Source organism: Fodinibius roseus (assembly GCF_900129315.1).
GTDB lineage: Bacteria > Bacteroidota > Rhodothermia > Balneolales > Balneolaceae > Fodinibius > Fodinibius roseus.
In genome coordinates this window covers 57,672-150,175 of record NZ_FQUS01000012.1, presented here as the reverse complement: position 1 = coordinate 150,175, position 92,504 = coordinate 57,672, and the positions used below count along the sequence as shown (strand labels likewise).

General features: G+C 53.3%; 76 protein-coding genes. 40 read left to right on the top strand and 36 right to left on the bottom strand.

The features are described 5' to 3' along the window. Positions 1–152: 152 nt before the first annotated feature. The 4 genes from porW (at position 153) to BUB16_RS21935 (ending at position 5,040) form a co-directional block, all read left to right on the top strand. The gene (porW, locus tag BUB16_RS12375; RefSeq protein WP_084088244.1) at positions 153–2,618 is read left to right on the top strand and encodes a type IX secretion system periplasmic lipoprotein PorW/SprE; all 2,466 of its coding nucleotides are present in this window, start codon (positions 153–155) and stop codon (positions 2,616–2,618) included. A 99-nt stretch (positions 2,619–2,717) separates the two neighbouring features. Next, complete coding sequence (locus BUB16_RS12370; protein WP_073064643.1) at positions 2,718–3,533, top strand: UDP-2,3-diacylglucosamine diphosphatase; 816 nt, start codon at positions 2,718–2,720, stop codon at positions 3,531–3,533. 49 nt (positions 3,534–3,582) lie between these two features. Continuing rightward, positions 3,583–4,575 (top strand): glycosyltransferase family protein, encoded by a 993-nt coding sequence (locus tag BUB16_RS12365; protein ID WP_073064641.1) that lies wholly within the window; start codon positions 3,583–3,585, stop codon positions 4,573–4,575. A 357-nt stretch (positions 4,576–4,932) separates the two neighbouring features. Next, positions 4,933–5,040, top strand: coding sequence for a DUF2281 domain-containing protein (locus BUB16_RS21935; RefSeq protein ID WP_244545692.1), 108 nt, complete (start codon positions 4,933–4,935; stop codon positions 5,038–5,040). 69 nt (positions 5,041–5,109) lie between these two features. On the opposite strand, the gene BUB16_RS12360 is transcribed toward BUB16_RS21935, so the two are convergent. Beyond that, positions 5,110–5,307 carry a hypothetical protein gene (locus tag BUB16_RS12360; protein WP_073064638.1) on the bottom strand — a complete coding sequence of 66 codons (198 nt, stop codon included), beginning with the start codon at positions 5,305–5,307 and terminating at the stop codon, positions 5,110–5,112. 117 nt (positions 5,308–5,424) lie between these two features. On the opposite strand from BUB16_RS12360, the gene BUB16_RS12355 reads away from it, so the two are divergent. The 5 genes from BUB16_RS12355 to BUB16_RS12335 all read left to right on the top strand — a co-directional run bounded on the left by BUB16_RS12355 (position 5,425) and on the right by BUB16_RS12335 (position 6,815). Further along, positions 5,425–5,649: a DUF433 domain-containing protein gene (locus tag BUB16_RS12355; protein ID WP_073064635.1), complete on the top strand. Its 225-nt coding sequence runs from the start codon at positions 5,425–5,427 to the stop codon at positions 5,647–5,649. 57 nt (positions 5,650–5,706) lie between these two features. Then, positions 5,707–5,895, top strand: coding sequence for a hypothetical protein (locus tag BUB16_RS12350; RefSeq protein ID WP_073064632.1), 189 nt, complete (start codon positions 5,707–5,709; stop codon positions 5,893–5,895). Then, on the top strand, positions 5,892–6,182 hold the full coding sequence (locus tag BUB16_RS12345; RefSeq protein WP_073064629.1) for a type II toxin-antitoxin system RelE/ParE family toxin: 291 nt from the start codon (positions 5,892–5,894) through the stop codon (positions 6,180–6,182). The genes BUB16_RS12350 and BUB16_RS12345 overlap by 4 nt, the downstream gene beginning before the upstream one ends. Before the next feature lie 170 nt (positions 6,183–6,352). After that, positions 6,353–6,532 (top strand): hypothetical protein, encoded by a 180-nt coding sequence (locus BUB16_RS12340; protein WP_073064625.1) that lies wholly within the window; start codon positions 6,353–6,355, stop codon positions 6,530–6,532. Positions 6,533–6,578: 46 nt separating this feature from the next. Then, positions 6,579–6,815, top strand: a complete 237-nt coding sequence (locus BUB16_RS12335; protein WP_073064622.1) for a YlcI/YnfO family protein — start codon at positions 6,579–6,581, stop codon at positions 6,813–6,815. Positions 6,816–6,904: 89 nt separating this feature from the next. Here the strand turns inward: BUB16_RS12335 and BUB16_RS12330 are convergent, their stop codons facing one another. The 4 genes from BUB16_RS12330 to BUB16_RS22045 form a co-directional block, all read right to left on the bottom strand. Beyond that, positions 6,905–7,453 carry a DinB family protein gene (locus BUB16_RS12330; RefSeq protein WP_073064619.1) on the bottom strand — a complete coding sequence of 183 codons (549 nt, stop codon included), beginning with the start codon at positions 7,451–7,453 and terminating at the stop codon, positions 6,905–6,907. A 758-nt stretch (positions 7,454–8,211) separates the two neighbouring features. Next, positions 8,212–10,305, bottom strand: coding sequence for a M16 family metallopeptidase (locus tag BUB16_RS12325; RefSeq protein ID WP_170864379.1), 2,094 nt, complete (start codon positions 10,303–10,305; stop codon positions 8,212–8,214). 43 nt (positions 10,306–10,348) lie between these two features. Beyond that, the gene (locus BUB16_RS12320) at positions 10,349–11,899 is read right to left on the bottom strand and encodes a M16 family metallopeptidase (protein ID WP_084088242.1); all 1,551 of its coding nucleotides are present in this window, start codon (positions 11,897–11,899) and stop codon (positions 10,349–10,351) included. 424 nt (positions 11,900–12,323) lie between these two features. After that, positions 12,324–12,455 carry a hypothetical protein gene (locus tag BUB16_RS22045; protein ID WP_280173656.1) on the bottom strand — a complete coding sequence of 44 codons (132 nt, stop codon included), beginning with the start codon at positions 12,453–12,455 and terminating at the stop codon, positions 12,324–12,326. Positions 12,456–12,524: 69 nt separating this feature from the next. Here BUB16_RS22045 and BUB16_RS12310 point away from each other — a divergent pair, with 69 nt between their 5' ends. Then, positions 12,525–13,058: an META domain-containing protein gene (locus BUB16_RS12310; RefSeq protein ID WP_073064616.1), complete on the top strand. Its 534-nt coding sequence runs from the start codon at positions 12,525–12,527 to the stop codon at positions 13,056–13,058. A gap of 27 nt (positions 13,059–13,085) precedes the next feature. Here BUB16_RS12310 and BUB16_RS12305 read toward each other — a convergent pair whose 3' ends face one another. Together BUB16_RS12305 and BUB16_RS12300 are read right to left on the bottom strand one after the other, a co-directional pair. Beyond that, positions 13,086–13,793: a hypothetical protein gene (locus tag BUB16_RS12305; RefSeq protein ID WP_139240296.1), complete on the bottom strand. Its 708-nt coding sequence runs from the start codon at positions 13,791–13,793 to the stop codon at positions 13,086–13,088. Positions 13,794–13,797: 4 nt separating this feature from the next. Continuing rightward, entirely contained in the window at positions 13,798–14,385 is a 588-nt protein-coding gene (locus tag BUB16_RS12300; protein WP_073064611.1) for a hypothetical protein, read from the bottom strand. Positions 14,386–15,179: 794 nt separating this feature from the next. On the opposite strand from BUB16_RS12300, the gene BUB16_RS12295 reads away from it, so the two are divergent. The 5 genes from BUB16_RS12295 to BUB16_RS12275 all read left to right on the top strand — a co-directional run bounded on the left by BUB16_RS12295 (position 15,180) and on the right by BUB16_RS12275 (position 21,936). Continuing rightward, the gene (locus BUB16_RS12295; RefSeq protein ID WP_073064607.1) at positions 15,180–16,142 is read left to right on the top strand and encodes an N-acetylmuramoyl-L-alanine amidase; all 963 of its coding nucleotides are present in this window, start codon (positions 15,180–15,182) and stop codon (positions 16,140–16,142) included. Continuing rightward, the gene (locus BUB16_RS12290) at positions 16,135–16,881 is read left to right on the top strand and encodes a hypothetical protein (protein WP_073064604.1); all 747 of its coding nucleotides are present in this window, start codon (positions 16,135–16,137) and stop codon (positions 16,879–16,881) included. Before BUB16_RS12295 ends, BUB16_RS12290 begins: the two co-directional genes overlap by 8 nt. 412 nt (positions 16,882–17,293) lie before the next feature. Further along, entirely contained in the window at positions 17,294–17,920 is a 627-nt protein-coding gene (locus tag BUB16_RS12285; RefSeq protein ID WP_073064601.1) for a type IV toxin-antitoxin system AbiEi family antitoxin domain-containing protein, read from the top strand. After that, the gene (locus tag BUB16_RS12280; protein WP_073064598.1) at positions 17,907–18,686 is read left to right on the top strand and encodes a nucleotidyl transferase AbiEii/AbiGii toxin family protein; all 780 of its coding nucleotides are present in this window, start codon (positions 17,907–17,909) and stop codon (positions 18,684–18,686) included. The genes BUB16_RS12285 and BUB16_RS12280 overlap by 14 nt, the downstream gene beginning before the upstream one ends. A gap of 658 nt (positions 18,687–19,344) precedes the next feature. Next, entirely contained in the window at positions 19,345–21,936 is a 2,592-nt protein-coding gene (locus BUB16_RS12275) for a bifunctional aspartate kinase/diaminopimelate decarboxylase (protein WP_073064595.1), read from the top strand. A gap of 197 nt (positions 21,937–22,133) precedes the next feature. Here BUB16_RS12275 and hisH read toward each other — a convergent pair whose 3' ends face one another. From hisH to BUB16_RS12240, 8 genes are all read right to left on the bottom strand, one after another. Continuing rightward, entirely contained in the window at positions 22,134–22,745 is a 612-nt protein-coding gene (gene hisH, locus BUB16_RS12270; RefSeq protein ID WP_073064591.1) for an imidazole glycerol phosphate synthase subunit HisH, read from the bottom strand. A 20-nt stretch (positions 22,746–22,765) separates the two neighbouring features. Next, positions 22,766–23,428, bottom strand: a complete 663-nt coding sequence (hisB, locus tag BUB16_RS12265; RefSeq protein WP_244545691.1) for an imidazoleglycerol-phosphate dehydratase HisB — start codon at positions 23,426–23,428, stop codon at positions 22,766–22,768. Between the two features lie 221 nt (positions 23,429–23,649). Continuing rightward, complete coding sequence (gene hisC / locus BUB16_RS12260) at positions 23,650–24,720, bottom strand: histidinol-phosphate transaminase (RefSeq protein WP_073064585.1); 1,071 nt, start codon at positions 24,718–24,720, stop codon at positions 23,650–23,652. A 226-nt stretch (positions 24,721–24,946) separates the two neighbouring features. After that, a complete protein-coding gene (gene hisD, locus BUB16_RS12255) occupies positions 24,947–26,224 on the bottom strand; it encodes a histidinol dehydrogenase (protein ID WP_073064581.1) in 1,278 nt (425 codons plus the stop codon). Between the two features lie 25 nt (positions 26,225–26,249). Beyond that, on the bottom strand, positions 26,250–26,387 hold the full coding sequence (locus tag BUB16_RS21515) for a hypothetical protein (protein WP_170864377.1): 138 nt from the start codon (positions 26,385–26,387) through the stop codon (positions 26,250–26,252). After that, on the bottom strand, positions 26,384–27,265 hold the full coding sequence (hisG, locus tag BUB16_RS12250) for an ATP phosphoribosyltransferase (protein WP_073064577.1): 882 nt from the start codon (positions 27,263–27,265) through the stop codon (positions 26,384–26,386). The genes BUB16_RS21515 and hisG overlap by 4 nt, the downstream gene beginning before the upstream one ends. A 526-nt stretch (positions 27,266–27,791) precedes the next feature. After that, on the bottom strand, positions 27,792–28,715 hold the full coding sequence (locus tag BUB16_RS12245; RefSeq protein WP_073064573.1) for an SMP-30/gluconolactonase/LRE family protein: 924 nt from the start codon (positions 28,713–28,715) through the stop codon (positions 27,792–27,794). 135 nt (positions 28,716–28,850) lie between these two features. After that, entirely contained in the window at positions 28,851–29,060 is a 210-nt protein-coding gene (locus BUB16_RS12240) for a hypothetical protein (RefSeq protein WP_073064569.1), read from the bottom strand. A 534-nt stretch (positions 29,061–29,594) separates the two neighbouring features. On the opposite strand from BUB16_RS12240, the gene BUB16_RS12235 reads away from it, so the two are divergent. The 4 genes from BUB16_RS12235 to lepB all read left to right on the top strand — a co-directional run bounded on the left by BUB16_RS12235 (position 29,595) and on the right by lepB (position 33,796). Beyond that, positions 29,595–29,870, top strand: a complete 276-nt coding sequence (locus BUB16_RS12235; protein WP_073064566.1) for a hypothetical protein — start codon at positions 29,595–29,597, stop codon at positions 29,868–29,870. Between the two features lie 319 nt (positions 29,871–30,189). Continuing rightward, positions 30,190–31,998, top strand: a complete 1,809-nt coding sequence (lepA, locus tag BUB16_RS12230; RefSeq protein ID WP_073064555.1) for a translation elongation factor 4 — start codon at positions 30,190–30,192, stop codon at positions 31,996–31,998. A 78-nt stretch (positions 31,999–32,076) separates the two neighbouring features. Further along, positions 32,077–32,661 (top strand): hypothetical protein, encoded by a 585-nt coding sequence (locus BUB16_RS12225; RefSeq protein WP_073064551.1) that lies wholly within the window; start codon positions 32,077–32,079, stop codon positions 32,659–32,661. Positions 32,662–32,707: 46 nt separating this feature from the next. Next, complete coding sequence (gene lepB, locus BUB16_RS12220) at positions 32,708–33,796, top strand: signal peptidase I (RefSeq protein WP_073064548.1); 1,089 nt, start codon at positions 32,708–32,710, stop codon at positions 33,794–33,796. A 150-nt stretch (positions 33,797–33,946) separates the two neighbouring features. On the opposite strand, the gene rlmN is transcribed toward lepB, so the two are convergent. Beyond that, positions 33,947–35,065: a dual-specificity RNA methyltransferase RlmN gene (gene rlmN, locus BUB16_RS12215; protein WP_073064545.1), complete on the bottom strand. Its 1,119-nt coding sequence runs from the start codon at positions 35,063–35,065 to the stop codon at positions 33,947–33,949. 173 nt (positions 35,066–35,238) lie between these two features. On the opposite strand from rlmN, the gene BUB16_RS12210 reads away from it, so the two are divergent. After that, complete coding sequence (locus BUB16_RS12210; RefSeq protein WP_073064542.1) at positions 35,239–36,180, top strand: mechanosensitive ion channel family protein; 942 nt, start codon at positions 35,239–35,241, stop codon at positions 36,178–36,180. A gap of 144 nt (positions 36,181–36,324) precedes the next feature. Here the strand turns inward: BUB16_RS12210 and BUB16_RS12205 are convergent, their stop codons facing one another. The 8 genes from BUB16_RS12205 to BUB16_RS12175 all read right to left on the bottom strand — a co-directional run bounded on the left by BUB16_RS12205 (position 36,325) and on the right by BUB16_RS12175 (position 49,464). Beyond that, complete coding sequence (locus BUB16_RS12205) at positions 36,325–38,889, bottom strand: DPP IV N-terminal domain-containing protein (RefSeq protein WP_084088248.1); 2,565 nt, start codon at positions 38,887–38,889, stop codon at positions 36,325–36,327. Between the two features lie 280 nt (positions 38,890–39,169). Beyond that, entirely contained in the window at positions 39,170–40,423 is a 1,254-nt protein-coding gene (locus BUB16_RS12200) for a hypothetical protein (RefSeq protein WP_073064528.1), read from the bottom strand. Between the two features lie 101 nt (positions 40,424–40,524). Continuing rightward, positions 40,525–40,692 carry a hypothetical protein gene (locus BUB16_RS21510; protein ID WP_170864376.1) on the bottom strand — a complete coding sequence of 56 codons (168 nt, stop codon included), beginning with the start codon at positions 40,690–40,692 and terminating at the stop codon, positions 40,525–40,527. Further along, positions 40,685–41,437, bottom strand: a complete 753-nt coding sequence (locus BUB16_RS12195) for a ZIP family metal transporter (RefSeq protein WP_073064524.1) — start codon at positions 41,435–41,437, stop codon at positions 40,685–40,687. The genes BUB16_RS21510 and BUB16_RS12195 overlap by 8 nt, the downstream gene beginning before the upstream one ends. A gap of 94 nt (positions 41,438–41,531) precedes the next feature. Further along, entirely contained in the window at positions 41,532–43,271 is a 1,740-nt protein-coding gene (locus BUB16_RS12190) for a phospho-sugar mutase (protein ID WP_073064521.1), read from the bottom strand. A 231-nt stretch (positions 43,272–43,502) separates the two neighbouring features. Continuing rightward, positions 43,503–44,552, bottom strand: a complete 1,050-nt coding sequence (gene lgt / locus BUB16_RS12185; protein WP_211483164.1) for a prolipoprotein diacylglyceryl transferase — start codon at positions 44,550–44,552, stop codon at positions 43,503–43,505. Positions 44,553–44,691: 139 nt separating this feature from the next. After that, positions 44,692–46,158 carry a cysteine--tRNA ligase gene (gene cysS, locus BUB16_RS12180; protein WP_073064518.1) on the bottom strand — a complete coding sequence of 489 codons (1,467 nt, stop codon included), beginning with the start codon at positions 46,156–46,158 and terminating at the stop codon, positions 44,692–44,694. Positions 46,159–46,305: 147 nt separating this feature from the next. Continuing rightward, positions 46,306–49,464 (bottom strand): AsmA family protein, encoded by a 3,159-nt coding sequence (locus BUB16_RS12175; protein ID WP_073064514.1) that lies wholly within the window; start codon positions 49,462–49,464, stop codon positions 46,306–46,308. 122 nt (positions 49,465–49,586) lie between these two features. Here BUB16_RS12175 and BUB16_RS12170 point away from each other — a divergent pair, with 122 nt between their 5' ends. From BUB16_RS12170 to BUB16_RS12150, 5 genes are all read left to right on the top strand, one after another. Then, a complete protein-coding gene (locus tag BUB16_RS12170; protein WP_073064510.1) occupies positions 49,587–50,255 on the top strand; it encodes a protein-L-isoaspartate(D-aspartate) O-methyltransferase in 669 nt (222 codons plus the stop codon). Positions 50,256–50,330: 75 nt separating this feature from the next. Continuing rightward, positions 50,331–51,470, top strand: a complete 1,140-nt coding sequence (locus tag BUB16_RS12165; RefSeq protein ID WP_073064506.1) for a DUF368 domain-containing protein — start codon at positions 50,331–50,333, stop codon at positions 51,468–51,470. Positions 51,471–51,565: 95 nt separating this feature from the next. After that, positions 51,566–52,564 carry a universal stress protein gene (locus tag BUB16_RS12160; protein ID WP_073064503.1) on the top strand — a complete coding sequence of 333 codons (999 nt, stop codon included), beginning with the start codon at positions 51,566–51,568 and terminating at the stop codon, positions 52,562–52,564. 343 nt (positions 52,565–52,907) lie between these two features. Next, positions 52,908–53,834 (top strand): sterol desaturase family protein, encoded by a 927-nt coding sequence (locus tag BUB16_RS12155; RefSeq protein WP_073064500.1) that lies wholly within the window; start codon positions 52,908–52,910, stop codon positions 53,832–53,834. Positions 53,835–54,261: 427 nt separating this feature from the next. Beyond that, a complete protein-coding gene (locus BUB16_RS12150) occupies positions 54,262–55,845 on the top strand; it encodes a DEAD/DEAH box helicase (RefSeq protein WP_073064498.1) in 1,584 nt (527 codons plus the stop codon). A 113-nt stretch (positions 55,846–55,958) separates the two neighbouring features. On the opposite strand, the gene BUB16_RS12145 is transcribed toward BUB16_RS12150, so the two are convergent. Further along, a complete protein-coding gene (locus BUB16_RS12145) occupies positions 55,959–57,155 on the bottom strand; it encodes a CynX/NimT family MFS transporter (protein WP_073064496.1) in 1,197 nt (398 codons plus the stop codon). Between the two features lie 288 nt (positions 57,156–57,443). Beyond that, positions 57,444–58,487 carry an IS110 family RNA-guided transposase gene (locus BUB16_RS12140; protein ID WP_073064494.1) on the bottom strand — a complete coding sequence of 348 codons (1,044 nt, stop codon included), beginning with the start codon at positions 58,485–58,487 and terminating at the stop codon, positions 57,444–57,446. 962 nt (positions 58,488–59,449) lie between these two features. Here BUB16_RS12140 and BUB16_RS12130 point away from each other — a divergent pair. The 4 genes from BUB16_RS12130 (at position 59,450) to BUB16_RS12115 (ending at position 64,007) form a co-directional block, all read left to right on the top strand. Continuing rightward, the gene (locus BUB16_RS12130) at positions 59,450–61,363 is read left to right on the top strand and encodes a hypothetical protein (protein WP_073064490.1); all 1,914 of its coding nucleotides are present in this window, start codon (positions 59,450–59,452) and stop codon (positions 61,361–61,363) included. A gap of 68 nt (positions 61,364–61,431) precedes the next feature. Further along, the gene (locus BUB16_RS12125) at positions 61,432–62,343 is read left to right on the top strand and encodes a hypothetical protein (protein WP_073064488.1); all 912 of its coding nucleotides are present in this window, start codon (positions 61,432–61,434) and stop codon (positions 62,341–62,343) included. 27 nt (positions 62,344–62,370) lie between these two features. Continuing rightward, entirely contained in the window at positions 62,371–63,396 is a 1,026-nt protein-coding gene (locus BUB16_RS12120; protein WP_073064485.1) for a synaptic vesicle VAT-1 family membrane protein, read from the top strand. Between the two features lie 173 nt (positions 63,397–63,569). Continuing rightward, the gene (locus BUB16_RS12115; protein ID WP_073064482.1) at positions 63,570–64,007 is read left to right on the top strand and encodes a 5' nucleotidase, NT5C type; all 438 of its coding nucleotides are present in this window, start codon (positions 63,570–63,572) and stop codon (positions 64,005–64,007) included. Between the two features lie 250 nt (positions 64,008–64,257). Here the strand turns inward: BUB16_RS12115 and BUB16_RS12110 are convergent, their stop codons facing one another. The 3 genes from BUB16_RS12110 to BUB16_RS12100 form a co-directional block, all read right to left on the bottom strand. Beyond that, positions 64,258–65,298 (bottom strand): Kelch repeat-containing protein, encoded by a 1,041-nt coding sequence (locus tag BUB16_RS12110; RefSeq protein WP_073064478.1) that lies wholly within the window; start codon positions 65,296–65,298, stop codon positions 64,258–64,260. 209 nt (positions 65,299–65,507) lie between these two features. Next, entirely contained in the window at positions 65,508–66,752 is a 1,245-nt protein-coding gene (locus BUB16_RS12105; protein WP_073064475.1) for a Gfo/Idh/MocA family protein, read from the bottom strand. A 103-nt stretch (positions 66,753–66,855) separates the two neighbouring features. Further along, positions 66,856–67,428 (bottom strand): hypothetical protein, encoded by a 573-nt coding sequence (locus tag BUB16_RS12100; protein ID WP_073064471.1) that lies wholly within the window; start codon positions 67,426–67,428, stop codon positions 66,856–66,858. A 181-nt stretch (positions 67,429–67,609) separates the two neighbouring features. On the opposite strand from BUB16_RS12100, the gene BUB16_RS12095 reads away from it, so the two are divergent. From BUB16_RS12095 to BUB16_RS12080, 4 genes are all read left to right on the top strand, one after another. Further along, positions 67,610–68,908 carry an MFS transporter gene (locus BUB16_RS12095; protein ID WP_073064468.1) on the top strand — a complete coding sequence of 433 codons (1,299 nt, stop codon included), beginning with the start codon at positions 67,610–67,612 and terminating at the stop codon, positions 68,906–68,908. Between the two features lie 111 nt (positions 68,909–69,019). Next, positions 69,020–69,196, top strand: coding sequence for a histone H1 (locus BUB16_RS12090; protein ID WP_073064465.1), 177 nt, complete (start codon positions 69,020–69,022; stop codon positions 69,194–69,196). A 203-nt stretch (positions 69,197–69,399) separates the two neighbouring features. After that, entirely contained in the window at positions 69,400–69,885 is a 486-nt protein-coding gene (locus tag BUB16_RS12085; protein WP_073064461.1) for a PH domain-containing protein, read from the top strand. Next, positions 69,878–71,413 (top strand): PH domain-containing protein, encoded by a 1,536-nt coding sequence (locus BUB16_RS12080; protein WP_073064453.1) that lies wholly within the window; start codon positions 69,878–69,880, stop codon positions 71,411–71,413. The genes BUB16_RS12085 and BUB16_RS12080 overlap by 8 nt, the downstream gene beginning before the upstream one ends. A gap of 4 nt (positions 71,414–71,417) precedes the next feature. Here the strand turns inward: BUB16_RS12080 and BUB16_RS12075 are convergent, their stop codons facing one another. From BUB16_RS12075 to BUB16_RS12050, 6 genes are all read right to left on the bottom strand, one after another. Further along, positions 71,418–71,618, bottom strand: a complete 201-nt coding sequence (locus tag BUB16_RS12075; RefSeq protein ID WP_073064432.1) for a hypothetical protein — start codon at positions 71,616–71,618, stop codon at positions 71,418–71,420. A 57-nt stretch (positions 71,619–71,675) separates the two neighbouring features. Next, a complete protein-coding gene (locus BUB16_RS12070) occupies positions 71,676–72,149 on the bottom strand; it encodes a hypothetical protein (RefSeq protein ID WP_073064429.1) in 474 nt (157 codons plus the stop codon). Between the two features lie 494 nt (positions 72,150–72,643). Further along, a complete protein-coding gene (locus BUB16_RS12065; protein WP_073064427.1) occupies positions 72,644–73,741 on the bottom strand; it encodes a fatty acid desaturase family protein in 1,098 nt (365 codons plus the stop codon). Between the two features lie 316 nt (positions 73,742–74,057). Then, the gene (locus BUB16_RS12060; RefSeq protein ID WP_073064425.1) at positions 74,058–74,897 is read right to left on the bottom strand and encodes a ZIP family metal transporter; all 840 of its coding nucleotides are present in this window, start codon (positions 74,895–74,897) and stop codon (positions 74,058–74,060) included. A 304-nt stretch (positions 74,898–75,201) separates the two neighbouring features. Beyond that, positions 75,202–76,290, bottom strand: a complete 1,089-nt coding sequence (locus tag BUB16_RS12055) for a YncE family protein (RefSeq protein ID WP_073064424.1) — start codon at positions 76,288–76,290, stop codon at positions 75,202–75,204. Between the two features lie 7 nt (positions 76,291–76,297). Next, positions 76,298–78,310, bottom strand: coding sequence for an Ig-like domain-containing protein (locus BUB16_RS12050; protein WP_073064422.1), 2,013 nt, complete (start codon positions 78,308–78,310; stop codon positions 76,298–76,300). Between the two features lie 481 nt (positions 78,311–78,791). Here BUB16_RS12050 and gcvP point away from each other — a divergent pair, with 481 nt between their 5' ends. Further along, positions 78,792–81,734, top strand: coding sequence for an aminomethyl-transferring glycine dehydrogenase (gene gcvP / locus BUB16_RS12045; protein ID WP_073064419.1), 2,943 nt, complete (start codon positions 78,792–78,794; stop codon positions 81,732–81,734). A gap of 202 nt (positions 81,735–81,936) precedes the next feature. Here gcvP and BUB16_RS12040 read toward each other — a convergent pair whose 3' ends face one another. After that, on the bottom strand, positions 81,937–82,392 hold the full coding sequence (locus tag BUB16_RS12040; protein WP_073064418.1) for an OsmC family protein: 456 nt from the start codon (positions 82,390–82,392) through the stop codon (positions 81,937–81,939). Between the two features lie 148 nt (positions 82,393–82,540). On the opposite strand from BUB16_RS12040, the gene BUB16_RS12035 reads away from it, so the two are divergent. From BUB16_RS12035 to BUB16_RS12005, 6 genes are all read left to right on the top strand, one after another. Continuing rightward, complete coding sequence (locus BUB16_RS12035; RefSeq protein ID WP_073064416.1) at positions 82,541–83,086, top strand: gluconate 2-dehydrogenase subunit 3 family protein; 546 nt, start codon at positions 82,541–82,543, stop codon at positions 83,084–83,086. A gap of 253 nt (positions 83,087–83,339) precedes the next feature. Further along, positions 83,340–85,052 (top strand): GMC oxidoreductase, encoded by a 1,713-nt coding sequence (locus tag BUB16_RS12025; protein WP_073064411.1) that lies wholly within the window; start codon positions 83,340–83,342, stop codon positions 85,050–85,052. Positions 85,053–85,239: 187 nt separating this feature from the next. Beyond that, complete coding sequence (locus tag BUB16_RS12020; RefSeq protein ID WP_073064409.1) at positions 85,240–87,459, top strand: alginate lyase family protein; 2,220 nt, start codon at positions 85,240–85,242, stop codon at positions 87,457–87,459. 147 nt (positions 87,460–87,606) lie between these two features. Then, the gene (locus BUB16_RS12015; protein ID WP_073064407.1) at positions 87,607–89,070 is read left to right on the top strand and encodes an alkaline phosphatase D family protein; all 1,464 of its coding nucleotides are present in this window, start codon (positions 87,607–87,609) and stop codon (positions 89,068–89,070) included. A 20-nt stretch (positions 89,071–89,090) separates the two neighbouring features. After that, positions 89,091–90,656: an arylsulfatase gene (locus BUB16_RS12010; protein WP_139240294.1), complete on the top strand. Its 1,566-nt coding sequence runs from the start codon at positions 89,091–89,093 to the stop codon at positions 90,654–90,656. Positions 90,657–90,996: 340 nt separating this feature from the next. Then, positions 90,997–92,340, top strand: coding sequence for a sulfatase family protein (locus tag BUB16_RS12005; protein WP_073064404.1), 1,344 nt, complete (start codon positions 90,997–90,999; stop codon positions 92,338–92,340). Positions 92,341–92,504 lie beyond the last annotated feature (164 nt).

Here is a 92,504-nt window from a genome sequence, read left to right as displayed (position 1 = left end):
CTGTATATAATAATCTCTGTGACTCAACGATTACCTCTCCCTAAAATTTATCTGCAATAGAGCGTAAAAACCGTTAAAATTATTGAGGACGGTTTCAGTTTTCGTGATCGGTCCGACACACAACCCAATCCAAAACATCAACACCCGCCGCTATGAGCAGGAGGTTTGTACTTACTGTGACGTTGTTGTCCGCTGTGCTGCTGGCGGGTTGCGGGAAGACCCTGAAAAGCGGGTGGAATAATTTCCGGGCCTATTATAACACCCACTACAATGCCAAAGAGTATTTTAAGGAGGGAGAAAAGGCGGTCCGTCAGCAGCCCCGCTCGCTGAACCCGGACTCGCCGGTGCGGGTGCATCCGCCGCCTTCACCCGCCGGAAAGGAGTCGTTTGAGCAGGCGATCGTAAAGAGCAGCCGGATATTGCGTCGCCATAACACGTCAGTCTGGCTCGATGATGCGCTGCTGCTGATGGGCAAGTCGTATTATTATCTGCAGGATTACGCCGCGGCGATAAAACGGTTGGAGCAGGTGGAAGATGCGGACCCGTCCCCGGAGACCTACCGGCAGGCGATGATTTGGAAGGGAAGGGCGATGCTGGATCTGGGGGTTCACAGCGAAGGGATCGCCTACCTCGGGGAGATGCTTGGCCAGTACCCGACGGAATGGCCGGAGGATGAGAAAGGGGAGCTGCAGATCCTGGCCGGGGAGCACCACGCGATGCTGGGAAACTGGGAGGAGGCCTCGGGATTCCTGTCCGCGGCGCTTTCGAATGTTTCGGACCGGCGGCTGCGGGGACGCGCGTTCTTTTTGTATGGACAGCTGCTGGAGCGGCAGAACCGCCCGGGGGAGGCGTATTATGCCTATTCGCAGGTGCCGTCTCATTTTGTGGGTTTTGAATATGACTACTGGTCCCGCCTGAAACAGGCGGAGGTCTCCCGGGAGCAGGATAACCTGGGCGTCGCGCTTGCGATCTACCGGCGGATGCAGCAAAATGACAAGTATGTGGACCGGCGGGAACGGCTGACGTTTGAGATGGCCCGTACGCTGGAAATGCAGGGGGAAACCGGGGAGGCGGAAGGTCTTTACCGTTCGCTGCTGTATGGGGACCCGCCCACCGATTTGCGGAGCCTGCAGGCGGATATTCATTACCGGCTGGGGAGGATACAGAGCGATCATCATCAAAACTACGCGATGGCGGCGGCCTATTTCGACAGCTCGGCGGCGCTGCGCGGGCAGGCGGAGAATCCGGAGGATGAAGAGGCTGCCGTGTTGGCGGAGGCGTTTGGGCGGTATACCGGCCTGAAGCAGTCGATTGAGCGGGCGGACAGCCTGCTGCGGCTGGGTTCGCTTCCGCGGGCAGCGCTGGATTCGCTCCTGGAGCGGGTGCGGGCGAACCGGAGGGAACAGCTGCTCCGGCAGCGGCAAGAAGAGGAAGAGGGAGCGGGACAGGGGGATCGTCTGATGAATCAGCCGGCGCTGACGGATGCGGCCGGTACGGACACCACCAACCGTTCCGGGATCTACGGCTTCCTGAATCATCGAAACCCGAATCTGATGGAGCGGGCGAAAGCCGAGTTCCGGGTGCTGTGGGGCGAGCGTCCGCTGACGGATAACTGGCGGCGCCGGGAGGCGATTGGCGCGGCCGGCGGTGGGGCACAGCCGAATGAGGAGGATCCGGCGGGCGCCCTTGCGGGGGATAATTCGGCGGATAGGGACAGGGATCGGGAAAAGGAGATGGAAATGGACATGGATTTGGAGGAGAACAAGAATAATGAAACGGGAGCCCCGTCCCCGGACAGGGAGGGGGATATCGGTATCAACAGGGAGGCGATCCCGCGCACCGAAGCGGAGCGGGCCCGGCTGAGGGAGGAGCGGGCGGCGGACCAGTACCGGCTGGGCAACCTGCTGTTTTTGGACCTGGATCAGCCGGACAGCGCCCGCGTGTATTATCACGCAATTGTCCGGGAGAAGGCAAACCCGGATCTTCGTCCCCGCGCCATGTATGCCCTCTATGAGACCTATAGCACGACGGGCCCCTCCGACAGCCTGCGCTACTGGGGCGACCGTATTGCCCGTGAGTATCCCGGTTCGGAATTTGCGCAGCTGGTAAGGGGAAACCGGGAACAGGGCGCTGGCGCTGCGGTGACGGCCGGGAGAGGGGACCGCCTGCAGGGGCTGCGGGACCAGCTTCAGGCGGTTGAGAGCGGGGGGGATGGAGCGCCGGGGTCTTCGAAGGCGAGCCGGCTGCGCTCGCTGGCGCTCGAGCATCGCGATTCGGAGCTGGCCCCGCATATCCACTACCGGGCGATCGAGGCGTATATCGGTGACGCTAAAACCCTGCAGTGGATCGCGGATCTGCAGCTGGAGCGGCTGCTGGCCTCCCCGGGCGATCCGGCAGAGCTCCCGGCCCGGCAGGGGGTTGGGATTCGCCGCCCGGTGCCGGTTTCCGGGGCATCGGGACAACCGGGTGGGTCGGCGTATGCGGCGCCGTATGCTGGGGGATATAGAGGGGCTCACTGGGATAGCGTCCGAACGGTACTGGCCGAGCACGAGGAGATTTTTGAGGGTTCACCCTACCGGGGGGACGTGCGGCGGCTCCGGGAGGCGGTGGGGAGGTAGTTACTATTCCTTAACACAGGCATCAAGAAAGATTAATGGTGAGGCTATTTCATGGTAACATAGGTTGGGTTTATTGCGACCTAACCAAAACGATATGCCATGAGAAAAAGAGCCGTCGACATTGTGGTGCTCTCTGATCTTCACCTCGGCACCATCGGATGCCATGCCGTGGAGCTGGCCCAGTATCTCCAGTCGATCGAGCCGGAGAAACTTATCCTGAACGGTGATATTTTCGATATCTGGAATTTCAAGAAGTATTACTGGCCGAAAACCCATATGGAGGTGGTCAAGTGCTTCCTGAGCATGCTGGCGAACGGGACGGACATCTATTATCTGACCGGAAACCATGATGAGGTGATCCGCAAGATCTCAAGCCTGCAGCTGGGACCTTTGTTCGTGAAGGATAAGCTGGTGCTGGACCTGAACGGGGAAAAATGCTGGATTTTCCACGGCGATATCTTTGATATCACCATGAAGCATACCAAATGGGTGGCGAAAATAGGCGGCAAAGGGTATGATCTGATCATCCTGCTGAACCGGGTGGTGAATTATTTGTTGAAAAAGATGGGGCGGGACAAAATTTCGCTCTCCCGTCAGATTAAGGACAGCGTTAAAAAGGCGGTCCGTTTCATCGACGATTTTGAAGTGGCGGCGATGGACCTGGCCATCCAGAACCACTACGACTATGTGATCTGCGGACACATCCACCAGCCGAAGATACGCGGTTATGAAAATGAGGAGGGCTCGGTCATCTACATGAATTCCGGCGACTGGATTGAAAATCTTACGGCCCTCGAATACAACGGACAGGAGTGGTCGATGTACCGCTACGAGGAGGATACGCATATCGACAAAAGTGAGCGCCCAGTCCTTCCGATCCGGCACAAGATGAAGGAAACGGCCGTCATAGGATAGAGGTAAAGGTAGAGGCAGAGGAAAAGGAACGGTAAACATAACGATAGCGATGAAGATACTATATGGTATACAGGGGACCGGCCACGGGCATCTGAGCCGGGCCAGGGAACTGCTTCCCGAGCTGGGCAGACATGCCTCGGTGGATGTGATGGTCAGCGGACACAATAGTGCGCTGGGGCTGGATGATCCCGTTACGTACCGCAAACGCGGCATCAGCCTCTCCTATGACAGCAGCGGGGGCGTCTCGTTGCTGGGGACGCTGCGGGACCTGCGTCCCATTCGGTTTTTGACGGATGTGCAGTCTGTTTCGATCGCCGAGTACGACCTGGTGGTCAGTGATTATGAACCCGTATCGGCCTGGTCGGCCCGGTTTGAGCCCACGCCCTCGGTGGCCCTCAGTCACCAGGCCGCTTTTCTGTCCCCCCGCTCCCCGCGTCCCCTGAAGCGATCCCGCACGGCGGAGATCGTTCTGCGGCACTTTGCTCCCGCCGACCGCGCCATCGGCTTTCATTTTAAGCCGTATGACGATTTTATCCGCCCGCCGATCATCCGTTCGTCCGTCCGCGAGCTTCAGGTCAGCCGCTGGAATCACATTACGGTTTACCTGCCCGCCTATCATCACAAGCTGCTGCAGCAGCTGTTCGCGCCCTTTTCTCATATGAACTGGCATATCTTTTCGCCCTTCTGCCCGCAGACGTTTGAGGAAGGGAACTGCATTGTCCACCCGGTAAGCCATCAGCCGTTTTTAGACAGCTTTGCCAGCTGCCGCGGGGTCATCTGCAGTGCGGGCTTCGAGACCTGCGCCGAAGCGATGTACCTGGGCAAAAAGCTGCTGGTGGTGCCCATCCGTCACCAGTACGAGCAGGCCTGTAATGCCGCCGCTCTTGAGGAGATGGGCGTTACGACGCTTGAGAGGCTGGAAGATCGTTCGCTGCAGATCTGGAACTGGCTGGAGCATCAGCATCTGGCGACCATCGATGAGATCGCCGAACCCCGGGAGGTGGTCGAGCAGATTCTGCTTACACAATCTGTTGCTATATAGTACGTCATTCAGTACTATATATAAGTCATTAAATAAAACAATTTATCATCTGATGAAACGCGTTCAGCTTGATAAAGATATTCAGCCTCTTTCGGAATTCCGGGCCAATGCCGCCTCGATGATCGAAAAGATCAAAAAAGAATCTCGGGTCCTTTATTTGCAAGATTCTATGCTAAAGAACAAGGGTTGTTTGGTCGTTAATTGTCTCTCACCCCTAATATGTTAGTTATTTGTAATTAGATAGATCTTCCCGATAATACAACCTATCTTTCCTGCACATCTAATATACGAGGTCGTTATATTCCTTCCACGTCAAATCATTTTCAGGTCTGACAAAGTTTAATTACATTTAAATCTATGGTTAAAAAAGAACTCATAAAACAAATAGAAAAACTTCCTCCCGAGGCTCAGCAGGAAGCAGCGGATTTTGTCGATTTTTTTTATGTATTCCCCCTTATAGTATAGCCCCAATGGTGAAGATGCAAGTTTATCTGATTTAAACTCAGCAGCGAGTAATATCAGTAAAGATGTTCGTCAGGAGCGGACAGCTTCAACTTCACTTGCAATCTCATCCGGACTTGGTGCAGTTACAGATTTGGCTCGAAGTTTTTTCAAGATTTCAGAAAAATCACTCTTGTCATATTTTCGGATAGCAATCAGATCTAAATCAGCCAGATCTTTAAGCAGTTTTCTGACTTTAGGATTTAATATGTCCACTTTTATTGTTTCCATAATTTGATTATACAAAATTGGTGTTGAATTGGAAAGTTTAATGATAGTTGTATATGTGATATGTTACGATTTTTCTGTATGTTTATTCTTGTAATTATCAATTAATTCTACAAAGCTATGAGTAATAGGAAAAAACGTATTACAGTAAATCCAGATCAGTGTGGTGGACGTCCTTGCATTCGTGGGATGAGAATTCGCGTTATTGACATACTCGATTTACTGGCTACTGGACTGACCCAGGATCAAGTTTTGGAGGAGTTACCTGATTTAGAAAAAGAAGATATCGAAGCTGCTCTGAAATATGCCAGCAGCAAAATTAATCATCCTGTCATTGCAGCATGAAAATATGGATAGATGCACAACTTTTACAGAAAGAGCCTAACTTAAAAATACAGAACTATGGAAAAAGCTGTTTTAAAAAAAGAAGTTGAAAATATGCTCGATGATTTGCCTGACGACGCTAATTGGGATGATTTGATGTATAAAATTTATGTGCGCCAATCTATTGAGCAAGGTCTAAAAGATTCCGAAGCTGGCCGAACTGTTTCACATGAAGATGTTAAGAAAAAATACAAGCTGGCTGAATGAGAATCATATGGACAGAGAAGGCAGAAAAACAACTCAACCAAATTTTTGAATATATCGCTTCCGATTCATCTTTATATGCCCATCGTACAGTTGGACAAATAATTGAAGAAGTAGAAAGTATTTTATCTCATCCCCGAAAAGGTCGCATGGTTCCGGAATATGAACGAGACAATATTCGAGAAGTTTTTCATCATCCGTATCGCATCATCTATTTGTTGAAAGATGAGACTATTGAAATACTTAGTGTAATTCATGGGGCTCGTTTGTTGCCAGACGACCTAAAATAGTAGTAACTATTTAACCAATCTTTTTCATCTGATTGTCTAAATTCAGCAGCGGCGATCAGTGCCCCTTAATTGCGAGGTTATTAGACAAAAGACGGAGGTTATTCATCGTTATGATAATTACTACTGGTAAAGTAGATTATAAGTAGCTAAAAGTTTAAATTTCTTATAGTATGATTACAAGGGAGAAAATAAAAAAAGAAATTGATCAACTTTCTGAAACTGAATTGGAAAAGGTATACCTGTATCTTTCCTCTCTGACCAAAGAAAAAAAGAAAAAACCTTATATTCGTTCTTTCAAGCTCAAAGGAAAGTTAGACGCTAAAGACCTCCGTTCTATCGCATATGAGTAATAGGAAAAAACGTATTACAGTAAATCCAGATCAGTAATGAGTTGCCATGAGTACCTTAAGTGTTAGATTACCCGATTCCCTGCATAAGAAATTGAAAGAACTCGCTGAACAAGAAGGCGTTTCCATGAATCAGTTTATCACTCTGGCTGTTTCTGAGAAAATGTCTGCTTTGCTGACGGTAGACTACCTGAAGGAGCGTGCTGAGAGAGGAAGTCAAAAGGCATTCGAAGAAATAATGAGAGAAGTTCCGGATGTAGAACCCGAAGAATATGACAAGCTGTAAGCCGGATATAAGATGATTTAAGGGGGAAAAGGTCCCGGGGAATTTCTATTTTTTAATCGTTATTTATAATAAGCGCCCACCGACAGGTATCAAACTGAACCGGTTTCAATTCCGTACTTCTCCCGGAGTATGTTCAGATGATGCCGCTCGTGTCCTGCTATGATATGCACCACCGCGCGGACGGAGAGAGCAGCATCGTTGGCCGTGCCGGTGCGCCGGGTCTGTTCGTCTGAAAAGCTGTTGAAGAGGCTGACATTGGCGTTCCGCTGGGCATCGTATTCCGTAGACAGGCTTTTGAGGCTACGGTCGCCAAACCCGGCGTGCTCCACGTAGGCATCCTGGTCGTAGCCCGGCAGGGACTGTCGTTCGCCCCGTGCAATACTGAGCGCGCGGTATGCCATGATGCGTTCGGTATCAATCAGGTGACCGATCATCTCTCTGACGCTCCACTTGCCTTCCGCATACCGGTAATCGGCCTGTTCGGGGGACAGCCGCTGGAGGTAGGTATGGACCTTTTGTCCCTGCTGAATAAGCATTTGGATAACGTTAGGCTCCGTTACGAGGCTGATATACCCGCCGTAGTAGTCGTTGTATTCCGTGGGTTCGGGATGATTTTCATCCCAGCTCAAAAATGCCATGGGTTTACAAAATTTATTTAGCAGAAAGAGGTAACCAGATAATATAAAATTCGATTCTCAATGATTACAGTACTTTTTTGAATGACTAAAAAAGTACTCATGAACTCATCGGTCCCCGTGTAATTTCCCGATATGTCGGGAGACCATAAAGTGACCTTCCGAAGGGTCAGCTGAGGGTTCTTCGCCTGAGTGTCATCCCCATGAACATATAAAAAGGCAAAACTCACTCCTTCGCTCGCTCACACAAGCCTTTTTACGGCCGGCTCGCGGAGCCTCCACCCCGGGCGGCTCACAACCCAAGGCCGGTGGGGTGGTTTTCTTTTAAATAAAACCAGATCAATGACAAAGAGTTCCGCCTCTTCTACGACGCCGAGAAAGCCCTGCTGTTCGAGCCGGCAGAACCATCAGAGGAAGAATAACCCATTCCACCCCGGCCTAATAAATGGTGCTGAGAAGAGTGACCGGAGCTGGAGCGGCTAAAATCATTTCTGTCTGAGGACCAGCGGGACGAGCAATTCAGTGCAATTTAATCCATTTCCCGGCCTTGAAAATAGGGCGTGCCGTTCAGGCAAAGGGGGGTGCTGAGAATTGGGTAAAAGAAAAATTGTTTGAGCCGCCATCGGCGGTGAGTTTTTTTCTTTTATTCGAAGCTCCACCGGGGCCTGGCCGCCCCTATTTTCTCAGCCTTGACCTTTTTCGCGCCTTTTGGGTCAAGCCAAAAGGCGCAACAAGAATGTCGTTAAAAAATAGAACACACATCACTCCTTATTCACCTCATGACTCTCATACGTGGCTTCCGCCGACTGATTTCCGTTCATAAAGGTAACCTGGCTGTACGGGTAGGCCACCCCGTCCACCGTCTGCCAGTCGGAGTGACGGTTTTCGATATCCACCTGCTGGCCCTGCTGGGGATTAAACTGCCGGTAGCGCTGGATGTCCGGGTAGCTGGTTTCCGGGTCCAGCAGCAGGGTAACATTGGAGCCGTCTACCTGTACGCTGACCTTGTTATAGGCTGTCCCTTCGACCTCCTCGGTGCCGAGGAACTGCGGGTCCAGCTCACCGGCGTTCATAGCAATGGCGAGAAAGCTGCGGTTGAGCGTGCTCTTCAGCCCGTTGGCCATTTGAGGCGGCAGCGGCCGCTCCTGTCCCCCGACGGTCATCGTGCCCGACCCATCCTTGTAGGAGAGGTGGACCTCGCCCATCGGCGCCTGGATGGTCTGCTCAATGGCATCCGGGTAGTCGATAGTCATGGTCGTACCGATCGTTTGTCCCCCTTGCACCACTTCGCCCGTCATGGTAAGCGTGTTGAGTTCGGTGCCGGGATCAATAACCGCATCGGCCATGGCGTTGAGCAGTTCGCGCCCTTTCTCAGCGTCCCCCTCGACCGCCTCCTCGTCCCCGCTTCCGGGCTCGGGAATACTAATGTCAATCTCATTGACCTCCCCGTATTTCTGCAGCTGATCACCGATTTCATCTTCGTTGCCCACCACCAGGATCTGCAGGTTTTCGGGGTTCAGGTACTCTTGGGCCACCGACTGCACATCTTCGATGGTGGTGGCCTTCACCTCTTCAATATACTGTTCAAACGCATCGGAAGGCAGCCCCCGGTAGGCGTAGGACATCTGCTGGCTCAGGACCTCTTCGTAGCTGTCATATTCAAAGACCGCCGAATTGAGGATTTGATCCTTGGTATCCTGCAGCTCTTCCTCCGTAATGGGTTCGCTGCGAAGCCGCTCGATCTGTTCGATGATCGCATCGATTGCCTCAGCGGTGGTGGCGCTCTTGGTTTGCACGCCCGCATAGAAAACCCCGGGGTAAAAGCTGTTCATGCCGTAGCGGCCGAAGACGGAGTAGGCCAGTCCCATTTCGGAGCGGACAATCTGCAGCAGGCGTCCCGAAAAGCCGCCGCTGAGTACCTGGTTCATGACCTGCACTTCGGCATAATCCGGGTTGTCGCGCATGCCGCCCAGGTGTCCCATCATGACAAAGCTCTGGTTGACATCCGATTTGTTGATAAAATTGATCGAAGACCGGGGCTGGTAATCCACTTCGGGGAACTCCAGTTCCGTCTCATCGCCGGCGGGCAGCTGCCCGAACGTTTCCCGCAGTTTCTGTTTCATTGCTTCGGTCTCGAAATCGCCGACGACCCCCACCATCATATTTTCGGCCTCGAAATGATTTTCGTGGTAGCGGAGCAGATCCTCGCGGCTGATGTTATTGACAGTCTCATACTCGGTATTGCGTCCGTATACCGAATCCTCGCCGTAGATCAGCCGCTGAAATTCCCGCACCCCGATCTGCTGGAGGTTGTCGTTTCGCCGGGAAATACCGCTTTTGGTCTGTTTTTTGGCCAGCTCGATCTTCTCCTGCGGGAAGGCGGGGTTGGTCAGCACATCGATAAAGACCGGCAGCAGATCCTCAAAATCCTCCTTCAGCACATTCATGCCGGCGCTTCCGCTGGTAAAGCCGACACCGGTTTCGATGCTGGCCGCCCGGTTTTCGAGCAGCTTGTTGAGCGAATCCGGCGGGTAGGTTTCCGTGCCTCCCGAGCGCATGACGGTGCCCGTAATAGAAGCCAGTCCCGCTTTCTCGTTGGGGACCAGCACCCCGCCGGTGCGAATGCGGGCGCTCACATTGATCAACGGCAGTTCCCGATCCTCCAGCAGGTAAAAGGTGATGCCGTTGCCGGTCGTAAAGGTTTCCACCTCCGGCTTTTGGAAGTCGTTGAGTTCGGGAAAATCAAGGTTCTCGTGCGGGGATTCGCCGTCCGGGGACGAATCCGCTACCTGTTCGGTCTGCGCGCAGGAGAACAGCAAGACCGCTAACAGGCATAGGATGCTGAATTGCTTCATAATCATGGGGTTCTGGTTGGTGAAAAGATTAGAAAGTGATCGGTTAGTTATTCGCATCGGCAACCCCCCTGTTCTCATCGGATGAGCTTTCCTCTTCTTTATTTACGATGAACCCGACCGTGCGGTTGTCTTTGGTCAGGTACGTCCGGGCCACGCGCTGGATATCGTCGACCGTAACCTGCTCGAGCTCTTCGAGGTCGGTAAACACTTTGCGCCAGTCCCCGCGAAGGTTTTCGGCGGAGGCCAGCGAGGAGGCCAGCCCGGAGTTGGAGTCGAGGCCCCGCACCAGGTCGGCGCGGGCGTTGGTGCGCGCCCGGTCGAGGGCTTCCCGGGAGATATCACCCTCTTTTATTTTTTCAATTTCTGCGGTGATCGATTTCTCCAGCGTATCGGCGCTGAAGCCCTGGTTGGGTGCTCCCAGAATTCCGAACAGGGTTTCGTATTTGGTGCCCGGAACGCCGTTGAGCAGCTGAAATCCCAGGGCGGTCTGATCTTCCTGCACCAGCTGCTTGTGAAGCTTGGACGTGCGTCCGCTGGCCAGGATGGACCCCAGCAGCCGCAGGGCCTTGAAATCCGGGTGCTCGTCATTGACGGTGTGATAGCCCATCAGGAGGTAGGGCTGGGCTTCGCTTTGAATCGTAAATCGCCGCTCGCCCCGCTGCTCCGGCTCTTTGGTATAGACCGGCGGGGGTTCGGGTCCCTCTTCCAGGTCGCCGAAATACTGCTCGGCCAGATCCCTGGCTTCCTCCGGCTGCACGTCGCCGGCAATAGCGATGGTGATATTGTTCGGCACGTAATAGGTATTGTAAAACTGCCGGGCGTCTTCCATCGTCGTGGCGGTAATATCGGAGTGCCAGCCGATGGTGGGGCGCCCGTAGGGGTGCGCGGTGTAGGCGACGGCCAGAAATTCTTCATAGAGCCGTCCGACCGGCTGTGATTCATAGCTGGAGCGGCGTTCCTCGCGGACCACCTCTTTCTCCTTGTAGAACTCGCGGAAGACCGGGTTTTTAAAGCGGTCGGACTCGAGGCTGAACCAAAGCTCGAGGCGGTTTTCCGGGAGGCTGTAAAAATAGTTGGTGCGGTCCTGGCTGGTGGTGGCGTTCATGCCGGTGCCGCCGTTGCGATCGATGATCTGGGAGAATTCATTATTGACCACATATTCTCCTGCCTCCTCCTGGAGGGCTTCGAACCGGCTCCACAGCGTATCCATCCGGGCGGAGTCGGGCGACGTGCTGTACTTTTCGGCCAGCCACTGCTGGTAGGTATGGTCGAGCTCTTCCAGCACCTGCTGCTCCTCTTCCCAGTTGGTAGTGCCTACGGTGTGGGTGCCCTTGAAGGCCATATGCTCAAAAATATGGGCCATGCCCGTATGTCCCACCGGCTCGTTGGCTCCGCCCACATTCACATAGGTGGCAAAACTGACCACCGGGGCCACCGGGCGCTCTATGATGATGAAGGTGAGCCCGTTGTCGAGGGTGAATTCCGTTACTTTTTCTTCAAAATCGTCCAGTGATTGCGCCAGGCCCGCCTGCGCGGCTGACAAGAAAAAGGCCCCCAGCAATCCCAGTGCAACAATGATTCTTTTTAGCTTCATAATCCTCCTGAATCGGTCGTTAATATTTATAGATATTAAAATTAATGCCTAAGGTTCAAAGCCCTCTATTGATTTCAGTGCTCTAATCTCATAAGGTGTAAATAAATGGGGAAACATGCAGCACGGTTCCCAACCGCTGTTCTTTACTGCTAATTCGGGAAATTCGGCCGTGCGCAAGAGGAATCGAATCATCAAAGAGTGCGTGCCGCGTCTCCAAATCCACGGGCAAGCCTTGTTCGTTCCATGCGGTGGCCGGACTCGTTTCGCAGTTTTTGCCCTTCGTTCGGTGGGAGAATTACAGCAGGAAAAGCTGCCATTCCTCACCATGATCTTTATAAACGTATTCCCATTCCCAATAAAAATAATACCAGATACACCATACGAAAAAGGGAGGGGGATGTTACTGGGGTGGATTTCTTGTAAATTAAATAAAAAAAAATAGACTATTAGAATAGTTGTCGGCCTGGGTTTGCGTGTATAGATCATACAGCGAGTACTTGAAGAAAGGCAGGAGCTCTTCCGAATCCAGGGAGGGAGTGGCTGTTTCGGAGGTCATTGTGCCGCCGCCCCCTGGTTCTGATGAAATCTAACTATATCGGGGAGCAAAACATCTATTGGCAATGGCATGAATATGAAAACGCCTAATATCTATCTGTTCATACTTACGGTTGGAATTTTCGGAGGGACAGCCTGCAATCAAGGGCATCCCTTAAGTAATTCTGAATTAACCGCCGAAGCTGACACCACGCTGGTCGGACCCACCTGGCAGCTTGTTGCTTTTCTGGAAGCTGACGGAGATCGAATTCTTGTTGAGAATCTACCTGAATGGGGCAGAGGTTATACAGTTACATTTACGAAGCAAAATTTAAAGTGTAATTCCAGTAAGTCTCCCTGTGGCAAGTGGCATATGAAGGTCCAGGGTCATCCAAATGAAGGTTTTTTTACCTATGATATAGGTTCAGACGGAAATCAATCCTTAACTATTTATTTTCACGGTCAGACGAAAATGGGTCAGCCTGACGGCTCTAAAGAAAATATGTTTTTTAATGCCCTTAAGGCTGCTAAAAGCTATCGGATCAACGGAAAACAACTACGTATCTTCTATAGTGACGAGAAAGTCCTGCTGTTTGAGCCGGCAGAATCATCAGAGGGAGAATAGTCTCCCCAACCAGCGGTATCATCCTTCTTATGTATCCCTGGAGTCGGCATTTGCTCCGGAACCTTCATCCGATTTTGTTTTGGAACCGGTACCGGTACCTGCAACGTATGTATGAAGCTGACCCAGTGTCGCTTCCGTCAGCTGAGCCAACTCTTTCAAGTGTTTAGCAGTTGGAGTCGTCTCCCCAATTTGTTGATTGACAAGTGAGACTCCGATAAGATACGACATAACTGTAATTTTACCCTGCTGCGCATTCGATACGGTACGGGCAACATCCGCAAGTGGATTTCGGTAAAACAGGGCAACAATTTGCACGATTCCGATGCCTCCGATAATGGAAGTAACTTCAATGCTTTCGGGCTGTGTAAAAGAACGTACGGCAGCAATGATCAAAAATGATATACCGACAACAAAAATGGACACACTCATACCTAATGAGATACGATAAGTGGTTCTCAGTTGTTTAAAGGTTTCCGAGAAAAACGCCTTATCGGTCTGTATATCATTGTCCGGCGGACCGACGTGGACTTTTGATGGAGCTTTTTCCCAGTTCTGTTCCAGATCGTTGATAATGTTTAGCAGATCTGTGGCCTGCACTTCAGATAATTTAAGTTTGGCCGCAGCTTTACTGCGGGTTTCCCTGGATTGAAGTTCTGTAATCAAATCCGGCCGGGCAATAACCTGGCGCAGGGCATGAGACAAAGTTCTATAACCAGTAGCATCTCCGGGTGCCATATTTTTATCTGCCTAATTGTTTATGGAATTTTTTTGACAGGCTGTCAAAGTCAGCCATCTGATCCGTAAGAATATGTTTAGCACGCCGGGCACGCTCTTTGACCTCCTCCAGATCGTTGATATTTTGCGTGTTCCAAACCAGGTCTCCTATCTCCTGGATTTCATTGGAATAAAGATACGCTACTTCTTGTTCCCGTTCCTCAAGGGCATCACAAAAATAGACCCAGTGATTTTGTTCTTCAGCAGAGAGCGGTGACGCCTCATCCCCGTTATTTTCGGAAGCTGACTCGACGATCTTTCGTAATGACACCCCAAATCCCACGAAAATATCACAAAGACCGTTAATGCGGAAACTGTCTGACAGGGGTCCGCCGGACAAACTATCGATCACTTGCTGTGCTTCAGGCATATTCTCTGTCCCCTCAATAGCCTCAAGCTTTTCTATGACCAGCGAATGAGTATGCTTGATCAACTCATTGATACTGCCCAGCTGCCAGGTATAATTTTTTAATGCTTTATGACCCCGGTCAGTAGACTTTAAAAACTTCTCACCAATGCTGCTTATCTCATCGAACAGATTTAGATATGGCATGTTTCCCTCCCCGTCTTTTCTTTTTTGGTAATGTTAAGTTTGACCCTATATGACTATTATTAATAATATAATAATTAATTAGATACAAATTATTATAAAGGATTGGGACCATGAAGAAGAGTTGTATCGGCGCATAGGAGTCCCCGGCGGGCTTTAGCGGCAGATCCCGAGAGGCAGCATGGCGCTTAGCCGATATCTGAAAAGCTACCGGCGGGGTGGGCCGGGCTAGTTCTCCACGGCTTACGATTTCCAGCTTTATCGGAAAGGGGCCGCTTATAGGTTGCGTTCCAGCCGGAATCCAAATGCACCCGATATATATCAATAGGTTTTATGTATAAGATTTATTAATCTTTAAGAGAACTGTGGGATTGTTAATAATACTAAGGAACGTACGGTCGGAGATTATTTAAAATCGTTTGTTTCTTAGTAGATAAAGCTGCTTCCGAAAAGAAGAAGGGTAAAAGGGTGTGTATTTGGGTGGAGAATGATATAAGGGCAGGAGAATCTGTAGAAAGCGGGATTTTTTCTTGCAGGGGAGAGAAAAAAATGATTCGATAGATTTTAGCAGGCAAAACTCGTCTTCAATGTAGCCTGCCTTTTGGGGCGAAAAGATGTAAGCGTCAGGGAATGTAACGGAGAAACTTAATCTGATCGTCAATTTTGGCGCCTTTTCTTCGGGAGAGTTTTGGGATTCTTACAAGGGGAAAATCCAGAATCCGTCGATAGAAGAAGCAGAATCACCCGCAGTATTAAATTATCAATAGTTTAATCAAACCAGATAACGGGGATAAATCATGGCATTAGACATTAAAAAAGATCTTGCGCTTCCGGAAATGGAATTTTTCAATGTGAAAGATCAAAAATCGGGGATTTGTATTCATCACACTGTGGGGGGATCTGCGGAGTCAACTTATAACTGGTGGCGGAACGACTCACAGATGGTAGGCACCGCGTATCTGATCGGCCGGGATGGTACGCTCTATCAAATATTTGACCCTGAAAACTGGGCCTGGCAGTTTGGGCTTCCCTGGGAGTACGAGGATAAAATTGTTTTTGAAAAACGGTTTATTGGAATTGAGCTGGCAAGCGAAGGAGGTATTCTGGAGCAGGATGGAATCTACTACTGTTTTGACCGCGTCTCCCCCAAAACGGTAAAACCTGCCAATGAAATATTTGACGCCGGAATGGATTATCGCGGATATCGCATCTTTGACCAGTATGAACCTGAACAGGTTGCTACGCTGATTGAGTTGATCAATACTTTGTGCGACCGGTTTGATATTCCCCGCCGGGTGCCGGCCGAACCGATGAATTATTACGGGCAGGAACTGAAAGGTTTTCATGGAATTATAGGCCATGCAATGGTCCGAAAAGATAAATCGGATCCGGCCCCCATGCCCGGCTTCTGGGATCAGCTGCGCAACGGATGTGACCTGGAATTTATAGACACTGAGAAGGACCGGCCTCTCATGGAAAACCAAACCATGAGCGAACAGGAAATTGACAGCCTGTTTGAGGAGAATGTAAAGGAGCTTAACAAAATGAATGTTTCCGCCGGAAGTATGGTGAAGGGGCTGATCCAGGAATTACAGCGTAACAACCGGGGTACATATATCAGGCTGCGGAATGCAGTGGAAGAGGGCCACCAGATCAGTTACGATTTTGTGGAGGGAGATAAGAGCCTGGTGAAAAGAATAGGAACGGCGCTTGGATTTAAAAATATCACAAAAAATAAGATGGAGGTTCGAAATGGATAATTTGAAAAAGGGACTGATTACCGTAAGTGTTATCGCCGGCCTTTTGGCTATTTCCCTGTCGTTTATTCTGGGGCGGGGAATTGACCGTGAAGAGGTACAGCGCGCCCAGCTTGAAATGCAGGAACTCCGGGCATCGCGCGATTCCATAAAGGTGATTGTATCACTGAAGGATTCCCTGCAGGCCCTACTGGGTTCACAGGTAAAACAGCTGGAGTCTGAAACGACACGTTTGAGGGATGAGGTACAGTACTTGGAGACAGAGCGAGAGGAAAATCAGCTGACGGTCCGGAATATTAGAAAAAAAGAGGATCTTCAGGTGAAGCTGGCGGAGACGTTTCCGGAGATGGCGCAATCGGACTGGGGGGTTACGGAGGTGTACAATGAAGAAGCCGATATCGGTATCGAGTACCTGCTGGTGCCTCTCTGGTTTAGTGAGACGTTTATTATTGACCATCAAAACTCCATTTCGTATATGCAGCAGCGAGATAAGCTTGAACTTGTGGATAGCCTGAACCAACAGGTTATGGTACTGCAGGACAGCCTTTTTACGCTGGAACAGGAAAAATCAGAGGCGTACCAGCTGGGGTATGAAGAGGCTTTTACGAAATATGAAGATATCAACACCAAGTATATTGAACTGCTTGAGCAGCCGCCTTCCATAGACTTTGGGATTCCCAAATGGGGCATAATCGGGACCAGTATCGGGGCCGGGGTACTGGTGGGCTCTCAAATCAAATGAAAGTACACCATTATTTGTAATTATCTCTGTTTTATTGTTGATTAACTACTGAGCTTATCAGCATAGCATCCCGGATAGGATCTATTCCCCGGCCTTGAAAAGTCAGCGCCCGGGGTGGCGGAGGCAAGGCGGAGGAATAGGAAAAATATTTGTGCGAACCCGACGTCGGTCGGGTGAGTTTATATTTTTCTCCGGAGCCGCAGCAGACGCCGGGCGCTGAGTTTTCTCAGCCTTGATTTTTTTATGCACCTTTTGGATCAAGCCAAAAGGTGCAAGGGATTGCGTCGCTGAAAAAAATGGAACATCCAAAACACTTTTAGCAAAGGGCATTCCAAGAGAGTAACAATAGTAATTAATAAATGTTTTTGTTTCTAAAAATTGTTATTATTAACAAAAAATAGAAACAAATTAGATGAATTACCCAGAGTTCCGCGAGGAAATGAAAGTCTTTCCGTGCTTTTCAATCCGGGAGATAGAGAAGCATTACCCCGGTTTTGACAGTCGGAGGCTGGTGGAGTGGCAGAAAAAAGGCTATATCCGGAAACTACGGAATCGATACTACTATTTTTCCGATCGGAAGGTTGATGAGCCTTTCCTGTATTACACGGCCAACCAGCTGTATCATCCTTCTTATGTATCCCTGGAGTCGGCTTTATCGCGATATGGCTTTATCCCGGAGGGCGTGTTTCAGGTCACTTCCTGTACTACCCTAAAAACGAATTCATTTGATACGCCTGTCGGAAAGTTTTCCTACCGGCACGTGAAACCCTCGCTTTTTTTCGGATATCAGCTTGAGGAATGGGATAACGGCACTCATCGCTACGCTGTAGCTAATCCGGAAAAAACCTTAATCGATTACCTGTATCTGCATCACGAAGTAAAAGACACAGGTGATATCAAAGCCCTTCGATGGAATGCTCTCGAAATCAAAAATCGAATTTCCACAGATAAACTCAACCGGTACGAAGCCCATATCGATTCAGCTGCGTTAAGCAACCGTTTGAGCATGGTAAAAAAATATCTCGATGTTATCACTTGATGAAATCCGTCCCTATTACCCCGAACAGCTGCACCGTTTTCCCCGGTTCATGCTGAGAGAATACCTGCAGTATAAAATATTGGAAATTTTGTATGAGAGTCCGTTTGCAACGGACCTGTGTTTTCTCGGCGGTACCTGTCTTCGTATTGTGCATGGAAATCGCCGGTTTTCAGAGGATTTGGATTTTGATAATATTTCCCTGGAAGAAGAGGCCTTTAAAAAGGTAGCCGATGAAATTCAAAAAGGACTTCAGCGGGAAGGGTACCGGGTGGAGCTTAAAACCGTTATGAAAGGAGCATGGCATTGTCATATAAAGTTTCCCGGCTTGCTGTTTGATGAGGGATTGTCCGGCCACCGGGAAGAGAAGATCCTTATCCAGCTGGATACCGAGCCTCAGGATTTTGACTATGAGCCCGAACAATTTTTAATAAACCGCTTTGAAGTATTTACCACCATCCGGACCACACCATTACCCCTTTTGATGGCTCAAAAATTATTTGCCATCATTAACCGGGAGCGCAATAAGGGAAGGGATTTCTATGATTTGATTTTTCTGATAGGCCGTGGTGTTAAACCTAATTACCCGTACCTTGAAACCAAGATCTCTATCCCGGATTCCAAGTCATTAAAGGAAGCCGTTTTAGACAAGTGCCAACAGTTGAATATGGAAGCTATGGCAAAAGATGTGGAGCCTTTTCTTTTTGATGCTTCTGACGTCCAAAAAGTCATTCGTTTTGAGGATGTCGTGCAGCAGTATGAGTTTTAAGAATATTTTCTGTGGCGGCTGCCGCGGCTAAGCTATTCAGTGTAAAAGAAGCTATTTCTCAGTCTTGACCTTTTCCGTATAGCTGCTGGTCCCGAGCACTTTCGGGATGGGTCAACCCAGTTGGGCTCATATTTTTGTTACGATCCCACAATCACTCCGGCCTTGAAAAGTCAGCGCCCGGGGTGGCGGACGCAAGGCGGAGGAATAGGAAAAATATTTGTCCGAACCCGACGTCGGTCGGGTGAGTTTATATTTTTCTCCGGAGCCGCAGCAGACGCCGGGCGCTGAGTTTTCTCAGCCTTGATTTTTTTATGCACCTTTTGGATCAAGCCAAAAGGTGCAAGGGATTGCGTCGCTGAAAAAAATGGAACATCCCCATATCGATAAAAATATTTTAAAAAAACCCCGCCAGATGTCTTATATTTTGCGCTACTGAATCATACACTGGTATGGCAAGATCTAACACTATATGCATAACACATCGGGCGGTTGTTTTCCATCCGAATAGCTTTTCAGAAGGCAGAATTCATGTTCGCAAGATCTGAAAGTGAAGCCGGCTGACAACAGGCTTCTCCCGGTGACCGGTGGCACAACCGCACAACGGATTACAGGTACCATAGATAAATCAAACAATTAGATAACAAGGTAAAACAGCACGATGTCTGAGGAAGATACAGGAAGAAAATGGATCGTACTTAAGTTCGGGGGGACCAGCGTCTCGACCGTTGAAAGCTGGCAGAATATCCTGTCGGTGATCAGGGAGCGCAGGGGGGACGGCTATCGCGTCTGTGTGGTCCACTCTGCGCTGAGCGGGATTTCCGACATGCTGGAAGAGATCATCGAACGCGCTCCCCGCAATAATACCGGCGACCTGGTGGAGCAGGTCAAGCAGCGGCACGACAAGCTGGGCAAGGCCCTGGATCTTCCGGTCGATGAGCTGCTAAAAGAGGATTTCGATGAGCTGGAACATATTGTCAGGGGCATCGAGCTGATCGGGGAGGCCAGCTACCGGGTGCAGGCGCGGCTGCTGGCGATGGGAGAGCTGATGGCGACCCGGTTGGGTGCGGCCTATGTGCGCCGCGAACTGGAGGAGGGGACCTGGATCGACAGCCGGGAGTGTATCCGCACCAGCGCCCTGAAGAATGTGAGCGAGCGTTCGCTCATCCTTTCGGCGGTAAGCGCAACGGATTTTGACCGGTCGGTGCTGGACCGGCTGAACGAGGCGGGAAATCTTGTGGTGACCCAGGGATTTATCGGCAGTGATGAGGAAGGAAAGACGGTGGTATTGGGACGCGGAGGATCGGATGTATCGGCCGCCTATTATGCCGCCAAGATCGGGGCAGAGCGGCTGGAGATATGGACGGATGTGCCGGGATTGTTTTCCGCAAACCCGCAGAACGTGCCCTCGGCGCGGCTGCTGAACCACCTGAGCTATAAAGAGGCCCAGGAAATTGCGACCAACGGGGCGGAGGTGCTGCACCCCCGCAGCATCCGGCCGGCGCGCCAGCACAATATCCCGATCCACGTGCGATGCACGCACCGCCCGGAGCTGTCCGGCACGGTCATCTCCGATGAGGCCTCCGACGACGAAGCGCTGGTCAAGACCATCGCCGTGCGCAAGAATGTGATTCTCATCAGCATGGAGTCGCTGGGCATGTGGCAGCAGGTCGGTTTCCTGGCGGAAGCGTTCGAGGTGTTCAAGCAGTACGGCTTGTCCATCGACCTCATCTCCACCTCCGAATCCAACGTCACGGTCTCGCTGGATCCGGGACTCAATTCCCATTTTCACGATATACGGGAGTCGTTTGTGGAGGATCTTTCCGTGCTTTGCCGGGTGGAGGTGATCGAATCCGTCTCGGCGGTCAGCCTGCTGGGGCGGCGTATACGGACGATTCTGCACCAGCTGGGCGGGGCGTTCGAAGTGTTTGAAGAGCAGAAGGTGTACCTGGTGAACCAGGCGGCCAATGACCTGAACTTTACGTTTGTGGTGGAAAATGAACAGGCCGACCGGCTGGTGCGCCAGCTGCACGATCACATTATCTCGCAATCCGGGAACCAGCAGTCCTTCGGACCCACGTGGCCGGAGCTGATGGGCGACCGGGAGACGACCGGCCGGGAGCAGCCGCTCTGGTGGGAGGAGCGCCGCGGGGAGCTGCTGGACATCGCCGCGGAGTCGGGTCCCTGCTACGTCTACGACAGGGAGACGCTGAAAAAGTATGCCGGCCTGATCCGGGGAATCGGTCCGGTGGACTACGCCCTGTACGCGATGAAGGCCAATGCGAATCCGGAGGTGCTGCGCACCTTCCGCGAACAGGGACTCGGCTTCGAGTGCGTCTCCATCGGGGAGGTTCGCCGGGTGCTCGATCTGTTTCCCGACATCGACCGAAAAGAGATTCTCTTTACCCCCAACTTCGCCCCCCGCTCGGAGTATGAAGAGGCCCTGGATCTGGGGATCAACGTGACCCTGGATAATATCTACCCGCTGCAGCAGTGGCCGGAACTGTTCAGGGGGGAAGAGCTGTTTTTGCGGATTGATCCCGGACACGGGCACGGTCACCACAAGCACGTGAAGACGGGAGGGATGCATTCCAAATTCGGCATTCCCCGCTTTGAGATCGAGGAGGTGGCGGGGCTGGCCGGGGAGCTGGACCTGTCGATCAAGGGACTGCATGCCCATATCGGCAGCGGGATCAAAGACCCGCTGTCATGGAAGCAAACGGCGATCATCCTGCACAAGGTGGCCCGGCAGCTGGGCGGCGTGGAGATCCTCGACCTGGGCGGGGGATTCGGCATCCGCGAGAACGATACGGAAGCGCACCTGGATATCCGGGAGCTTACGCAGTCTCTGGCGCAGTTCCGGGAGGCGCATCCCGAGTACACCCTCTGGGTGGAACCGGGACGCTTTTTGGTGGCTGTGGCCGGGGTGTTGCTGACGACCGTCACGCAGCTGAAGGGCAAGGGCAAGGTCAAATACGTGGGCGTGGATACGGGCATGAACTCCTTTATTCGTCCCGCTCTCTACGGCGCTCGCCACACCATCGTCGACCTCTCGCGGCTGGATGAGCCGAACAGCCAGTCGGTCAATATTGTGGGACCCATTTGTGAGTCGGGGGACAAGCTGGGGATCGACCGGCTGTTCCCGCAGGCGGCGGAAGGGGACGTCGTGCTGATCGCGAATACGGGGGCGTACGGACAGGTGATGAGTTCGCACTACAACCTCAGGCCGCCCGCTCAGGAGATTGTTATTTAATGAGAGCGTTGCAAAACCGTTCTTTCAGCCAATCTCTTGATTTTTACGCATTCCACAACCTCACATATGCTTATATGCTGCGGTTTTGAATGCGCTCAGGGGTTGATATTGACTGACATTCCTGGTTTTTCAAAGCTCCATCACAGGTACTCAAAAAAGTACTCTATTAACCAGTAACGGCAAGGAGTAAGGCATAACTAACCATTAACGGTAAGGGGCACGCTCTCTATAAAATTCCGGAGCAGCCGGGCGCCGGTCGGGCCTGATTTCTCGGGGTGGAACTGCACGCCCGTAAAGTTGTCCCGGCTGACGACAGAGGCGAATTCCGTAATATACCGGCAGGAGGCGATGGTGTACTCGTTGACGGGCGCGTAGTAGCTGTGCACGTAGTAAAAATGGTTGTCCGTCCCGAAACCGCGGACCAGGGGATGGTCGGGGTCCCGCACTTCCGAAAAGGTGTTCCAGCCCATGTGGGGCACTTTGTCTTTAGAGGAATCAAATTTTTTGAGGGTTCCCGGAATGATCCCCAGTCCCTGTGCATCCCCCTCTTCGGAAGCTTCGTAAAGCAGCTGCATACCGAGGCAGATCCCCAGCACGGGCTTGCCGGTCTTTCGCAGCCAGCCATCAAGATGGTTGTCCCGCAGCGAGGCCATGGCGGGACTGGCGTGCCCTACCCCGGGAAAGATAACGCCGTCCGCCCGATCCAGCTCCGCTTTCTTGTTGGTGATGACATGTTCCACATCCAGCCGCTTTAGCGCGTTGGAGACGGAAGCTAAGTTACCGGCGTCGTAGTTGATGATGGCGATCATGAGGATATATTATGTGATGGTTATAACAGGTTCTTGGTGCTTGGCAGAATATCGGCGTTTCGCTCGCTGCGGCTGACGGCGGCCCGGAGGCAGCGGGCGAGTCCCTTGAAGCAGGCCTCGATTTTATGGTGATCATTTGTTCCTTCCACCGACAGGTGAAGGGTGGCCTTCAGGTGGATGGCCAGGGAGTAGAAAAAGTGTTCGACCATTTCGGTGGGGAAATCGCCCACCTTTTCGCGCTCGAAGGAGCCGTCGAAGCGGAGGTAGGGACGGCCGGACAGGTCCAGCGCCACGGTGGCGAGGGTTTCGTCCATGGGCAGCACAAAGGCGTATCGCTGAATACCGATTTTGCTGCCCAGCGCCTCGGTGATGGTTTCCCCGAGGGCGATGGCCACATCCTCGATCGTGTGATGCTCGTCCACTTCGAGGTCCCCGTCACAGCGGAGCTCCAGGTCCACCAGCCCGTGTTTGGCAATCTGCTCGAGCATGTGATCGAAGAAAGCGAGTCCCGTCGAAATATCACTCTGTCCGCTGCCGTCGAGGTTGAGCGTGACCGTAATATCGGTCTCCGCCGTCTGCCGCCGGCGCGAGGCCCGGCGGGTGGGAAAGCAGATCTTCCGGCTGAGTCCGATCCAGTGTTCGGCCTCTTCGATCGTTACTCCACCGGCGGAGGCCCGGAGCACGGCATCGCTTGCGCTGACGGAGAGGTCGGCCGATGCCCCGTCAACGGGGTCGGCGGTGATCCGGTCGTTGTGCAGCAGTTCCCGCTGACGGGCGGAGAGCTCATCTGCCACAAAACCGATCTTGTGGTCAAGCTGCCGCAGGCGCTGAAGTCCGTACAGCGCGCCGCTCCAGAGCAGCTCGTCGCTTGTCCCTCTCAGGGCATTCGGGGAGATCCAGATATTCATATCGAAAGTTCTTTTAGGGCTGAAATTAGGCGTTCGTTATCGGCGGGCGTGCCTACCGTAATGCGCAGGGTGCTCTCGCAGTGGGGCTCGTTGCCCCGGTACCGCACGATAATCCCCCGGTCCGCCAGCTGCTTGTGAATGTCCAAAGCATTCTTCACTTTTACCAGCAGAAAGTTGGCTTCGGAGGGATAGATATGTTCCACAAGGGGAAGTTGCGCCAGCTGACGGCGCAGCTGCTTTCGCTGCCGCCTGATATCGGCGATGTTCGACTCGATGGCCCCGAGCCGGTCAAAGGCATCCATCGCCTGCCGGGCCGTCAGCTTGTTGACGTTGTAGGGGGCTTTGACTTTCATCATGTATCCGATAATCTCCCGCGGGGCCAGGGTAATGCCCAGGCGGATGCCCGCCAGTCCGAACGACTTGGAGAGGGTCTGCAGCACGACGAGGTTGGGGTAGCGGTGGATCCCGGAGGCCCAGCTCTGCTGGTCGCTGAAGTCGATGTAGGCTTCATCGATGACGACAATGCCGGGAAACTCCTCGACCAGCCGACGTACTTTGTCCCGCTCAAAGGTATTGCCCGTGGGATTGTTGGGCGAGCAGAGCAGCAATATCTTGGTGTGCGGGGTGACTGCCTCCAGGATCCGGTCCACGCGCGGCTGAAAATCATCGTTGCTGAGCAGCACTTCGTCGATGGCGATGTCGTGGATGTGGGCCGAAACGCGGTACATGCCGTAGGTCGGCGGCGTGATGAGGATGCGGTCGCGCCCGGGCGTGCAAAAGATGCGGTACAGCAGGTCGATGCCCTCGTCGCTGCCGGCGCCCACAAATATATTTTCGGCGCGGACCGACCGCCACTGGGCGATGCGCTGCCGCAGGAGAGGGTGCGTGGGCGAGGGATACCGGTGCAGCTCCTGTGTACTCCGGGAGGGGTCCCCGTAGCTGTTCTCGTTGGCATCGAGCAGCAGGCCTTCGCTGAAATCCTCCCGCGCGCTGTGATAGGGTTTCAGGTCCCGGATATTGGGACGGACGAGCTGGTCAAGGTCAAAGGATGTACTCTTCTTACTCATTACTGGAATATATCTGTTTCTGTGTTAGCCCGGTTTTCTCACCAAGAAAATTTTTCCTTTAAAAGGATTAACAATTGATGCAACCTTCTTGCTTTTTAAAAGGTTGCAATATATTCAATATTATATTCGTGAGAAATCCGGGTTAGCAATCGCGGCCGGTACCGATAAATAAAGCGGCTGTTTTGAAGTTTTATGCTTATGATGGTCCGTGCATGTCCGGCTCATTTCATTCCTTCAAGCGGATGGTTACGGCGTTGCGGTGCGCGTGGAGCCCCTCCAGCTGCGCCAGCGTTGAAATCGTCGGAGCGAGATTTTTCAGTCCCTCTTCCGAGAGCTGCTGCATCGTTATCTGCTTCAGGAACGAATCGACGGATACGCCGCTGTACATGTGGGCATAGCCGTAGGTCGGCAGCGTGTGGTTGGTCCCTGAGGCGTAGTCGCCGGCGCTTTCCGGGGACCAGTGACCGAGGAAGACGGAGCCGGCGCTGGTAATGTGGTCCTCCCACTCTTCGGCACGGGTGCATTGTACGATCAGGTGCTCCGGGGCGTAGCGGTTGGAGAAGCGGAAGGCTTCTTCGAGGGTATTGACCGTGATGATAAAACTCTGGCTGACGGCCTGCTGTGCGATCGCCTTGCGCGGGAGCTCTTCTACCTGCCGGTTGAGCGACTGGTTGAAGGCGGGCAGGTCAAATCCCTCTGTCGCCAGCAAAACGACCTGGCTGTCGGGACCGTGTTCGGCCTGGGAAAGCAGGTCGGCCGCTACGAAGTCGGGCTCCGCCGAGCCGTCGGCGATGACCAGGACTTCAGAGGGACCCGCGGGCATGTCGATGGCAATTTGGGCGTCGCTGTTCTGCAGCAGCATTTTTGCGGCGGTCACGAACTGGTTGCCGGGACCCAGGATCTTGTCCACTTTGGGAACGGATGAGGTGCCCAGGGCCATGCCGGCTACCGCCTGCGCCCCGCCGGCCCTGAGCAGGTGGGTCGCCCCGATTTTTTGGGCGATATAGATCATCTCGTCCGCGGAGCCTTCTTCCTGCGGCGGGGTGGCCACCACGATGGTTTTGCACCCGGCCAGCTGTGCCGGGATGCCGAGCATCAGCAGGGTGGAGGGCAATATCGCCGTCCCCCCGGGCACGTATAGCCCGACCCGTTCAATGGGCCGCGCTACCCGCTTGCACCGGACGCCGGGCATGGTCTCGACCTCCAGCGTCTCCGGCAGCTGGGCCTGGTGAAAGCGGCGGATGTTGTCGAAAGCCGTGTCAATGGCCTGCCTGACCTCCGGGTCGAGGGTGACGTTCCTGTCGGCCGGGTCGACCACCAGGGGATCGGGGGAGACCCCGTCGAACTTCCGGGTAAAATGATTGATCCCCCGGTCACCGTCCCTCCGAACTCCCTCGATTATCGGTTCCACATCCCTGAAGATGGACTTGAATTCCATTTTGGGTCGCCGGCAGAGGCGCTGAAGGTCCTTTTCTTCCAGGTTTTGGTAGTTATAGTGTTCCATGGTTCAGCTGTGTTTAATATGATCCTTAGCGCATGATTAAAGCTCCTGCCATCCCCATCTCTGTCCCCCGGCAGCCACGCCGGGCTTGCGGGGCGGGGTGAATCATGTTATTACAGTGGTCGATTTCTTTTATTTCAATCCCTGCATTCCCGTCGACTATCATAATATCATGCTTTCGATGGGAAGGATGACAATGCCGGTGGCTCCTTCCTTTTTGAGCCGCTCCATCACCACCCAGAACTGGTCGATCGGGATCACCGTATGAACGGCCACCATCTCCTCATCGGCGAGGGGCATGACCGTGGGACTGTTAAGTGACGGTATGATCTCTTTGATCTCGGGCACCGAAGATTTCGGGGCATTCATCATGATGTACCGGCTGCGTTCCGCCTGCTGGTGGCTGTCCATCCGTATCAAAAATTTCTCGATCAGCTTTTTCTTGCCCGGGGACAGTTCCTTGTTCGTTTGGATGAGCTGCGTTTCCGACTCCAGGATCACCTCCAGTTCCTGGAGTCCGTTTGCCTTGAGGGTATTGCCCGTGGACACCAGGTCGCAGATGGCGTCGGCGACTTCGAGGCGGGGGGCAATTTCCACGGCGCCTGAAATGGTTACCAGGTTGGCCCCGATATTATGCTTGTCTAAAAATTGCTGCGTCAGGTTGGGATAGCTGGTGGCGATGGTCTTGCCCTCGAAATCTTCAAGGGTCTGAATCGCACCGTCCTTGCGGGCGGCCAGGGAAAGGCGGCACACCCCGTAATCGAGTCCCCGAAGAACACGGACGTCCGCCCCGGTTTCGGCGCGGACATTCGCTCCCACGAAGCCCAGGTCGCACACGCCGTCCTGTACATACTCGGGGATATCGTCGTCGCGGATCAGCAGGAGTTCCACGTCAAAGTTGCGGCATTTGACCATCAGGTTGCGCTTGTAGTCGTCAAAACGCAAGCCGATGCCTTTGAGCAGTTCGATGGTCTTGTCGGTCAGCCGACCGGATTTTTGTATGGCGATTCGAAGAGAAGTTTTGGAATCTGCGGTTCGTTCCATGGCAATGAGCGATCGATATTATGTATTATAGATTGAAAAAATGGTATGAGAGCGTTGTAACAAGAGAGTCGGAAAGCAGGCTTGGCTGCCTGTAGCAATGCTATTGACGGTCGAAACCGCCATGATGGAGGGAGTGGATATGGAGCGTGTTTTTTTGCATCAGGTGTAAGATAATATTTTTTGATAAATCTTCCATATAAATTTAAGGTAAAATCAGGCGTCGTGCGACGTGAAGATCCATCGGGAAAATTGCTTCCTTATTTCCCGCCGGCTTACCGGGGTCATCCTTGCTGCCTTACCGATGGGGGTGGGAGTCGGCACAGGCTGCCTCCCGGAGAGGTGTGCCCTGCTTTGCAATATCGGGAGGTAGTTCCTGTGGGATCCCCGTTCAACGTCAACATGTTTGTTGCTCCATCAACAAAGCACCGCCGTTCACAAAAAGATCCAGGGCACCGCCCAGGGATGGCCCTCATGCCCGGTGTCCCTGCCGCGGTTCTATAGCCCGAAAAAAGGATTGCGTCGGTAGTTACTGCTGTTGTCCGGCCTCGATTTCCCAGATATCCACCCGGTCTAATTCGATATAGGGGACGGCGACCCGGTTGCGTTTGGTGTCGAGTGCGATATCGGCGGGTTCAGGGGCCGTTTTAATTATCGCCCTGCTTTCGCGGTCCTCGCCCAGCAGGTAGATGCTCGTGTCGGCCTGACTGGAGACCAGGAATGAGCCGTTGTAGGGCTCGATGCCGTCAAAGTTGCCGCCCGAGCCAGCACTTATGAAATCCCTGGGCGTGGTATCGTCCGCCGTAATCGAGCGAAATGTCTGTCCCCCGCCCCACGGGGCAATAATGAGCTGCTGGTTATCCGGGTCCAGGGTAATCCCGTTGGGAGGATCTTCCAGCGAATCGGCGGCAATAGTGACCTCCGTGCCGCTCATCCGGTACACCCGGGCCTGACCGGTATCCGTGACATAGACGGCGCCGTCGGGACCCACGGCCACGTCATTGAGAAATCCCGGTTCAAATTCCGTAAAGTCGGCGAAGGCAAGCTGCTGTCCGGTTTGCGTGTGAAAACCGTGTACCCCCTTCAGATCAGCCACAAAAAGCGTGTCGCCGGTAATATACATTCCGCGCGGGGAGTGAAGCGGGGCCTCCTCCGTGCCGGTCATGAATTTCAGCGAGTCGATGGTGCCGTCGGGTTGTGCTTTGGCAATATACCCGTTGGAGTCGGCTTCGCTGCTGGAACCGTTGAAATTAGAAATGAAGTAGGCGTCCTGGCCGGGGTCGTAGCGGATCGCTTCCGGGCCATCCAGTCCCTCCTCAATGGATGTCAGCCGGTCGCCGACCTCCCGGCGCTGGTCCGAATCGGTTTCTTGCTCTGTATCCGGTCCGCAGCCGGCCAGTATCGTGAATACCAGTATGAGTATACCCTGTGATAATAATGGTCGTTTATCCATGACTTCCCGTTTTTTTATTGAAATTAATAAACCGTCCCTATTTTGGTTTGTTTTTAATGATCTCCACTCATATATCCAAAAAGCAGGATAAGCGGGACCCTCCCGCTGCCGGGCCCGGTTCTGTTTTATCCTCCTCTAAATATTGGCAAAGCGCTGAATCATTGCAATATTTAGTTTGGCGGAATAATCCTTTTGGACGCAGGCAATAGCAGCGCCTTTTGCAAGACCGGTATCTTGTTCAGTTTCTGTATTTTCGCGATTCGAAACGACGAGGGAACCGTACAGCCGTTCCGCGTTTCGGGGGGGCGTCGCCGTGAGCAACAGGACATGGCTATTGCAGTCCATTCCCCGGTAAAGGTTTTTTGGAAAGCCGGGTTTTGCAAAGCCCGGCAGGTTCCTATGCTGAAACAGTGACGACGAGAAAAATTAACAGCAAGGTAAAGAGGGTAAGCTGTATAAAGGCGCTACTGATTAATTTTTTGTGCATGGCGGTGGTAAACAGTGGATATGGATATGGTGATGGTTCGTTTATTTATCTGGTACCGGTAAAAAAATAATTTGTTCCCGGCAGATTCCCTGTTATTATCGGCGCTGCCCCGGAATAGTTAAATGGGGGAACAGCGGGCTCGGAGGCGGTGGTATGATCCTTTGTCAACCGATCTCCCGGGACCCGGGACTTAAGGCCTGTGAACGGGATTTTTCAAAGGCAGCAAATATAAGGAATACAGCTGTTCCCTACATCTCAAATCGCCATACATTTTGATTGAACTATTACTGCGAAACGGTTATCCTTATGGACGCGAAAGACAGTGATTGGCGGAAGAGAAGAATAGTACCGCACATATTTTTTAATAATATAATGTTCAGAGTATTTGCCTTATGATTACAACAGCCCAGTTTACGTATATCCCGCTTAAAGCGGTCAACCCGAGGGAGAGTATCGATTTCCTGCTTGAATTGGTAGCCCAGCACGACGTGGAGGTCGATGTAAACTACTTGTCGACCAGCGTGCGGGGAGAGACGGAGATCGTCTTCGAGCTTATCCGCGAGATGTATGAAACCATGGCGATTGAGGGGGAGGAGTTCCGTTTTCATATAGAGCTGTTAAGCCCCGTTGCCGAAGGAGAGACCCGCAGGGGCGAGGCAGGAAGTTAAGATCTCTTATTACCTCATGGAGGCCCAATACTTTTGCTAAAGTGTTGGGTTTTTTTATGCAGCCGGACCCCGGACCTTAATCCGGGATCTGCTTTTTTTGAGCGTTTTGCAAAACCGTTTTTCTGGCCAATCTCTGCTTTTTCGCACTTTCAGGATCCTCACATATGTTTAATCCGAATGATTCGCGAAATAGTAAAATTAAAGATTACTCCACTAATATTGTTTAACATATTGAACATTAAGTGTGAAATCAGGAGCCGAATTTTGTATCTTTAGCGTTCTTTTTTGTAAGCCAAATATGTGCAGGTAGCACAACCCTATGTCTCAGATTCGCAACTTTTGTATTATTGCCCACATCGATCACGGCAAATCCACGCTCGCAGACCGGTTGCTGGAGCGTACCGGCGCCATCACCGAGCGAGAGATGCATGAGCAGATCCTGGATGATATGGACCTGGAGCGGGAGCGCGGCATTACCATCAAAAGTCACGCGATCCAAATGGATTATGAGCGTCCCGGCGGCGAGCATGTGACCTTTAACCTGATTGATACGCCGGGCCATGTGGATTTCGCCTATGAAGTATCGCGGGCGCTGAAAGCCTGTGAAGGCGCACTGGTGGTCGTGGATGCGGCGCAGGGGATAGAGGCACAGACGATTTCGACCCTGTACCAGGCTATCGAACAGGACCTGGAGATCGTGCCGGTGCTGAATAAGATCGACCTCCCGGGGGCGGACCCCGAAGGGGTGGGGCAGCAGATCGTGGATCTTATCGGCTGCGACCATGAGGATATCCTGCACGTTTCAGCCAAGACCGGGGAGGGAATTGACGAGCTGCTGGAAGCCGTCGTCGAGCGCATTCCCGGTCCCGCCCGCAACACCGACAAACCGCTCCGGGCCCTTATTTTCGATTCGGTGTTCAACACCTACCGCGGATCTATCGTGTATGTCCGAGTGATGGAGGGCACGCTTCACCAGGGGGACGGCATCCGCTTTATGGCGACCCAGAAGGAATACGACGCCGAGGAGATCGGCCACCTGAAGCTCAAGCAGGTGCAGACCGATACCCTCGAGGCCGGGGATGTCGGCTACGTCATCGGCAGCGTGAAGTCGCTGCAGGACGCCCGCGTCGGGGATACGCTGACCCGGACCGATAATCCGGCCGATGAGCCTATTCCCGGCTATCAGGAGCCGAAGCCGATGGTATTCAGCGGACTGTTTCCGACGCAGTCGGACGAGTTCGAGGACCTGCGCTCGGCGCTGGAAAAACTGCAGCTCAATGACGCCTCGCTGACCTACCAGCCGGAAACGTCGAAGGCCCTCGGTTTTGGTTTCAGGGCGGGATTCCTGGGCATGCTGCATATGGAGATCGTTCAGGAACGCCTCGACCGCGAGTTTGATATTGATATAATCACCACCGTGCCGAATGTGGAGTATGAGGTGCATATCACCGAGAAAAATGAGCAGAAAAAAGTGATTGTCGATAACCCGAGCGAGATGCCGGATCCGAGCAAAGTGGATGCGGTGTATGAGCCTTATATCCAGGCCAGTATCATTACTCCTTCGGATTATATCGGCCCGGTTATGAAACTGTGTGAAGAAAAACGCGGGAAGTATGTCAACCAGATTCACATGCAGAGTCAGCGTGTGGATATCACCTATGAGCTGCCGATGGCCGAAGTGGTGTTTGATTTTTATGACCGCCTGAAAAGCGGGACGCGCGGCTATGCATCCCTCGATTATGAGTTCCTGGAATACCGGCAGGGCGACCTGGTACGGCTGGATATCCTGCTGAACGGCGACCCGGTGGATGCGCTGTCGAGTATTATCCACCGCGATAAAGCCTATGACCTGGGACGCAAGCTCTGCAAGAAACTCAAGGAGTTGATTTCGCAGCACCAGTTTGAAATCCCCATCCAGGCGGCTATCGGCTCGCAGGTCATCGCCCGCGAAACCATCCGGGCCATACGCAAGGATGTCACGGCCAAATGCTACGGCGGCGATATCTCCCGGAAACGCAAGCTTCTGGAGAAGCAAAAAGAGGGTAAGAAACGAATGAAGCAGGTCGGTACGGTAGAAGTGCCCCAGGAAGCTTTTCTTGCGGTGCTTTCCATGGATGATGATAATTAAGTATATTAGGAGCCGGTAATAACTGCCGGCGTTTGACGTTAATTTACTCAACCCCACTTACTAACATAAACTTTTCTGATGCAAGCATTATTAAAATCTCTGTTTCTCACCGTTCTCATATCACTGGCACTATCGGTTGCGGGCTATGCGCAATTTGAAGCGCCTGAAATCGAAAAAATAAGCAACGACCGGCAAAGCTGGTTTATGAATAAATTCGACGATGTAAAGTGGACCGGACAGGGTTTTTACGACAGGTCGGAAATCGATGGAAAACAGACGAATGAAATCCGAGCCCGGCTGAAGGCTGCCTACGGGGATCCCACCAAGACCATAGAGGATTTGATCAAGCTGGAGGATTTTCGCCCGGCCCAGGCCATCCAGTTCGAATACTGGTTCGTCGTCGACGACAGCATACCGATGATGGTGCTCGATATTGACGGGCCCTTCGGCAGAGGCCTGGTATACGCGGGGGCCAGCAAGTACATTGACCTGATGCCCCAGATCAAACGGGTCTTTGCAAAAGAGCTGATGGCCGTGGAGAACCTGCCGGCCTACCAGGATTACTATTACTCTCCGGAGCGCAGGCAGTGGTATAATGTGACGTACGACAGCGGGGATTACCGCACGACCGAAATAACGTCCCCTCCCGGCATGAGCTACTAATAATTGTTAATCATCCAGTACCAATAGAACGATATAAGGAGTTGTTTTGGCCAATAAACTTTCCAGAGAAGAACGACAAAAACGCCGGGAGCAGCGGAGAAAAAATCAACATAAAAAGGCAAAGAGCTGGCTGCGGGAGTGGGCGGATGCGCTCCTTTTTGCGGCCGTGGCGGCACTGATTATTCGCACTTTCTTTTTTGAAGCGTATCGCATTCCCACCCCGTCGATGGAAAAGACCCTGATGACGGGTGACTTTCTGATCGTATCAAAAATGAGCTACGGTCCCCGCACCCCCATGGTGCTGGGTGTCCCGTTTACCAATATCTATATGCAGGGACTGGTGTTGCCCTGGGCCCGCCTGCCGGGATTCGATGAGATAGAGCGCAATGATATTGTGGTCTTTAACTACCCGGTGGACCTGGCGCCGATTGCTGCCAAGACCAACTACGTCAAACGGTTGGTCGGGATGCCCGGAGATACGCTTTCTATCGATGACAACCAGCTGTTTGTCAACGGAGAACAGGCGGAGCCGTTTCCGGGGATCCAGCGGACCTATGAGGTTCGCGTGCGGGATCGCGTGCGTCTGAGCGCGGCAAAAGTGAGAGCGGCGGGAGGCACCCTTTACCAGACCCAGCAGCCCGGCGTCTACCGCGTCAATATGACCCGGCAGGTGGCGGAAACGATTAGCCGGTGGCAGGAAGTGACCGACGTCAACCCGTTTGTGCTGCCCGACGGATTTAATGAATACGACCGGCGGGAATTCAGCTTTTCATCCGGATTCATGAACCATCATCACCTGCCGCCCACGGTGGTGCCGTTTGAGGGACAGACGGTAACGCTGACGCCCGGCAACTACCACGTCTATGAGGATATTCTGACCCGCTACGAAGGCAACAGCGTGCAGCGGGAAGGCGAGCAGTTTATTATCAACGGGGAAGAGACGAATGAATATACCATCCGTCAGGATTACTATTTTATGATGGGGGATAACCGGGATAACAGCGAGGACAGCCGATTCTGGGGTTTTGTGCCGCAGACGCATATTGTCGGCAAAGCCGGCATGATCTATTTCTCGTGGGACAGCGAACGCTGGCTTCCCCGCTTCGATCGGATACTGAATTTTATCCATGATTGAGAAGGGCTCTGTTAAACGGTCCTTTTGCCCAATATCGGTGTTATCGGTCGGTTGAGATTCTCACATATAGGCTATATGCTGCGATTCCAACCTCCCTCTGGCCTTGATATTGAACAAAATGCCTCGTTTTTCAAAGCCTTCTGAATAAAATCATTTCTTCCGGATCGACTTCCCCTGGGGCTGTCCCTCCTTGATGGCCAGCTGCCCGCACCCGGCGTCGATATCGTCCCCGCGGCTGCGGCGAACGGTAGCGGTGATGTCGCGCGCCACAAGCTCCTGCATAAAGCGGTCCAGCCGTTCTTCCCGGGCTCCTTTCAGCGCCACGCCGGCGACATCGTTATACATGATGATGTTCACTTTGCTGGGCACCCAGCGCACAATCTCGGCCAGCTGCCGCGCATCTTCCGGGCTGTCGTTGAACTCGTCAAACAGCAGGTATTCATAGGTGAGGGGCCGGTGCAGCCTGGCGTAGTAGTACTGGACCGCCTCCTTTAACTGCCCGAGGTCCATCGAACTGTTGATCGGCATAATCTCATCCCTTTTTTCGTCATTCGCGGCGTGGAGCGAGATGGCCAGGTTGAACGGCTGCCGCTCGTCGGCCAGCTGCCTGATCCGCCGGGTGAGTCCGACCGTCGAAACGGTAATCCGCCTGGGAGACAGACCGATGCTCAGCTGATCCGTAATGATGGAGGCCGAGCTGACCACCGCCTGGTAATTATGGAGCGGCTCGCCCATCCCCATGTATACGACATTGGTAATGCCTTTGCCGAATTTTTCCTCGCAAAGAGCATTGATATACTGTACCTGGTCGACGATCTCGCCGTGGGTCAGGTTGCGAAAGAAGCCCATCTTGCCGGTCGCGCAAAAGGAGCATCCGTATACGCACCCTACCTGCGAGGAGACGCAGACGGTCAGGCGGTTGGCGGCCCCGTCGGGATAAAAGTCGGGAATCAGGACCGACTCGACCTTGTGTTCTTCCTCTCCCTCCCCCTGCAGCTTGAACAGGAACTTGATCGTGCCGTCCTTGGATTCCTGCCGGCGGACATGCTCGATGGTGGGGACGGTCGCTATCTCTTTCAGGCGCGAGCGGAGGTCTTTCGACAGGTTCGTCATCTCATCGAAGCTGTGGACTCCTTTCTGGTAGAGCCACTGGAAAAGCTGGTCGCTTCGAAAGGACTGCAATCCCAGTTCTTCGGTAAACTCCCGGAGTTCCTGCCTGGTGAGGGCTTTCAGGTTAATTTTTTCGTCAATATCGGTTTGTACGGTCATAACCCCAAAGATACAAATTGTAGCAGAGCTTTGTTAATTGGGAATTGGGAACAAATAACCGGCCAGCGAATAGCAAATTCATAAAATTTCTTAAAATATTATGAATTAAATCCAGATATCTTGATTTTATACCGAAATTATGAGCTGCAACCCAGGCAAAAAAGAATCAACCGATGGATATTTCCCGAGTTTTTCAGGATTTCAGATCGAAACTGAATGAGGAGGTGATGAGTAAGCTGGAGAGCTGGCTGGACACCCTGATCAGCATGCTGCCCGAGATGGTCGTAGCGCTGTTCGTGCTGCTCCTGTTTTTCGGAATCGGCAAGCTGGTCCGCAAGGCCGTGCACAAGCTGCTGTCACGGGCCACGATGAATAAAACCGTGATCGACCTGCTGGAAACTGTTGCCGGGATCATGATTGTGGGCCTGGGGATTTTTATCGCCCTGGGCGTATTGAACCTGGATGGCGCCGTTACCTCGCTGCTTGCCGGTGCGGGTATCGTTGGTCTGGCGTTAGGTTTTGCCTTCCAGGATATTGCCTCCAATTTTATCTCCGGTATCATCCTGACGATTCGCCATCCCTTCGGTATCGGTGATATTATCGAGACCAAGGATATTTACGGTACGGTGAGAAAACTGAATTTGCGTAATACCATCCTGGAGACGCCGCAGGGACAGATTGTCTATATTCCCAACAAGATCGTTTTTGAAAATCCACTGACCAACTATACCTCGGAGGGACAGCGGCGGATCGACCTGGCCTGCGGCATCTCATACGGGGACGACCTGCAAAAGGCCCGCAGCCTGGCCATTGAAGCGATTGAAGAGCTGGAGGGATATAACAGCGACCGGGATATCCTGTTCTTTTATGAAGAATTCGGAGGGAGTTCGATCAACTTTAAAGTCTGTTTCTGGGTAAATTTTCGAACGAATCCCGATTTCCTGGATATGCGAAGCGAGGCTATCATGGCAATCAACGACAAGTTCAACGAACACGATATCATGATTCCGTTCCCGATCCGGACGCTGGATTTCGGCATCCGTGGCGGGGAGAAGCTGGACGCCATGCTTCGCGGACGCGGGAAGGAGCGGGAACCGAATGGGGAAACGGGGTGATCATACAGGGCCTTTCACAAAGTCGCTGGCTCCCACTTGTCCGGCCGCCGGTGGTGAATGCAAACAGTTTCCGTGAGAAGGTAAGCGTGGCTGCATGGCGACTTCCTTTGAAAGCGACAACCCCCGCCACCGCCTCTTGGCCGGTTATTTCAGATGGGTATTCAGGTATTCGGTGTATGTTTCGTACAGGAGCAGGTAGCTGGTTGAATTATAGGCCACGCCGTGGGCGCCCGGTGGGTATATCCGGAGGTCGGCATCTTTCCCGCTGCTTGTCAGCTGCGTCATCAGCTGCATGGTGTTCTGGAGGTGAACATTTTCATCCATCGCAGCGTGTGCCACAAAAAGATCTCCCTCCAGGTTGCCCGCGTGCGTAACGGAGGAGCTTTGCTCATAGCCCTCCCCGTTCTCATCCAAAAGTCCCATATAGCGTTCGGTATAGATGCTGTCGTACAGCCGCCAGTCGGTCACCGGGGCGCCGGCAATCCCCACCCGGAAAACGCCGGGATGAGTGAACATCGTGTAGGTCGTCATGTACCCCCCGTAACTGTGTCCCCTGATGGCCATGCGACTGGAGTCCACCCAGCTTTTTGCTCCCATATGCCGGGCGGTTTCCACAAAGTCGTTGGCTTCCCACTTGCCGAGCTGCTTGTAGACCTTTTTTTCGAAATCTTTTCCATAGCCCCCGTTGCCGCGATTGTTCACGTTGACAATAACATACCCTTCCTGGGCGAGATACTGCAGCCAGCCGGTGGACTCCCAGGCGTTATACACGCCCTGGGCGCCGGGACCCCCATAAATATTCAGCAGCAGGGGGTATGAGCGGGTGGAATCGAAATCGACGGGTTTAATTACGTACCCATCCAGCTGCTGCCCGCCGGAGGTGGTGAAGGCAAACAGCTCCCGCGGCGCGTAGACGTGGTTTTCGGTAAACTCCCTGACAGCTTCGTTATCCTCCAGCGTCCGCAGCTTCCCTTCGTCCGTCTCCCAGAGTTCCACCTGGGTGGGGGTGGTGGTATTGGAATAGCGATCCAGGAAGTACCGGGTATTGGGACTCATATGAATGTTGTGGGTGCCTTCGACCCGGGTAAGCTGCTGTTTGCCGCTGCCGTCGAAATCAACCGCATAGAGGTGGCGCTCGAGCGGGGAGACTTCCGTGGAGGTGTAGTAGATCCGCCGGTCCTCCCCGTCGACGGCATGCACATAGGTGACCTCCCAGTCGCCGGTGGTGACCTGGTTCTTGAGATGGCCGTCGTAATCGTACCGGTAAATATGACTCCAGCCGTCCCGGTCGCTGATCCAGAAGAACTCTTCCCGGTCGTCGGGAAAGAAAAACAGGTGATTGATCCCCGCAAAGAAGTCGAAAACGTCAATCCAGGCGTCGGACTGCTCTTCCATGATCAGTTCGCTGCTGCCGCTGCGCACGTCACTAAAAAAAAGTTTCAGGTGGTTTTGCAGGCGGTTGAGATGCACCACGGCCAGCTGTCCCTCCCGGGAGGTCCAGTAGAGCCGCGGGATATAGCCGTCTTCAGGGTGGTCGATCCACTGTTTATCCGCCGATGAGACCTCCACCACGCCGATTCTGACCGAAGGATTTTGGTCCCCCACCTTGGGGTAGGGAATGGTTTCATAGTCGGGATGCTGACCTTCATAGTCGGTCATTTGGAAGATCGGGACCTCCCGTTCATCCACCTGCCAGTAGGCGATATACCGGCTGTCCGGGGACCACTCCCAGGCTTGTGCCAGCCCGAATTCCTCTTCATAGACCCAGCCGAAACGCCCGTTGTAAAAATAGTCACCTCCGCTGTCGGTCAGCCGCCGCTCCTCTTCCGTTTCAAGAGTATACACAAAAAGGTCCCCATCGCGTTCATAGCCGATTTTTTGTCCGTCGGGGGACAGTTCGGCGGTGCGGGCGTCTTCGACCAGCAGCTGCAGGCTTTCCTCTTCAACCGAGTAGAGGTAGTAGTCCGAAATGCCGGAGCGGCGATAGACGGGACGGAAGTTGGACTGGAAGACGAGGTATTTGGAATCCCCGGACCACTGGAACGAGGAGTATTCGAAGGTAGAGTCGGCGCCGGGGAAAGTGTGATTTTCGGCGTTGAAAATGAGCATATCCTCTTTTGTTGCGGGATCGTAGGCGCGGATTTCCATGCTGCTGGTTTCCTCATTTCGCTGCATATAGGAGTAGCGATCTCCGCCATCAATCCAGTTGACGTTGCGGGGTCCGTTTGAGCTGCGCAGCCCGCTGCTGTAGAGAGCCTCTTTGAGGCTGGAATACCGTTCTTTTTTCAGGGACTGGGACTTGGTCCGGACTTGGGATTGTGTTCGGGCTTGGAGTTGTGTTCGGGCTTGGTGTTGTGCCTGTGTTTGGGGTTTGACCTGTGGCTGTGCCCGAGTCTGGGCTTCGCCCTGTGATCGGGTTTGGTCCGGTATTTGAGCTTGATCCTGGGACTGGACTTGGATTTGAGTTTGGTTCCGGGACTGACGTTGAGTCTGACTCTGTGCTTGGGACTGGGCCCGCGGCTGGGTTGTAGCCTGTTCATGGGTTTGGGATCGGACCCGGATCTGTGGTTGGTTGTGCTCCTGTTGTTGCGCTTCACTTTGGCCCAGCCCCGGGAACAGGAGGAGGGTCAGCAGCACAAACGGTACAATGAGTTTGGAATGAGAAGAAAGGAGTTTGGAATGAGAAGAATTCTGTAGCAGACAGTTCATGGCTGGGTACGGGCTGTTGGGAATAATATTTAGACTTCGGAAGGTAATTAAATATCGGGAACCCATACAAATAACAAATTTATCACCTGATATTTTCAAGGCATCTATGCCGGGAAAACGCTGAATCCGCAATATTTTCTTCAATCCCAACCCACAATCCTGTACCTCAACCTCAACCTCAACCAATAAGGACCTGGAAGACAATCATCAGGGCTACGGAAATGGCGGACGGTCCCGAGCCGAAACAGGACACCGCTGGCACTTGCATACTGACAGCATATCAGAAACGGGGATTCACGATGTTATTGTATATGGAACCGAAACTGTAGGCAATACCCATGGATACGCGATAGGAGTAGGACGTGGACTGTTGCCGCAGGTTGAGCAGCTGCTCGGCATCACTGATGTCGCCTTTTGGAATATATAGCTGGTCATGTATGATTGCGTAGCGGCTGTTGATATTGAACGAGAGTCCCCTGAATATCCTGACATCGAGTTCAAGGTCGATTTCGAAACGATTTTTGCTTAGGTCGTGAAGAAAGGTGGTCGCGTCAATCCGGCCTTCGAACTCTCCCCAGGGTTGGTTTATTTGAATGTTTGTACGCAGACTCTGCCGCACCAGTGTTTCCTGCATTTTACCATAAATGGTTTCCTCCTGGTACTGATAATAGTTGGGGGCAAGACTATATCTGATGCTGAATTCACGCTGCGCATATTCCCGGTATGGAAAAAGGTTGTATTCAACGGCCGGACTTCCATAGATACCCAGCTCGATGTTGTTCCTGGTAGAGCGGTTTGCTTCTGCAAAGATACCTACGGACCAGTGATCGGAGAGGCTTTGAACTACGGTCCCGTCCAGTTCCTGCCCGCGGGTTATGAAAACGTCCGTGGAATCATCCCTGTCAAAACTTTGCCGGCCATAGTCCCAGTCATAATTGAGCCGTATTTTCAGCTCTTCCGATATCCGGTCGGCATCCGCGCCCGTACTCATGAAAAAATGATTCTGGCTTTGCTCTCCCCGCAGGGAGGTGTAGGCATAGACTTCAAAAACCCAGTAGTTCCAGTCATCAGCTTGTGCCGAAGGTGATGTGCGTTCTTCCCTGGGCTCGTAATGTACCCGCAATCTCTTGACGACCGGCAGTGAAGACAGGTAGGGAACCAGTCCTATGCCTATACGATTGACAAGCCCCTGTTGCCGTTCTTGCTGGGTATCGGATGCCGAAGAGATATACCGGTAGGTATTGTCTTCTCCTTCATATTCCCGGCTGCCGATGAATCGCATGGTATATTCAAAGCCGCCGCTGCCCGTGGATTGCCGTGTAATCAGCAGGTGCAGTTCCGCATCTTCTTTATTACGCACATAATTGATATAGGTCAGTTCATTGCGGATATAGGTTTCGCTGCATCTCCTGCAATCGAGAAAAACGTCAATGGTCCGGTCGGCAGATGAGGAAGAGGAGGGCTGACTTTTACTGATTCCGTTGAATCCGAGGAAAAGCGTCAGTACGAGGAGAAGTTTTATCTTGAAGCGCATGTATGTTTTTAACGTGAAAATTTTCAAGCTATAAATAAAGTTTTTAGCCGACAATAACCAGCCAATAGTTCCCGGAATAAAAAGCTTGCGAGAGCACCCGGTTACCCGTCCTCCGTTTCCCAGAGTTCAACTTGGGTCGGGGTGGAGAGATAGGAATGGCATTCGTTGTATCCCTGCCGGGAAAACGCTGAATCCGCAGCTTTTTCTGCAACCTCAACCTCAACCTCAACCTCAACCTTAACCTTAACCTTAACCTTAACCTTAACCAATAAGGACCTGGAAGACAATCATCAGGGCTACGGAAATGGTGATCGTGGTGGCGACGGTGGAGGCGCTGATGTCTTCCATGGAGTCGGGGATGAGCTCGGCAAAGACCATCCAGATCATGGCACCCCCGGCGAACCCGAGTCCCATAGGCAAATACTGCCGGAATATCTCCACAAAGAGGAAAGCGGGGACGGCCATCAGCGGCTGGGGCAGGCTTGAGAAAATACTCCACCAGGCAGCCTTCAGGGGGGAGGTCCCCCGCGGAATGAGTACAAGACTGATTGCCAGTCCCTCGGGTATATTGTGGACCGCGATAGCGGTGGTGATAAAAAGACCGAGATCGAGACTGCCACTGAAGGAGACGCCCACGCTCACGCCTTCCGTAAAAGAATGCACGGTCATGATACCGACAATAAGCAGCATTTTCGTGCTGTCCGCCTTGCGGATATGCTTGATCGAAAACTGGTCGTCGTATTTATCCAGCAGTTTCTGGCTGCCGACAATGAAAAGGAGTCCCAGAATGATGCCGTAGAAGGTAAACCACAAGTCGTAATTCAGTCCCTCATAAATCAGGCCGAAGCTGGCCGCGAGCATGAGCCCGGAGGCAATAGCATTCGAAATGCCGAGCCAGGTACGGGTAAGCTCCCTGAAAAAGAAGAACGGCAGCGCGCCCAGTCCCGTTGCCACGGCCGTAATCATGGCGTATAAAAATACGTCAAATGCAGGGTGTTGCAGAAGTTCGGTCATAGCGCCTGTGTTCAATGAGGCGGAATATAACCAGAGTATGGAGGTAATACAGCGGGGGACCGAAATTTAGATTCGGATTAAATAGTGAGCGCTATCAGTCCCCCGTAAGGTCGGTGATGATCGCGTCGATCTTGTTTTCGAGCCGGCCGGTGATGTCTTCGTACTGACTTCGGTCCGGCAGGTCGGTGTTGACGCTGCAGTAGAACTTGATCTTGGGTTCGGTGCCCGAGGGACGAACGGTCACCATGGAGCCTTCCTCGGTGATGAACTGGAGGACATTGGAGCTCGGCAGGTCGATGGTCGATACGGCCTGCGAAATAAGATTTTTTTCCTTCTGCGTTTTGTAATCCCTGATGGTGGTGACGCGCGAGCCGCCGAGTTCGGAGGGGGGATTTTCCCGGTAGCGGGCCAGCATCTCCTTTATTTCCCGCTCGCCTTCCCGGCCTTTTTTATAGACGGAAACCATCCGCTCCCTGAAATAGCCGTACTCTTCGTAGATACCGAGCAGGGCCTCGTAAAGACTGCTGCCGCTGTCCTTGTAGAAAGCGGCCATCTCGGCAATGATAACCGTAGAAACGACGGCATCCTTGTCCCGCACGTGATCGCCGATAAGGTAGCCGTAGCTTTCTTCCCCGCCCGCAATAAACTGCTGTTTGCCTTCGAGCTCGGTCATCAGCTCGCCGATATACTTGAACCCTGTCAGGGTATTGTAGCAGGCAACGCCGTAATGGTCGGCAATGTGATCGATGAGATAGGAGGTGACAATCGTTTTGACAATATATTCGTTGCCGGTGAGTTTATCGGCCTGCTGCCATGCGTCGAGCATGTAGTGGATAATCAGCGTGCCCGTCTGGTTGCCGTTAAGCAGCGTCCATTCCCCGTGGTGATCCTTTACCGCAATACCCACGCGATCGGCATCGGGGTCGGTCGCCATGACCAGTTCCGCATCAATGTCGCGGGCTTTATCCAGTGCCATCGAAAGGGCTTCCTTTTCTTCGGGATTGGGATATTCCACGGTGGGGAAATCGCCGTCGTAACTCATCTGCTCCTCCACATAGGATACGTTTTCGAATCCATACCGCTCAAGGGCGGGGGGGACCAGCACGCCGGAGGTCCCGTGAATGGGGGAGAAGACGATGCTCAGGTCTTTCTGTCGCCGGATGGCCTCCCGCGATATGGAAAGGTCCACAAGGGCGTCCAGATATTTTTCGTCCATCTCCGCGCCAATCATCTCGATACGCTCTTCATCGCCTTCGAAATTCACCTTGTCCACGCTCCCGATCTGCTGGACCTCCTCCATTACCATCTTGTCGTGCGGGGAGACCAGCTGTCCCCCGTTCGACCCGTAGGCTTTGTAGCCGTTGTATTCCCTGGGGTTGTGAGAGGCCGTGAGCATGACCCCGCCCTGGCAGCCGAGCTCACGGATGGCAAAAGAAAGCTCGGGAGTGGGACGCAGTCCCTCGAACAGGTACACGTAGATGCCGTTGGCAGAAAAGATGTTGGCCACGACCCGGGCCAGCTTCTCCGAGTTATTGCGGCAGTCATGGGCGATGACCACCTTGATTTGCTCATCCGGGTAGTTCTTTTTCAGGAAATTGCTGAACCCCTGGGTGGCCATCCCGAAGGTGTACTTGTTAACGCGGTTGGGTCCCACGCCCATAATCCCGCGGATGCCCCCCGTACCGAATTCCATCTCTTTATAGAACGCGTCGGTCAGTTCCTTGAATTTTTCCTGCTGCAGTTTTTCCCTGATCGCGGTTTTGGTCTCCTCGTCGTAATTGCCCTGCAGCCACTGGTTGATTGTATCCTGAATGTCCGGCTCTAATGATTTCATATGCCTGTAAAAGTTTGTCTGAGATGTATGGGTTAACCTGCTTTACTGGAAAGTACTGTTTCCTTGTTATTATGTCTAATCCGGATTACCTACCGTCCCGCTGCCATTTTCTCTTCGCCTTGCTGAAGAACAAATTTCCTGGTGAGAAATCCGGGCTGATCCGGATTTGGATCCAGCTTGCTGGAAAAAAATCCCGGTTTTTCCAAAGTTCAAATGCTTTTTTAACCTTGCCTACCGTTTCACGGCCGGTGGTGCCTGGGACCACGTTACTTTTTTAGCAAGCAGCCAGGCGCCGATAAGGATCAGGGGAAGACTGAGCCACTGTCCCATGTTAATGGACCACTGGTCGGCAAAGGCCGCCTGGTTTATTTTCGTGAATTCGAGCAGAAATCGACCGCTGAAAAGCATAACCAGGAAGAGGCCGAATATGGATCCCTCGGGAGGCTGCGAGCGGTATTTTTTATAGAGGGCCCAGAGAAGGGCAAAGATAATGACACAGAGCACGGCCTCGTAGAGCATGGTGGGATGCCGCGGCATCATCTGCTGGGCGGCGCTGAGGCCATGGGCGTTTTTAAAAATAACGGCCCACGGGAGTTCGGAAGGCTTGCCGATGATTTCGGAGTTCACAAAGTTGCCGGTGCGGATAAAAGCGCCCCCGATAGCGACGACGATCACCACGCGGTCGGCAATCCAGAGAAAATTCATTTTGGGAACCTTTTTGATATAGAGATACATTGCAAGGAGGATACCTATGGCGGCCCCGTGACTGGCCAGTCCCCCGTTCCAGATGGCCAGGATCTGGGAGGGATAGCGGAAATAAAAGGCCGGGTCGTAAAAGAGCACATGTCCGAGCCGGGCGCCTATGATCGTACCGATTAAAACGTAGGTCAGCAGCTTATCCAGCTCCTCCTGCGTGCGCCCGGCCGCTTCGTACATGGTGCGCATCAGCAGGTAGCCGACCACAAAGGCGGAGGCAAACAGCAGGCCGTACCAGCGCGGCTGGATGGGACCGATTTCACTGATGGTAGGGGAGGGCAGCACCAAAAAGAGCAGCTGTCCCACTACAAACGAGCCGATAACCATGCCCCAGAATTTCCACACGGGCACATCCGGCTCTTCCCCGCGGGGCAGATCCTCGGGCACTAACTTTTGATAGCCCAGGTAGATAAATACGAATGCAGCGACGATGCCCCAGATTGCAAGCGGAAACGGCAGTTCAAGGGTGCCGATGCTGAAGGCTATGGGATCGGCACTCCATACAAGATGATCGGATTGTTGCATAAGATTTGGTTAATTAGTCGTGAACAGTGAGAATAAACAGCAGCTTGCTGGTTGTCAGAGTCATGCAGCGGTGAAAAGAACAAATGATCGCACAATAACAAATAACGGGTAACAACTGACAAGGGACAAATATGAAAAATCAGCTCTTTTTGACAGTGAAGTCCGTCCCCCCGGGATTGTCCATGAGCTCGATGCCTATTTCGCTGAGCCGGTCCCGGATAGCGTCGGCCCGTTCAAAATTCTTCTCCCGGCGCGCACTGTTTCGGATATCAATCAGGAGCTCCACCAGCTGTTCGGTTTTATCGTCCCCGCTTCCGCTGTCTCCCGGCTCCCCGGCCCCGGGCCATAAGCCGAGTACGCCGTCCACAAAATCATGGAGAAGCTGTTTTATCTCCCCGATGTTTTCAGGGGTATGGTCTTTGTTGACCTGTTTGCGAATGGTTTTGAGCTCCTCAAACAGCACCGCGATAGACTGGGCGGTATTAAAATCGTCGTTCAGCTTTGCTTCCAGTGAGCCCTTGAGCTCTTCCACGGGATAGCGCTCGCCGGCCCCTTCCTCTGCGGCGTCGATCTCCAGAAGCATCTCCTGCAGGTGGCGCAGGCCGCTTTCCGCCCCGCTGAGCGCCTCTTCCGAAAAGTCGGTGGTGCTCCGGTAGTGACTTTGCAGCAGGAAAAAGCGGATGACCTGCGGGTCCCACGCCCGGCTCAGGAGATCATGGTCGCCGGAGAAAAACTGGTCCAGTGAAATAGCGTTGCCCAGCGATTTACCCATCTTTTGTCCCTCCAGCGTCACCATATTGTTGTGCATCCAGTAGTTGGCGAACGGCTGGTTGAAGGCGCCTTCGCTCTGGGCGATCTCGCACTCGTGGTGGGGAAACTGGTTATCCAGTCCCCCGCCGTGGATATCGAAATGCTCCCCCAGGTATTTGGTCGACATCGCCGAGCACTCCACGTGCCAGCCCGGGTAGCCGGGTCCCCACGGCGAAGGCCACTTCATAAGATGTCCGTCATCGGCTTTTTTCCAGAGGGCAAAATCCTCTGGCGCCCGTTTGTCACTGGCCGTCTCAATGCGCGTGCCGCTTTCCTGCTCCTCCACCGCGCGTCCGCTGAGCTTGCCGTAGTCTTCGGCGGAGGAGACATCGAAATAGACATTGCCGTTGGCCTCGTAGGCGTGCCCGTTCTCCAGCAGCTTCTTGACCATCTCGATCTGCTCGATAATGTGTCCCGTCGCCCGGGGGGAGATATCGGGACGCTGCACGCCCAGCTTATCCATGTCGCGGAAATAGTTGTAGGTATACTTCTCGGCAATTTCCATCGGCTCGAGCTGCTCGATTTTCGCCTGTTTCTCAAGCTTGTCCTCCCCCTGATCGGCATCGTCGGTAAGATGTCCCACATCAGTGATATTCTGCACATACCGCACCTGGTAGCCGAGATAACGGAGGTAGCGGACGACCACATCGAAGGAGACATAGCTCTTGGCATGCCCCAGGTGCGGGTCGCCGTAGACGGTGGGACCACAGACGTAGATTCCGACAAAATGATCGGTGATGGGGGTAAACTTTTCTTTGCGCCGGCTCAGGGTGTTGTAAATGTGCAGATCGTCCATCAAATGATTGCTTAATACTCAGTTGAAAAAGGGTGAATCCGGAGGAATTCTCACCGGGAAATTCGGTGGTGAGCGCTCCGGCTTAGAATATCAATGCATGCTAAGATAACGCTTACCGTGGAGAGTTGACAGTATGGTTTGTGTATCTCAGTTCGGGGAGGGGACAGAGACAGAAGAAGTATCCGCCGCCGCTGTATCGGGTTGGGCCTGCTCTTTCTCCTCTTTCTCATCACCGCGGCCGAACAGGTCCCGGATCGTATTCCCGGCCTTGTTCTTCAGGTACTCCCTGACGATCGGCTTGATCACGCTCTGGTCGGGCCGGACCGAGGGACTCCCGTAGGTGCCGGTGATTTGCAGGGGGACCCTGACGGTGCCGTTGTCGCGGGTGAGGGCATTGGCGGCCTGCTTGGTAATAACGGGGGCGATGGTCTCTTTAAAGCGCCCGGGCAGGAGGATGGAGACCTGAAAATCGATCTTGTCGGTTTGCAGGTGCTGGGTGCCGTTCAGCTCCATCCCGATGTCGCTGCTGGTGAGCGTCAGCTCAGAAAGAGTGAGGATGTTGTCTTCAACCGAAATGGAGCTTTCCCACTGGTCGAGGGCTACGTCGCGGAGGGTATTAATCCTGGTAAAGGTGGCAATTCCTTCCTGCAGCGGATGATTCTGTACCTGCGCCTTGCTCATGCCAAAGGTGCCGTTTAGCACCGTGGTGGGGATCATGGGATTCAGTTCCGTGTCGATTTTTGTGGTGTAGTCGATATCGGTGCTGAAGGTGCCGGTGATGTAGTTGTGGAACCGGCTGTCCCTCCCGAGAATGGGATATTCCGCAAAAAACGATTCCAGGCGCAGGCTGTCGAGCGCTCCCTTGAAGCTAAACGTCGAGGGCCGGTCGCCGGGGATCTCCCAGACCATGGTGCCGCTGGCTTCTCCCTCGAAGAGCTCTACGTTCGCCTGCGTCAGATTGATCTGAGAGGGGGTGGAGGTGGCCCTGGCCTGCAGGTTGCGCATCGTGACCCCCGTGATCCTGAAGCGGTCAATTTGCGCACTGAAATTACCGTTTAGGTCCGGCAGCTCAAGGTTGAAGGTTGAGGTGGTATCGCTCCAGTCAATCAGCTCATCCAGGTCCAAATAGTTGCTGCGAACCTGTCCCGTCAGCTGTGGGGTGGCGGCGCGTTCCCCCTCCTCTTTCAGGTATTCCATGTAGTTGCTGAGCGACCCCTCGACATCCAGGTCGGATGACCCCATGTTGAAGGTGAGCTGGCTGAGCGTCGCTTTTTGGGGCGTCAGCGTAAACGTCCCGTTCAGGTCTTTGACCGGCTCCCGCAGGGATTCGCCGGACATCGCCGCGTTTTGCAGGGACAAATTCCCGGAAAAGGCCATCTCCGCGGGCGCATCGGCCGGTCCCTGTATGTTCAGGTTGAAGTCGGCATTACCGGTCAGATCGGTGATGTCCGGTTCCAGTTCATAGTAGTTGCTGATCTCCTGCAGCCGCGCACTGCCCTCGGCCTTCAGGTTCAGGTCCCGGTTCTCGCTCAGGTAATTGTTGACGATCCCGCTGAGCTCTACGCTGTTATCGCCGCTTTGAAATCCGCCCTCCACGATGGTCATGCGGGGACCCTCGAGGATCGACTCGAGGGTGATGTTTCGAAAGGGGACGTCAAATTCCCGGTAGTCGATAAAGCCGTTTTCCAGGTTGATACTCCCGCTCCGGACCGCCCGCTCAATCTGGTCGGCCCGCCCGTCCAGGGTGGCCTGTGCGGTGAGTATCCCTTCCAGGCGAAGCGTATCTTCGTCGATAGGGTAAAAATTCTTGATGGTTGCCAGGTCGAACTGCAGGTTCGTATTCATATTATTGACCTGCCGGCTGCTTTCGTCCAGCAGCTGCCGTATTTGTCCCTCTGCCGAAAAGTTGTTTTCGGCGGCCTGCAGGCTCAGGCTGTGGATGGTAAAAAGCTCCTGCGTGCCCGCAGCGTTGATGTTGATGTTCCGGATAGCTTCCGGCACATCCTGGTATTTGAGCAGGCCGTCGGCAAGCATAACCTTTCCGTCGAATGCAGCGTTTTCCGGCTGATCGAGTCGGCCCTCGGCCGCAGCATCGATATCCAGCTGGCCGTCCAGCTGCTCGATGTCGAAGTCGGAAATATCATAGAACTGGTGTATCGTGGACAGATCCACATCGGCCACGAAATCCATGTCAAAGGTCCCTTCATCTTCCAGCGGCTCGTTGATGGTGCCCGAACCGGTGAGGGTATTGGCGCCGGCCGTGGCATTGAAAGCCTGGATAGTTACCCGTTCATTGGTGGCATTGGCTCCAATCTGGATATCCTCGATGGCCTGGGGCAGATCGGGGTCTTTCAGGTAACCGTCCTGTACGTTGACGCGAACGTCAAAGCGGGGGATGGAGTCGCCTGTTACGGGTCCCTGTACCGTCCCGCCCAGGTCAAGGGTGCCCCGGGACTGGAATCCTTCGATAGATTCGGCATAGGTTTCGGGCACCAGGCGCAACAGGTCGCCGAAATTGTCGCTCGACGAGTTGAACTGCAGGTCCACGGTAAACGCCTCGCTCCAGTTGCTGAGCACGCCCGTCAGGTCCATCTCCAGACCGCGAATAGCAAGCGTACCTTCCTCGAGGCGAATGAGCTCGCTCCCGGTGTGGATGACGGATTCTTCGGTCAGTCTCAGCGGCAGGCCGCTGAAATAGCTGACGCTGTCGACCGTGGCAGAGAGTCCCCCGACCTCCATATCGATGCTGCTTTGGATGGAATCGGCATAGCTCAGCGAAAGGTCGCCCCCGACGTCCTCCAGCGTGGCCGAGGTGCCGGAGGTATGGTCCCGGTAGCCAAAATAACCGTTCTGGACTTCAAAATAGGGGATGTTGATATTGTAGCTGCCCGCGGAGGTGGTGTCGCCGGGCCCTTCGTCCAGCAAAAAATCGATATTGGTGGAACTGTCGGCGCGGATCCGGTACACGAAATACGGGTTGGCCAGCGTCAGTTCGGTAATATTGACCTCCTCCCGGAAAAGAGGAAAAAGCTCCACCCCGGCCACCAGCTGCTCCATCGTAAGCAGGGTGTCTTCTTCGGTGTCGCCGGGAATTCTGAGGTTGTTCACTTCCACCCCGGGATTGGGGAACGTGCTGAAAAAAGTAGCGGACATCGTGCCCACCTCTACCTGACGTCCCACCGACTCGTTGATGTACGGCATAAGCAGATTTTGCAGCCGTTCATTGGTGAAGTAGAGGTTCACGCCGATGATGATGACAACCAGCAGCGCTGCAACGGCGACCAAAATTTTGAGAAAAGTCTTCATTTTTAGTTATATGCATTATTTGTTCTATGAAAACAAGGTATATAAAAGTCAATTTTATTGCCTCAAGTTCCTTATGTTACAAGGTAACATTTAATGCGTGTAAAACAGCAAGTATTTGAGCTATGTTGAACTGGGGATCTGGAGCGAATAATCCGAAATTCAAGCAGCGGCGGCAAAACCTGGTCGATAAGCTCCGAAAAAAAGGCATACAGGATGAACGGGTGCTGTCGGCGATCAACGTGGTGCCCCGTCACGTTTTTGTCGATACGGCGCTGCAGGACCGCGCCTACCAGGATTCCGCCCTTCCCATCGGGAAAAAGCAGACCATTTCTCAGCCCTATACGGTAGCCCGGCAGACGGAGCTGCTGGAAGTCATGCCCGGGGAGAAAGTGCTGGAAATCGGTACCGGGTCGGGCTACCAGGCGGCCATTTTATGTGAGCTGGGAGCAGAAGTGTATACCGTGGAGCGGCATAAGAAACTGTACGAAAAAGCCCGGTCGACTCTTCGGGAGCTAAGTTACTCGGTTCGTGCGAAGCTGGGCGACGGCAGCAAAGGGTGGTCGGCCTACGCGCCCTACGACGCTATTGTCGTCACGGCCGGCGCACCGGTGGTCCCGGACGACCTGGTGGCCCAGCTAAACGTCAACGGACGGCTGGTGGTTCCGGTGGGGGATGAGCGCCGGCAGGAGATGGTTCGGATTATTAAAATCAGGGAAAACGAATACGAAGAAGAGCACTACAGCGACTTCAAATTCGTGCCCCTTATCGGCGAACAGGGGTGGAAGGAGTAATTAGGAATTAGGAATTAGGAATTTTAAATTCACTGCGATCCACCTAATTCCTAATTTTCAATTCCTGATTCTCAAGTGGCTGAAACCGAACGGACATCAACGGACGCAAACAACGATCCCACCTCCTGGAAGGAAGCACCTTTTTTATTGATGAAAGGATTTTTGATGGGGTCGGCGGATATCGTTCCCGGGGTCAGCGGCGGGACAATGGCGCTGATTGTGGGCATCTACAGGCGGCTGATTAACGCCATTCGGAGCTTTGACGCGGGCTTTCTGAAACGGCTGGTTACGTTTAAATTCAGGGCGGCGCTGCAGGAAGTGCACTGGAAGTTCCTGTTGCTGCTGCTCTCGGGGATGTTGTGTGCGGTCTTTTTCTTTACGAAAGTGGTGCCGCTGCAAATCTACATGTTTACTGATCCCGAACTGATTTACGGGTTGTTTTTCGGGCTTATCGTGGGCTCTGTTGTGGTATTGGCCAAAGCCATCAATGGGTTCCGCTGGGTGCACGGGCTTGCGATTGTGCTGGGCGCGGGGATCGGTTACTGGGTGGTTACGCTGGTGCCGACCGCGACGTCCGAGTCGCCCCTGTTTATTTTTGTAGCGGGATCGATTGCCATTTGTGCGATGATTCTGCCCGGCATCTCCGGATCCTATCTGCTGCTTATCCTGCGGAAATACGACTTTATCCTCTCGGAAATCGGAAAGCTGGGGACCTCCGAGACGGCGGGGGGACTGATAACGCTTCTCCCGTTCATCGCCGGGGCCATCGTGGGATTAGCCCTCTTTTCGCGGATCCTGTCCTGGCTGTTAAATCGATATGAGGCCAGAACGCTGGCCCTGCTGATCGGCTTCCTTATCGGCTCGCTGTATGTGATTTGGCCGTACCAGGAGCGCACCTACACCGAAATTGTAACCAGGGAGGAAGTGATCGGGTTTACGAGTCCCAAAGCCCGGGCGTTGCGGGAACAGCCTCCGGACAAGCTGCGGCCGGAATTTCAGCGGCTGGGAGAGGTGATCAATCCCGCTGCCGAAACCGACGAGTCCAAAAAGGTAAAATTGCAGACGGTTAAGCAGAAACTGATAAAGAGCGACCCCTATGTGCCGTATATTACGGTCGAAGGGCCCCGGACCGCACATTTTGTCCAGGGTATCTGGGGTATTATTATCGGACTTGTTATGGTTGTCGGCCTTGATTATTTGCGAGTGAAAGAGTAATGTTTTACCCTGTAATGGAGCTATTCGGCCTGTGCGTCTGTAATAATGGTACATCCGGATAGATAACAGATAGTACAAACTACTTTTTACCTTTTATGGAGCCTATTAAAAAAATATTAGTGCCTACGGATTTTTCGGACAATGCCAAATCAGCGTATGAACACAGCCGGGAGATTGCGCACCGGTTCGATGCGAGGGTTGATTTTATCCATATTATCCCCATGTTGAAGTATTTCCATGAAAGTATCGCAACGTTGGGTAATCCCCTGGACATGGAAGGGGAAATCTATCCCCGGGCCCAGAAAGAGGCAGAGCAGAAATTAAAGCGGCTCATGGAGACCTACCTCACTGATGAACAGAGAGGAGAGGCGATCTGCAGGGTCGGTCGCAAGCCGTCGGCAAGAATATCCGACTGGGCCGGGGAAGGAGGCTACGATATGATTGTCATGGCTTCCAAAGGCCGTCACGATTCTCACCTGTTGCGGGGCTCTACGACCGAAAAGGTGATTCGATACTCCGATATCCCGGTCTTCACCGTGGATGCGAGTCTGAGCTCCGACGGGTTCGAGCGCATCCTGCTGCCGACCGACGGGTCGAAGCTCTCCTTCTCCGCTCTGCCGGTGGCTCTTTCACTGGCCGATATCTACGGGGCCGAAATTATTTTGTATTATGCCATGGAGCTGTATGGGAATCCCCTGGATGATGGTAAAAAGCGGGATCCCCGGAAGTCGGAGGAAGCGAATATATATGAAGCGCTTATCGATCGCCTGGAAGCGTATCTGAGCAGTGATAAGGGGGGACGTATTCAAATTCATCGCGGGGAAGCTGATTTTGAGGATGCGTTTGTGATCACCGAAGGGGCCTCAAGCCACAGCATCCCTTTTTCCACGGCTGTTGAGAAGAGCGTTTCGGCTCATGTCGGCATCCAGGAGTATGCCGGTGATCATGCCGACCTTGTCGTCATGGCCACCCACGGGTACAGTGGCTGGGCTCATCTCTTCCTGGGGTCCACAACCGAGATGGTGGCCCAGCACCTTGACATTCCGGTGGTTACGGTCAGGCCACCGCAGTCTGAGTTGAAAAAACGGGAGTAGAGTGTATCCCGCTGTTCCCGCCTGTCCCATTCCCCATTCCCCGGCGAAAGGATCCCTGCACTTCTGAGCCGTGATATCCGGGAAGGGGTTGATATTTTCGAGGGCATCCCCGTGCGCCGGCCCCTGACAGGTTGTTTTTAGCGGGCATCGTAAAACAAGGATCTTTGGTTAAGATCAACGCCACAGGGATGGTAAAACCACCGTATATTGAGCGTGTGGAGGATGTTAAAATCCCCCTACCGATAAAATTAGAAAAAAGTCCGTTTTGGAAACCTTTCTTTTAATTGAGGGTAATATCTGATATGTTAGTTGCTTTAACTGTCAGATCAGAATTCACTTTCTTATGCCCGAACTTATCACGATTGAAGAGCTCATGGCCATGGGGCTTCCACCGATCATTATTTATGCGGCCCCCGTCATGTTTGCTCTGGTCTTTATTGAGTGGGGAATCAGTGCCTGGCTCAAATGGGACCTTTATGACCGCAAGGATTTCTGGGCTTCCACGGCGATCGGTATTGGAAATGTTATCGTCAGCTCGCTGACCAAAGTGAGTATCTTCGGTCTCGTACTCTTTTTCTATAACATGGTGCCGTGGCGGGTACCGCATACCTGGTGGTCGTATGTACTTTGCTTTTTCGTGCTGGATTTTTGCCGCTACTGGGCGCACCGTATTGCCCATGAACAGCGAATCTGGTGGGCCACGCATGTGCCGCATCACTCGTCCGAGCAATATAACTTTTCGGTCTCTTTTCGGCTTTCGTGGGTGCAGGGCTTCAAGGTGATCTTTTTTCTGCCGGTGGCTTTGGCCGGCTTTCACCCGGTCGTGTTTTTCATCTGTCACCAGATTGCGGTATTGTACCAGTTTTGGATCCATACCGAGCTTATCGACAAGCTGCCCAGGCCGATTGAGTTTTTCTTCACGACGCCCTCCCATCACCGGGTGCATCATGCCAAAGATGATCATTACCTCGACAAAAATTATGGATCCACGTTTATTATCTGGGACCGCATGTTCGGGACCTTCCAGCCTGAGCTTAATACGCCGAATTACGGCATCACCAAGCCGCCGGATTCCTATAATCCCATTTATCTCGTTTTTCATGAGTTCATAGCCATCTGGCGCGACTTGAAAAAGGCGCAGGGATGGCGGGAATGGCTATTCATCCTGTTTGCGAGTCCCGCCGAACAGGCCCGCGTTGAGAAGGAAAAGCAGGTAGAGGTAGAAGCAGAGATGAAGACCGCTGCCTCTTCGGCACCTTTAGAGGAGTAGCCCGCCTGTTTTTAACCGAAAAGTTCTGCCCGGTGTCACGCTTATTATGTTGCCTCACGGATGCCATATTACCCTGCAGTGTGGTTAGCTGGCCTGACAGCATACCAGCTTAGCTTCTCTCTCCAGCGTCTTTACCTGCCAATGCTTCCCGGTCGTGCAAAGGGGCGAGGGGTTGTCCGGAGACCATCCAAAAGGAGCTGTTGTTCATCCATAAGTATGTATTGTGAATAATTTTCCGTATCTTGCCGCTCTGGTGTTACGTGAATCCCACCTATTCGTTTTAAACAGGTTCTTACATCCCTCTCTCAGGTCTGTCGGCGCCTCTCGTTATATACGTTTTAGGATGGCAGCAACTTCTTGCTGGTACTAAAGGTATATTTTGTGTGCGTCAGGTTATTACTAATATTCATTTACTTTTATTTAATTTATGACAGATCTAACTTTTGCTGAGCTCAATCTCAGCCAACCAATTCTTCAGGCTCTCACAGATATGGGTTTTGAAGAACCGACTCCGGTACAGGAAAAATGTATTCCCCCTCTTCTGCAACAGAAAGATGTGGTGGGACAAGCCCAGACGGGGACCGGAAAAACTGCTGCATTCGGCATTCCTCTGGTTCAGCAGACCGATATCAGTATAAAGGAAGTGCAGACCATCATTATGTGTCCCACTCGCGAGCTGGCGATCCAGGTGACGGGCGAGCTTATCAAAATCGGGAAGCACCTGGACGGACTGCACGTGGTGCCGGTGTACGGGGGACAATCGATCTCGCGGCAAATCAAGGCGCTGAAGCGCGGTGCGCATGTGGTCGTGGGGACGCCGGGGCGGACGATCGATCATCTCCGCCGGGGCACGATGAAGCTGGATCACCTGCAGCGCGTTGTGTTTGATGAGGCCGATGAAATGCTGAACATGGGATTTCGGGATGATATGGAACAAATCCTGTCCTACGCCAGTCAGCCGGTGCAAACCATCATGTTTTCGGCGACCATGTCGAAAGGCATCCGGAAAATCATGAATCGCTATATGGATAACCCGGAGACTGTGGCCATCGAACGCAAGAAGATGACCGCCCCGAATATCGAGCAGTACGTGGTGGAAGTCCGCGACTCGGTGCGTACGGAGGCGATCTGCCGTTTTATGGATATCAATGACTTTAAGCTGGCGCTGGTGTTTTGCAATACCAAGCGTAAAACCGAAAAGGTAAGCCGGGAGCTCCGTTCCCGCGGCTATTCTTCCGATTTTATCAACGGTGATCTCAGCCAGAACCAGCGCGACCGGGTGATGGGGAAGTTTCGCAGCGGAGCGATTGATATCCTGGTGGGTACGGATGTTGCGGCGCGGGGACTTGATATCGATGATATCGAGGCCGTCTTCAATTATGATATTCCCCAGGATCCGGAGTATTATGTTCATCGTATCGGGCGAACCGGACGTGCCGGGCGATCGGGCATGGCTATCACGTTTAGCACCAAGAGCAAAAAGAAGCAGCTTCGCACAATAGAGCGACAGATCAAGAATCAGCTGAATCCCCTGGATCTGCCGTCTACGGCCGATGTGCAGAAGTCACGCCTGGCCGGGGAGATGGATGGGCTGGTGGAAGTGCTGGAGAAGGGGAACTTGCGTCCCTTTATCGATCAGATTGAGTCGTTTACGGATGATCGCTTTACGACCGTTGAAATTGCCGCGGCTTTGCTTAAGAAGCGAACAGAGGCTCCGGATCAGCAGGAGGAAGCTGCCGGGGAGAACGGGCAGTCCCAGTCTCATAATTATGACGATTCTGCCATGGTCAGGATGCACTTCAATGTTGGCAAAAAGAATAATGTCTATCCAGGTGATCTGGTGGGAGCCATTGCCGGCGAATCCAATGTTCCGGGCAATGTGATCGGGAACATCGATATTTTTCCCCATCATTCGTTTGTGGATATCCCGGGAAAACACGTGAAGCAGGTGCTTGATATCATGAACCGGAATCGCGTGAAAGGGAAGAAGATCCGGGTTAAAGTGGCCTGATCTTTTGCTTGTACCTGTTCCCGTTTTGGGAACGCACTTATGTAATCAACGAAAGCGGATACTGTTCAACAGGTATCCGCTTTTTCTTTGGTAGATACCGTTCCTTCATTTTTTTAGTCTATCGTTTCGGGTTTGCCGGCTCCCAGCCCCGATATTAGCTTGAGAATGGCAACTACGAACAGAAACAGGAGCGGGATGAACCACGCCCCGCTAAGATCATGCAGGGCCCCGAAGAGCGTCGGACCGATCGCCGCGAGAAGGTAGCCCACCGACTGGGCCATCCCGGAGAGTTCCGTGGCCGTTTCCGAGTCGGAAGTGCGGAGGACGATAAACAGGAGCGCCAATCCGAAACTGCCGCCCAGCGAAAATCCGATAAGAGAAACCCAGAGTCCGACTAAAAAAGCCTCGGGATACAGCAATCCCGCCAGGCTGACAATCTCCAGTACCAGCAGCATCCACACGAGGGGACGCTGGTCCGTTCGCTTTTCGGCCCAGTAGGGCAGTACCAGGGATCCGAGGACGCCCATCCCCTGCGAGAGGGAAAGCATCCATCCTGCGGCGTTGGCGGTAAGCCCGCGGTCTTGCAGGATCTCGGGCAGCCAGGCTAAAATAACGTAGAATGCCAGGGACTGGAGTCCCATAAAAAAAGCGACCTGCCAGGCTCTTTTCGAGTGGCCGAGGTCTTTTAAAGCCGCCAGAAAACTTTTCTCATGCCGGGAGAGGGTCAGCTTTTTGAGCTGGGGCAGCCATACAATCAGTGCAATGGCCGAGGGCACGCCCCAGGCTCCGAGGGACCAGTGCCATCCCCAGTTGAAATCGAAGGCGAGGGGGACGCTGACCCCGGCTGCCACGGCGGCGCCGAGTCCGAGCATGCCGGCATAGACGCTGGTCATGATGCCGGAGTGGTTGGGAAAATCACGCTTGACGATGCTGGGCAGCAGCACGTTTCCGAGGGCAATCGCAATCCCGATCAGCAGCGTCCCCCCGAACAGGGCCGCATGGGTTGGAATCACCCGCAAAAACAGTCCCCCGGTCAGCAGCCCCAGCGCTCCCGCAATGGTGCCTTCGATGCCCAGGCGGCGGGTAAAGAGTGGGGTCAGGGTGGAAAGAACCCCAAAGGCCAGAAGCGGCAGGGTGGTAAGGAGTCCCAGCATGGTATTCGAAAGTCCCGTCGTCTCACGGATGGCGCCGATAAGGGGACCCACACTTGCGAGGGCCGGCCTCAGGTTGAGGGAGATAAGTACGATACCGCTGATAAGCAGGATATTTTGTCCCGTAGAATTTTGTTCATACGGAGATGATGCAGCCATGAAGTTATAGGTTATCTATAATATATATGTGCATTTATATTTATATCTATATCTATATCTGAATCTCTATATCGCAATCAAACGCTGAGTATTTGTGAAGGCCAGCCAAAGATACAAAACTGAGGAGTGGATTTCCGAGTGTATCCCTTAGTAATAATCTATGGGATTTATAGAGATTGTAAATCTTACGGGGGGTGTTCCATTTTTTTCAGCGACGAAAAAAACGGAACACAAAAAAAGGTACTGTGTCTAAAGTCAAGTTAAATGGACCGGTGAAGCTTAAATATGTTAGGCTTTGTTGGTAATTTGACGGTAATGGAACTCCGGATCGTACCGCTGACCACTTTTCCACAAGCTGTAAATTAACAGCAGGAGTTTCCGCATTACACCGACCAGAGCGATCTTTTTGTGGTCCGGGTGTCTGGCGACCAGGCGCTTATAAAATGCGCGCAGAGCCCGGTTATGCTGACTGGCACACACAGCCGGCATATAGAGAGCCTGCCGAATACGGGCATTTCCCTGTTTCGATATTTTGGTTGTTCCCCGGCGTCGCCCCGACTGGTCGAGCACCACATCGAGTCCAGCGTAAGAGGCCAGCTGATTGCGATTACTGATCAAGGCAAATCCGTTGGTTTCAGCTACTACCTGCAACACACTCCGGCAGCCTAAGCCGGTAATTTGGCCAATGCGACGGATCGGTTCGGCCAGCTGCTCCTCAGACTGCCAGAGTTGGTCCAGTTCGTGGGTAATCTGTTCAATATAGCCATCAATCTGCTGGATATGGTCAGTCAGTCGATGGAGACTGCTTTCGGGATGATTCCATGCCTGGCGCGCTGCATGCCGGCGGTTGATCAGCTGAGTGCGTTGTTGCTGGAGCTGCCCGCGTTCGCGCAGAAGCGCTTTTATTTGTCGCAATCGCTCCGAGCCTGGTTGCCACCGCTCGGGGCGTCGTTCCAGCCCGTAGCGGGCCAGCAGACGAGCATCAATAGCATCGGTCTTGGATTTGATCGGTAGGCTTTTGGCCCAATGGTGCACCCGCTTGGGAACCAGCACGCATACCTGCCGATTCTTTTGATGCAGGAAATACGCAAGTTCTTCATAATACACCCCGGTCGCTTCCATGATAAACCAACACTCATTGGCCTTCTTTTTTGATTGGACCCACCGTATCATCTGCCGGAATCCTTCCTTGGTGTTGGGAAAGCGCTCCGGGCGGGTAAAGTGGTACTGGTGACCGCTGGTGACAGCTCCTAATCGTACTTCTAAGGTTTTTTCTGCTATATCAATACCGACCGATTGAGGGGAAACATCTTGGGAATCTGAAAAATTCATTCTATGCTATTAATTTCTTAGATTAGCCTTAGCTTACTAAATGAGGACCGGCGTTGGCTTTACTCACGCTGAATACGAGCTCGACTGGAAGTCGGCTCTTTGTACTGGTTGAGCCTACACGCCTGAGGAGAGGGAGCAGAACCTTTTTTACAGCCTCTTGCGCCAGCAAGGGCTTGTCGCCGAGCCCGCTCTCCTTGTTAACCCTCAGACTCAACACCCCATGAACATTCATGGGGTGTTGGTATATAAACAACCTAAATTATTTAGCCTTCATCAATAGGGGGTAAACATATGAGTCGCCGGCTGAGAAAACTCAGCGCCCGGCGTACGCTGCATCTCCGAAGAAAAATATAAACTCACCCGACACCGTCGGGTTCAGACAAATATTTTTCTATTTCCTCCGCTTTGCGTACGCCACCCGGGGCGCTGACTTTTCAAGGCCGGGGTGAATTGAGGGCCGTAGCATAGATATAGTCCAACGGGCTTGTCTCCTCCTGAAAGTATTTTAGGATTAGTATAGCCGAGTGTCCGTCACTTAGTGCGGTTTTTCAGGGCGGGACCGTGGTGGGTTTATTCTTCCTCAGATCATTCTGCCAGCTCGAACAGTCAGTAGTTTTTGGCATCTTTTTGGGGAATCACAAGTGCTCGGCCAAAAAAACTTGCATATTTTATGCAGAGCGTTAAATTACGAGTACTTCATAGCAAGGGATTACGTGACGCTAAGGCGTCTTGATTGTCATCAGAGGGTTTTTAGTACTTCCCCGGAAGCCGGGATGCGTTTTTTTAACATCCGCAATTGAGATACACTGCTTAGTCGGATATCAGGATGGTGCCCCTCGACGACTTTGGCCGGACGGCAAACAAAGTCCCTGAATGTATGTGATACCTTATAACGCTATTCATCTGAGAGATGCCCTTTACCCGTTGAACCCGTAACCTGTTACGTCATATATAGTTACATTATGAGTGAGCGAACCGATTCCCCGGAAAGCACCGACGACCCGAACACCTTTATGGTCAATCCCACCCCGCCGCAGTCGCCTCCCCCCGAGCCGGCCCGCGGGGAGGCCTACCGGAGTTTTGTGGGCACCGGCATGAGCGAGCTGGAGCCCGAAAAGGGTCTTCCCAAGCTGCAGGGGGAAATCCTGTTTGTCAACGGCTATCACAGCGATTCCTTTGCGGGGAACTACCATGCCCTGCTGGATATCACCCCCGATGAGCCCGGTTTTTTTACCATGCGCGGAGATAACGCCAGTGAAAGGGACCGCTCGGCCGGCAGCGACATCTTCACCTCCGGGGAGCGGGAGGCCATTGAGGAGATGGACCTGCGCGAGCGGCATTTGGGGCAGGGCGATGCCACAGGGAAAACCAATGACTATGTGCTGGGCATGTTCTGGGGCTATTGGAACAGTATTAAAAACGATAATAAAGGCTCCGAAGAATACGCCAGGTATTTTAACGCCTGGCGCCACGACCACTATATCAACGGCTCCCACGGGCTGGCGTCCAACGCGGCCCACCGCATCGACCACGGGGTGGCCCTGGGCTACCGGTGGGCTCGTACTCATTGGGATATCCGCCCCGAAGAGGAGGTGACCAGCAAGAAAGAGCAGGCTCCCTACGTGCAGAGCTACTCGCCCCCGTACCGGCCGGTCACGCTGGTGGCCCACAGCCAGGGCGCCGCGGTCGGGGCCGGGGTGGCATTGGGACTGCTGCGCTACGCCGGGGAGCTGGGCTGGGAGCAGGCGGCCCTCAACATGATTTATTTGGGCGTGCACCAACCCAAAGGGCTCTGCGGGGAGGAATATGAGCAATTTATCTGGGCCAAAAGGGATTATTATGGGGTTGATGCCAACTTCTGGGAGGCCGACCCCTTTTCCGTTTGGTACGGGGAAGACCGGCAGGTCTATAAGTTTATGAATGGGATCGCCGAGCTGTTCAGCCTTGCCCGTAACAAGCTTAAACACCGGCGCGGGATGATCGAGCACCTGCAGGCCATTACCGACTGGGAAGCCTTTAAAAAACGCGCCCTTCAGTTTACGTTTTCCAACGACCGGGGCGACCTGGTCTGCCGGGACGGGGATATGCCGAAGATGCGCTGCGCCTGCAATCCCCGCGTCGATGCCACGCTCTACAGCGCCGAATACTTTCCGGACCACTCGGATGTCCCCGCCCCCTACCTGTCGCTGCAGGAGAAGGAACTGATAGATCTGGAGGAGGGGGGCTGCCTGGTGGTGCCCGCTTACGCGGTGATCCAGCGCATCCACGTAACGGAAGATCCCGACCAGCCGGACGGTAAAAAGAAAGAGTTTTGGGAGGACTACCGGAGCGTGGCCCGCGACTGGGGGAACGCGCTGGCCCGCTATAAGCGGCTGAAGCGACAGTACCGCCAAGACAGCGGGCGCGCCTTTGAAGAAGGACCCCTCAGCCGCCGGTACCCCGGGTGGGACGATCATGGCTACGGAAAAGTAGCCCGGGCCCACCGCAGGATGCTTTACCACTACGGGCGGCTGCAGCACGGGGACCTGTTTGCCCACAGGAGCCCGGTGGGACTTATCCATGACCCGGACCTGCTGGGCGCCTCCGGCAGTTTTGACGATAAGTTCGGATCCTCCAGCATCTGGGAGCGTATCAAGAAGGCCGGGGAGGATATGTTCTATCGGGTGGAGTATGATGAAGATCCTGATGGAGGTGAACCACTTGATGAAGAAAAAAGGGAGAAAGACAAAAGATATGTAGAGGATTCAGAATCAAAAAAACTATTAATTGATACCTCTATAGCAGAAACATTCTACATAAAAAACGTGATCAAGGCTTATGTGGAAGGGGATGAGTCCGCTGAAGATCAGTTATACAAAGAACCGGATGAGGCATAGTGATGCGAAAATACCTTGTACTTTTTTTAGCGCTGTCATTGCAACTTATAATATTGACGAATTGTAACATGAACGGGCCATCCAACGACCATAGCGAATATAAAGAATTACATGATCATCCAGGATCAGAGAATTACGAAGTTGTCTCCATCCTCGATCCCGAATACCTAATCAGGCAAACTTTAGTGGATAGGGATAAGCATCAGCTGATTGTAAATACCAAAACAACCCCATTTAAAGAAGAGGATACCGAATATAAGCGACTTAAAGTATCAACTACCGGGGAGCTTATTGATGAAGGACCAATATACACGCTCTTAAAAGATGGCACCTTATGGTATACGGATCATTACAATAACTGGATTATCAACGGCGATACCACCAGATATAAGTTTAAAGATCCCTTGACGGCGGAAGAGAAGAGAGATTTTGATCGATGGTTTGAGAAGTTCAAGGAATTATATAATGGAGCTTCTTATGTATACATTGATATATCTGATTATTATTTGAAGGTTGATAAAGAGTGGTATATAATTGCTGACACTTTAAAAGAAAGGCCATCGAATTTTCGAAAACTTTTCCCACCCAAAGAAGACCAGCAGGTCCGCATGATCGATCTGGAAGACCAGTCCCCGGACTATTATGTGCCCCCGGAAAAGCGGGACAGTTCCCTGATCAGGGAGATCGACTACGAGTCGGTCTACAGCGAAGAGATCAACGAGGGGTGGGACAGCTACACGTATTCGGCCGGATGGTGGTACCTGCAGGTGTATATGCCGGGCGGGGACACGCTCAGGATCAAGCGCTACAGCGATATCCGCAATCCCCGTATGAAGCTGTACAAAATACCGGAGCAGTACGGGGGACGAGGGGACGTGCTGTTTATCGTACTGGAACCCAAAGATGCCCACTTCGAACAGGTCGGCGGGATGTACGTGGTGCGTCCCCGGGAGCTGGGAGGGGAAGGGAATAACAGATAACAGACAACGTGTACAGCGGTAGTTTATATGAGACAAATCGTACATACGAAAAGTGGCGGTTATGAAGTGCTCGAGGTTCAGGAAAAAGCGGATCTTATGGCAAAACCCGGTGAGCTCGTTATCGATGTGAAGGCTTCGGGCCTCAATTTTGCAGATATATTAGCCAGGAAGGGGCAGTATCCGGACGCTCCCCCGAAACCCTGTGTGGTGGGATATGAGGTTGCGGGAACGGTAAGCTCGGTGGGAGAGGACGTGGATGAGGGGCTATTGGGAGAGGAGGTTTTTGCCATGACCAAATTTGGAGGACATGCCGAACAGGTGGCTGTCGCCCCTTCCCAGGTTTTTCCGAAACCGAAGTTTCTTTCGTTTGAGGAGTCCGCTGTACTGCCCGTCAATTATCTTACGGCTTATGTATTGTTAGTCGTTATGGGTTCGCTGCAGTCCTGCGAGTCGGTTCTTATCCATAATGCAGGCGGAGGGGTGGGGATCGCTGCCCTGGATATTGCCCGGCATATCGGGGCTGAAACGTATGGTACCGCCAGCAAAAGAAAACACACTTTTCTGAAAAACCGGGGACTGGATCATGTGATCGATTATCGCAGCAGGGATTGGTACGAGGAATTGATGGACCTGACGGAGAGCCGGGGCGTCGATTTAATTACGGATCCGCTGGGCGGCAGGGAATGGAGGCGCAGCTATAAAGCGCTTCGGTCCACCGGCCGGCTGGGTATGTTTGGCATATCATCGGCAAGCACCGGCAGCAAGGGAGGCATCAGCGGGATGTGGAGTATGCTCAAGACGGTTGCGCAGATGCCTTTTTTCCATCCGCTGCCGTTGCTGAATAAAAACAGGGGCGTATTCGGGGTTAATTTGGGCCATCTATGGCATGAGAAGGAGAAGGCACGCACCTGGATGAACAGGTTACTGGATGGGGTTGAGGAAGGGTGGATTAATCCCCATGTGGATGCTATTTTTTCTTTTGAAGATGTGGCCGATGCGCATCGCTACATAGAGGAGCGAAAAAATATAGGCAAGGTTATCCTGGTGCCATAGCAGAGGAACCTCACATTTTATTTAACCTCGGTTTGACTTAAAAATAAATAACGGGCAATGCGAGAGGTTCAGCGGCCATCCGGGGAAAGATTCAAAAAAGTCTCTTCGCGATGGCAATTACGTTTTTGACGAGTCCTTATATTGAACTAACGTTAACTTAAAAAGATCAGCCTATGGAAATTGTATATGTTGATATGGATAACGTCCTGGTGGATTTTCCATGGGGCATCGACCAGCTTTCAGCGGAACTCAGGCAGGAGTACGAAGGCGACTTTGACGAGGTACCGGATTTCTTCAGCGATCTTCCGCCGGTGGATGGAGCTGTTGAGGGCTTCCGGAAACTGAGCAGCCGCTACGATACCTATATCTTATCCACCAGCCCGTGGAACAATCCCTCTGCGTGGCGGGACAAGCTGCTGTGGGTCAAAAACCATTTGCCGGAAGCGGGATACAAGCGGCTTATTTTAAGCCATCATAAAAATCTGAACGAGGGCGATTACCTCATTGACGACCGCCTGGCCAATGGCGTTGAGCGGTTCCGGGGAGAGCATATCCACTTCGGGTCAGACCGGTATCCCGACTGGGAGGCCGTGCTCGATTACCTGTTGTAAAACTGTTGGGTTTACATAAAGCGTATACAGATACAGGTATATGCATTACATACACAAACTAACGCTAACGGGCCTAAAAATGTTGAATGCTGCTTCCCGGAGGGACTGATCAATTAATAGGAAAAGGCACTTTGTGGGTTTCCCTTTCAGGCAGACCAGCAATCTCTTCCCCCCGTGCATTCAAAGACATGACGAGGGGGAAGGGGATTGAGTTTCATTTTATGAGCTATAGCCGGATACATTTCATCATTTAGTTAGCAAGAGAATCCGGGATGCTGAATACTTCGTGCGAGTGAATTTCCTCGGCCCCCCGCACTTTTGATCCTGCTGCAATATGGATTTGATCGTCGAGTATAACGGCCTGGGTACCGTGTCGCCCTTGATTCAAGGAGGGCAGGGAGTGCCAGTTGCCGGTTTCGGTATTGAATGCTTCAACCTCCGCATGGGCGGCGGTCTGGGCTGCGCTTTCACCTCCGAGGACGATCAGGTACTTACCGGTGGAAAGGGAGGTAGTGCCGGCCCTTTCCGTGGGCAGGTCGCCGGAGGGCGGTAGGGGCGTCCACGTACCGGTAGAAAAGTCATACACATCCACTTCCGGAATGGTCAGCTCAAACGTTTGTCCCGTCGCCTGCGAGCTCCTTCGTCCCCCCACCGCATACAGCTTGCCATCAATGACGGCCGCTTGAAAATGGTCGCGATTCCGGGGCGCGTCCGCTAACCGGCTCCACTCACCCGTCCGGGGATCAAAGGCATCCAGCCAGCGCACGTGCCCGCTGGCGTGACCATTTTGAATGCCGCCGACGATATAGATTTTATCTTCATACACCACCGCGCCCGCCGCACCCCGGCGCCGGTCTTCCGGTATCTCCGCCCCTTTGGTCCACTGGTCGTCCCCCGGGTCATAGATATAAACATGGGCAATGGGATCTTCGTAGGGATAGTTGCCGTTGAACGCACCCAGAACATAAATTTTCCCGTTATAGGTTACCGCTTGAAAGTGATGCATCGACAGCGGGGGCGTGGCTTTTTCCGACCAGCTTTGCGTGGCAGGATCATACACTTCCACCGGACGTTCGCCCCGTCCCCCAATGAGATATAGTTTGTCCCCTGCGATGGCCGCCGCATTTTCGTGCCGGTTTGCGGGAGGCTCATTCAGGTCTAAAAGCTGCCAGCTCGCACTGTCATTCTTATGATCCTGGGCCGGTACCGGCTGGACGGTGGTTAAGAGAATGAGGCCGGCGGCAACGATTGTTAAAGATGAGGATATAAATATTGGCAGGGATGATTTCATCGGTAATGATTTTCGGGCTTAACATTATATCATATTGCGGCGGCAAAGATTCTTCCCCGAGCGTTTATGTAAGGTCCGGGGGATGACCCTTTTGTACCGCTCACCCACGATAAAGGTGCAGGCGCACTGCCAGTTGAAGTTATTTTCCGCAGCCGTGTCGTTTTCAGCCGTCGCCCTACTGTGATAAGGCGAACAGTACCAACATAGCATCACCTGAATAATACCTGTGCTCCTTCGCCCCGGGCGATCAGCGACCGGTAGTCTTTCAGCTCGTCCCTGGTACCGGGATCGGTGAGATCAAGCGTCTGCTGCCGTTCGGCGGCCATATAGGCGGCCTGACAGATCCGGGTGATTTCCAGCCCGTAGTTCCAGTCCAGCCTGGCGTCTTTGCCGTCCAAAAAAGCATTTTTCATATCCTCCATCTCCCCGACATAGCCGTAGAGGTCCGCCTCGTTGGGCTGTACGGGCAGGAGTCCACGCGTAGAGGTCGATTTTTCAAGGGCCGTTTCGGCATCCGCCACCGCTGCCGCCGCCTCGTCACTGATAAAGATTTCCAGCGGTGAAATAAGGGTATTGACCTCCATGGCGTAACCGGGACCCAGGGCATCCATGCTCAGCCGCAGGCCCTGCTTGTCGTACATCCAGGAATCGGTGAATTGTGCTTTGACCCGCTGACCGGTGTCCGGGTTTTCGAAGGTAATCAGTCCGGTACAGAAATCTTCGGCGGGCGTCTCCCCGTAATCCACACCGAAGCGTTCTTTTAGCTGGTCGCGGTACTTCGGCTGTCCCCATTTCAGCAGGCAGGTTTCGGCCTGCACGGAGACCGGCTTCAGGAAGTCGGGCGCTTTGCCTTCCGGCGTTAAAATATGACGCGAGACAGCGATGCTGTGACATCCCATATCCGACAATACGCCTCCGCCTTGCTTCCTGGGATCCCAGAACCAGCTGTTGTGGGGACCCGCATGCTCTTCGGTGCTGCGGGCGAGGCTGAAGTTGCCCATCTCTTTTTGCTGGGGACGCAGTTGTTCCAGCGCATTATTGACGGCATTCATGTGAAGCTGGTTTTCGAAATAGGCGGTAAGCAGATCCGCATCATCCGCCAGCTCGACCAGCCGCCGGGCTTCCTCAATCGTCCGGCCCAATGGTTTTTCGCAGATCACTCCCTTCAATGCGGCCCCTTTTTGTACGGCGTCCGCAATTTTCTCCATGATTTCCACGCGCACGTAGTTGGGAGCGAGGATGGCCACGGCGTCGCAGTGCCGGCATACTTCTTCAACGGTGTCGTAGACCGAACATTCACCGAGGCGGTTGTCCCGGGCAAAGCGGGCCAGCTCTTCGGCTCCACCGCGGTCGTAAACGGCCGTAAGTTCAAGGTGGCGCACCTGTTTCATAGCTTTTGCCATAAAGTGTGCAATAAAACCGGAGCCGATAAATCCTATTTGAAGTGATTCCATAAAATCTGTGTTGAAAATCTGTATTTAACCTGAGAAGAAAGTGAAAATAGCCTGTATAAAGTAAAAATATATCACGAAAATGCTACCCGAAAAGACAAAAAAATTATTCGTTCATGAGATCCAGCAGCCGATCCGTTTGCTGTTCGGTGACATTCTTGAGCGTATCTTGATCAGAGGCAGCCCGTATCTCTTTGAGCGCCTTGTCAGAGAATTCCTCGGGTTGATCCTGCATTTCTTTCCACAGGCGGTGGAAACGGGCAGCCTGAATAGCTCCCTCGAGGGCATCGGGATTGATACACTCCCGTGCCGCGAGGTAGGCCGGTGCACTTCTGGATCCCTGGCGGAGTCCCACCGTGTCGGCGGCTACCGCTGTCCCCTCCGTCTCCTCGTAGAGCTCGTTAAGTTCTTCGGACTCGACATCTTCGTGGATCGCTTTCTCGGCAAGGTCAAGTATCTTTTTCTGTATGGGTTTCAGATCTTCGTTGATTTGCCGGGTACACCAGACGGCAAATTTTCGCAGCAAACGAGAGCGTCCCTGCTCGTGCAGGTACTTGAGCAAGCCGGTCACCTTGTCATCATCTTCCCGCACTCGCTCTCCGGTCTCACCATCTATCATAATGATCTTTTGATGATCGGTATCGTATATATAGATGAGATTCTTGTTTCGTTTATTCATAATGCTTCTGATTCTTTGTCTGTTATCCTACCGTTAAGTTTATAATAACATATTGCATTTCCCAAGTATTCCATTCATAATAGGAGTCCGCCGGAAGCCGGACACATTTGAATACACGCAACAGTCTTTGCTGTATTCTGCAGGCTTCCGGATTATGGCAATATGCAACGGATCCTCCATAATGAAAACAAAAAAGCAAGAATCAACCGTTTCCCTTTTTTCATGGGCGCTCTACGACTGGGCCAACAGCGCTTTTTTTGCCGTTATTCAGACGTTTGTCTTTGCGACCTATTTTATGCAGTCGGTAGCTGAAAATGATACGCTGGGAAGCACCCAATGGGGCAACACCATCGGGGCGGCGGGACTGGTGATCGCAATTTGTGCTCCTTTTGTAGGTGCTGTTGCCGACCAGATGGGCCGAAGAAAGCCGTGGATCGGCTGGTTTACCCTGCTGGCGATCGGAGCCACTGCGGCATTGTGGTTTGTGGCCCCCTCCCAGCAATTTGTGTGGTTGGCGCTGGCGCTGGTATTCTTCGGAACCATAGGATCGGAATTTGCCATCATCTTTTACAATGCCATGCTGCCCGATCTTGCCTCGGAGGAGCGCATGGGGCGATGGTCGGGCTGGGCGTGGGGACTGGGATATGCCGGGGGACTGGCCTGTCTTGTCGTTGCACTGTTCCTGTTTGTGGATGTGGAACAGCCGCCTTTCGGATTGGATAAAGCCGCCGCCGAGCATGTCCGGGCAACGTTTGTGCTGGTCGCGGTCTGGTATGCCCTCTTTTCCATTCCGATGTTTATGGTTACGAGTGATCGTCCCTCTACCGGGATCAACCTCTCCGAAGCGGTCAAATCAGGCTGGGGACAGCTGAAGAACACGGTGAAGGAAGTCCGAAAGTACCGGCACATTGTTCGTTTTTTAGTGGCCCGCATGGTGTTTATCGATGCCCTGGCTACCGTCTTTGCTTTTGGGGGGATCTATGCGGCCGGCACGTTTAATCTCGGGGAGCGCGAGGTACTGATGTTTGGCATCGGACTCAACCTGACGGCCGGATTGGGGGCGGCGACCTTTGCCTGGCTGGATGACAAGCTGGGCAGCCGCACAACGATGCTTCTCTCGCTGGTGGGACTGATTGCCTGTACGACAGCCGTTCTGCTGGTATACGAGGTGCTGTTCTTTTGGGTCTTCGGCCTGTTGCTGGGCATCTTCGTGGGCCCCGTCCAGGCGGCCAGCCGGACGTATATGGGGCATGTTTCCCCGCCGGATTTGCAAAATCAGATGTTCGGTCTTATGGCCCTTTCCGGCAAGGTAACGGCATTTATGGGCCCACTGCTGGTCGGATGGCTTACGTATATAGCGGACAGTCAGCGTATAGGGATGAGTATTATTGTAGTCCTTTTTGTGCTGGGATTCATATTGCTTTTTCGGCTGCCGGACGCTGAAGAGGTAAAAAGAAACAGACGTTCATCCACGCCGTAAAAAAATAATCCCCATTTAACAGATAAAATGGTACCTTACAGGGCTTAAATTGGATGATATCATCCCGGGAGAAATTACTCTCAGTTAACATAAACTCAATATAAAAATACTATGAGCCGATTTGATGAACTCAAAGGCATTGTAACAGGAGTCGAAGAGGATATGACAAAATTCTACGAGAAAGGAAATAAAGCAGCAGGCACCCGGGCTCGTAAGGGATTGCAAGAGCTTCGCAAACTCTCGCAGGAAGTTCGCCTTGAAATACAGGACATTAAAAACAACAGTTAAGCTGCTGTTGTTTTCTTTTGGAAAGCCACTGAAAAGTGGCTTTTTTTTATTTACAACGGGCTTTTGAAAAAACAGGAATTTTGACCAATTTCAATATCAAAGCCTGAGCGGATTCAACCCCTCAGCATATATATATATATAAGAAGCCTTTGCAAAGATTTCTATAATTTAAAAAGGGTGAATACCGCCTTCATAAATTATTCATGCGCACCTCTCCCAAACATAAGCTCTCCAAATCTGCTATTAAAGCATGGCGTATTTCGACGCTTATTTTTATGCTTTTCCTGTTTTTGGTCCCCCTGACATTGTGGATGTACAGCTATTTCGGCGACGGACAGCTGTCGTTATGGCTGATTATAGCCATAACGGTACTGCTGGTTGTTGTTGCGGCACTGGTGATATTGTTTGTCCCTGAAGTTCGCTGGCAGCGGTGGTCGTACCAGGTGGATAAGCATGAAGTTGACCTGCAGAGCGGAATTTTTATTATTACCCGCACCCTGGTACCCATCAAGCGGGTACAGCATGTTGACACGCGCCAGGGACCCATTCTTCGTTCTTATGGACTGGCGGATGTCACTATTTCCACGGCGGCTACGACGCACCGTATCCCGGCTCTCAACGAAGAGACCGCGGAACAGATGCGCGATCAAATCTCTAAATTTGCCCGGTTAGCTAAAGAAGATGTCTGAGCCCCAACGCCAGCATCCGGTTGCGGCTCTAACCAAGGCGCTGGATGTCATACGCGGAAATTTTATTACGATTCTGATCCTTCTTTTCATTGGCGGGGGGGATGAGGATATCCTTCTGGCCTACTGGATATTGGGTATGGCCGTCATCCTGCTTGTATGGGGAGTCGTTTCATGGTATCGTTTTAGTTTTCAGGTAGCGGAGGGGGAACTGCGGATCGAACAGGGCGTGTTTGTCCGAAAGAAACTGTATCTGACCTCCGACCGCATACAGGTTATCGATATAAGCGCAGGAGTAATACAGCGGCTGTTCGGACTGGTGGCTGTGGAGATCAAGACGGCGGGCAGCAGCTCCAAGGAAGCAAAAATAAGTGCCCTGACCCGCCAGGAGGCAGAAACCCTGAAGGCACAGCTTCGGCGCGTTATCAACCAGGCGGAGGGGGCGGAGCCGCGCGGCAGAGAAGGAGAAGCGGGGGAAAGGATAGAGGAAACCGAGCCCCGGAAGAGCTATGCCATCGCCCCGCGCGACCTGCTGATTGCCGCTACGACATCGGGACGCATGGGGGTGGCCCTGTCGCTGGTGGGAGCGGGGTTTTCACAGATCGATCAGGTGGTGTCGGATGAACGGATGGTCCGGTTTATCGAGAATAATATCCCGCAATCCACTTCGGCCTCCCTTATTGTGCTTTCGATTACAGCCGTTTTGGTTATCTCCTGGGTCTTTTCCTTTTTGTCGGCGCTTATCGCTTATTATGATTTCAAGGTGGAGGTTCGGGAAAAAGAGCTGGTCATTTCACAAGGGTTGTTTGAACGGACCCAGCTTACGGTCCCCTTCAACCGAATTCAGGCCGTTCAGATCAAAGAAGAGCTGATGCGTCAGCCTTTCGGCTATGCTTCCCTGGTGATCGAAAGTGCGGGCTACGGCGAAAGCGAAGGGAATTCTACCACGCTTTTCCCCCTGATTAAACGGGAGAAGATGTATGATTTCCTGGAGGAGGTATTGCCCGAATATAATGTTGCCATTGAAGGGGAGGACGATCATGCACCACCGCTGCGGGCGCTGCGTCGGTACCTGCTGCGGATGCTCTGGTGGTCGCTCCCGTTTATACTTATTTTCTGGGCCATCTTTCCCTCATACGGCCTGTATGGATTGGTACTGTTGGTTCCGGCCCTGTTGCTCGGGTACCAGCAGTACCGGGATGCTGCCATCCGCACCGAAGATCATACCATCGTGCTGCGCGCCCGCCTGTTGAGTAAAAGAACGGCCATTGTAAAAAAATACCGGATGCAGGCCACCACGCTAAAGCAAAACCCCTTTCAGTCGCGCTTGCAGCTGAGGGACTTTACCCTCCATGTGGCCAGTGGAAACCAGGGGCGCTCTTTTACCGTCCGTGATCTGGATGAAGGGGACGCGGGCAGGTTTTGGGCATGGATGCTCCATGAGCCGTTGTCCGCCTCCGGGGGAAAGAAACGCTCGCCCGGAGACAATGGCAATGATGCGGAGTCGCTGTCTTTTTCCGAAGATACGTAGCGCGTTACTCTTCCCGGTAGGAAAGTTCTATGTCAAAGCGCAGCTTCCGTTCATCCTCGATGGCTATGTCCGCTTCCGAATCGATATTGGGGGTGTCAAGGTTGCTGATCTGACAGCTGCAGTCTTCATCGATGTATTCCCCCACAGCATCAGAGATAAGACTTTCGAGCTGGTGGACAGACAGTGTTTTTAACTTATTACTCATCGGAGATCTGGTTTGAACTTAATATTTTTGATTTAAGAGAGGGTTTGTGCAAAAAAGTTATCCGAAAACGAGATAGTTATAGATTCCGAGGGTGCAGGCGCCATAAATAATATGCAGGCTCAATACGTAATAGGGAATCATTGGTCCCCACGACCGGCCCATGATGCCCGGATCCGGGATGGCCTTTCCGCTGCCGATGGCCGGGTGGGTATCGGCCAGAATACCCATCATCGTTCCCACAAAGATACCGTGAGCGAACCCCCAAAGCATGCCAACCGGCCAGTCAGGGGTCACAACCATAGCCCGGAGCAGAATAACATAGAGGACGCCCCATCCGGCCCCGATCAGCAGGTGCAGGGTAATGCCTGTCACATACACTTTGGACCGCTCAGTGATATCGACAAAACGGGTGCCGATGAGATAGGGAATATCCAGGTTTTGTCCTCCGAGCTTGAGCAAGTAGATGAAAAGGGTTAGGATAATAGCGCCGATAAAGCCTGCGAGTGCTGCAATGAAGAGATTAACTTCCATAAGCCCTCTTATTTTAAGTTGACCTTAACGAAACCTTTGCAAAACCGTTATTTTGCCCAATCTCTGCATTTTCGCGATTTCCATATTCTCATGTATAGTCATCAATACACTGCGGTTTTGAAATCGTTCAGGCTTTGATATTGATATCGAACAAAACTTCTGGTTTTCCAAAGACTCCTTAACCTAAATGATAATAGAAATAAAAATCCCACTTTGCATTTAAATGTAACAGAAGAAAGACATCTATGCTACCCATAACTATTTTTCTGCTGATTTCGTGCCGGCGGACTGTTCAAATCTACCCGTCGTTATTGAGAAGCTTGGCATTATTCCACTTTCCTGATCGTGCGACATACCGGCCAAGACAATCATCGGACGCCGGGGCCAGCCGTTTGATGAGACACGGCAGATTGCACAGCCATTTATCAGAATGGTGATAGTTCCGGGCTCAACGCAACGACTTCCGGTGATATGACGACATACATGGCGAGGCTTTACGCACCTTCGGGATTGGGCTGCCGGCCGAATTTTTTGAGTGTATGGTAATGGGATTTCACGGCTGTGGCCAGTGACTCCTGGTAATTGTAGGGAATATCGTGCTTCTCGGCCACCGATCGCACAATCGAGCTTATTTCCGGGTAGTGGATGCTGCAGATCTTGGGAAACAGGTGATGCTCGATCTGGTAATTGAGTCCCCCTATATACCAGCAAAGCAGCTTGTTGTCATGGGCAAAATCGGAAGTTGTTTCCAGCTGATGGATCATCCAGGTATTTTCGATATTGCCCTCTTCATTTTCCGTGGGATGTTCGGTGCCCTCAACGACATGGGCAAGCTGAAAGATGATCCCCAGAATGATACCGGCCGTAAAATGGAGGATTAAAAAACCGATGGCGAGCTGCCACCAGGTGATGGGAAGGAGCATATAGGGGAGGACGAGCATATAGCCGTAGTAGACAAGCTTGGTAATGACGAGCGTAATCCACTCTGAAACAGGGTGAGACTTATTCTCATAGGGACCTAAACTGGATTGAAAGAAGTATTTGTAATCCTTGATAAAGACCCAGAAAAGCGTGGCAAAACCGTACGCTATAAACGCTAACAGGTGCTGAATGCGGTGGATAGGCTTGTGTTCGGCATTGGGAGAGAGCCGGATAAATTCCGCTACTTCCAGGTCCTCGTCATGTTCATAAATATTCGTATAGGTATGGTGGATAATATTATGGGTGATTTTCCATATATACCCGTTGGCTCCCATCAGGTCGAAGGTGTACCCCAGAATTTGATTGACATATTTATTCGGGGAGTAAGCACCGTGGAGGGCATCGTGGGAAACGGAAAAACCGATCCCGGCCATGCCGATACCCATGACGAAACAGAGAAAAGCCATGCCCCAGAGTCCGACGCTATTGCTGATAATCAGGCCGTAGGCCCCGAAGTACAGCGTCAATAGAATAACGGTTTTCAGGATCATTTGTCCGTTGGCGTGACGGGACAGGTTGTTTTCTTCAAAGTAGCGACTTACTTCCCGCTTTACGTTTCGGGAGAAATCCTTTTTGTCCCTGCTTTTGAACGATATCCTGGTTGGTGCCATATGTTATGAGAGCCCTAAAGTAAAATTAACCTATCGTTATAATAAACTAAAATAAGGACAGGAAAAAAAATGGTTTACGAAAGCCAACGGCTGAGCATCCGATTTTGTTTTGTTTCGGATTGTGATTGGCGGGCTCCTCCTTTGGTTGAATACGCCTGCAGTCATACATAAAGATAAGGGTTTTTCACTTTCACACACGGACATTCGGGAAGGAGGGGACGGGTTGCGGTCGAAATTGCTCAGCCCGGATTCCCACTACCGGGCTCCCGGTTAAGACCGCAAATGAGGGACCGGGAACGGCAGGGTGTGGAGGGACTCAGCCCAGGGCTACGTCCAGGATCATCATAATGGTGAACCCCAGCATGGTCCCGAGCGTAGCGATATCGGTATTACCGCGGATCTGAGATTCCGGTATCAGTTCTTCTATGACCACATAAATCATGGCGCCGGCCGCAAAGGCGAGGGCATAGGGCAGTATCGGCTGTATCATTAACACGGCCGCGGCGCCAATGACCGCGGATATGGGTTCTACAATTCCTGAAAGTTGTCCGTACCAAAAGCTTTTGCCGACCGACAGCCCTTCCCGGCGCAGCGGCATGGAGACGGCCGTACCCTCCGGGAAATTCTGGATACCTATGCCGATGGCCAGCGTCACGGCGCCCATTACGGTAGCACCACCCGCAGCCTCAATCCCGGACGCCGCCGCTCCGAAAAGCACCCCGATGGCAAGTCCCTCCGGAATATTATGGAGCGTAATCGCAAGCACAAGGAGCGTGGCCCGTCTCCAGCTGGTCGGCAATCCCTCCGCTTCTTCGACCGGCAAGCCGATATGAAGGTGGGGAAGGTAGGCATCACAAACCCGCAGGAAAATACCGCCGGAAAGGAATCCGATAACAGCAGGCAGCCACTCGATGATACCCTGAGCCGCAGCCATATCGATCGCCGGCACCAGCAGCGACCAGAAACTGGCGGCAATCATCACGCCGGCGGCGAATCCCATCATGGCATCCAGCAGTTTGTAGTTTATTTCCCTGGTAAAAAAGACAAGCGACGCGCCAAGTGCAGTTAGCGTGTAGGTAAACAAACCGCCGAAGAGACTCTGGGTAACGGGACCCAAACTAAAAAACAGATCTGTAAGCTCAGCTAATGTAATCATCGGATGATTGATCGGTTATATTTTTTTATAAAACAAAGGATAAGAAATTTTAATCTTTTTCAAAATAAAAAATTAGCGTAGGCTAACAATTTTGAAACCCCGCTTTTTTTGCGGTTTCGGGGAAGGATTAAAAAAAGAACAGGTCCGGGGTAAGTTAAATGCGTGAAATGCAGTCTTAAACAGGGGGACAGACGATTTTCAATTAAAAATGAAAAATCCTCAAATTATAAATTGAGGGGAATAGCCGGGGTACTGTATATCTTCTTACGAGAACTATATACTTAGAACTTAATATTTTTAACCATCAGTAAGTTGTCTTCCAATAGACAATGCCCCCGGCCTGCTTGCCGACTTCTATCACTTCCACCCGCTGAAGAGCCTGAAGGTCAATGACATCCACCGAGCCGGCCTCCCCCCCGATGCCTTCCACCGATATGAACGCATACCGGCTGTCGGGAGCGATGGCGACGCCGTGGGGTATCCTGCGGCTGTTCGTAATCCTGGCCACTTCTTTTCCCGATTGCAGGTTCCAGATGCCGGTGGCTCCCTCTCCTTTATAACTGGCGACCAGCCATTGTCCGTCATGGCTTATTTCGAGATTATACGGCGCCTTCCCGGTGTTATATCGACGGCTCACCTCCCACCTTTGGGTATCCACTTCGACAATTTCATTCGATTTGTTGTTGGCCACATATACGAGGCCCTGGGTCGGATGCGGATCGACCCAGGTCGGCTGGGCTATGGCTTCGGTCTTTCCGGGAGGATTTGCGGCAGATGAAGCGGAAGCTGATTCTTCGGGTGCAACAGAAAGACGCCGGCTGATCTTCAGGGCGGACGCATTTATCTCTATCAGCTCGTCCGTCATCATGGAAACATGGTACTGGTACCGGCCGTCTTCGCTCATGCGCGAACCGTGGGGCATAATACCGGTGGTGATTTCCGAGACCACGGTCATGGCCCGGGGATCGACCACCGAAACGGTACCGGGTTCCATATCGCCGTGGAGGTTGAAGTTTACCACGTACAGCAGTCCGGTGACTTTGGACATTTCCATGCTGGCCGGAAACATGCCCAGCTCGGTGCGGCTGACAAACTTGTTGCCGCCCGTTGTAAACTTGTATAGCCAGCCGTACGGATTGCCGTGTGCCAGGGAGAGGAACCAGTAGTCGCCCTCAATCCCCACATTGATGCCGTGGGGACCTTCGTTCTCCGTGGGAAATTGTCCCACAGCAATACTATCACGGATGTCCCCCTCCCCGCTGCGGGCATCGAAGGCGAGCTGGTATACCTTGTCCTCGGACTCGGCCGCGACGTACAGGTGGTGGGTCTGGGCTGCGGTATGGTGGCAGAACCCGGCCAAAAACAGTACCAAAAGAAGTAGCACACGTTTCATAATAAAACTAATCCGTCAGTTTGAGCGCCCAGAGCCCGGAGTTCCAGTCGGACACGAAAATATATCCCTTGTATGGGTGAGGTCCCCAGCTCATGGCAGCATTGGGAATACGTCCCCGGTGATGTGTGGGGACGAACCGGGCAATCTCGCGTCCCTGCTCGTACAGATTTCCCATCAGCTCACCGGAGATATCGACCACGCGCAACCCGGCATTGTAATAAGCGACGTACAGCGTATCCCCTTTCACCCAGAAATTATGGGTCCCCGCTTCGGGCACCCGGTAGCGGGCCACTTCCTTCGGGTGGTCCCACCCGCCTTCAAACTTTATGAAGTGGATCCATCCGGCCGGTATGGTCGGTTTATCCTGTACAAACAGTCCGTTGGGAAAAGCCTCATCGCCGGCAATGACGTAGAAATCACCGGTGGACTGACTCCGGAACGGGAAGGCCGCGTGATTCCAGCCGCTGGGATAGCTGTAGCTGCCCAGTTGTACGGGATTTTCGGGGGAACCGGTCCCCACCTCATGCGTTTCGGGAGAGTCGGCCGCCGGCGTACTCCCCACATCCACCGCCACGACACCGTCATCCCAGTTCGAAGAATATGCGATACCGTCCTCCACCCATACATCGTGGACGGCGTGGCCGGGCGTATCCAGTTCAAAACGACTGACGGTCTCGGGATTCCCGGGATCACTGATGTCAATAATATCATACCGGCGCCCGTTGTTGACGGCATACACGTGATCCTCATAAATAAAGGCGTTGTGCACCCCGCCCGTGAGTCCCTCGCTGTATTCGGAGATGATCTCCACCTCGTGCGGATTTCGCACATCCAGGATCACGATGCCGTTTTTACGATCGGAGGCGCCTTCTCGCGTGATAACGCCTACGCGTCCGTCTTCCGATATTTTCACGTCGTTGACCGTGCGCGCATCCACCGTTACCGTGTCGATGATCGTCATATTCGCCGGGTCGGTGACATCCCAAAAATACGCCTCTCCGTTGCCGCCCCAGGTGCCGGTGACGGCGTAATCGTTGCCGTCAACGCCCTCCCAGACCCAGAGATCCGAAGTGTGGACGTCACCCACGAGAGCGTGTCCCACTACCTCTACCTCCCGCTGGATATCCCGCGCCTCCACCCCGATGGTCTGTTCGGCAAATACGGTACCGGCCCGGGCGAGGACGGTGTAGGTGCCGGGCTTGCGGGCGACAAACCGGCCGTCCTCTTTGACCTGTGCCGGGGACGCTTCGCCCCGGTTGTTATCCGGCTGAGCGGCCAGGGAATATTCCACGGGCATATCGTCAATAACCCGGCCCTCTGCGTTTTTGGGACTGGCCGTGAAGCGTACCACATCGCCGGTGCGGGTCTGCTGCTCCCCCTTGCGGGTCAGCTCAATGGTGGTAACGGGATTAACCACCACTTCGGTCCGCCGGCGGGCGGTGGCCTCTCCGGCTTGCGCGGTAATGGTGACGGCACCGGGTTTTTTTGCATGCAGCTGCCCGAAGTTATCCACATAGGCCACGGAGGAATCAGAACTGGTGAGGGTGACTTCCCCTGGATTGCGATCGAACCCTTTCGCATCCGTAACCGAGAGGGTAACCGGACGTCTGGTGTCGGCATACATGCGCCCGGGCCGGCCGGTAAAGGCGATGTCGGTGATGGGAGGAAAACTCACTTCCACGGGAATGGTGGCCGTCAGTCGCTGGTTACCGGGGGTCAACGCATAAGCCTGGAGTTCAAAGGTGCCGGGCTGCAGCCCTTTGACCAGCCCGCTGCGGCTCACGGAAACGCTTTCGCGGCTGAGAGAATAGAAGAATACGGAGTCGTGGACCGCATTGCCGCCGGCATCCCGGACGGTTCCTGTGAGCCGGGCCGTCTCGTCGACTTCGAGGGACAGTGTTTCGGGGATTACGGCAATCCGGTAGTTGCTGTCAGACTGCTGACCATAACACGAAGTAACAACGAACAGGAGGAGACAGGCACAGGCAGCAGAGAGCAGGGAATGTTGAAAAAGCTTCATATATTTTATGATTGATTACAGGAATAGTTATAAGGCAGCTTGCAAAACCGTTATTATATCCGATGTCGGCTTACCGGTCGGTTGAAGTTCTCAAATAGAGGCTATATGCTGCGATCCCAACCTCCCTCCGGCTTTGACGTTGAACAAAATTCCTGGTTTTTCAAAAGGTCCTCTATAACGTGGCGTTTGGCTGCTGAATTCAGCTGAGGCTGTAACACAAACATAATGTTTTTTCTGAGTGGTGATAACAGCAGGTACTGTTTAAAGAAGTATCCTCAGGATAAAATAGCTGCACGGCTTTTTATACGGCATATTTTTATGGCAACCTTTCTTTATTGATGTTCCATGACTGTTAATTTTACCATCGAATGCTTACCTTCCTGCATTCTCAAACATGGAGCCTGAAGAAGCTGTGAGAGATCCTTTTCACAAACCCCAAGTTGGTTATTGATTTAACTTTTTGCAACAAAAATTAGCATAAATGAGCATCAATTTTAACAAAGAGCGCTTTCTGCACCGCCACATAGGAACGAACCCCCGTCAAATCAGGGAAATGCTCTCTGCCATCGGCGCCTCGTCGCTGGATGAACTGATGGACCAGACCGTTCCGAAGAATATTCGCCTGACCCGGGAGGTGGAATTGGATGAACCGATGAGCGAGTACCGGTTTCTGGAGGAGTTTCGCGAGCTCGCTTCCGAAAATAAGATTTTCGACTCCTATATCGGCATGGGCTACCATGAAACGCTGACGCCCAATGTTATTTTACGCAACGTGCTGGAGAATCCGGGCTGGTATACGGCCTATACGCCTTACCAGGCAGAGATCGCCCAGGGACGCCTGGAAGCACTGATCAATTTTCAGACGATGGTGGCGGACCTGACGGGACGTGAGCTGGCAAATGCTTCGCTGCTGGATGAGGGGACGGCCGCGGCCGAGGCGATGTCGATGTTTTATGCGATGCGGCGCGGGAACAAACGGAAAGGGGCCCACACCTTTTTTGTCTCCGAAGGCTGCCACCCGCAGACGATCGAGGTGGTAAAGGGACGGGCGGAGCCGCTGGATATCGAGGTTATGGTCGGCGACCACGGGGAGCTTGATGTATCGGATCCGGAGCTGTTCGGTATCCTGCTGCAGTATCCCGGGACGGATGGGTCGGTCGCGGATTACAGCGGTTTTATTGAAGCGGCACGGGCTCAGGGCAACCAGGTAGCGGTTGCCGCGGACCTGCTTAGCCTCACGCTGCTGACGCCTCCCGGGGAGATGGGCGCCGACGCGGTGGTGGGGACCACCCAGCGGTTCGGCGTGCCGATGGGCTTCGGGGGTCCCCACGCCGGCTATTTCGCCACCCGGGAGAACTATAAGCGCAAGATACCGGGACGCATTATCGGGGTGAGCAAAGACGCGGAGGGGAATCCGGTGTACCGGATGGCGCTGCAGACGCGGGAACAGCATATCCGCCGGGAGAAGGCCACCTCCAATATCTGTACGGCCCAGGTGCTGCTGGCGGTCATAGCCGGATTTTACGGCGTTTATCACGGTCCCGGGGGACTCCGCCGCATTGCGGAGCGCATTCATGGGCTGGCCAGGGTCATGCACCGGGGACTCCAGTCCCTCGGTTTTTCCGTTGAACACGAGCACTATTTCGATACGCTGAAAGTGCGTCTTGAAAGCAATGCCCGCAAGGAGGAGCTAAAAAAAGCGGCGCTGGCCCGGCAGATAAATCTGCGCTATTTCGAGGACACTTCGGTCGGTATCGCCTTTGACCAGGTGAAGGACCTGGATGATGTGGACCAGCTGCTTTCCCTGTTTGCGGGACTCGAGGGAGCGGGAGATGAAAGCGACGATGGAGAGTCTGATCTGCAGGTGGACGTTCGGCAGCTTGCCGAGGGCGTTACGGTGGATTACCCGGATTCCCTGACCCGTACCTCCTCCTATATGGAGCACGAGGTTTTTAACCTGTATCACACCGAGCACGAAATGCTGCGATACCTGAAGGTGCTGGAAAACCGGGATTTGTCCCTCGTACACTCCATGATTTCGCTGGGCTCCTGCACGATGAAGCTGAATGCCACGGCTGAAATGATTCCGCTGACCTGGCCCGAATTCAGCAGCATCCATCCCTTTGCCCCGCAGGACCAGGCCCGGGGCTATCATCTCCTGTTTGAAAAATTTAAAGAGCAGCTGAAGGCCGTTACCGGCTTCGAGGCGGTCTCGCTGCAGCCGAACTCCGGGGCCCAGGGCGAGTTTGCGGGACTGATGACTATCAGGGCTTATCACCGGCACCGGGGGGAGGAGCATCGGAGAGTGACCATCGTGCCCGATTCGGCCCACGGCACCAATCCCGCCAGCGCGGTGATGGCCGGCATGGAAGTGGTGGTTACGCAGTGTGACGAGCACGGGAATATTGACCCGGATGATCTCCGGGAGAAAGCGGAACAGCACAGCGAAGATCTGGCGGCGCTGATGGTGACCTATCCCTCCACCCATGGGGTGTTTGAGGAGGATATTAAAGAGATATGCCGGGTGGTGCACGATTACGGGGGACTGGTATACATGGACGGGGCCAATATGAATGCGCAAGTGGGACTTACGAGTCCCGCCGAAATCGGGGCCGATGTCTGTCATTTGAACCTGCACAAAACGTTCTGTATTCCTCATGGCGGGGGCGGTCCCGGTATGGGTCCCATCGTGGCCACCAGGCAGCTGGAGCCTTTTCTACCCGGCCATCCCGTGGTAAGCACCGGCGGCGGGCAGGCCATTGACGCCATTTCAGCCGCGCCCTGGGGAAGCGCAAGTATCCTCCCCATCTCGTACGCCTATATCAAGCTGATGGGCAATGAAGGACTGACACGCGCTACGGAAATAGCGATCCTGAACGCCAACTACCTGAAAGATCGTCTGGAGGAGCACTACCCGGTTCTGTATACCGGCCAGAACGGCCGGGCGGCCCATGAATTTATCGTGGACCTGCGACCCTTTAAACAGTCGGCGAATGTGGAGTCGGTGGATGTGGCCAAGCGCCTGATGGATTACGGTTTTCACGCCCCGACCATGTCCTTCCCGGTGCCGGGAACCCTCATGATCGAGCCCACCGAGAGCGAATCGAAAGCGGAGCTGGACCGTTTTTGCGAGGCGATGATCGCCATCCGGGAGGAGATCCGGGCCATTGAAAAGGGAGCCTCCGACGCGGAGGACAATCCCCTGAAGAACGCCCCTCACACCATGCGCACCGTCATGGCCTCGGTGTGGGATCATCCCTACAGCCGGGAAGAAGCAGCCTTTCCGCTGGATTACCTCCGGTTCGACAAATTCTGGCCGGCCGTCAGTCGCGTCGATGATGCGTACGGTGATCGCAACCTTATGTGCAGCTGCGTGCCGATGGAGGCCTACAGCGAGGGACAGCAGCCGGCGGCCGTGGATTAATATACAGTCTCACCCATGGCTCTGCCTGTGGCGATGGCGACGACCATGGACTCACACCGGCAGGGGTTGTTTATCTTATCGTTGCAGATCTCTGGGCAGAAAACTTATTGTGAGTCCGCGGACGGAGATAAATTCGCTTCAAGAGCGTTCTGAATATTTTAGACTGATCCTGTATCATCTGGATTGAACTCTGTCCCCGGGATTATTTATGCGTTATGGAACTCTCGATCGTGATATCGCTCAGCAGGGTCCGGTGCACCGGGCATTTTTTTGATATATCCAGGATGCGATCGACCTGTTTGTCGGTGAGATCGCCTTCCACAATCACTTCTTTTTCAATGACGTCAATTTTACTTTTGGGGTCGTCGCAGTGGTCACAGTCTTCGGCGTGACGCTTATTGTGACGCAGTTCCATATACACGTCATCCACCGGCCAGCCTTTGTGGCGGAGGTACATCCTGATGGTCATGACCGTGCATGATCCCAGCGACATCAGCAGGTAATCGTAGGGATCGGGTCCCTTGTCTTTTCCGCCTTCCACCGAGGTGGGCTCGTCGGAGGTCAGTTCATGCTTCCCGGCGGTGAGGGTGGTGGTAAATGTTTCCTCTTTCGGCAGATGTACGTGAACAATCTTTTGCTTGTCTGAATCTTTAGCCATAAAATAGTCGGTATATTGATTAAATAAATGAATGCGTAATCTACCCAGATATTACCACTTTTTCTTCTTTTGACTCGCGAATGTTGACAAGAATGGATAAATGAATATATTAGTGGATAGTATTCACCCGTAAAATCAGTAAGACGATATGGACAGACGATCAGCTTTAAAGAATATGGCTCTGCTGGGAGGGGGCGTGATCCTGGCTCCATCGTGTACGTTCAGTGAAGAGCGGGTATCCATAGCCCTGAATAATTTAAATGTTTCGGGGCGGCAGGAGAAGCTTCTTGCCGGCATCGTGGAAACGTTTATTCCGGCGACCGGTGACGCGCCCGGGGCGAAAGCCCTGAAGCTGCATCACTTTGTACTGGTCATGGTGGACGATTGCCGGGGCGAAGAGGACCGGCACCGGTTTGTACGGGGACTGGATCAGGTGGACCGGCTGGCGGAGCATCGATACGGGGCCGAATTTACGGACTGCACCCCCGGAGAAAGAGAACAGCTGCTCGCCGCTGTGTTTGAGGGACAACCGGAACTGAAATCCGGAGGTGAAGCGTATGAGGATGCCGGGGAATGCCTGGCCATGACCAAACAGTATGCGATCCGGGGCTTTTTAAACTCGGAGTACGTGATGACCGAAGAACTTCCCTACCAGCTGGTGCCCGGACATTTTGACGGCTGCGTAACGCTATAGTGAGCTGAAGATTTTTAAAAGGATGTTGAAATCGTGAAAATGTAGCAATTGGGCAAACGAAGGTTTTGAAAAGGTCTTTTGAAGGAAAAGATGAACGGGCTAAGGAAAAGGCAACGGGGCCTCTGCTTCGGCTATTTCCGCCAATTTATAATTTCCTTATTTATAATTTTTCATTGAAAACCCTCAGGCTCCCTGTTTTAATACTGATTTTTATGCATCTGAATATTAATAATTTCTGTAATTCGATAAACGAATGGCGAACATAAACATCGACAGCAAACAGCAGCGGACCTACGACGCTATTGTCATCGGTTCCGGGATGAGCGGGGGATGGGCGGCCAAAGAACTTGCCGAACAAGGCGTTAAGACACTGGTCCTGGAGCGCGGACGGGCGGTGGAGCACGGGGAAGATTATCCCACCACGAACATGATGCCCTGGGAGTTCGAGCATCGCGGGGAGGTGCCGCTGGAAATCCGGGAAGAAAATCCCGTGGTGAGCCGCTGCTATGCCTTCAGGGAAGATACCGAACATTTCTTTGTCAGGGACACCGAGCACCCGTACGTGCAGGAGAAGCCCTTTGACTGGATTCGCGGGTACCAGGTGGGCGGGAAGTCACTGCTCTGGGCACGCCATACCCAGCGGTGGAGCGACTACGATTTCGAGGGTCCGGCGCGCGACGGTTTTGCCGTGGACTGGCCGATCCGCTACGAAGATATTGCTCCCTGGTATAGCCATGTGGAAAAATTCGTGGGTATTTCAGGTAACGAGGACGGAATCCCACAGCTGCCGGACGGCGAGTTTTTGCCGCCGATGGAGCTGACGTGCGTGGAAAAATATTTTAAAGAGCAGATGTCCGAGCAGTATCCGGATCGCCCCGTGATTATTGCCCGCTGTGCCCACCTGACGGAGCCCCAACCCATACACCTGGAGCAGGGACGGGGCAAATGCCTGCACCGCAACCTGTGTCAGCGGGGCTGCCCGTTCGGGGCCTATTTCAGCAGCAACTCCTCGACCCTGCCGTGGGCCCGCGACACCGGCAATATGACCATGCGTCCCCATTCGGTCGTACATTCTATTATTTATGACGAGCAGAAGGGCCGGGCCACAGGCGTACGGGTGGTGGATGCCAACAGCAAGGAGATGATAGAATACTACAGCCGGCTGGTCTTTGTCAATGCCAGCGCCCTGAACAGCACTATGATCTTGCTGAATTCAACGTCCAATCGCTTTCCCAACGGTTTGGGCAACGATAATGGACTGTTAGGCAAATATGTGGCTTTTCACAACTACCGGGGCAAAATATCGGCGGAATACGAGGGGTTTCCTGACCGGACGACCTCCGGTCGGCGTCCCACGAGCGGGTACCTGCCCCGTTTCCGGAATGTCTTCCGCCAGGAAACCGACTTCCTGAGAGGGTATGCCGCGGGATTCAGTGCCAGCCGGACCTCCCGGCGGGATACCGATCAGGTCGGAGAATCATTGAAAAAAAGCCTGCTGAACCCGCAGCCGGGTCCCTGGCGGGTCGGCTCCCATATGATGGGCGAGACAATCCCGAAAGTAAGCAACGAGGTATCCCTGCATCCGGATAAAAAGGATGAGTGGGGGATGCCGCAGCTTGCCGTCTCGGTGGATTATGACGAGAACGATGAAAAGATGCTCGAGGATTTTTTTGAACAGCTTACCGGGATGTATGAGGCAGCCGGCTTCAGCAATATCCGGACCAGCGATACCAGGCAGGCGCCGGGACTGGATATCCACGAGATGGGGGGCGTGCGGATGGGCCGGGATCCCAAAACGTCCCTGCTTAACAAATGGAATCAGCTGCATTCCTGCCGCAATGTCTTTGTGACGGATGGCGCCTGTATGACCTCCACGGGCACGCAAAACCCTTCGCTCACGTATATGGCACTGACGGCCCGGGCGGCCAATTATGCCGTGGGAGAGATGAAGAAGGGAAATATATAATTAGGAGCGAAGTCTGTAATTACAGGAAGGGGAAAAGGCTGTCGGTACAAAAGACCTTGTCGGGCAACTGTTTACTTTTATAGAATTTGCTGTTGAAGGGAAATTTTGGGAGGCGGGGGACTGGATGGGGAACCGATTCCGGGGAAGGCAAGATATTACTAAAACAGATCACTAAAACTCACCGGCTATGTACAATTGGATGGTGTTACTACTGTGGGGCGTGGCCTTTGTACCCGTACATCCTGTTACGGGTATGCATACGGCTGCTGAAGGTACCGAAAAGGGGAATATGGAAAAAGGACCGGTTTTGCAGCCGGTAGAACTTTTTCAGGCGGATTCAACGGACTGGCGGGCGATAAGGAGCGTTGAAGAGGTCTGGCGTGCTTATCCGGACCGGGTTCGGTTTCTGATGGAACAGCTGGATCTTGATAAAGCGGGACTCGAAAAAGTAAGGGTAGCCGTGCAAAAAGGGGATACGGTTGAGGCCGCCAAAGCTTTAATAGCGTATTATAAGGAATCCAATTCGGGGTTTTGGTTAAGAGACATGGCGTTTGAGAGCATTGCGGGGACTGATATCCGGGAGGCAAATAATCTCCTGGAAAACAGGGTCAGCTTTAGCGGGGAGGACGTAGCCCTGCCGGTGGCTGACAACGGAGGATGGCCGTGGTATTACAAAGGACCTGAAAAAGACAGCGAGTTCGCCTATTCGCTGAATGGTCACCAGTATATTATCTCGCTTCTGAAGGCATGGCAAAAAACGAACAGGGAGGAATATGTAAAAAAATTTGACCGGCTCCTCAGAAACTGGATCATACACAACCCGCTGCCCAGTGAACAGGATTCGATGTATATGGTGCTCAATACGTCCACGGAAACCCTGGACTGGCGGGATATTACGGAGGTCCGGTGGCGGGATATCGAAGCCGGGCAGCGCATGGGGGCTACCTGGCCCCAGACTTTTTACGGGTTCCAGCAGTCCGGTGCCTTTTTGCCCGCCACCCGCCTGCTCATGCTCTGGAGCATCGCCGAACATGCCGCCTACCTGCGGGCATATCACAAGGAGGGACATAACTGGACGACGATGGAAATGAACGGGCTGTCGCTGGTCGGGCTGGCGTTCCCGGAATTTCAGCAGGCCGAAGCATGGTCCCGCTACGCCCTCGAGGTGATGCAGAAAGAAATTAACAATCAGGTATACCCCGACGGCACCCAGACGGAGTTATCCACGAAAACACAGTGGGTGGCGTTAAAGCGTTTTGAGTCGCTGGCGGATAATTTCGGGCAAGCGGGACAGGCGGTCCCGGGGAGCTATGTGGAGCGGCTGGAGCAGATGTACCGGTACCTTGCCTACAGCATGCGCCCCGACGGACACCAGCCGCTGAACAATGATTCCGACCGGGAGGATCTCCGGCCGAGAGTCCTGGAAGCCGCCGGCACATACGGGCGGCCGGACTGGCGCTGGATCGCTACCAACGGCCGGGAGGGACAGCCGCCCGGGGGTGTGCCGTCGGCGGTTTTCCCGTGGGCCGGCATTCATGTGATGCGCGATGGGTGGGGCCCGCAGGCCCAGTGGGGGTTCTTTGATACGGGTCCCTTCGGCACCGGCCACCAGCACAGCGACAAGCTGCACCTGTCGGTGTCCGCCTACGGGCGGGACCTGCTGGTGGACGGGGGACGCTATACCCATGAGAACTACTTTAGTTTTGACCCGACCACCTGGCGGGGGTATTTTCGCAGCTCATTTTCCCATAATGTGATTCTGGTCGACGGAGGGGGACAAACCAGCGAATCCAACCGGGCCGAAGCGGCCCTGGTATCCGGGGACGATTACCTGAACAGGCCTGGTTTTGACTACGCGCGTGGCACCTACGGGGGAGCCTATGCCGGGGCCGCGGGAGGGGCGGCCCATACCCGCGCGGTGCTGTATGTGCGGGGACGATACTGGGTGGTAGTGGACCGCATCGCCACGGATCGCCCGCGTGAAATTCAGGCCCTGTGGCATTATGCCCCCGGGCTGCCGCTGCAAAGCGAGGGGCACCGGCAGGTGGTCTCGACCAGCCCGGGCGGGGCCAACCTGCGCATCACCCCGGCCGGTCCCGGTGCCATGGAGTGGACGCTGGAGGTTGTAGAGGGCCAAACGGAGCCGGTTATCCAGGGATGGTACAGCGAGACCTATGGCCGGAAAACCCCGAATCCCACGGCGGTCTACAGGGCGGAGATCGACGGCGATGTGGTCTTCGGCTGGGTGTTGACGCCCGCCGGCGGGGAGGTCCCGCCCGTGCGGGCAACGCTGCTGGAGGCTACCCCCCGGCAGGCCAGGATCCGCGTGGAGGTGGAGGGCGAACCCCCTGTCACAGCCACGGTCCCCCTGCAGGAGGGGCTCTCGCCGTTGGTAGAAACAGAATGAGAATGAAAAGGTTGCGTTAGATGCCGCCTTTTTTATTTTGTAAGCGGGACATTTTGGCGCCCGGCTATTCGTGATGGGATCCGGTGTCAGCTTGATACAGCTTTTGGAGAAGTCCGTCAAAAATATATACATAAGACTGATAACACGATGTCCAAAAATAACAGAAGGAGCTTTTTAAAAAAGATAGGTCTGGGATTTCTCTCTTTTTCAATAGGGGATTATATCCCCCTGTTCTCATGGGTTAAAAGCGCCTTCCCGGGTTACCGTTCAGAGCGGATTGTTTATTTTACGACCGGGTTCAAAATCTCGGAAGTGAGCCGGCATTCCGCCATCATCTGGACGCGGCTGTGTGACCGGGAAACCCCGAATCCCATTCAACACAAAAGGCGACCGGAGGTCTTTCGTCATCCTATTGATTTTGACGAAGAGCAGCCGGTGGAATCGATGGACGGGGGCGTGGCCGGCGCAGAGGGATATGTGCGGGCGAGGGTATTCAACGCAGAGGAGGAAAAGGTCTCCGAATGGGTGAAGGTGGAGGCCGCCGATGATTACACGGCCCAAATACCGTTTGATGATCTGCGGGAAAACCAGGCATACCAGGTTGAAATTGAGGGCCGTCCTTCTTTACCGGATAGCGCAACAGTAGCAACAGGGGAATTTACGACCGCTCCCGGCCCGGACCGTGTTCGGCGGACCTGTATAGTGACCTCGACCTGCCAGTATTTTTGGAGCTTTGATGACCGCCGGCGAGGGTTCAGGAGCTACGACAGCATGAGAAGGCTGGATCCTGATTTTTTTATTCACACCGGGGATTATGTGTATTATGACAAACCAGGCCCCCTGGCAAAGACGGTGAAGGAAGCACGTCATAAATGGCATGCGATGGATTCCCGGCCGTCCCTCAAAGAGCTGTATAAACGGGTGCCCATCTATATGGTGAAAGATGATCATGACCTGCTGAAAAACGATGTGTTCCCGGGATCCGGCGGGTATGGGGATCTCACTTTTGAGGATGGTTTAAAGCTGTGGCACGAAAATGCACCATTGCAGGAGAAACCTTACCGCACCATTCGCTGGGGAAAGGATCTGCAGGTATGGCTGGTGGAGGGACGGGAATATCGGTCGGCGAATACCCGGGAAGATGGTCCCCGGAAAACGATTTGGGGAGAGCGGCAGGTTGCCTGGTTTAAAGAAACCATGGCCTCTTCCGATGCGACGTTTAAACTGCTGTTTTCGGCTACACCGGTGGTGGGGCCGGACCGGAAAAATAAAAATGATAATCATGCCAATTCGGCTTTTGATACGGAGGGCGAGTGGCTGCGAGAATATTTGTCCGGCCAGGAAGGGGCTTTTGTTGTTAACGGCGACAGGCACTGGCAGTATGTTTCCCGGGATCGCGAAACAGGGTTGGTTGAAGTGGGATCGGGGCCTGTCAGCGATTGTCATGCCCAGGGTTGGGATCCGAATGACATGCGGCCGGAGCATATGTTTCTGCGGGTCAAAGGGGGATTTTTGAGCATCACGGTTGACCGGGAAGAGGGAGAACCGTACCTATCCTTCCGGCATCACGATGTAGAAGGTTCCGTCGTGAATGAGGAAATTTTCAATTAAATAAATTATTTACTAATCAAATGAATTCCAGGCTCTTATTAGAATACTGCGTATATCCTGTAACATTGTTGTTTGTCGCCTCCATGCTTGTCGGCTGCGGTCAGGCGTCCGGGGACCGAAATGAATCTCCCCGGCCCAACATCGTGTTCATCCTGGCCGATGACCTCGGTTACTCGGATATCGGGGCATACGGATCCGAAATAGAGACCCCGAATCTGGACCGGCTGGCGGACAACGGTATCCGGTTTACCCAGATGCATAATACAAGCAAATGTTTTCCCTCGCGAGCGGTGCTCCTGACGGGACAATATGCCCAGCGGGTGGGGATGAGCGAGTCACCGGGGGATTTCGAGCAGGCGGTGATGTTCGGGGAAGTGCTCAGCGGGGCCGATTACACTACCATTTTTGTGGGAAAGCATCACAGTACGGATAATCCCTACGAGTGGGGTTTTGATCACTACTGGGGACTGCGCGACGGGGCGGCCAACTACTTCAATCCCGGTGAGCAGCGTCCCGGGGACCCGGGTCCCCCTGCCCAGAAACAGGGCTTTTACCCGCGGATCTTTGCATTCGACGACTCGCTGGCTGAACCCTACACGCCCCCGGAGGATTACTACGGCACCGACAGCTGGACCGACTGGGCGCTGGAGCTGCTGGGCCGCTATGAAGAGGACCCCCGGCCCTTTATGCTGTATTTGTCCTACCAGGCCCCGCACGATCCGCTGCAGGCCCCACGGGAGGATATCGAGAAATACGAAGGAGTGTATGACGTCGGTTATGAGGCTATTGCCCGGGCCCGCTACGAGCGACAGCGCCGGATGGGACTGCTCGACGAGCGCTACCCGCGATCAAAGCCGACCCACCGCCCCTGGTCAGACCTTGACGACTCCACGAAGGCCGACCAGCTGCGGCGGATGCAGGTCTATGCCGCCATGATCGACCGGCTGGATCAGAATATCGGGCGACTGCTCGATTACCTCGAAGAGCGGGGCGAGCTGGACAATACGCTCCTCATGTTTGCCTCCGACAACGGCGCCTCATCCGAGGTCGTGCAAATCGGGGAGGGACCCATAGGCAGCATGACCCGGTGGGCCTCGCTGAAAGAAGACTGGGCCAACGTGGCCAATACCCCATTCCGTTTCTACAAGAACTACTCCCACGAAGGGGGCACGGCCACGCCCTTTATCGTTCACTGGCCGGAGGTCATCTCCGAAGGGGGACAAATTGATCACAGCCTGCTTCATTTTATCGACATCATGCCCACGCTCGTTGAGGTAAGCGGGGCGGACTATCCCGACGAGTACCGCGGCGAATCCATGCATCCCATGGAAGGCGTCAGCCTGCTTCCCCTGCTTAAGGGAGATTCCATAGAGCGCGAGCAGCCGCTGTATTACGAGTGGAACAGTGGACGCGCTATTCAGACCGGAAAGTGGAAGCTGGTGCGCTGGGAGGATGACTGGGAGCTGTATGACCGGCAGACCGACCGCACGGAAACAACGAACCTGGCCGAACAGCACCCGGATGTGGTCGATCGATTGGCATCCCAATGGCAGGAGTGGGCCGGGGAGATCGGAGTAGAAGAATAATCCTTGTTCCCCACCGGCAGTCAATCTGCAGGAAGGTTGTCCCCATGGCGGCTGGGATTAAACTGAAATAATTCAGCCCGGAGGCAAAAAAGTTGGTATGCTTATAATTTTTCAGTAGTTAAAATAAACCGGGTAATATCAGGGAATAGATCAAAAGATGCTTTTAAGGATGGATTTTAAATACAAAGTATATACAAAGGCCTCGCTTATAATCTTATGGTACCCGTTAATTTTTTTTCTTTTCGGGGAATACGGCAATAGGCCAGCAATTGGAAAGAAAACCTGCCGACTCCCCTCCGATTAACAACCTGTGAATACACTAACTGATAAAAAAAACACCATGTTTAAAAACGTAGCTATAGCCTTTACTTTGATAGTTTTTTTTGCACTGGGGCCTGTAAATGCTTTCGCCCAGGGGGACAAAGCCGGCGAACACCCGAATTTCATCATCATCTTTAATGATGATCTCGGCTACGGGGATGTCGGCCGCTCCGGCTCGCCGCTGATCCAGACGCCTCATATCGACCGGATGGAAGCCGAAGGAGTCAAACTGGCCCACCATTACTCCAGTGCCAACGTGTGCACCCCGGCGCGGGCGGGACTCCTGACCGGCCGGTATCCCATCCGGACGGGACTGGCCCACAGCGTGCTGTTTCCGGATGATAATCACGGCTTGCCGGACGAGGAAGTTACCCTCGCCGAGGCCCTCAGGCAGGAGGGATACCGGACCGGCATGGTGGGCAAGTGGCATCTGGGAACGGTTGATGTCTCCTGGCCCACCGGCAACGGCTTCGATTATTTTTACGGGCTGCCCTACAGTAATGATATGAGTCCGCTTCCGCTGTACCGCAACAAGGAAGTTCTTGAAGAGCCTGTCGATCAGACCACCCTCACCAAACGGTATACCCGGGAGGCCGTTCAGTTTATCGAAGAGCAGCCGGATGAACCGTTTTTCCTCTACCTGGCCCATTCGATGCCGCATGTGCCGCTGTATGCCTCCGAGGCGTTCCAGGGACGGTCTAAAGCGGGCTTGTACGGGGATGTGATCGAGGAGATCGACTGGAGCGTGGGAGAAGTGCTCGGAGCCCTGGAGCGGCAGGGCATCGACGAGAACACCCTGGTCATTGTTACCAGCGACAACGGTCCATGGTTCGAGGGCAGCTCCGGCCGGCTGCGCGACCGCAAGGGGGCGGCAAGCTGGGAAGGGGGACAGGGCGTGCCGTTAATTGCCCGCTGGCCCGGACAGATTCCACCGGGGGTCAGCTCGGATGCGATTACGATGAACTTTGATCTGTTTCCCACGCTGCTGGCACTGGCCGGGGCAGAAGTGCCCGGGGACCGGACCATCGACGGGAAGAATATCTGGCCGGTGTTGCAGGGCGGAGAGCAGTCGCCTCACGAGTATCTCTATTTCTTCAACAACCAGGAGATCACCGCGGTACGATCCCAGCGCTGGAAGTTTGTGGTCCGTTCCTACTACCGGCGGGGACTGACCCGCTTCGAGGGGGAACGGGGAGGGGAGCCTCATTACTATGACCCGGGACTGCTGTTCGACCTGGAGTGCAATCCCTCCGAACAGTTCAGCTATACCCGGGAGCAGCCCGGGGTGGTCGAAGAGATGGTGAAACGGCTGGAAAGAGGGAGGCAGGAACTCGAACCGCTGGCCAGGGAAGAGGAAGAGTAACGCCTGCTCCCCCAAAAGAACGAAATTACAATACACCACCCTATGAGGATGGACTATAGTACTTTTAAATATAAATTAAAACGTTATGTTCTCATGTAATTTGCGAAGTGGGCTCGCCGGGCAGCCTTCTATCTTCCCGGATATCTCAGGACAGATGCGGCGTG

Bases quoted from the DNA above. Each gene is read 5' to 3' on its own strand.
- porW (WP_084088244.1), top strand. From the start codon at position 153: ATGAGCAGGAGGTTTGTACTTACTGTGACGTTGTTGTCCGCTGTGCTG.
- BUB16_RS12370 (WP_073064643.1), top strand. From the start codon at position 2,718: ATGAGAAAAAGAGCCGTCGACATTGTGGTGCTCTCTGATCTTCACCTC.
- BUB16_RS12365 (WP_073064641.1), top strand. From the start codon at position 3,583: ATGAAGATACTATATGGTATACAGGGGACCGGCCACGGGCATCTGAGC.
- BUB16_RS21935 (WP_244545692.1), top strand. From the start codon at position 4,933: ATGGTTAAAAAAGAACTCATAAAACAAATAGAAAAACTTCCTCCCGAG.
- BUB16_RS12360 (WP_073064638.1), bottom strand. From the start codon at position 5,307: ATGGAAACAATAAAAGTGGACATATTAAATCCTAAAGTCAGAAAACTG.
- BUB16_RS12355 (WP_073064635.1), top strand. From the start codon at position 5,425: ATGAGTAATAGGAAAAAACGTATTACAGTAAATCCAGATCAGTGTGGT.
- BUB16_RS12350 (WP_073064632.1), top strand. From the start codon at position 5,707: ATGGAAAAAGCTGTTTTAAAAAAAGAAGTTGAAAATATGCTCGATGAT.
- BUB16_RS12345 (WP_073064629.1), top strand. From the start codon at position 5,892: ATGAGAATCATATGGACAGAGAAGGCAGAAAAACAACTCAACCAAATT.
- BUB16_RS12340 (WP_073064625.1), top strand. From the start codon at position 6,353: ATGATTACAAGGGAGAAAATAAAAAAAGAAATTGATCAACTTTCTGAA.
- BUB16_RS12335 (WP_073064622.1), top strand. From the start codon at position 6,579: ATGAGTACCTTAAGTGTTAGATTACCCGATTCCCTGCATAAGAAATTG.
- BUB16_RS12330 (WP_073064619.1), bottom strand. From the start codon at position 7,453: ATGGCATTTTTGAGCTGGGATGAAAATCATCCCGAACCCACGGAATAC.
- BUB16_RS12325 (WP_170864379.1), bottom strand. From the start codon at position 10,305: ATGAAGCAATTCAGCATCCTATGCCTGTTAGCGGTCTTGCTGTTCTCC.
- BUB16_RS12320 (WP_084088242.1), bottom strand. From the start codon at position 11,899: ATGAAGCTAAAAAGAATCATTGTTGCACTGGGATTGCTGGGGGCCTTT.
- BUB16_RS22045 (WP_280173656.1), bottom strand. From the start codon at position 12,455: ATGACCTCCGAAACAGCCACTCCCTCCCTGGATTCGGAAGAGCTCCTG.
- BUB16_RS12310 (WP_073064616.1), top strand. From the start codon at position 12,525: ATGAATATGAAAACGCCTAATATCTATCTGTTCATACTTACGGTTGGA.
- BUB16_RS12305 (WP_139240296.1), bottom strand. From the start codon at position 13,793: ATGGCACCCGGAGATGCTACTGGTTATAGAACTTTGTCTCATGCCCTG.
- BUB16_RS12300 (WP_073064611.1), bottom strand. From the start codon at position 14,385: ATGCCATATCTAAATCTGTTCGATGAGATAAGCAGCATTGGTGAGAAG.
- BUB16_RS12295 (WP_073064607.1), top strand. From the start codon at position 15,180: ATGGCATTAGACATTAAAAAAGATCTTGCGCTTCCGGAAATGGAATTT.
- BUB16_RS12290 (WP_073064604.1), top strand. From the start codon at position 16,135: ATGGATAATTTGAAAAAGGGACTGATTACCGTAAGTGTTATCGCCGGC.
- BUB16_RS12285 (WP_073064601.1), top strand. From the start codon at position 17,294: ATGAATTACCCAGAGTTCCGCGAGGAAATGAAAGTCTTTCCGTGCTTT.
- BUB16_RS12280 (WP_073064598.1), top strand. From the start codon at position 17,907: ATGTTATCACTTGATGAAATCCGTCCCTATTACCCCGAACAGCTGCAC.
- BUB16_RS12275 (WP_073064595.1), top strand. From the start codon at position 19,345: ATGTCTGAGGAAGATACAGGAAGAAAATGGATCGTACTTAAGTTCGGG.
- hisH (WP_073064591.1), bottom strand. From the start codon at position 22,745: ATGATCGCCATCATCAACTACGACGCCGGTAACTTAGCTTCCGTCTCC.
- hisC (WP_073064585.1), bottom strand. From the start codon at position 24,720: ATGAGTAAGAAGAGTACATCCTTTGACCTTGACCAGCTCGTCCGTCCC.
- hisD (WP_073064581.1), bottom strand. From the start codon at position 26,224: ATGGAACACTATAACTACCAAAACCTGGAAGAAAAGGACCTTCAGCGC.
- BUB16_RS21515 (WP_170864377.1), bottom strand. From the start codon at position 26,387: ATGATAGTCGACGGGAATGCAGGGATTGAAATAAAAGAAATCGACCAC.
- hisG (WP_073064577.1), bottom strand. From the start codon at position 27,265: ATGGAACGAACCGCAGATTCCAAAACTTCTCTTCGAATCGCCATACAA.
- BUB16_RS12245 (WP_073064573.1), bottom strand. From the start codon at position 28,715: ATGGATAAACGACCATTATTATCACAGGGTATACTCATACTGGTATTC.
- BUB16_RS12240 (WP_073064569.1), bottom strand. From the start codon at position 29,060: ATGGACTGCAATAGCCATGTCCTGTTGCTCACGGCGACGCCCCCCCGA.
- BUB16_RS12235 (WP_073064566.1), top strand. From the start codon at position 29,595: ATGATTACAACAGCCCAGTTTACGTATATCCCGCTTAAAGCGGTCAAC.
- lepA (WP_073064555.1), top strand. From the start codon at position 30,190: ATGTCTCAGATTCGCAACTTTTGTATTATTGCCCACATCGATCACGGC.
- BUB16_RS12225 (WP_073064551.1), top strand. From the start codon at position 32,077: ATGCAAGCATTATTAAAATCTCTGTTTCTCACCGTTCTCATATCACTG.
- rlmN (WP_073064545.1), bottom strand. From the start codon at position 35,065: ATGACCGTACAAACCGATATTGACGAAAAAATTAACCTGAAAGCCCTC.
- BUB16_RS12210 (WP_073064542.1), top strand. From the start codon at position 35,239: ATGGATATTTCCCGAGTTTTTCAGGATTTCAGATCGAAACTGAATGAG.
- BUB16_RS12205 (WP_084088248.1), bottom strand. From the start codon at position 38,889: ATGAACTGTCTGCTACAGAATTCTTCTCATTCCAAACTCCTTTCTTCT.
- BUB16_RS12200 (WP_073064528.1), bottom strand. From the start codon at position 40,423: ATGCGCTTCAAGATAAAACTTCTCCTCGTACTGACGCTTTTCCTCGGA.
- BUB16_RS12195 (WP_073064524.1), bottom strand. From the start codon at position 41,437: ATGACCGAACTTCTGCAACACCCTGCATTTGACGTATTTTTATACGCC.
- BUB16_RS12190 (WP_073064521.1), bottom strand. From the start codon at position 43,271: ATGAAATCATTAGAGCCGGACATTCAGGATACAATCAACCAGTGGCTG.
- lgt (WP_211483164.1), bottom strand. From the start codon at position 44,552: ATGCAACAATCCGATCATCTTGTATGGAGTGCCGATCCCATAGCCTTC.
- cysS (WP_073064518.1), bottom strand. From the start codon at position 46,158: ATGGACGATCTGCACATTTACAACACCCTGAGCCGGCGCAAAGAAAAG.
- BUB16_RS12175 (WP_073064514.1), bottom strand. From the start codon at position 49,464: ATGAAGACTTTTCTCAAAATTTTGGTCGCCGTTGCAGCGCTGCTGGTT.
- BUB16_RS12170 (WP_073064510.1), top strand. From the start codon at position 49,587: ATGTTGAACTGGGGATCTGGAGCGAATAATCCGAAATTCAAGCAGCGG.
- BUB16_RS12160 (WP_073064503.1), top strand. From the start codon at position 51,566: ATGGAGCCTATTAAAAAAATATTAGTGCCTACGGATTTTTCGGACAAT.
- BUB16_RS12155 (WP_073064500.1), top strand. From the start codon at position 52,908: ATGCCCGAACTTATCACGATTGAAGAGCTCATGGCCATGGGGCTTCCA.
- BUB16_RS12150 (WP_073064498.1), top strand. From the start codon at position 54,262: ATGACAGATCTAACTTTTGCTGAGCTCAATCTCAGCCAACCAATTCTT.
- BUB16_RS12145 (WP_073064496.1), bottom strand. From the start codon at position 57,155: ATGGCTGCATCATCTCCGTATGAACAAAATTCTACGGGACAAAATATC.
- BUB16_RS12140 (WP_073064494.1), bottom strand. From the start codon at position 58,487: ATGAATTTTTCAGATTCCCAAGATGTTTCCCCTCAATCGGTCGGTATT.
- BUB16_RS12130 (WP_073064490.1), top strand. From the start codon at position 59,450: ATGAGTGAGCGAACCGATTCCCCGGAAAGCACCGACGACCCGAACACC.
- BUB16_RS12125 (WP_073064488.1), top strand. From the start codon at position 61,432: ATGAACGGGCCATCCAACGACCATAGCGAATATAAAGAATTACATGAT.
- BUB16_RS12120 (WP_073064485.1), top strand. From the start codon at position 62,371: ATGAGACAAATCGTACATACGAAAAGTGGCGGTTATGAAGTGCTCGAG.
- BUB16_RS12115 (WP_073064482.1), top strand. From the start codon at position 63,570: ATGGAAATTGTATATGTTGATATGGATAACGTCCTGGTGGATTTTCCA.
- BUB16_RS12110 (WP_073064478.1), bottom strand. From the start codon at position 65,298: ATGAAATCATCCCTGCCAATATTTATATCCTCATCTTTAACAATCGTT.
- BUB16_RS12105 (WP_073064475.1), bottom strand. From the start codon at position 66,752: ATGGAATCACTTCAAATAGGATTTATCGGCTCCGGTTTTATTGCACAC.
- BUB16_RS12100 (WP_073064471.1), bottom strand. From the start codon at position 67,428: ATGAATAAACGAAACAAGAATCTCATCTATATATACGATACCGATCAT.
- BUB16_RS12095 (WP_073064468.1), top strand. From the start codon at position 67,610: ATGAAAACAAAAAAGCAAGAATCAACCGTTTCCCTTTTTTCATGGGCG.
- BUB16_RS12090 (WP_073064465.1), top strand. From the start codon at position 69,020: ATGAGCCGATTTGATGAACTCAAAGGCATTGTAACAGGAGTCGAAGAG.
- BUB16_RS12085 (WP_073064461.1), top strand. From the start codon at position 69,400: ATGCGCACCTCTCCCAAACATAAGCTCTCCAAATCTGCTATTAAAGCA.
- BUB16_RS12080 (WP_073064453.1), top strand. From the start codon at position 69,878: ATGTCTGAGCCCCAACGCCAGCATCCGGTTGCGGCTCTAACCAAGGCG.
- BUB16_RS12075 (WP_073064432.1), bottom strand. From the start codon at position 71,618: ATGAGTAATAAGTTAAAAACACTGTCTGTCCACCAGCTCGAAAGTCTT.
- BUB16_RS12070 (WP_073064429.1), bottom strand. From the start codon at position 72,149: ATGGAAGTTAATCTCTTCATTGCAGCACTCGCAGGCTTTATCGGCGCT.
- BUB16_RS12065 (WP_073064427.1), bottom strand. From the start codon at position 73,741: ATGGCACCAACCAGGATATCGTTCAAAAGCAGGGACAAAAAGGATTTC.
- BUB16_RS12060 (WP_073064425.1), bottom strand. From the start codon at position 74,897: ATGATTACATTAGCTGAGCTTACAGATCTGTTTTTTAGTTTGGGTCCC.
- BUB16_RS12055 (WP_073064424.1), bottom strand. From the start codon at position 76,290: ATGAAACGTGTGCTACTTCTTTTGGTACTGTTTTTGGCCGGGTTCTGC.
- BUB16_RS12050 (WP_073064422.1), bottom strand. From the start codon at position 78,310: ATGAAGCTTTTTCAACATTCCCTGCTCTCTGCTGCCTGTGCCTGTCTC.
- gcvP (WP_073064419.1), top strand. From the start codon at position 78,792: ATGAGCATCAATTTTAACAAAGAGCGCTTTCTGCACCGCCACATAGGA.
- BUB16_RS12040 (WP_073064418.1), bottom strand. From the start codon at position 82,392: ATGGCTAAAGATTCAGACAAGCAAAAGATTGTTCACGTACATCTGCCG.
- BUB16_RS12035 (WP_073064416.1), top strand. From the start codon at position 82,541: ATGGACAGACGATCAGCTTTAAAGAATATGGCTCTGCTGGGAGGGGGC.
- BUB16_RS12025 (WP_073064411.1), top strand. From the start codon at position 83,340: ATGGCGAACATAAACATCGACAGCAAACAGCAGCGGACCTACGACGCT.
- BUB16_RS12020 (WP_073064409.1), top strand. From the start codon at position 85,240: ATGTACAATTGGATGGTGTTACTACTGTGGGGCGTGGCCTTTGTACCC.
- BUB16_RS12015 (WP_073064407.1), top strand. From the start codon at position 87,607: ATGTCCAAAAATAACAGAAGGAGCTTTTTAAAAAAGATAGGTCTGGGA.
- BUB16_RS12010 (WP_139240294.1), top strand. From the start codon at position 89,091: ATGAATTCCAGGCTCTTATTAGAATACTGCGTATATCCTGTAACATTG.
- BUB16_RS12005 (WP_073064404.1), top strand. From the start codon at position 90,997: ATGTTTAAAAACGTAGCTATAGCCTTTACTTTGATAGTTTTTTTTGCA.